The sequence below is a fragment of the Aestuariibaculum marinum genome (genome assembly GCF_014596975.1).
Classification (GTDB): domain Bacteria; phylum Bacteroidota; class Bacteroidia; order Flavobacteriales; family Flavobacteriaceae; genus Aestuariibaculum; species Aestuariibaculum marinum.
This window is the reverse complement of the sequence record NZ_JACVXD010000002.1, coordinates 584653-699995: the sequence shown is the minus strand read 5'-3', so window position 1 is coordinate 699995 and position 115343 is coordinate 584653. Positions and strand designations below refer to the sequence as shown.

Annotated in this window: 80 protein-coding genes and 2 tRNA genes (1 of these 82 running past the window's edge); 40 read left to right on the top strand and 42 right to left on the bottom strand. The window is 35.8% G+C overall.

All coding sequences use genetic code 11. From position 1 onward, the window contains the following. The 17 genes from ICJ85_RS06910 to ICJ85_RS06830 all read left to right on the top strand — a co-directional run. A protein-coding gene (locus ICJ85_RS06910; protein WP_241739498.1) for a SusC/RagA family TonB-linked outer membrane protein crosses the window boundary here: on the top strand, positions 1-3241 show its 3' portion. It extends 38 nt beyond the left edge of the window; 3241 of the gene's 3279 nt are visible here — the last part of the coding sequence; its start codon lies beyond the left edge, outside the window; the stop codon is at positions 3239-3241. 17 nt (positions 3242-3258) lie between these two features. Beyond that, positions 3259-5073: a RagB/SusD family nutrient uptake outer membrane protein gene (locus tag ICJ85_RS06905; RefSeq protein WP_188223034.1), complete on the top strand. Its 1815-nt coding sequence runs from the start codon at positions 3259-3261 to the stop codon at positions 5071-5073. 10 nt (positions 5074-5083) lie between these two features. Next, on the top strand, positions 5084-6739 hold the full coding sequence (locus tag ICJ85_RS06900; RefSeq protein ID WP_188223033.1) for a DUF4957 domain-containing protein: 1656 nt from the start codon (positions 5084-5086) through the stop codon (positions 6737-6739). Between the two features lie 92 nt (positions 6740-6831). Continuing rightward, a complete protein-coding gene (locus ICJ85_RS06895) occupies positions 6832-8337 on the top strand; it encodes a pectate lyase family protein (protein ID WP_188223032.1) in 1506 nt (501 codons plus the stop codon). 2 nt (positions 8338-8339) lie between these two features. Then, positions 8340-10577 carry a pectinesterase family protein gene (locus ICJ85_RS06890; protein ID WP_188223031.1) on the top strand — a complete coding sequence of 746 codons (2238 nt, stop codon included), beginning with the start codon at positions 8340-8342 and terminating at the stop codon, positions 10575-10577. Positions 10578-10691: 114 nt separating this feature from the next. Beyond that, positions 10692-12131, top strand: a complete 1440-nt coding sequence (locus ICJ85_RS06885) for a glycoside hydrolase family 28 protein (RefSeq protein WP_188223030.1) — start codon at positions 10692-10694, stop codon at positions 12129-12131. 22 nt (positions 12132-12153) lie between these two features. Continuing rightward, positions 12154-13167, top strand: a complete 1014-nt coding sequence (locus tag ICJ85_RS06880) for a DUF4861 family protein (protein ID WP_188223029.1) — start codon at positions 12154-12156, stop codon at positions 13165-13167. Between the two features lie 5 nt (positions 13168-13172). Beyond that, positions 13173-14417 (top strand): glycoside hydrolase family 88/105 protein, encoded by a 1245-nt coding sequence (locus ICJ85_RS06875; RefSeq protein WP_188223028.1) that lies wholly within the window; start codon positions 13173-13175, stop codon positions 14415-14417. Positions 14418-14442: 25 nt separating this feature from the next. Beyond that, complete coding sequence (locus ICJ85_RS06870) at positions 14443-16071, top strand: glycoside hydrolase family 43 protein (protein WP_188223027.1); 1629 nt, start codon at positions 14443-14445, stop codon at positions 16069-16071. Beyond that, positions 16071-17768 (top strand): glycoside hydrolase family 28 protein, encoded by a 1698-nt coding sequence (locus ICJ85_RS06865; protein ID WP_188223026.1) that lies wholly within the window; start codon positions 16071-16073, stop codon positions 17766-17768. The genes ICJ85_RS06870 and ICJ85_RS06865 overlap by 1 nt, the downstream gene beginning before the upstream one ends. A gap of 5 nt (positions 17769-17773) precedes the next feature. Continuing rightward, complete coding sequence (locus ICJ85_RS06860) at positions 17774-18682, top strand: alpha/beta hydrolase (protein WP_188223025.1); 909 nt, start codon at positions 17774-17776, stop codon at positions 18680-18682. Positions 18683-18702: 20 nt separating this feature from the next. After that, on the top strand, positions 18703-21198 hold the full coding sequence (locus ICJ85_RS06855; protein ID WP_188223024.1) for a glycoside hydrolase family 95 protein: 2496 nt from the start codon (positions 18703-18705) through the stop codon (positions 21196-21198). A 5-nt stretch (positions 21199-21203) separates the two neighbouring features. Then, positions 21204-22049 (top strand): rhamnogalacturonan acetylesterase, encoded by an 846-nt coding sequence (locus ICJ85_RS06850; protein ID WP_188223023.1) that lies wholly within the window; start codon positions 21204-21206, stop codon positions 22047-22049. 5 nt (positions 22050-22054) lie between these two features. Further along, positions 22055-23026 (top strand): alpha/beta hydrolase, encoded by a 972-nt coding sequence (locus ICJ85_RS06845; RefSeq protein ID WP_188223022.1) that lies wholly within the window; start codon positions 22055-22057, stop codon positions 23024-23026. After that, on the top strand, positions 23013-23786 hold the full coding sequence (locus tag ICJ85_RS06840) for a rhamnogalacturonan acetylesterase (RefSeq protein WP_188223021.1): 774 nt from the start codon (positions 23013-23015) through the stop codon (positions 23784-23786). Before ICJ85_RS06845 ends, ICJ85_RS06840 begins: the two co-directional genes overlap by 14 nt. A 1-nt stretch (position 23787) precedes the next feature. Then, positions 23788-24774, top strand: coding sequence for an alpha/beta hydrolase (locus ICJ85_RS06835; RefSeq protein ID WP_188223020.1), 987 nt, complete (start codon positions 23788-23790; stop codon positions 24772-24774). A gap of 12 nt (positions 24775-24786) precedes the next feature. After that, on the top strand, positions 24787-25761 hold the full coding sequence (locus ICJ85_RS06830; protein WP_188223019.1) for a pectinesterase family protein: 975 nt from the start codon (positions 24787-24789) through the stop codon (positions 25759-25761). Between the two features lie 50 nt (positions 25762-25811). Here the strand turns inward: ICJ85_RS06830 and pelA are convergent, their stop codons facing one another. The 5 genes from pelA to ICJ85_RS06805 form a co-directional block, all read right to left on the bottom strand. Beyond that, positions 25812-27428, bottom strand: a complete 1617-nt coding sequence (gene pelA, locus ICJ85_RS06825; RefSeq protein WP_188223018.1) for a pectate lyase — start codon at positions 27426-27428, stop codon at positions 25812-25814. Between the two features lie 263 nt (positions 27429-27691). After that, positions 27692-29848, bottom strand: a complete 2157-nt coding sequence (locus ICJ85_RS06820; RefSeq protein WP_206688030.1) for a hypothetical protein — start codon at positions 29846-29848, stop codon at positions 27692-27694. A gap of 12 nt (positions 29849-29860) precedes the next feature. Then, positions 29861-30934 carry a glycoside hydrolase family protein gene (locus ICJ85_RS06815; protein ID WP_188223017.1) on the bottom strand — a complete coding sequence of 358 codons (1074 nt, stop codon included), beginning with the start codon at positions 30932-30934 and terminating at the stop codon, positions 29861-29863. Between the two features lies 1 nt (position 30935). Next, positions 30936-34364 carry a DUF4450 domain-containing protein gene (locus tag ICJ85_RS06810; protein ID WP_188223016.1) on the bottom strand — a complete coding sequence of 1143 codons (3429 nt, stop codon included), beginning with the start codon at positions 34362-34364 and terminating at the stop codon, positions 30936-30938. Between the two features lie 36 nt (positions 34365-34400). Then, on the bottom strand, positions 34401-35879 hold the full coding sequence (locus ICJ85_RS06805; protein ID WP_188223015.1) for a glycoside hydrolase family 28 protein: 1479 nt from the start codon (positions 35877-35879) through the stop codon (positions 34401-34403). A 248-nt stretch (positions 35880-36127) separates the two neighbouring features. Between ICJ85_RS06805 and ICJ85_RS06800 the strand changes: the two genes are divergently transcribed. The 4 genes from ICJ85_RS06800 to ICJ85_RS06785 all read left to right on the top strand — a co-directional run bounded on the left by ICJ85_RS06800 (position 36128) and on the right by ICJ85_RS06785 (position 43038). Beyond that, positions 36128-37174 (top strand): GntR family transcriptional regulator, encoded by a 1047-nt coding sequence (locus ICJ85_RS06800; protein ID WP_188223014.1) that lies wholly within the window; start codon positions 36128-36130, stop codon positions 37172-37174. 73 nt (positions 37175-37247) lie between these two features. Further along, a complete protein-coding gene (locus ICJ85_RS06795; protein WP_188223013.1) occupies positions 37248-38552 on the top strand; it encodes a rhamnogalacturonan acetylesterase in 1305 nt (434 codons plus the stop codon). A gap of 117 nt (positions 38553-38669) precedes the next feature. Beyond that, the gene (locus ICJ85_RS06790; RefSeq protein ID WP_188223012.1) at positions 38670-41522 is read left to right on the top strand and encodes a glycoside hydrolase family 2 protein; all 2853 of its coding nucleotides are present in this window, start codon (positions 38670-38672) and stop codon (positions 41520-41522) included. 13 nt (positions 41523-41535) lie between these two features. Next, on the top strand, positions 41536-43038 hold the full coding sequence (locus ICJ85_RS06785; RefSeq protein WP_188223011.1) for a rhamnogalacturonan acetylesterase: 1503 nt from the start codon (positions 41536-41538) through the stop codon (positions 43036-43038). Positions 43039-43091: 53 nt separating this feature from the next. On the opposite strand, the gene ICJ85_RS06780 is transcribed toward ICJ85_RS06785, so the two are convergent. The 6 genes from ICJ85_RS06780 to ICJ85_RS06755 form a co-directional block, all read right to left on the bottom strand. Then, a complete protein-coding gene (locus ICJ85_RS06780) occupies positions 43092-45518 on the bottom strand; it encodes a DUF4982 domain-containing protein (protein ID WP_188223010.1) in 2427 nt (808 codons plus the stop codon). A 20-nt stretch (positions 45519-45538) separates the two neighbouring features. Next, positions 45539-45865 carry an L-rhamnose mutarotase gene (gene rhaM / locus ICJ85_RS06775; protein ID WP_188223009.1) on the bottom strand — a complete coding sequence of 109 codons (327 nt, stop codon included), beginning with the start codon at positions 45863-45865 and terminating at the stop codon, positions 45539-45541. Between the two features lies 1 nt (position 45866). After that, a complete protein-coding gene (locus ICJ85_RS06770) occupies positions 45867-46877 on the bottom strand; it encodes a family 43 glycosylhydrolase (RefSeq protein WP_188223008.1) in 1011 nt (336 codons plus the stop codon). Between the two features lie 12 nt (positions 46878-46889). Continuing rightward, positions 46890-48275 (bottom strand): sulfatase-like hydrolase/transferase, encoded by a 1386-nt coding sequence (locus ICJ85_RS06765; RefSeq protein WP_188223007.1) that lies wholly within the window; start codon positions 48273-48275, stop codon positions 46890-46892. 150 nt (positions 48276-48425) lie between these two features. Continuing rightward, the gene (locus ICJ85_RS06760; protein ID WP_188223006.1) at positions 48426-49946 is read right to left on the bottom strand and encodes a RagB/SusD family nutrient uptake outer membrane protein; all 1521 of its coding nucleotides are present in this window, start codon (positions 49944-49946) and stop codon (positions 48426-48428) included. A gap of 18 nt (positions 49947-49964) precedes the next feature. Further along, positions 49965-53075: a SusC/RagA family TonB-linked outer membrane protein gene (locus tag ICJ85_RS06755; protein WP_188223005.1), complete on the bottom strand. Its 3111-nt coding sequence runs from the start codon at positions 53073-53075 to the stop codon at positions 49965-49967. A 287-nt stretch (positions 53076-53362) separates the two neighbouring features. Here ICJ85_RS06755 and ICJ85_RS06750 point away from each other — a divergent pair, with 287 nt between their 5' ends. From ICJ85_RS06750 to ICJ85_RS06705, 10 genes are all read left to right on the top strand, one after another. Further along, entirely contained in the window at positions 53363-54727 is a 1365-nt protein-coding gene (locus tag ICJ85_RS06750; protein ID WP_188223004.1) for a glycoside hydrolase family 28 protein, read from the top strand. Between the two features lie 61 nt (positions 54728-54788). Then, positions 54789-56030: an oligogalacturonate lyase family protein gene (locus ICJ85_RS06745; protein WP_188223003.1), complete on the top strand. Its 1242-nt coding sequence runs from the start codon at positions 54789-54791 to the stop codon at positions 56028-56030. Between the two features lie 26 nt (positions 56031-56056). Beyond that, entirely contained in the window at positions 56057-58846 is a 2790-nt protein-coding gene (locus ICJ85_RS06740) for a glycosyl hydrolase (protein ID WP_188223002.1), read from the top strand. Between the two features lie 10 nt (positions 58847-58856). Beyond that, positions 58857-59981 carry a glycoside hydrolase family 88/105 protein gene (locus ICJ85_RS06735; RefSeq protein ID WP_188223001.1) on the top strand — a complete coding sequence of 375 codons (1125 nt, stop codon included), beginning with the start codon at positions 58857-58859 and terminating at the stop codon, positions 59979-59981. 76 nt (positions 59982-60057) lie between these two features. Further along, positions 60058-61605: a family 43 glycosylhydrolase gene (locus ICJ85_RS06730; RefSeq protein WP_241739497.1), complete on the top strand. Its 1548-nt coding sequence runs from the start codon at positions 60058-60060 to the stop codon at positions 61603-61605. After that, positions 61606-64503, top strand: a complete 2898-nt coding sequence (locus ICJ85_RS06725; RefSeq protein ID WP_188222999.1) for a glycosyl hydrolase 115 family protein — start codon at positions 61606-61608, stop codon at positions 64501-64503. Positions 64504-64509: 6 nt separating this feature from the next. Beyond that, the gene (locus tag ICJ85_RS06720) at positions 64510-67482 is read left to right on the top strand and encodes a glycoside hydrolase family 2 protein (protein ID WP_188222998.1); all 2973 of its coding nucleotides are present in this window, start codon (positions 64510-64512) and stop codon (positions 67480-67482) included. Beyond that, entirely contained in the window at positions 67457-69262 is a 1806-nt protein-coding gene (locus ICJ85_RS06715; protein WP_188222997.1) for a prolyl oligopeptidase family serine peptidase, read from the top strand. Before ICJ85_RS06720 ends, ICJ85_RS06715 begins: the two co-directional genes overlap by 26 nt. A gap of 151 nt (positions 69263-69413) precedes the next feature. Then, positions 69414-72293, top strand: a complete 2880-nt coding sequence (locus ICJ85_RS06710; RefSeq protein ID WP_188222996.1) for a polysaccharide lyase family protein — start codon at positions 69414-69416, stop codon at positions 72291-72293. Between the two features lie 146 nt (positions 72294-72439). Continuing rightward, entirely contained in the window at positions 72440-73477 is a 1038-nt protein-coding gene (locus ICJ85_RS06705; RefSeq protein ID WP_188222995.1) for a LacI family DNA-binding transcriptional regulator, read from the top strand. A gap of 87 nt (positions 73478-73564) precedes the next feature. Here ICJ85_RS06705 and ICJ85_RS06700 read toward each other — a convergent pair whose 3' ends face one another. Together ICJ85_RS06700 and ICJ85_RS06695 are read right to left on the bottom strand one after the other, a co-directional pair. Next, positions 73565-75739, bottom strand: coding sequence for a RagB/SusD family nutrient uptake outer membrane protein (locus tag ICJ85_RS06700; protein WP_188222994.1), 2175 nt, complete (start codon positions 75737-75739; stop codon positions 73565-73567). An 11-nt stretch (positions 75740-75750) separates the two neighbouring features. Continuing rightward, positions 75751-79044 carry a SusC/RagA family TonB-linked outer membrane protein gene (locus ICJ85_RS06695; RefSeq protein WP_188222993.1) on the bottom strand — a complete coding sequence of 1098 codons (3294 nt, stop codon included), beginning with the start codon at positions 79042-79044 and terminating at the stop codon, positions 75751-75753. A gap of 462 nt (positions 79045-79506) precedes the next feature. On the opposite strand from ICJ85_RS06695, the gene ICJ85_RS06690 reads away from it, so the two are divergent. Beyond that, a complete protein-coding gene (locus tag ICJ85_RS06690) occupies positions 79507-80547 on the top strand; it encodes a LacI family DNA-binding transcriptional regulator (protein ID WP_188222992.1) in 1041 nt (346 codons plus the stop codon). 85 nt (positions 80548-80632) lie between these two features. On the opposite strand, the gene ICJ85_RS06685 is transcribed toward ICJ85_RS06690, so the two are convergent. The 10 genes from ICJ85_RS06685 to ICJ85_RS06640 form a co-directional block, all read right to left on the bottom strand. Further along, positions 80633-82240 (bottom strand): UxaA family hydrolase, encoded by a 1608-nt coding sequence (locus ICJ85_RS06685; protein WP_188222991.1) that lies wholly within the window; start codon positions 82238-82240, stop codon positions 80633-80635. Between the two features lie 32 nt (positions 82241-82272). Beyond that, the gene (locus tag ICJ85_RS06680; protein ID WP_188223144.1) at positions 82273-83718 is read right to left on the bottom strand and encodes a tagaturonate reductase; all 1446 of its coding nucleotides are present in this window, start codon (positions 83716-83718) and stop codon (positions 82273-82275) included. Between the two features lie 43 nt (positions 83719-83761). Further along, positions 83762-85210: an MFS transporter gene (locus tag ICJ85_RS06675; RefSeq protein WP_188222990.1), complete on the bottom strand. Its 1449-nt coding sequence runs from the start codon at positions 85208-85210 to the stop codon at positions 83762-83764. A 69-nt stretch (positions 85211-85279) separates the two neighbouring features. Continuing rightward, the gene (uxaC, locus tag ICJ85_RS06670) at positions 85280-86680 is read right to left on the bottom strand and encodes a glucuronate isomerase (protein WP_188222989.1); all 1401 of its coding nucleotides are present in this window, start codon (positions 86678-86680) and stop codon (positions 85280-85282) included. Positions 86681-86710: 30 nt separating this feature from the next. Further along, positions 86711-87496 (bottom strand): gluconate 5-dehydrogenase, encoded by a 786-nt coding sequence (locus ICJ85_RS06665; protein ID WP_188222988.1) that lies wholly within the window; start codon positions 87494-87496, stop codon positions 86711-86713. A 483-nt stretch (positions 87497-87979) separates the two neighbouring features. Continuing rightward, positions 87980-89596, bottom strand: coding sequence for a beta-N-acetylhexosaminidase (locus ICJ85_RS06660; RefSeq protein WP_188222987.1), 1617 nt, complete (start codon positions 89594-89596; stop codon positions 87980-87982). Positions 89597-89710: 114 nt separating this feature from the next. Continuing rightward, on the bottom strand, positions 89711-89920 hold the full coding sequence (locus ICJ85_RS06655) for a hypothetical protein (protein WP_188222986.1): 210 nt from the start codon (positions 89918-89920) through the stop codon (positions 89711-89713). Next, the gene (locus ICJ85_RS06650; protein ID WP_188222985.1) at positions 89910-90275 is read right to left on the bottom strand and encodes a hypothetical protein; all 366 of its coding nucleotides are present in this window, start codon (positions 90273-90275) and stop codon (positions 89910-89912) included. Before ICJ85_RS06650 ends, ICJ85_RS06655 begins: the two co-directional genes overlap by 11 nt. Position 90276: 1 nt before the next feature. Continuing rightward, complete coding sequence (locus ICJ85_RS06645; RefSeq protein WP_188222984.1) at positions 90277-90603, bottom strand: YtxH domain-containing protein; 327 nt, start codon at positions 90601-90603, stop codon at positions 90277-90279. Positions 90604-90855: 252 nt separating this feature from the next. After that, positions 90856-90937, bottom strand: a tRNA-Leu gene (locus tag ICJ85_RS06640). Positions 90938-91038: 101 nt separating this feature from the next. Here ICJ85_RS06640 and ICJ85_RS06635 point away from each other — a divergent pair. Together ICJ85_RS06635 and ICJ85_RS06630 are read left to right on the top strand one after the other, a co-directional pair. Further along, positions 91039-92427: a dipeptidase gene (locus tag ICJ85_RS06635; RefSeq protein ID WP_188222983.1), complete on the top strand. Its 1389-nt coding sequence runs from the start codon at positions 91039-91041 to the stop codon at positions 92425-92427. A gap of 105 nt (positions 92428-92532) precedes the next feature. Beyond that, entirely contained in the window at positions 92533-93393 is an 861-nt protein-coding gene (locus ICJ85_RS06630; RefSeq protein WP_188222982.1) for a DMT family transporter, read from the top strand. Between the two features lie 82 nt (positions 93394-93475). Here the strand turns inward: ICJ85_RS06630 and ICJ85_RS06625 are convergent, their stop codons facing one another. Beyond that, positions 93476-94678 carry an NAD(P)/FAD-dependent oxidoreductase gene (locus ICJ85_RS06625; protein WP_188222981.1) on the bottom strand — a complete coding sequence of 401 codons (1203 nt, stop codon included), beginning with the start codon at positions 94676-94678 and terminating at the stop codon, positions 93476-93478. 166 nt (positions 94679-94844) lie between these two features. On the opposite strand from ICJ85_RS06625, the gene ICJ85_RS06620 reads away from it, so the two are divergent. Together ICJ85_RS06620 and ICJ85_RS06615 are read left to right on the top strand one after the other, a co-directional pair. Continuing rightward, entirely contained in the window at positions 94845-95945 is a 1101-nt protein-coding gene (locus ICJ85_RS06620; protein ID WP_188222980.1) for a DUF4407 domain-containing protein, read from the top strand. A 69-nt stretch (positions 95946-96014) separates the two neighbouring features. Next, positions 96015-96446 (top strand): YybH family protein, encoded by a 432-nt coding sequence (locus tag ICJ85_RS06615; protein ID WP_188222979.1) that lies wholly within the window; start codon positions 96015-96017, stop codon positions 96444-96446. 9 nt (positions 96447-96455) lie between these two features. Here the strand turns inward: ICJ85_RS06615 and ICJ85_RS06610 are convergent, their stop codons facing one another. The 8 genes from ICJ85_RS06610 to ICJ85_RS06575 form a co-directional block, all read right to left on the bottom strand. Then, positions 96456-97034 (bottom strand): PhnA domain-containing protein, encoded by a 579-nt coding sequence (locus ICJ85_RS06610; RefSeq protein ID WP_188222978.1) that lies wholly within the window; start codon positions 97032-97034, stop codon positions 96456-96458. 107 nt (positions 97035-97141) lie between these two features. Next, positions 97142-97966 carry a hypothetical protein gene (locus ICJ85_RS06605; protein ID WP_188222977.1) on the bottom strand — a complete coding sequence of 275 codons (825 nt, stop codon included), beginning with the start codon at positions 97964-97966 and terminating at the stop codon, positions 97142-97144. A gap of 190 nt (positions 97967-98156) precedes the next feature. Continuing rightward, positions 98157-98519 (bottom strand): MmcQ/YjbR family DNA-binding protein, encoded by a 363-nt coding sequence (locus tag ICJ85_RS06600; RefSeq protein ID WP_188222976.1) that lies wholly within the window; start codon positions 98517-98519, stop codon positions 98157-98159. Continuing rightward, positions 98516-99127, bottom strand: coding sequence for a DUF4230 domain-containing protein (locus ICJ85_RS06595; protein ID WP_188222975.1), 612 nt, complete (start codon positions 99125-99127; stop codon positions 98516-98518). Before ICJ85_RS06595 ends, ICJ85_RS06600 begins: the two co-directional genes overlap by 4 nt. Beyond that, positions 99127-99882, bottom strand: coding sequence for a cyclase family protein (locus ICJ85_RS06590; RefSeq protein WP_188222974.1), 756 nt, complete (start codon positions 99880-99882; stop codon positions 99127-99129). The genes ICJ85_RS06595 and ICJ85_RS06590 overlap by 1 nt, the downstream gene beginning before the upstream one ends. 3 nt (positions 99883-99885) lie before the next feature. After that, positions 99886-101031 carry a radical SAM family heme chaperone HemW gene (gene hemW, locus ICJ85_RS06585; RefSeq protein ID WP_188223143.1) on the bottom strand — a complete coding sequence of 382 codons (1146 nt, stop codon included), beginning with the start codon at positions 101029-101031 and terminating at the stop codon, positions 99886-99888. A gap of 56 nt (positions 101032-101087) precedes the next feature. Next, positions 101088-101642 carry a crossover junction endodeoxyribonuclease RuvC gene (gene ruvC, locus ICJ85_RS06580; RefSeq protein WP_188222973.1) on the bottom strand — a complete coding sequence of 185 codons (555 nt, stop codon included), beginning with the start codon at positions 101640-101642 and terminating at the stop codon, positions 101088-101090. A gap of 1 nt (position 101643) precedes the next feature. Next, the gene (locus ICJ85_RS06575) at positions 101644-102279 is read right to left on the bottom strand and encodes an outer membrane beta-barrel protein (protein ID WP_188222972.1); all 636 of its coding nucleotides are present in this window, start codon (positions 102277-102279) and stop codon (positions 101644-101646) included. A gap of 67 nt (positions 102280-102346) precedes the next feature. Between ICJ85_RS06575 and ICJ85_RS06570 the strand changes: the two genes are divergently transcribed. Together ICJ85_RS06570 and ICJ85_RS06565 are read left to right on the top strand one after the other, a co-directional pair. Then, the gene (locus ICJ85_RS06570; protein WP_317173049.1) at positions 102347-103279 is read left to right on the top strand and encodes a lysylphosphatidylglycerol synthase domain-containing protein; all 933 of its coding nucleotides are present in this window, start codon (positions 102347-102349) and stop codon (positions 103277-103279) included. Beyond that, positions 103276-104400: a glycosyltransferase family 2 protein gene (locus tag ICJ85_RS06565; RefSeq protein WP_188222970.1), complete on the top strand. Its 1125-nt coding sequence runs from the start codon at positions 103276-103278 to the stop codon at positions 104398-104400. The genes ICJ85_RS06570 and ICJ85_RS06565 overlap by 4 nt, the downstream gene beginning before the upstream one ends. A 1-nt stretch (position 104401) precedes the next feature. Here ICJ85_RS06565 and ICJ85_RS06560 read toward each other — a convergent pair whose 3' ends face one another. From ICJ85_RS06560 to ICJ85_RS06530, 7 genes are all read right to left on the bottom strand, one after another. Continuing rightward, complete coding sequence (locus ICJ85_RS06560) at positions 104402-104878, bottom strand: hypothetical protein (RefSeq protein WP_188222969.1); 477 nt, start codon at positions 104876-104878, stop codon at positions 104402-104404. Between the two features lie 194 nt (positions 104879-105072). Further along, the gene (locus ICJ85_RS06555) at positions 105073-106809 is read right to left on the bottom strand and encodes a M56 family metallopeptidase (RefSeq protein WP_188222968.1); all 1737 of its coding nucleotides are present in this window, start codon (positions 106807-106809) and stop codon (positions 105073-105075) included. Next, complete coding sequence (locus tag ICJ85_RS06550) at positions 106806-107171, bottom strand: BlaI/MecI/CopY family transcriptional regulator (protein ID WP_188222967.1); 366 nt, start codon at positions 107169-107171, stop codon at positions 106806-106808. The genes ICJ85_RS06555 and ICJ85_RS06550 overlap by 4 nt, the downstream gene beginning before the upstream one ends. 384 nt (positions 107172-107555) lie before the next feature. Next, entirely contained in the window at positions 107556-108233 is a 678-nt protein-coding gene (locus ICJ85_RS06545; RefSeq protein ID WP_241739496.1) for a response regulator, read from the bottom strand. 8 nt (positions 108234-108241) lie between these two features. Beyond that, positions 108242-110005 carry a tetratricopeptide repeat-containing sensor histidine kinase gene (locus ICJ85_RS06540; protein WP_188222966.1) on the bottom strand — a complete coding sequence of 588 codons (1764 nt, stop codon included), beginning with the start codon at positions 110003-110005 and terminating at the stop codon, positions 108242-108244. Between the two features lie 184 nt (positions 110006-110189). Then, a complete protein-coding gene (locus tag ICJ85_RS06535) occupies positions 110190-110345 on the bottom strand; it encodes a hypothetical protein (protein ID WP_188222965.1) in 156 nt (51 codons plus the stop codon). 352 nt (positions 110346-110697) lie between these two features. After that, complete coding sequence (locus ICJ85_RS06530) at positions 110698-111702, bottom strand: LacI family DNA-binding transcriptional regulator (RefSeq protein ID WP_188222964.1); 1005 nt, start codon at positions 111700-111702, stop codon at positions 110698-110700. A gap of 170 nt (positions 111703-111872) precedes the next feature. Here ICJ85_RS06530 and ICJ85_RS06525 point away from each other — a divergent pair, with 170 nt between their 5' ends. Continuing rightward, complete coding sequence (locus ICJ85_RS06525) at positions 111873-112682, top strand: Cof-type HAD-IIB family hydrolase (protein WP_188222963.1); 810 nt, start codon at positions 111873-111875, stop codon at positions 112680-112682. 255 nt (positions 112683-112937) lie between these two features. On the opposite strand, the gene ICJ85_RS06520 is transcribed toward ICJ85_RS06525, so the two are convergent. Next, positions 112938-113147 carry a hypothetical protein gene (locus ICJ85_RS06520; RefSeq protein WP_188222962.1) on the bottom strand — a complete coding sequence of 70 codons (210 nt, stop codon included), beginning with the start codon at positions 113145-113147 and terminating at the stop codon, positions 112938-112940. 142 nt (positions 113148-113289) lie between these two features. Here ICJ85_RS06520 and ICJ85_RS06515 point away from each other — a divergent pair, with 142 nt between their 5' ends. Further along, entirely contained in the window at positions 113290-114168 is an 879-nt protein-coding gene (locus ICJ85_RS06515; protein ID WP_188222961.1) for a helix-turn-helix domain-containing protein, read from the top strand. A gap of 237 nt (positions 114169-114405) precedes the next feature. On the opposite strand, the gene ICJ85_RS06510 is transcribed toward ICJ85_RS06515, so the two are convergent. Both ICJ85_RS06510 and ICJ85_RS06505 read right to left on the bottom strand, forming a co-directional pair. Then, on the bottom strand, positions 114406-114777 hold the full coding sequence (locus tag ICJ85_RS06510) for a hypothetical protein (RefSeq protein WP_188222960.1): 372 nt from the start codon (positions 114775-114777) through the stop codon (positions 114406-114408). Between the two features lie 502 nt (positions 114778-115279). Beyond that, a tRNA-Asp gene (locus ICJ85_RS06505) sits at positions 115280-115342 on the bottom strand. Between the last annotated feature and the right edge of the window lies 1 nt (position 115343).

The window sequence follows — 115343 nt, the reverse complement described above, 5'->3', positions numbered from 1 at the left end:
GGTATTTCATACTCTTTTAATGGGTGTTTTCGTTTTATTCACAGGGTTAACCTACGCGCAGAATTCAACTGTAAGCGGAACCGTTACAGATGGAGGCGAACTTGGAGGTCCTCTTCCAGGTGTAACCGTAATTGTGAAAGGAACATCGAACGGAACATCAACAGATTTTGATGGTAATTATTCTTTAAGCAATGTGGCTCCAGATGCTACGCTTATTTTCTCTTATGTTGGCTACAAATCGCAAGAATTAGCCGTAAATAATCAATCTACAATAAATATCACTTTACAGGTAGATGTTAGTCAACTTGACGAAATCGTAATTGTAGACTACGGTTATGGTAAAGTAAAAAAATCGGATATGACAGGTGCTACTGCCAGTATTAGCAGTAAAGAGCTATCTACCATTCCTATTTCAAACGCCGCCGAGGCATTAACAGGACGTTTACCTGGTGTAAATGTAACATCTGCTGATGGTGAGCCTGGGGCTGAAATTAGAATTCGTGTTCGTGGAGGTACTTCTTTGTCGCAAGACAATAGTCCGTTATATGTAGTTGATGGATTTATAGTTGCAGGCATTGATAACATTCCTGTAAATGATATTGCGAGTATTGACGTCTTAAAAGATGCCGCTGCAACCGCTGTTTATGGTGCTCAGGCATCCAACGGTGTAATTGTTGTAACCACAAAAAATCCTGTTGCAGGAAAGACTTCCATTTCCTACAACAATTTTTTCCAATTTAACGAATTACCACAGGACAGAAAATATGATGTGTTAAGTCCTTATGAATTTGTTTTAGCAAATTATGAATATCAAGCTTTAAGAGGAGAAACTGCTATTGAAGGTTTTGAAAAGTATTTTGGTAAATATGAAGATTTAGAACTTTATCAAGAACGCAGACCAACCGATTGGCAAGATGAATTATTTGGAGGCTCTAGATTATCACAATACCACAATTTATCTATTGGTGGAGGTACTGAAATGACTAAAATGAATTTAAGTATTTCACACAATGCCGACGAAGGTTTATTAACGGGTTCTGGTTATGAAAGAACAGCGGTTAACTTCAAATTGAATCAAAAAATATCTGATCGCTTAACATTTGATGCTCAAGCAAGGATTACCAACTCAATAAGAGATGGTGCTGGTACTTCAAGTGGTCAATTAAGTATTAAGGATGCAGTTCAAACAAGACCTGTAAATGGTATTGCTGATGAATTAGATATCGATTTAAATCAAGTTAATGAAGATGATGACTTTCAACAGTTCCTTTTAGGTTTAGTAAACCCTAACGACTTAGTTGAACAAGACTGGAGAAAAAGAACAGATTACGATTATGTTTTTAATGCCGCTTTAACTTGGAAAATAACCGATGATATTACAGCAAAATCATCATTTTCTAGAAATAAAGGTTTCCAAGAAGATTTAAGATTCTACGGTCCTTTAACCAGTGAGTCTTTCAATAATGGTGGTAGTTTACCTCTAGGGCAACGTTCTAACAGAAGCGACCACAGCTATAGATGGATTAACACTTTAAACTACAAAAAAGATTGGGGTGATTCCAGAATCGATGTGTTAGTTGGTCATGAAGTATCTTCCAGTGGAGGACATAGCGACTTTTTAAGAGCTGAGAATTTCCGTCTATCTATTACACCAGAAGAGTTATTTGCTAATATGCAATTTGGTGATGCAGACAGATTCTCTACTTCTGAATTCACAGAATCTAACAGAAAATCATTATTTGGACGTTTCGACTTCCAATTACAAGACAAATACATTTTCACGCTTACAGCAAGAGCAGATCAATCGAGTAAATTTAGTAAAGACAACAACCTAGGTATTTTCCCTGCATTAGCATTTGCCTGGAAACTAGAAGAAGAAAATTTCTTGAAAGACTCTAACTGGATTGATCAATTAAAATTAAGAATCTCTTATGGTGAAACTGGTAACGACCGTATCGGATCGGGGTTAAACCAATTCTTATTTAGCGCCACAACAAACCGTGGACCTGGTTTTGGAAATGTAGACAACATCTACTACCAACCTGAAAGCTCATCGCTTTACAACCCAGATTTAAAATGGGAAACAACTGTCACAAGTAACTACGGTTTAGATTTTACATTCTTCAATAAGCGTTTAAATGGTAGTTTCGATTACTATAGAAATGAAACCCGCGACTTATTATACACCCAAGCTATTCCAACAAACACAGGATTTAACGAACAATACGCTAATATTGGTAGTACGGCTAATAAAGGGGTAGAACTTGGTTTAACTGGCTACATTGTAGATAATAAAGATTTTACTTTATCTGCTAATTTCAATATTGGACACAACGTTCTTACTATTGAAAAACTTGATGGAACTCAGTCTCGCTTTGCACAATCAAACTGGGCAAGTACCGATTTAAGAAATCGTAACGATTACATTTTAGAATTAGGCGGAAAAATTGGTAACATGTACGGTTTTGTTACCGATGGTTTTTATTCTGTAGATGATTTTGAAAGCTACGATGAGGTAAGCAATACGTATATACTAAACGGTGACGTTGCAGATGCTTCAGGTACTGTTGGTGGTGCTTTACGTCCAGGTAGTTTAAAATTAAAAGATTTAAACGATGATGGTGTAATTAATGATTTAGACCGAAAAATAATTGGTAATGCTTTACCAGATTTTCAAGGTGGTTTCGGAGTTAATGTACGTTGGAAAAACTTCGACTTGTCAACATTCTTCAACTACCAGGTAGGTAACGATGTATACAACACAGGAAAAATACAATTCAATCAATTAAGAAGGGTAACTAATGGTAACCTTCTTCAAACAATGAGTTTAGAGAACAGATTTACTTATCTGGATATAGACGGAGCTATCACAGGAACTCCAGGAGGTATAGTAACTGACCTAGAAGACCTACGTCAGCTGAACCAAGGTAAAAACATTTGGTCTCATGCTAGCCACGGTATAGCTGCAGCCGTAATTCACGACTGGGCTATTGAAGATGGTTCTTTTTTAAGATTAAACAACCTGACTTTAGGTTACAGTCTGCCAGACAAATTAATCTCTAAAGTAGGATTATCAAAATTCAGAGTATTTGCTACAGGAAGAAACCTGGCCATTTGGACAAAATACTCAGGATATGACCCAGAAGTTAACTCCAGTAGAAACCCTTTTACTCCTGGTTTAGACCGATCTTCTTTCCCAAGAGCACGCTCGTACACCTTTGGAGTTAACGTAACATTTTAATTAAAAAATTGATTGATATGAAACTTAAATATTTATTAGCTTTTATACCAGCTATAATGCTATCGTCTTGTGAAAAAGACTTTTTAGAACCAGATTCTATTTCAACATTCGACCTCGATTATATTTATTCCAATGTCGATGATGCCAGAAATGGAGTTAATGCTGTTTATTCCTATTTTAATCAAGATGCGTTTAGATCAAGGTTATCTAATAACATGACAGGAATTACAGATATTGAAATAGGTTACCATAATGGAGAATACGATAATGGTCGTCGTGAAATATGGAATGCCGATGCACTTTCATCGAACAACGACTTAAATATTGTATGGACTTATGCCTACAGAGCCATTAGAGATGCCAATATTGCTATTGAAGGGATTACCAATAGTGGTAATTTAGATTCTGATGATGCGAATGTTAAAACAACCTTCAATCAGTTATTAGGGGAAGCACATACCTTAAGAGCGTATTGGTACAGTATGTTAGCTTACTATTTTGGAGATGTTCCCTATGTAACCGAAGCACCCGTAGCTGGAGCAGATTTCTTTTTCCCTAAAACAAACCGAAACACCATTCTTTCTAAAGAGATTGAAGCGTTGATGGCTGTCGAGGAAAACATGCAATGGGCTGATGCATTGCCATATGGCATTGAACAAGTAAATCGAGAGTATACTATAGGTATGATTGCTCGATTAGCACTACAACGTGGTGGATATTACTTAAAACCAGATTTAACAATGGCTAGAGATAGCGATTATTTAGATTATTATCAAATCGCTAAACAATATTCGCAAAAATTAATTAACTTAAAAGACAGAGAATTACCATCAGATTTCAGACAAATATTTTACAATCAAAATATTTTCTTATCGCCGGTTAACCAAGACATTCTTTTTGAAGTTCCTTTTGCAAAAGGTGGCGGCGATGTAGCCTGGAACATTGGTATTCGTGTTGACGGCGGTACTGAAGCAAAACATGATTACGGTTCAGGTAGCAACTATATGGCCATACCTGCAACTTACTACATGTCTTTTGACAGTAAAGATTTACGCCGCGAAGTTACTTGTGGTTTATTTAAAGTAACTACAGAAGACACGTTAGCACACGTTGGTGTTAGTAACATTTCTCAAGGAAAATGGAACAGACGTTTATTACCAGAACCTCCAGGGCGTGAATCTGCCAAAGGGACTGGAATTAACTGGCCAATGCTACGTTATGCAGATGTGTTATTAATGTTTGCTGAAGCTGAAAACGAATTAAACGGTCCAACAATGGAAGCTCAAAATGCATTTAAAAGAGTACGTCAACGTGCATTCGACCCTGCAGACTGGAGCACAAAAGTGGATGCTTATATGTCGCAAATCTCAACATCTAAACAAGCCTTTTTTGATGCTATTGTTGATGAACGCGCTTGGGAATTTGGAGGTGAAATGATTCGTAAATATGAATTGGTTCGTTGGAACCTATATTCAGAAAAAATTCAGGAAACTGTAGATGGTCTTAAAAAATTAGCCGATGAAGCTTTTGCTGGCGTAGGGACAGGACCTGACTACATGTATTGGAAAACAGATGACCAAGGAAATTTTGTTGTGCTAAATCCAGATAATAAGGTTGCAGCAGCACCTGATGAAACATGGATAAGACAATCATTTTTAATAGGCTTACACAATGACACAACGACCTATTCAGAATTTATCCTAAATGATTTCGAGAATTACATCAATGGACCACAACCAGGAGTCGTTAGATATATTTTCCCAATTCCTGTAACAGCCATTGATAATAGCCAAGGAACTCTTGCTAACGATGGTTACCAATTCACTAACTAAACTAATAAACATGAAAAATAAAAGTAATATATTTAATATAAGAACGCTGTTATTTTTATCCTTAATCGTTACCATGTTTAACGCTTGTGATAAAGATGATGAAGGCAGTTACGATAAGACTAGGCTATTTCGCCCGGTTCTTAATCAGCCTCTTTTTGCCGAAGGAAATACCATTGTGGTAAATATGGGTAAACTAAAAGGTGCTGTTGGCTATACCATTGAAGTAAGTCGCGATACTTTTCAAACCATAGAATATACCATACCTTCAGACACCAACTACGTTGAAATAAATGCAAACAACGTAGGTGAAGAATTATTCTGGAACACCATTTATCAAGTAAGAGCAACTGCCCATGAAGCAGACCCTCAATACGATAGTAAAATATCAGATTTTGGAGGCGTTAGAACAGAACGTTTCCCTTCCATCTTAAATGTTCCTGAAACTTATGATGTTACCGATGTAGCTGCAAGAGTAACCTGGACTCCTCTAGGTGATGCGGTTACAGGAATAAAAGTGTTTGCTTCAGATGATTTAAGATTAACAGATCCTTTATTTCCAGAAACAACAGTTACTAATGAGCAGTTCTTAGCTGGAGAAGCTTTTGTAGAGGGATTAGAACCTGAAACCCAATACCAAATAGCAATTTACAGTGGATCGACATTAAGAGGTTGGGTAAACTATACCACTTTGGTAGCAGAGCCAGACTATTCTACTATGGCTAACTTAATTGATTTAAGAGGGAATGAAGATAGAAATGCCGTTGCAGATGCACTTGATTCTGCACCTGAAGGCGCAACCATACTAGTTTCAAGAGGATTAGAATATGATGCTCCTGGTAAAAGAATTTCTAGTTCTGTGACGATCAGAGCAGCATATGGTTTCGGAGAACAACGTGCAATTCTATGGTTCCCGAGCAATTTCGATTTAGAAGATGGCGCTACTGTAGATCATATTCGTTTCGTTGGACTAGAGTGTCGAGGAACAGATTGGGGAGGTAAATATGTAATTAACATCAGTAAAACTGCTACCTTAAACGAATTTAGTTTTGACAACTGTTACATTACTAACTTCAGAGGTATTTACAGACAAAAAGATAACCCTTCTGTGGTTAACAATTACATCATTAATAATAGTGTTGTAGATAGTATTGGAGGATATGGTGTTGCTGCTTGTGATAAAGATACAGCTACGTTAAACAACATCAAACTATCTAATAGTACATTCAACCATATTATCTATTTCATAATCTCAAGAAATAACTCAGAATCTATAACAATTGAAGATTGTACGATTGCAAATGCCCCAGAAAAAGGACGTCAACTATTTAGATATAGAGGTGGCGACGGCAAAAACAATGTTACCAATGGCGTTACTATTGTTAACACCATTTTTGGTCACGGATGGAATCAAACAGAAGGAGATGAAGACTATGCTTACCGTGGAAAAGAAGGTATGTATAACACCAATTTTACGGTTAACAATACTTTCACTGTAAATGATTTCTCATTTTCTAGTAATGAAATTGGAGAAATCACTGTAGGTAATGCAGGCTATACCCAGGATGCTCTTTGGGTAGACCCAATGAATAGTAACTTTAATTTCTTAGCTTCAGGTTTCTTAGGTCAGTATTCCGCGGGAGACCCTAGATGGCGTACCAAATTATAGGTCAATTATAAACCTTATACAAAGTGGATATCTCATAGGCAATTTGCTTTAAAGGTATCCACTTTTTAATATAAATCTAACTCAAATTAAACATGAAGTTATATTTAAAAATAATCATAGTTTGGTCTACTTTTACTTTCTTTACTTGCAGTAGTTCCTCACAAGAAGAACCCGAAGAAGAAATTGAAATTATTGACCCTTCCCCTGAGGAAGAAGAAACAACAACTGATAAACCAACCCCTGTGGAAGAAACTGCTTTTGCCTTTCCCGGTGCAGAAGGCTTTGGCAAAAACACCACTGGTGGTCGTGGTGGCAAAGTAATTTTTGTAACCACATTAAACGATTACGGATCTGGAAGTTTAAGAGAAGCTGTTAATACACAAGGGGCACGTTATATTTTATTTAAGGTTTCAGGAACCATAAGGCTACTCTCTGAATTAAAAATAAATAATGGAGACGTAACCATAGCAGGACAAACAGCTCCTGGAGATGGGATTTGCTTAAAAAATTACCCTGTAACCATCAATGCAGATAATGTTATTATTCGATACCTCCGTTTTAGAATGGGCGACGAAGCCAAACAAGAAGGTGATGCCATTGGTAGCAGGTTTCATAAGAACATTATAATTGATCACTGTTCCATGAGTTGGTCTACGGACGAAACGGTTTCTATCTATAACAATGAAAATACAACCCTACAATGGTGTTTTATAACAGAAAGCTTAAGAAACTCGGTTCACGATAAAGGCTCACATGGATATGGTGGTATCTGGGGAGGTAAAAATGCATCTTTCCACCATAATTTATTAGCACATCACGATAGTCGAAATCCGCGTTTAGGAGAATATGCTGGTTCAGCATTTGCTTTAACCGATTTAGTAGACCTAAGAAATAACGTAATTTATAATTGGCAAGGCAATAGCGCTTACGGAGGTGAAGCTATGAATGTTAACATAGTTAATTGTTATTACAAACCAGGGCCAGCAACGACAAAAACGACTCGTATTATGTCTATTGACAAGAACAAAGTCGAGGGCACAGAGGTTTACAATATATGGGGTAAATTTTATATTAATGGTAATTACGTTGAAGGTAGCACTCAAACTACAAATGACAACTGGACTTACGGTGTTTACAACCAATTTCACGGTAGTTATGGTACAGTTTCTGAAGAAGATAAAAACGGTATGCGCGTGTTAGAACCTCATAATATAAACAGCAATGTAACCACACACCCAGCCCCAATCGCTTACGAACGAGTATTAGATTACGGAGGCGCTTCATACAAGCGAGATGCTATCGACACCAGAATTGTAAACGATGTAAGAACAAAATCATACACCTATGAAGGATCAAACGGAAGCACCAAAGGTATTATAGACACACAAAGTGATGTCGGCGGATGGCCAGAACTAGCCTCAGAAACACCTCCTACAGACACTTCTGGAGACGGAATGCCAGATGATTGGAAAGTAGCGATGAAATTGAAAGCTACCGACAATAATCCTAATGGTCATGATTTAAGCACAGGCTACGAAAATATAGAAGTATATATAAACAGTATTGTTGCTTCTATAACCGAAAATCAAAACAAATAAACATGCTCAATAAAAATAACATCTTAAGTTTAATTATACTTTTTACTACACTCCTGACTCAGGCCCAGGAATTGGCCTTCCCTTCCGCCGAAGGTTTTGGCAAATATGCTACCGGAGGAAGAGGCGGACTGGTGTACACTGTTACCAACTTAAATGATGATGGTGAAGGTAGTTTAAGAAAAGGAATTCTAAAAAAAGGGCCTAGAACTATAGTATTTGCAGTTTCAGGTACCATAGAATTAAAATCCGATTTAGATGTTAACAGAGGTGATCTTACTATTTTAGGACAAACAGCTCCAGGCGACGGCATCACTTTAAAAGGGTATCCATTTACCATTAAAGCCGACAATGTAATCCTCAGGTATCTGAGGTTCAGAATGGGAGATATTCACAAAGTTGAAGGCGATGCTTTGGGGTGTCGCGATGCCGACAACGTTATCATAGACCACTGCTCAGTTAGCTGGGCTACCGACGAAAATGCTTCATTTTACAACAACTCAAATTTCACACTACAGTATTGTATTATTTCTGAAGCCTTAAATAATTCTGTGCATCATAAAGGAGCCCACGGCTATGGCGGTATTTGGGGCGGTGTAAACGCATCTTTTCATCATAATTTAATTGCTTCAAACAATAGTAGAAACCCAAGGTTTAGCGGCTCTTCTACAACTGAAAATTCAAAAAATGAGTTTCTAGATTTTAGAAATAATGTTATTTACAACTGGGGAAACAATAGCATATATGGAGGCGAAAAAGGAACATACAACATAGTTAACAACTATTTTAAATCAGGACCCGCAACTCCTAAATCAAAACAAGATAGAATAGTTAACCCTTCTGAACCCTATGGAAAATTCTATGTAAATGGTAATCATGTGGAAGGATTCGAAATTATTTCAAAAAACAACTGGAACGGTGGAGTTCAATGTGAAACCCCATTAGATACAAAGCTTAATTCTGAAATTAACATCGCTAATAATACCTCAACTGAAAGTGCCAAAGACGCATACGAGTCTGTTTTAAAAAAAGCTGGTGCAAGTCTATCAAGAGATGCTGTTGATGCTAGAATTGTTCATAACACTCGTGAAGGTGGTGCGAATTACAAAAATGGCATTATTGACTCTCAGGACAATGTTGGAGGTTGGCCTCAGTTGAAATCAGGAAATCAAAACACTGATACAGATGAAGATGGGATACCAAATGACTGGGAAAAAGCAAACAATTTAAACCCAAACGAGAAAGACAGTAACCTGCATACACTAAACAAGAATTACACAAATATAGAAGTATATGCCAATTCATTAATTAGTCCTTCCACCGATACGAAAACAATAGCCGGCGAGACTTACCAATACATCATAGACATCAATGGCAATGGTGATTTCACATCTGTACAAGCTGCTATTGATGCTGTACCAAACTTCAGAAAAAAAGAAACTAAAATTTATATTAAAAACGGAATTTATAAAGAAAAGTTAGTACTTCCTGCTTCAAAAACAAATATCACTTTCGTAGGTGAGGACAAGTTTAAAACCATTTTAACCTACGACGATTTTGCTCAAAAACACAACAAGTTTGGAGAAGAAATGGGGACTACAGGTTCAACATCCTTTTTCATTTTTGGTGATAACTTTAAAGCTGAAAATATCACCTTTGAAAATAGCGCAGGGCCAGTGGGACAAGCTGTTGCTGTAAGAGTTGATGGCGATAAAGTTATTTTTAACAATTGTCGATTTTTAGGTAATCAAGATACTTTGTACTGTCACGGAAAGGATAGCCGACAATATTACAAAGATTGTTACATTGAAGGCACAGTCGATTTTATTTTTGGATGGTCTACAGCCTATTTTGAAAACTGTGAAATATACTGTAAAAACTCTGGTTATGTCACGGCTGCATCGACAGACGAAAACACAGCTTATGGCTTTGTTTTCAAAAATTGTAAAATAACGGGAAGTGCCAAAGAGAACACCTTTTACCTGGGTAGGCCCTGGCGCGATTATGCACAAACGGTTTGGATAAACTGTTATATGGACAACCTTATTAAACCTGAAGGCTGGCACAACTGGGGCAAACCTCATGCAGAGCAAACTACGTTTTATGCCGAATACGGTACCACAGGACCAGGAGCATCAAAAAATCGGGTAAAATGGGCTAAAGCTCTATCTAAAAAAGATGCCGATACTTTTAATTTAAATACCGTTTTAGGAGGAACTGACAACTGGACACCTAATTTATAAGACATTTAAAAACAAAAGTTTATCAATTTTAACGTTTGATAATTGCATATAAATTATGTTAACCAAGACATCTTTAGTATTTTTAAGCAATCGATTACAACTAAATTAAATCATATGAAAACAACACCTAATCATTTAAGGCAATACGTTTTACTATCTTTTTCACTTATTGCTTTAACGTTTAACTCGTGTAAGGAAAAAGCAAAACAGGAAGAACAAACACAACCTGATGCCTTTGCTGCGGCCGATGAAATTATTGAAAGCATCAAAGTATTAGAATTTCCAGATCGAACATTTAATATCATTGATTTTGGAGCTGTAGCTGATGGGACAACACTTAATTCTGAAGCTATTAAAACAGCCATTGATAGTTGTAGTGGTTTAGGTGGTGGAAAAGTTATTATTCCAGAAGGGGATTTTTTAACAGGTCCAATTGTTTTAAAAAGTAATGTCAATTTACATTTAGAAGAAGGTGCTAACGTGCTATTTTCAACTAATCATGATGATTACCTTCCTGTAGTTCACACCTCGTACGAAGCTGTTGAACTCATGAATTATTCCCCCCTTATTCGTGCGTATAAACAAAATAATATTGCCGTTACGGGAAAAGGAGTTCTAAACGGACAAGCGAGTAATACCAATTGGTGGCCCTGGTGTGGTAAAGATTCTTATGGCTGGATTGAAGGAGCTCCCAAGCAACATGATTCTATAAATCTGCCCAGATTACGCGACATGAACGACAAACAAACACCTGTTTCTGAACGTGTATTTGGCAAAGGTTATCACTTACGCCCAACATTTTTCGAACCGTTTGAATGCGAAAATGTTTTACTCGAAGGTGTTACCATTACCAATGCTCCATTTTGGGTTATTCATCCTTTAAAATGTAATTATGTACGTATTGATGGTGTTACCGTTAGTAGTCATGGACCAAACAATGATGGTTGCGATCCGGAGTACACCAAAAATGTTCACATTACCAATTGTACATTCGATACTGGCGACGACTGTATTGCAATTAAAGCTGGTAGAAATAACGATGGTAGACGGGTAAACATTCCAAGCGAAAACATTGTTATTGAAAATTGCTACATGAAAGATGGTCATGGAGGTGTCGTTTTAGGTAGTGAAATTTCAGCTGGTGTTAGAAATGTGTTCGCCAGAAACTGTAAAATGGACAGTCCGAATTTAGATCGTGCCGTACGTATAAAAACCAATACACTTCGTGGTGGTTTTGTTGAAAACCTGTATGTAAAAGACATTCAGGTAGGCCAAGTAAAAGAAGCCTTGTTAAAAATTAACTTACATTACGCCATCTACGCTAATCAGGAGGGACAATTTATGCCTAAAGTGAGTAATATCCATTTAGAGAATATCAATGTTGAAAACAGCGGTAAATACGGTATTCTTATAAAAGGTCGCGAAGAAGATATGGTTATAAAAAATGTATCGTTAACCAATGTTCATATTAAAAATGCAAAGACACCACTTTCTGTAGAATTCTCAGAACCTGTTATCTTTGAAAATACTACCATTAATGGTAAACAATATTAAATCATTCAAACAACTTTCAATCATGAAAAACATAGCAATTATACCAATTGTTTTACTAAGTCTCTATTCCTGCAAGGATAATAAATCTAAATCTTCTGAAGTCTTAGAAGATGTTGTTACTGAAGTTAAAACAACACCTAAAACATACGCTGAAATTTCTGTTGCTCAAGGCGGAACTTGGGGTGATGGTCCAAACGGACATCAAGAATATAAAGGAGGAACATCTTTTAAAAATGTAGAAGAACTACAAGTACCAGAACAGCATACCGATCACACTTGGTATATTCGTTACGAAGGACCAGGTTGGGAAAATAGTCAGGTTGGCTACCGTTTATACTTAGACTGGAGAAATGCTATTGATATTTTTGGAAAAAAAGTCGATTCTTTAGTCCTGCCATATGTCGGTCAGAATGGTTTTGGTTCTTACCACGAAGATGCACCTTGGGGTCAGGATATTTTAAAAGCTGGGAAATCTATGGGACTTGGTGGTTATGGCCGTGTAGTGGCAGATACTATGGTACATTTCCAAAAAGTACAAGATACGAAAGCCAACATTACAAATACAGACACCAACTCGTCTATTGATATTGCCTACACAGGTTGGGAATCGGGAGAAGATACAATTGATTTAAAATCTAAATTAACCATCTACCCTGAAGACCGTTATACAAAAGCAGAATTAACACCATCAAAAGCCATTGAAGGCCTTTGCACAGGAATTGTAGACCACAATGTAGCTTTTCATAAAAAAGAAGGTGAAATCTGGGCATACATTGCAACTTATGGTATTCAAACTTTGACAGAACCAGCCGATAAATTAGGAATGGCTTTATTCTATAAATTAGATGAAGTTACCGAACAGAAAAAAGGAGATTACGAGCACCTGGTTATTTTTAAACCAACTACAGAAACCGTTACCTATTACTTTTTAGCAGCTTGGGAACAAGAATTAAACGGCATTAAAACTGAAGCAGATTTCTTAAAAGATATCGACACAAAATTAGAAGCATTAAACGCAACAAACTCGATTAAATAAGCATCATGAAAACAACAAAGTATATTGCTCTTTTTACATTAGCATTAGGCTTATCAGCCACCTCTTGTAAAGATGCAAAAAAAGAAAACACCCAAGAAGAACCTACAGCAACCGTTGAAAAGGTAGTTCCTGAAAACTTAAAATGGTCTGAACGTATGATGCTTTCAGAAATTCACCGTTTTCCGGAAGCTACAAAATTAGACTTTGCCACTCGTGCCCGCTGGACATACACTCCTGGGTTAGTTTTAAGTGCATGTGCTCGTGTATACGAAGCTACCGATAAACAAGAATATTACGATTATATTTACGATTATGCCGATACCTTAATCGATAGTACTGGAACCATAGACACTTATAGTCTGGAAAAACAAAACCTAGACATGATTAAGTCGGGTGATGTTTTATTATTCTTATACCCGATTACCAAAGAAGAGCGTTTCTTAAAAGCTATGCAAACCTTAGATAGCCAATTAGAATCGCAACCAACAACATCCGATGGTGGTTACTGGCATAAAAAAATATACCCTTACCAAATGTGGTTAGATGGTCTTTACATGGCAGAACCATTCCATACAAAATACGCTAACGACTATATTCAGGACGAAACCAAAAAAGAAGAAATCTATAACCATGTCGTGCTTCAGTTTGATTTAATTCAAAAGCATAGCCGCGATGAAGCGTCTGGTCTTTTATACCACGGATGGGATGAAAGTAAAGAACAAAAATGGGCTAACAAAGAAACAGGTAACTCACAACATTTCTGGTCTCGTGGTATGGGATGGTACGGTATGGCCATGGTTGATGTGTTAGACTTTTTACCAGAAAATCACCCGGGACGAGAAAAAATTATCAAATACTTAAACCAATATGCTGAAGCTGTAACTAAGGTACAGGATGAATCTGGCTTATGGTGGCAAGTCCTTGACCAAGGAGACAGAGAAGGTAATTATTTAGAAGCTACAGGAACTTCAATGTTTACCTATACCTTCGCTAAGGGTGTTAACAAAGGGTATTTACCTGAAAAATATTTAGAAGTGGCTAATAAAGCCTACAACGGACTTTTGGAAAATTTAGTTACTGTTGAAGAAAACGGTGTTGTAAATCTTAATCAATGTTGTGCTGTTGCCGGACTAGGTGGAAATCCTTACCGCGATGGTTCGTTTGAATATTACATTGGAGAAAAAATCCGTGCTAACGACCCGAAAGGAACAGGTCCTTTTATTATGGCCAGCCTAGAACTAAACAAATAAACCATTTAACACTAAACTAATTTTAATGAAACTACCCTTAATTGCACTTTCATTATTTTGTTCGTCGCTACTAATCGCACAAACCGAAAAACCATATGTTTCTGAGGTTTGGGTTGCCGATAATGGCGATGGAACTTATAAAAATCCAATTATATATTCTGATTATTCAGATCCTGATGTGGTTAGAGTTGGAGACGATTATTATATGACCGCCTCCAGCTTTAATGCCACGCCGGGTTTACCTATCCTACATTCCAAAGACATGGTAAACTGGAAATTAATAAACCATGCTTTACCGCTTCAAGTACCTTTGGATACATTTAACATTCCACAACATGGTAACGGTGTCTGGGCTCCGGCTATCCGTTATCACAAAGGTGAAATTTATATTTACTGGGGTGATCCCGATTTCGGAATTTACATGGTTAAAACCAAAGATCCTTACGGAAAATGGGATGAACCTGTTTTAGTTATGGAAGGTAAAGGTTTAATCGACCCTTGTCCCCTATTCGATGATAATGGTGACGCCTATTTGGTGCACGCTTACGCGGGAAGTCGTGCAGGCGTAAAAAGCCTTCTATCGGTGAATAAGATGAATGCGGAAGGCACAAAAGTGCTTGACCCAGGAATTCATGTTTTTGACGGTCACGAAAACCACCCTACGGTTGAAGGTTCTAAATTTTACAAACGCAACGGATATTATTACATTTTTGCTCCTGCCGGAGGTGTCGCCACCGGATGGCAATTGGTATTGCGTTCTAAAAACATTTATGGCCCTTACGAAGAAAAAGTAGTTTTAGAACAAGGAAAAACCGACATTAATGGTCCTCATCAAGGCGCTTGGGTAGACACGCCAAATGGCGAATCTTGGTTTTACCATTTTCAAGATGTTGGTCCTGTAGGTCGAATTGTTCACCTACAACCTATGACTTGGGAAAACGACTGGCCTGTTATGGGTAAAGACTTAGATGGTAATGGTATTGGAGAACCTGTAATGACTCACACAAAACCAAACGTTGGCAAAACCTATCCTATAGAAACACCTGTGGAAACTGATGACTTCACTGGATTCAATATGGGTTTACAATGGCAATGGAGTGCGAACAATAATGTGGTTTGGCACGCTAAATTACCTGGCAACGATTACTTAAGATTGTTCTCAATTAAAGTATCCGAAAACACACCTAACCTATGGATGGTTCCAAACCTATTACTCCAAAAATTTCCTGCTCCCGATTTTACAACCGAAACAAAAATCACCTTGCAACCCGAGGAAGCCGAAAGTGGTAAAACGGCTGGTTTAATCATTATGGGAATGGATTATGCCACGCTAAGTATATCGCACGATGAAAAAGGATTTTTCATAAAACAAACCGAAGCTATTAACGCTATTAAAGGCTCTGAAGAAAAGGTTAATGATCAAAAACGTATCAAAACTAATTCAGCGTATTTTAAAGTTGAAGTTTCGGGACCAGATAGCACATGCCAGTTTTTTTATTCTGAAAATGGTAAAAAATTCAGAAAAATTGGTAAGGCTTTTAAAGCACGTGAAGGTAAATGGATCGGCGCAAAAGTTGGCCTGTTTAGTGTAAGTACACAAGAAGCAAAACGCGGTGGTTACGCCGATGTACATTATTTCAATATCACAAAATAATGATCAAGTTATCAACAACTAAAAAAGGGTTAATTTGTTTAACCCTTTTTTGTGCTTTCCTATTACAAGCACAACAGACAAAAATTATAACCGAACAAAATATTTACGACGGCATAGAGTTTAACATGCCTAAAGTAAAAACTACCGCATTTCCAGATTACAAGGTTAGCATCACAAATTTTGGAGCTGTAAATGATGGGATTACCAAGAACACCAAAGCCTTTGAAAAAGCCATAACCGATGTTAATAACAACGGTGGCGGCCATGTAATTGTACCCCGAGGTTTATGGCTAACGGGACCAATCATTTTTAAAAGTAACGTGAACCTTCATTTAGAGGCCGGAGCTGTCATTGTTTTCAGTAAAAACTTTGACGATTTCCCTTTGGTAAAAACCAGTTTTGAAGGTCTTGAAACCGCAAGATGCATCTCCCCTATTACCGCCAATAATGTTGAAAATATAGCCATTACAGGTGAAGGCATAATTGATGGAAGCGGAGATGCGTGGCGTCCTGTTAAAAAATCAAAAATGACAGATGGACAATGGAAAAAGTTAGTGAATTCTGGCGGTGTTCTTTCTAAAGATAAACGCATCTGGTTTCCTTCAGAAGGTGCAAAAAAAGGCCATGAAGGCACGACAAACTTCAATGTTCCGGATTTAATTAACGATGCCGAATTTCAATCTATAAAAGATTATTTACGTCCGGTAATGGTTAGTTTGGTAAACAGTAAACGCATCCTTCTTGACGGACCGACATTTCAAAATTCACCCGCGTGGAATATTCACCCTTTAATGAGTGAAGACCTTATTATTAGAAATTTAAAAGTTCGTAATCCATGGTATTCACAAAACGGTGATGGTTTAGATTTAGAATCTTGTAAAAATGTATTGATATACAACAATACTTTTGATGTTGGCGACGATGCCATCTGTTTTAAATCTGGTAAAAATAAAGATGGTCGCGACCGCGGCATACCTACAGAAAATGTGATTGTAAAAAACAATGTGGTGTATCACGCACATGGCGGATTTGTTATTGGAAGTGAAATGTCTGGGGGCGTAAAAAATGTTCATGTGTCTGACTGTACGTTTTTAGGCACCGATGTTGGTCTTCGTTTTAAAAGTACCCGAGGTCGTGGAGGTATTGTCGAGAATATTTATATCTCGAACATTGATATGATGCATATTCCAACAGAAGCCATACGTTTTAATATGTTTTACGGGGGTAACTCGCCTGTTCTTGAAGAAGACCAAAATGCCGATGATGAAAAACGTGACGAAACTATGATTCCTGTGACTGAGGAAACCCCGTCTTTCAGAAATATTTACATGAAAAATATTTCTGTTTCGGAGTCTGAAACAGCAGTATTCTTTATGGGACTTCCTGAAATGAATCTTAAAAATGTAGCGATTGAAAATGCTGTTTTCGAAACAAAAAAAGGCATTACAGCCATAGATTCAGATGGTATTATTTTGAAAAACGTTAAAGTAAAAGCTTCCGAAGATCATGCCTTAACCATTTACAACAGTAAGAATGTAAACGTGGAAGACCTGTCTTTTTCAGAAAGTCAATCAGCCATAAAAATATTAGGAAATAAAACTGAAAAAATTCAGTTTAACAAAAAAGATATTACAAACCCAACGCAGCAAATACTTCAAGGAAAAGAAGTCAACCAAAAAGCTGTAAAACTAAAATAATTAGAATGATGAAAAGAATGTTTTTTTATAGTGTTTTATTATTGAGTTGTATGATTTATGCGCAAGAAAGCATGAATATCTGGCCAAAAGGTAAAATGCCAAACTCTAAAGGTTTAACATTAGAGTATATAGAAGAACGTGAACGCATTACCCAAATTAAAGAGCCTAAATTACTTTCGTTTTTTCCTCCAAAAGAAGAACAAAATGGCAGCAGCATTTTAATTTTACCTTCTGGTGGTTACCAAAAACTTACTTATAATTTAGGTGGTATTCAACTGGCGAAGTGGTATAATACGCATGGCATCACAGCTTTTGTATTACTCTATCGTTTACCGAACTCACCCGATTTAATTGTTAGTGAACAAGGCCCAGTTCAAGATGCGCAACGCGCCATGAAGCTTATTCGCCATAATGCCAAAGAATGGAATTTAGATAAAGATAAAGTTGGTGTTTTTGGTTCATCCGCAGGTGGGCATTTAGCATCAACCATTTCAACTCACATTACCGATTTCTCAAGTATTGGTGATGATATAGATGATGAAAGATTTATCCCCAATTTTATGGTATTAGTCTCTCCGGTAATCAGCCTGGGAGAATACACCCACGAAGGCAGTAAAACCAATTTTCTGGGAAAACACTGTACCTGGGAAAACATTCATTATTACTCTAACGAACATCAGGTAACCGCTAATACGCCGCCAACCATCTTATTTCATGCACAAAATGATGAAGCAGTAAATCCCATGAATAGTATTCTATTTTACGAAGCTATGCTAAAAAATAAGGTTAAAGGTTCCCTTCATATTTTTCCAAAAGGTGGGCACAAAATAGGGGTTTATAACACCTCCAACTTAACCGATGAATGGAAAACACTTTCCACAAAATGGCTAAAGGAAATGGAGTTTATAAAATAACCAACACCAACTAAACTAACATGACCATAACCAAAAACTACATTTTTAAAACTTGCGTTTGGCTTTTATCCGTAGTATTTTTTACGTCTTGTAATACAGAAGAACCCGTTAAAACACCGTCAAAAAATGTACTTTGGTACGACCAGCCGGCGAATAACTGGAATGAAGCCTTACCTATTGGCAATGGTAGAATTGGTGGTATGCTTTTTGGCGGCATTGAACATGACAGAATTCAACTTAATGAAGAAACCGTTTGGGCGGGAGAACCCGGAAACAACATCACAAAAGATTATTATCAAGATGTTGAAAACCTAAGAACACTACTTTTTAATGGAAAATATGAAGAGGCTCAAAAAATGGCTCTTGATGTCTTTCCTAAAAGCACTCCAGAAAACAATAACTACGGTGTTCCTTACCAGACTGTAGGTAACTTAAATATTTCATTTGAAAACCAAAATAACCCTACAAATTACAGAAGAGAGTTAGATATTGAAAATGCTGTTTCCTCGGTAAGCTATGCTTCCAATGGTGTAAACTTTAAAAGAGAATATTTTGTATCCTACCCTAATCAGGTTATGGTGATTCATTTAACCGCCGATAAGCCCAAACAATTAAACTTTAGCATCAATTTAGATTCTCCTCAAAAAACTCATATTGTAAAAACTGAAAACGGAGCCCTTAAATTAACCGGTACCGGTGGTGATTACGAAAATAAAACCGGAAAAATAAACTTCTCTGCTTTGGTTTACCCTAAACTAACCGGAGGAGATCTAATTACCAAAGACAATACTTTAAACATCAAAAATGCAGATAAAGTCACCTTACTGGTGAGCATAGGAACCAATTTTAAAAGTTACAACGACCTAAGTAATTCACCTGACGAAATTGCTAATAAGCACCTAGAGCAGAGCTCCAAACTAAGCTATAAAGATTTAAAAGAACAGCATATTGAAGATTATCAGAAGTTATTTAAACGTGTATCTCTTACATTAAGCGAACAGGTTAACGATTCAATTCCTACCAATAAACGTCTTGAAAATTTTGCAACTCAGGAAGATTTATCGCTTGTGTCTTTGTATTTCCAGTTTGGTCGCTATTTGTTAATTTCAAGTTCAAGACCTGGAGGACAACCTGCCAACCTACAAGGTATTTGGAACGACCGTTTATCACCTCCATGGGACAGTAAATACACGGTGAATATCAATACCGAAATGAACTATTGGCCAGCAGAAGTTACTAACCTATCTGAACTACACCAACCTTTGTTTTCTATACTGGAAGACTTAGCTGTAACAGGTCAAGAGAGTGCTCAAAAAATGTATCATGCTAAAGGTTGGAATATGCACCACAACACCGACATTTGGCGTGTAACAGGCATGATAGACGGTGGTTTTTATGGTTTTTGGCCTATGGGTGGCGCCTGGTTAAGTCAACATTTATGGCAACACTATTTATTCACAGGCGATAAAAAGTTCTTAGAAAAATACTACCCGATTTTAAAATCAAGCGCCGAATTCTATGCAGATGTATTACAACGTGAACCTGAAAATGACTGGTTGGTTGTGGCCCCTTCTATGTCTCCAGAAAACAAATACATCAGCGGTGTTGGGATTACATATGGGACAACTATGGATAATCAACTGGTTTTCGATGTATTTAGCAACGTTATTAACGCATCTAAAGTGTTAGACCTTGACACAGAATTTGCAGATACTTTAAGCGTATTAAAAGCCCAATTACCTCCAATGCAAATCGGTAAATACGGCCAATTACAGGAATGGATAAAAGACTGGGATAAACCTGGGGACAAACATCGTCATATTTCACATTTATACGGCCTGCATCCATCGGCTCAAATCTCACCATTCAAAAACCCAGATCTATTTAAAGCGGCTGAACAAACCTTAGAGTTTAGAGGAGATATTTCAACAGGATGGTCTATGGGCTGGAAAGTAAATTTCTGGGCACGAATGCTTAACGGAAACCGTGCTTATAAACTTATTAAAACCCAGCTTACCTTAGTGGAAGATGGCACTGAATCTGGAGGTACTTACCCAAACCTTTTTGATGCGCACCCACCGTTTCAGATTGATGGAAACTTTGGTTGTACTGCCGGGATTGCTGAAATGCTTATTCAATCCCATGATGAAGCCTTACACCTTCTTCCGGCTTTACCAGTAAGCTGGAGTCAAGGTGAAGTGAAAGGTTTGAAAGCCAGAGGCGGATTTGAAGTCGATTTAAAATGGAATAATAACCAGTTAGAGTCAGTAAAAATCACGTCTGCATTAGGAGGAAATTTAAGATTAAGAACCAGGGAGGTCTTGGTAGATGATAGTGGTTACGAATTAACTAAAGCAACTGGAGAAAACAGTAATCCATTTTACCAGACACCAGATATTAAACAACCTTTAATCTCTGAAGACGCCGAAATCAAACCATTAGAATTATCTACATACTACCTGTATGATATTCCGACTAAAAAAGGAAAAATTTATGAGTTTCACATAAAAAAATAAAGCAGATGAATAAGAAAACATTACTAATACATACGTTATCAACAATACTTTTATTAAGTACAAGCGCTTGTAATACTAAAAAGGAAGTCCCGGTAGAAGAAGAACAAAAGACTGCCGTAACGACAATTTACCTTATTGGTGATTCAACAATGGCTGATTATACAGGTGATTATGACAAAGGCAAAGACTATATGAAAACTCGATTCCCTGTTACCGGCTGGGGGCAGGTTTTTCAACCTTTTATGATTTCCGATAGTTTAGCGGCATTAAAACATTTAATAAAAACAGATAGTGCTTTTGTTGATGATCGTGCTAGGGGCGGAAGAAGCACTCGAACATTTTTTCAGGAAGGTCGTTGGCGTGGTGTTTACCAAAACCTAAAACAAGACGATATCGTTATCATGCAATTTGGACATAACGATGCTGCTGAAGACAAACCGGATCGATATGTGAATATTGAAGGCTACAAAGAATTTTTAAGACTTTTTGTTAATCAAGCGCGAGAAAAAGGAGCGACACCAATTATTTTAACTCCCGTAGCCAGAAACTACCCTTGGAAAGATGGTAGGCTTCATGATGTGCACGGTGAATACGATCAAGCCCCTAAGGATGTGGCTCTAGAACTGGGTGTTTATCTCATAGATTTAAATAAAAAATCAAGAGATTTCTTTACAAAAAAGGGAGAAGACTTTGTTTCTAAAAACTATTTCATGAACCTCCCTGCTGGCAAATACGAAGCGTTCCCTGAAGGACAAAACGACAACACTCATTTTCAAACAGCTGGTGGTATTGAAGTCGCTAGACTTGTTTATCAAGGTCTTAAAGAGATAGATTCTAAACTTAAAAAGTAACTATTATGAAAACTATAATATGGTTAATCATATTTTTTATTACTTCTTACAGTACTTCTTTTGCCCAAAAAAAAGAAGATTATAAGCCTTATGCTATTGAAAACACCTTTCAAAAATTAAAAAAGAGTTATCCTAATATTTCAGCCATAACTCCTCTAGTTTCTGATAGTATAATTTATTGCGAAGATATCACCTATAAAAAAACAGAGACTTCAAAATTAAAGCTGGACATTTACCGGCCAAAATCACAAAACAAAAAAGAAACCTTCCCTGCTGTTTTACTTATTCATGGTGGTGGATGGTTGGTTGGCAGTAAAGACAACCAACGCATTATGGGACAACACTTAGCACAACATGGCTATGTTGGTATTTCTGTGAGTTACCGTCTCGGTTTTGAAGCAACTTATCCAGCTGCTGTTAACGATTTAAAAGAGGCTATTATTTGGATTAAAAAGCATGCCAAAAAGTACCATATCAACCCAGAAAAAATTACAGTATTGGGAGCATCGGCAGGAGCACAATTAGCTACACTTGTTGGAGTAACTCCAAATTCTTCTTTGTATTCTACTCATTCTAAAATTTCAAATGAAGTCCAAGCTATAGTAAACATTGACGGTATTGTATCTTTCATCCATCCTGAAGCTGCTGCAGAATCGAAACCTGGGAAAGCTTCTATGGCTGGTATTTGGTTAAATGGGGAAAAAGAAGAAAACTTTAAACTTTGGAAAGAAGCATCGCCTTTAGAATATGTTAACAGCCAAACACCTCCAACGCTCTTTATTAATAGCTCGCATGCCAGATTTCATGCCGGAAGGGATGATATGCTTCATATTTTAAACAAGCATAACATCTACAATGAAACCCACACACTTAAAGAAAGTCCGCATTCCTTTTGGCTGGCCAACCCGTGGTTTGACACCACACTAAACTATACTGTTAACTTTTTAAATAAAGTTTTAAAACATGAAAACCAATAAACTAATTACGATTTTAACCGTTTTGATATTCGGTTTTAACACATCCTTAAATGCTCAGAATAAAACCACGACAGTTTACCTGATAGGCGACTCTACCATGTGTTTGTATGATGAAAGCAGATTTCCACAAATGGGATGGGGCATGCCATTCGAATACTTTTTTAATGATTCTGTAAGCATTGAAAATCATGCCAAAGGTGGACGAAGTTCGAGATCATTTATTGCAGAAAACCGATGGCAACCCGTTTTAGATGCATTAGAAGAAGGTGATTACGTACTCATTCAATTTGGTCATAATGATGCACAGAACTCTAAAGACCATCCGGATAGAAAAACAACACCTGAACAATACAAAACATACATCAGTAAATATATTTCTGAGACCAGATCAAAAGGCGCTTTTCCAGTGATTATAAGTCCGGTGACACGTTGGAAATTTGATTCGGAAGAAAATGCTGTTGAATGTCACGAACCGTATTTAAAGGCTTTAAAAGAGATTTCTAAAGAACAAAAAGTTTCATTGATTGATTTAGATTCAAAAAGTCGAAATCTGTTAGATTCTATGGGAAAAGCATGTTCCAGATATTTGTATATGTATTTTGAGCCTGGCGAGTACTTTCGTTTCCCTGATGGATATCCAGATAATACACATTTTACAGAATTTGGTGCCAGAAAAATTGCCGAACTGGTCCTTGAAGGCATCATGGAACAAAATTTAGATTTAGCTCATCATATTATTAAACCTTACCATAGAAAATAATATGAGAACTTTCACCAAATTATATAGTTTTATCATTATAATTTTCGCGGGAGTTTATGGCTTCGCCCAACAAAATAGTTTCCCAAAAGACACCTCGTACCAGGTAGCAAGCGAGTATAAAAAATATTTAAAATATTTCCCTTACATCACGCCTGCAACAGATTCTTTACCTGCAAATGTGAATGCTTATCGCAATATCGTTTATACAACATTAGAAAACACACCTTTTGGAAAAAGAGATTTACTTGCCGATGTCTTTTCTCCTAAAAAAACAGGTAAATATCCGGCTTTAATTATGGTTCATGGTGGCGGTTGGCGTTCGGGAGATAAGTCTCTACAGGTTCCAATGGCTCAAAAATTAGCCTCAAGAGGTTTTGTTACGGTTTGTGTGGAATATCAATTATCCTTAGAAGCAAAATACCCCGCAGCAGTATTCAATATTAAAAGTGCTATTCGATGGCTTCGTGCCAATGCCGAAAAATATAATATTAACCCCGACCAGATTGCTATTTCAGGATGTTCGGCCGGAGGACAACTCGCTATGCTTGTTGGGCTCACCAACAATATTCCAAAGAAAGAAGGAAATCATGGAAACCTTGGATATTCCAGCGAAGTGCAAGCTATTATAGATATAGATGGGGTTGTTGACTTTATGGCTCCCACCTCCTTAAATTTAAACCGAGAACCTGATTCACCGGATGTAGAATGGCTAGGAGGCTCATTTTACGATAGACCTGACCTTTGGAAAGACGCATCGAGCATTTTCTGGGCCAATGAAAATTCATGTCCAATTATGTTTATAAACAGTGGATTTCCTCGTTTCCATGCCGGACAAGACGAACTTGTTGGTATGTTGGACCATTGGGGCATTTACAATGAAGTCCATAAATTCGATTATAATATACATACCTTTTGGTTATTCAATCCTTGGGTTAACCAAACCGTTAATTACATGGATAATTTTTTAACCAAAGTGTTTCATCCTTAACATTCCATTTTCATGAAACATTCAATAAAATCTTTTTTGGTGATATGCGTACTGATTGTATTTCAAAATATATCAGCCCAAACCTCCAATCCTGACAAATACAAATATGATTTCGTTGTGGCTAAAGACGGCAGTGGTGATTTCAAGTATATACAAGAGGCCATCGATGCGATGCGTGTTTTTCCGTTAAGGCCGATTAAACTTTATATAAAAAATGGTACTTACACTGAAAAAATAGAACTTCCGCGCTACAATGTCGATGTTAGTTTTTTAGGTGAAGATATAAACAAAACCATCATTACGTTTAATGATTATGCCGGCAGAGGACCACATATTGGAACGTTTAATTCTTATACGGCTAAAATCTCAGGAAACAGATTTAGAGCAGAAAACATCACCTTCGAAAATTCATCGGGACCAGTTGGTCAGGCCGTCGCTTTGCATATTGATGCTGATAAAGCCACTTTTAAAAATTGTAAATTTTTAGGAAACCAAGACACCATTTACCATGGCGGAGAATACTCCCGTCAGCTTTTTGAAAACTGTTACATTGAAGGAACAACCGATTTCATTTTTGGTCCGGCAACAGCGGTTTTTAAGAACTGTACCATACATTGTAAATCTGATTCATATATTACAGCACCTAACACCCCAAAAGATAAAGCATACGGCTTTGTATTTTTAGATTGTAAGATAACAACCGCTAAACATGTGAATAAATTGTATTTAGGAAGACCATGGCGCTACTACGCTAAATCGGTTTTCATAAGATGCAATTTACCCGAAGCTATAAGACCTGAAGGATGGCACAACTGGAGTAATCCTGAAAATGAAGAGACTGCATTTTTTGCTGAATATAAATGCTCTGGATTGGGTAGTGATGCCAGCCAGAGGGTATCCTGGTCTCACCAACTGAGTAAGAAAGAAGCAGATAACTATACCATAGAAAATATCTTTAATACTTGTAACCCTTGGATCTTTAAATAAAAAAGTCGCTTCTCCCAAAAGCGACTTTTTTTGACTAACTCAAACAAAACTTAAATACCGTGCTTGGCTTTCCATGCACTATACTCAGTACTTATTAAATTCTTAGGCCAACTACCATACCAGGCATAACCATTTCTTCTTTCGTAAGATATCTCGGCAATCGTTTTTCTAGGACCACCTCCTCCAGCGTCTGTATCTCTGCTACAGAAAAATGGCTCATTAGGATTAAACGTATTAAATAATGATTCATACTGATCTCCAGTATAATCATCTAGTGTGTAAAATCTCGCCCACATCACATTTCCTGGGGATTCTACAAGCACTTTATCTCCATTAACATCTTTAAGTTCATACCCTACAATCTTAACAGATTCAAACCAAGCAACCGCACTATTTATAGCATCAATAACTTCCGAGGAAGGATTATCTAAAGTCATAAGTAATCTTACTACGCCGACAGACTCCGAGCCACTGTTTGAAGCTAACTCGTAAGACCTTGCCATTCTTGGTTTTAATGTCACTTCATCGTGCTGTGCACACCAAGCCGTTTTTACTCCATTTATAACAACCTGAGTTTGTAAAATAACATCAATCCCTTTATTGAAAGCTGTTTCTGCTTTACTGATGTAACTTTCGTCTATTAATTCTAAATTATTTTTCTTTAAGAAAATATCACGCATTAAATTCATAACATTCCCCATAGCATTATCGTTATAAGTAATATGTCTGCTGTAATTATTTCTTAAAGGATAATATTGAGGCCAACCTCCATTGTCATATTGCATTTCAAATAAAAAGTCAATTCCTCTAACAGCAGCATCTAGATATGCTGTATTATTGGTAGCTTTATAGGCACTTAATAAAATACGAATCTCCCCAATAGTGTGTTCATTGTCTATTGTTGTATCTGTATCATTTTTGGTATTTTCTGCCTCAATTTTCTCAGCTTCTGTTTGCGCTCTATCATATCCAGAAAAGTCATTATGGTATTTAGGCCAACCTCCATTATTACGTTGCCATAACAATACATTTTCAGCTTTAAAATTTGTTAGTACAATTCCTGAAATGTTAACACTTAATTCTCCTTTAATGCCACTACCATCTGTAGCTGTTGCTATGACATTAACTGTTCCATTTTTTTTAGGAGTTAGAAGTCCTTCTGAATTAACTTCGGCTATCGAAGTATCGGATACGGACCAAACAACGACTTTATTTGTTGCATCACTTGGTAACACCGAAACTGAAAATTGCTTCGCCTGACCATCTGTTATATCACTTCCGGAAACACTTATACTTTCAACCAATACCACTGGGCCGGCTACACCAGATATTTCGACAGTTTTTTGTGCTGATATTCCTGAATCATCGTTAGCAGTAGCAGTAATTTCAACTGTACCATTTTCTAATGGAGTTAAAACACCTTTATCGGAAATTAAAGCAATGGATTCATCAGATACAGACCAGGTAACCGAGCGATCGGTGGCATTATTAGGTAATACAACTGTGGTAAATTGTTTCGCTTGACCATCAGTAATATCACTTCCATTAACTATTACAGATGTAACAAGAATAGTTTTATCTTCATCTATAACGTCACTGTCGCTACTACATGCGTTTAGGGCAAGAAATCCTAAAGACAATACTAAAAGTCTTTTTAGTTTTTTCATTAATATATGGCTTATTTAGTTTAGTTGATAACCGAAAAATGCAATCGATTACACAATATTAAATAATAAAAATTAGTAATAAAAGTTTTTTAACTAAAATTTTTACAAAAACAAATAAAAACCGTACTTAAAATTTCATATCAAGAATTAAAAGAAACCATTTTAAGAATCCTTCAATGTGAAAAATAATGAAATGCTATAATCCATGAACAACAACACACCGTAAATAGAGTGCGTTGTTCTAATAAAAAAAGATAATTATTTTAAGGCATCGGCTGAAGGCCTTCCCATTTAACATTCCATTTTCCATCTTTTGGAAACCCAGGATTTTCAGTTGTATTACCATCATAACCAGCACACATTAATGCTACAGCTGAAAGGATACCTCCATTACCAGGAAGATATAACGTCAATCTAGGGGTTTGGTAGTTATGCCCACCAGGTAAATAGGTGTTTGTTATTTCATCTCGCAATAGAGCTTTTATAGCATCTTCTGGTCTCTGAAGTCGTGTTGCTGTCATTGCTTCTAAAGGAAAATCCCATCCCCAGGTATGATCCCAATGCCACACATTATCGACAATATTAAAGGTTTCATTCATGATTGAAACATCAACAAAACCCGTACTAGGCACAAAACCTAAAGCACCTAAAACAGCCGGATGATCTATAGTATGTTCACTGGTTGGTGAATAGGAATTCGGCACACTTTCTGCCGCCAAATAAACACCATCATGTTGAGCCATTGGCGACAAACGATCTATTACCTTTTGCCATTCCTGTTCTCTTTTCATTCCCAAACGCTCACGCCATTGTTGTGCTTTTTCTAAAGCCCATTTCCAATACGCCAATTCAAATGGCGGATTATAAGTTTCTATTTTATTAAAACATTCTTGTGCAGGAATCACTCCTTTTCCTAAAATATAACGATCGTTTGCCTCATCATAATTAGGATAAGACGCCATAAAATCGGCAGTTGAAAATATCAATTTTTTATATTTTTCTAAATTCTCTTTTGTTGGATTATTTCTGTAAATCATTTCCGATAAATAAATCACATGAGGTTGTTGCCAGATTAAAAAAGATCCCACATTAGATGGCGCTTCATCGGCATAATGATCGGTCATTTTTTGCCAACGTACACCATTATAGCCTTGTCGCTCAGCTATTAATTTAGCTTTATCGTAGGCATCAAAATACCAACCAATACTTTTTTCCAACAATTCGGTTCTTCCCCATAACGGATAGTGTGCGCTATGCCACCAATACATCTCCATGTGTGGCTTCCCAAACCAACTGTTATAAGTTAAACCTGTTTCCTGAACAGGATAATGCCCAGCACATTGCGAGCGGGTTAAATATTGAGAAAGTACCACACGACGTTCAATTTCAAAGGCTCTTGGGTCTGTACATTCAGAAAAATCTACTGCTCCACCAGACTCCCAAAATTGTTCCCATGCAGCAATACTATGAGTTTCTGATTGACTAAAATTCAATATCTCTTTAGGAACTTCTGAAGCAAATTCCACAGCAACTTCAAAACTATTTTCAGCTTTGGGTTGAATGGTAAAGTAATGAGGAGCGACCTCTGTAACATGACCTTCAACATCTAGAGAAGCTTGAACAACATAGGCATCGTTATCTAATGTTCTATGAAAAACAAAGCTATTTCCGTTTTCTTGATTCACCTTCGTTTCATGTAAATCGTTGTGCTCGTAATTTGTTCCTCGATCGGCAAATTGATTCGTTGGATAAGGAAATCTTAATTTTATTTTGATTCTTCCTTCGGTAACCAAAGGTGATTCTATTTTGGCAGCAATGGCATCTTTTTCTGAATCTCCATAAGTTGTAACCTTAACCGGGACACCTTCAACCGTAAACTGACTTTCTATTTTACCAGTCCATAAATTCAATTCCTGATTGATATTTCTCAAATCTTTCGGAGAAGCTAAAGTTCCATCAGACTTTAAAATTTCCAACCCCACATTCCCTAACTGCAAGCGATGTGGATTTGCTCTAAAATAATCGGCAGCATCATTCTTTCGTTCATCTTCCCTATTTTGGATGGCATAAAGCGCATCGGCCTTTCCGTTAAAATTATAGCCTTTTAAAGTTTCACTAAACTCATAATTTTCTGTATTTGGAAAACTATGCCAGCCCCACTCCGACTGTGTTCCTAAAGGTACACCATTTTGATAATACTCAGGAAAAGATTGCAACCCTGTGACATCAACTGTAAAAGCAAATTCGCCATTTCCTACGTTTAAAGAACCTAGTGTATCGATCTCAGTAATTTTAACATTATGCCTTGACACAACGGCCTTTCGGTCTATCTTTTCTGTAATGGTTTCTTCTTTATCCTTACAGGAATACATACTGATACATATAATCGTTAAGAGATAAAACCAATTTTGTTTTTTCATGGTGTATTTTGTTTAGTTGATTTTAAAAATAAAGCCTGAGGCAGTTTCATACTTTCCTCCTTGAGAAGCCGTAAATAAATAGGTTGGTTTTCCGTCTTGAAATAATACCTGTGGACGTTCGGCTCTACCATACCGATTTAAATGCTTTGGTGCCGGTGGCTGTTTTACATATTTACTTAGTTCTTGATATCCTATTTGGGGTTGAGACCAATGCTTTCCATTGTTAGAACTCATATAAAGTCCTTTATCAATACCATAAACACCTAAATCTCGTGCCAACATATGAAACTTTTCTCCATCATACCAAGTAAACGCATCTTCGCATTGTTCGTTATTACCCATTTCATGGAAATCTACAACTGGATTACCTTCATATTTTACATAAGGCCCTTCCAATCTTTTAGCAATAGCCAAACCATATTTTCTATTACCTCGAATTTTAAATTTAGGATGGATATATCCTTCAGTATCAAAAGATTTATAATACAACCAATAATCGCCGTTAGGATGTTTTAAAAATGATGGATTCGTTGTACAATGATCATCCCACTCACCTTCTTTTCCTGGAAGCAAGAGCGGTTTATCTGGTCGTTTCCATGGCCCATAAAGCGAATCGGCCGTAGCTAACCCGATACGTTGTGTATTCAATTTTCCATTAGAATTCCCCATAAAAAACAGGGCATACTTTCCATCAACATAATGAATACTGGGGTTATGACAAGTTGTAGCATCCCAAAACCCTTCACCTCGTGGAGCTAAAACCGTACTAACATATTTATAAGGACCTTCAGGCTTATCGGCAACAGCATGAGCAATTTCCGAAGCATGTGTCCAGCCACTCATACTTTTAGATTTTGGCCATCTTGAGAAAAATACATGAATCTTTCCATCTGGTCCCTCAATAGGGCTATTACACCACACGTAGTAATCTTCGAATTCTAAAGCTCGACCAACCGGAGACAACCGTTTTTCAAAATCAGATAATTTTGGTTCCTGATTAAACCAATTAAGATCATGGGCAAACATGGGCAAACAACTTCCCAAAGACGCTAACATTCCAGTTGCTATAAAATCCTTCCTGTTCATGTTATTGACGTATTAACGTTAAACTCATCAGGCCAATAACCACATCGTTAGCTATAGCTCTTAATTCTAAACTTTTTAAAGTCTTTGAATCATTTAGAGGCAAATCTAAAATGGTTCCGGCGCCGCCATCGATTCCAAAATCTGAAAACCCTTTTATTGGAGTAAAATCCTTAAAAACTCTGGTAATTTCTCCATTTTTAAAATAAACTCTTGGAGGTTTTGGCGCATCGGTCGTAAATGCAAGGCCATCTACAAAATAATCCTGTTCGATAGGCCACCAGTTTTCTGGATTCTTTAAATCCAGTATTTCTGAAGTGCCATCAGTATAATTAACAACAATTTCCCCGTTAGTAAATCGGCTTTGCATCGGGTTTGTTGTTCCTGCCATCATAAAATATGCATGTGATGAATGCCCTGACAATGGAATTTCAATTTCCTTCGGAAAATTATCCCATTGCGATACAAAAGCAATATTCTTATTAGTTACTTCGGAAGGCGTTTTAAATGGAATATTTTGCGGACTTACAATGGTATTATTCGGCCCTGCTTTTTGGCGTAACCCTGAATCATTTATTTCTGGTTTAATGTATGGATAACACCAGTTCCCAATACCTTGAGTTGGCAGTTGTAAGGTTGGCGATGATGGTCGCGGACTTAAATATTTTTCCTCAAAAATGTCTGTGACTTTACTGTTGAAAACATTTTGTAAATCAATCATCTCGAATTTCGTGGTTTCCGGAAGTTTTTCATCCCAGTTTTGAAATCTCGAGATTGATTTATCTTTAACAATATTCAAATGAATAGGTTGCCACCACACTACATCGTTTTGTTTTAACTGAACAAATAAGGTTTTATTACCTTCATCTGATTGTAATTTAAACTTTAATTGATGTCCACTCCTGCTAACCTCTGAAATGGTTTCTTGAGGATCGTATACCTGAAGTATATCTGCCTTTTCTGTTGAAAATATTTTAATATCATTCTGCTTTCCAGAAAACTCAAAAACAGGTTGATCTAAAGGTTCAGTTTTCCAATAGATTTTAATATCATACTTTTTTTGATACGGGCTTTCAATGATCAATTTTGGTGTTCCAATACTGTTTTCTTTTAATGACCAATCCGTCTTCTTTCCGTTTATTTCAACATATTCCACACCGCTATTACGAACATTAACTTCCAAATACAGTTTCATTTCTTTTGTGAATTTTGATTCGATTTGAAACTCTGAAACCTCAGCTTTTTTGTGGAAATCTATATGGATATCAGGAATGTTTAAAGACGCATTATCCCATGCTTCTGGAAACCCAGGTTTAATAACTAAAGTGTTTTCTATAGCATTCGGATTAATACCAAACAGTCCTTCAACTAACGAACGTGCCGCCATACCAATGGGATCTGCAAAATCGCGATACAACTCCCCGCGGATGGCATCGTAATACGACAATTGCTGAAATCCGCCCGGTGATGCTCCTAAATACATGCTTTCAACCAAAGCACTTTCCCATAATTTATAGGCTTCCTCCTTTCGACCGCCTTGCCAATACGCTAAAGCCGTATGCAAATTTTCGGCTAAGGCTACATTATTAACCGACCAGGTATAAGGTTGCCAATTGGTTGTAGAAATCAACTCTAAGTCTGTTTGAGGTAAGCCTTCTGCTTTAACAGGAATATGAGGAATTTCGGTATCTATATATCGTAATGATTGATACGCTTGAAATTCATTAGCAATGCCTTCATCTAAACCATGATAGATAGTCCAAATACCTGGATGGTCGTGCAATAATTGATTTCCTAATAAATCTTTATACTCTGCAAAAACACCTTTTTCAGAAATCCACAATTTTTCTTCAATGGCTGATTTAATATGTTTCGCTTCATTAATATACACGTCATTATCTTCACCTAAAAGTTTGGCTATACTCGCCGCCAGTAAATTTGCTGAATAATTATATGCTGATGAATACGTCACGCCACTCCCCATATATTGTAAAGCATCGCTTGCCCAAATGGTAGCGTAAGCATCGTAAAGTCCATCTTTATCCGCATCAAAGTTTCGTTTTTCCCAAGCTAAATGACGTTGAACCACCGGCCACATCTTACGCATAAAATCTAAATCGCTCGTCCATTGATAACCACGTAACAACTGATTAATAAACACGGAATTCATATCGTAATGGTGGGCCTTTGTATTGTTATTCGGGTGACGACTTATATACCCTCGACTAAACATAGCCGTACCTAAGACCTCCTTTTGTCTGGCAAAATTTCTGGAGCTGTCTAACACTACCGGGCCCGTTTCTGGTTCTAAAACCTGTGAATTACCATAGCTTTCAAAATGAGTTTTTGCCCGGTCGTGCCAACCTAAAGGGTTGGCTACATAAGCGCCTCGCCAGGCATTTAAATGCATACGCCAAGCCACAGCACCATGTAAATACGCTGGTGATTCCCATATACCATCTGCTGCAACAGCTAAAGCACTGCCGAGTGTATTAATGAATGGATTTGGGGTTTTTAAAGTTACACGAGAGCGTAACGCTTTAACTTTACTTAAAGCTCGATTAAATTCGGTTGCTAATTGCGATTGTGTAACATCGGATAAGGTGTTGCTATTCTCAAGTTTCCAATATAGCGTTTCACCTTTCTTTAGTGAGATTTCTCCAATAACTATTGGGCTTACATCTTCTTGGGATGAAAAAAGCTCTTTTGGGTTAGCTGCTAAATTAGCTTCAACAATTTTAGTTCTGGATTTTGGAAAATACCCTGAAACACTTCTATTGTTCCCTGTTTTCTGCTTGTTACTTTCTGATCCGTAATGCAACAAAAACATATCATCTTTAACTTCATATTGATTATTAACACAATACTCAGGATGCATATAAAACACCGATTCCGGATCGGCACCTATATCACCATCGCGATGAAACTTTTTACCCGTAGCTCCGCCATAAGCCCAAATTAATGATATACCCTTTGGAATATTTTCAGTACTCACTTTAAGCATCATGGCTTCGGTATCGGCATGTGCAGCAACTTCTATTTTTATTATGCCTCTTTCAAGTAATGTGTCTTCTATTTCATAAAGCATTACTCCTGGCGTATATTTCGTTGCAATAACATCACATTCGGTAAGCCACTTGCTTTTTTCTTCTGTAGTAATTCCTAATTTAAAGTTACCTCCCATGCCTGGCATATACAAAGCATACTCAGGCAAATCGCCAGCTTCTACCCTAAAACCTGTATTTGTTCCGTATAATGCTCTATTAAATTTTCTTGAGCCGTTTTTTAGAATAAAACTTTCCCCTTTAGGAAGGTAATGTATCTGTCGTAGTTCTGCCTGTTTTCCGGTCAATTCTTGCGCTGGTAATTGACCTAGCATACCTCCAAATAAGCCAAAACTAATAGCAAGTATTCTCGATTTTAATAAATTCATTTAAAGCCTTATGTCGTTTATAGTTTAGTTGATTAATTATTTTGTTTGGTAAACGGACGCTGGCAAATCAACTTTTTGCGTGTTTTCTAACAATACCTGCCCTCCGTCATCGGGTAAAATTTTTACATTATTAAGTATCCAATTAGAACTATAACTTATTTTACCTGCTGTTTTTGCCTGAATATAAACATTGTTTAATGTTATATTATCAATTACCGATTGTTCTAATCCATTTACATTAATTGCTGTTTGGGCTCCCTTTACATGGATATTATTTAAGGTTATATCTCTAAAGGTCGGAATCCCTTTTTTAGGGTCAACCTTTTCTAACATTTTTTTCCAATGAATAGGAATGGAATCTTTATTAAACTCTTCTGGTAATTTAGAATAACTATAATTCGGATTCCAGTTCATGCCCACTTGCATAAAGGTACGAACGCTGTCCATTTTAATATTCTCTAAATAGATATCTTCAACAGTTCCGCCTCGATTAGTTGCTGATTTTATATTCAATCCATTTTTAGTACCCATTCCTTTTATGTTAGACACAAATACATGACGAATACTTCCGGAAGTTTCACTACCTAAAGTAAACAACCCAGCTCCCTGTCTTGCAATACAGTCCTTTATCACGACATATTCGGTGGGTTTATTAACGCGTTGACCATCCCAGTCACGACCAGCCTTTAAACAAAAGTTATCGTCATTACAATCGATATCACAATTTTGTACTAAAATCCATTTCGAAGAGTCGATATCCACACCATCGGTGCTTGGTCCGTGGCCTCCAATATTGTTTCTTATTTTTAAACCATCGATCGTAATGTATTCTGAGTATAATACCTGTACTGTCCAAAATCCAGCACGTTGTAAATTCAAATCTTGAACGAATACATTTTTTGAATTCTGGACTAAAACGGTTCGCGGGCGCTTTGCATCATAATCAACAATCCAACGCAGTCCTCGGGGCTCGTAATCTTTCTTTCTTAAATCCCAGTAGTAATCCCAAAACACTTTACCTTGTCCGTCTATCACACCATCACCTCCTAAAACAACATTAGTTTGTTCTTTCACATTTATTAAAGCGGCAGGCCACACCATTTCTACACCCGCAACACGTGTATCGATTTCCTTATAATCTTCGATATTTTCACTTCCTTTTATTGTTACGCCTTTTGGAACAATAAAGTTAATACCACTCTTAATAAAAATGGAGCCCGATAAATAGCTTCCCGGTTTGAAGGTTACAACACCTCCACCAGCATCAAAACAAGCGTCAATGGTTTTTTGAATGGCTTCGGTATTTAAAGTTTTCCCATCATTTACAGCACCATAATCATTGACAAAAAAGATTTCCTTTTTATTTTCAAAGGACTTCGCTCCTACCTTATCAACCCATTCTGGAATAAAGAATTCTGCATTGCTTTTTTCTTTCTTTACTGAAGCGTCTTTTTGTTTACACGAAATAGTCAATAGGCTATACAGAATAAGCCCTGCAAGTTTAATGTGGTTCATAGTTTAGTTGAATTGTGAAACGTAAATATAACCGATAACTAAAAGTTAAGTATCCTGTACTTACACGATATTACTTACATAAAATCTATTTCTTTTATTCTTTTAGTCATTTTAAGCTTCGCAATGTTTAGTTCGAATTCCTTGTAAATCCTTAAAAAACCTACTATAAGATTACTTCAATTCTATTTTTATGTTAATTTTGCTATCAACCCTCTCAAGCAGAGTTTCTAATTATAGCAATTCATTTTATGGCTCAACAAATTGAAATTAAAATTAATGAATCGTCTCGTGTCCCCAAATACAAGCAAATTGTTGATTCTATTATTAATGATATTTCGAAGGGCAAATTAAAGGTTGGTGAAAAAATACCTTCCATTAATGAACTAAGTGAGTCCTGTTATCTTTCTCGTGACACAGTAGAAAAAGCCTATAAACAACTCAAAGAACAGAAGGTTATTATCTCTGTTAAAGGTAAGGGCTACTATACCGCAAAGACCGATTTGATTTCTAAAATTCAAATCTTCTTCATGATTAACAAACTGAGTTCCTACAAAATGATGATTTACAACTCATTTGTTAACAGCTTAGGCATGAATAGTCTTGTCACTTTATCGGTATACCACTGTGAAGAATCTATCTTTGCCAAAACTTTAGAACGCAATCTTGGCGCCTACGACTATTATGTGATTATGCCTCATTTTAAAACTGATGATTCGAACCATATAAGTACCACTAACATGGTTCAGGATGTTTTAAATAAAGTCCCTAAAGACAAGCTTATTATTTTAGATAACAATAAACTGCAAATAGAAGGGAATTATGGCGCGGTTTATCAAGATTTTCAAGAAGATATATACAACGCTTTAAAAAAAGGTGTTGACAAACTAAAAAAATACGACAAGCTTGTTTTGGTGTACCCATCAAAATCAGTATACCCTTACCCTCAGCGCATTGTCCACGGTTTTAGAAAATTTTGTTCAAAATTTAATTTCGATTTTGAGATTTTAAATGAAATTTACGATGACATGGATCTTGACAGTAAGGACACCTACATCATTATTGAAGAACACGACTTAGTGAATTTAGTTCGTCAGGTACGTGCCAAAAATTTAGCTTTAGGAGAAGATATCGGTATCATTTCGTATAACGATACGCCTCTAAAAGACCTCTTAGGTATTAACGTAGTTAGTACCCATTTTAAAGCTATGGGTGAGACAGCAGCTTATCTGGTTTTAAATAACAAAAAAGAAAAAGTAAAGAACGTTTTTGATTACATAGAAAGGAATTCGGTTTAAAAAGGTTCTATTTCAGAATAGTACAGGATGGATCTTTACAATCAGACTAATATTTTAGTCAAAAATAAATTTTATGATCCACCACAAAACCAACTTACTAAATCTTTTATTTTTACTAGTCACACTTTATACTACTGCGCAATCTAATCTAAATAAATCATTTAGCTTTGGAACAAAAAACACTTCCGACAATACTGTAAATATTTCCGAAGCTACAATATACAATGAAGCTACTGGCTATGGTTTTGACTTTAATACCGCTAATAATACTAAATTCACCAAGCAGGCATTAACTTCAAAAAGTTCGGTTTATTTTTCAATAAAATTACCCGAAGGATTTTACAAAGTCGATTTAGTTTTAGGTGATAAAAAATGTTCTGAAACGACCGTAAAAGCTGAATCCAGACGTTTAATGATTAAGGAACTCCAAGTCGAAAAAAAAGACACCGTTCACTATTCCTTTACCGTTAATGTAAGAACACCTAAAATTGATAATAATTCTTCCATTCGAATAAAAGACCGTGATAAACGCCAACTTAACTGGGATGACAAATTAACTTTAGAATTTTCAGGAAGTCCAGCGATTCAAAATATTAGCATAACTCCGGTTTCAAACATCACTACCATTTTCCTTGCCGGCGATTCAACGGTTACCGATCAGGATGTAGAACCCTGGGCATCGTGGGGGCAATTTTTCACCAATTATCTATCAGCTGATGTAGTTGTTGCGAATTATGCCGAGTCTGGTTCTTCCCTTAGTGCTTTTAAAGCTGTAAAACGTTTAGACAAAATTCTATCGCTAATGAAGTCAGGCGATTATCTATTTATAGAATTTGCTCATAACGATGAAAAACAAAAAGGTGATGGCATTGGTCCCTGGGAGTCATACACAAACTATTTAAAAGAATATATCACAAAAGCACGAGAAAAAGGCGGAATCCCCATCCTATGTACTCCAACGCAACGCCGAGCGTTCAATGCAGATGGCACTTTAAAAACAACTCATGGCGACTTCCCTGCTGCTATGCGTAAAGTAGCAAAAGATATGAATGTCCCATTAATTGATATCACGAAAATGACAACAGATATGTACGAAAGTTGGGGAGACGAACCATCTAGGCAGGCCTTTGTTCAATATCCGGCAAATACATTTCCAGGACAAAGCAAAAAATTAGAAGACAATACGCATTTTAACAGTTTTGGAGCTAACGAAATTGCTAAATGTGTGGTTCAAGGCATTAAAGATTTACACTTAGATTTACAAAAACACCTTAGACCAAATATTCCAGAGTACAATCCTAAAAAACCAAATGTAATTAGCAATTGGACGCTACCGACGAGTACACGATTTGAAATTAAAAAACCTGATGGTAATTAAAGGGCCTGTTCTTTACAAAACACATGATACCACAGGATAGTTCTCATAAATGTATAAAGTACATTTACAGAATGTGTTTCACAAAAAACGCATAACAATCAACGCCACTAAACACAAATGAGATTAAATACATTACACACACTTTTTGTTCTTTTTGCAATAACTTTCTTTAGCCATGCGCAGGAAACCCAAAAAATCTACCTTTCCGGAAAAGATTTTAAACACCCAGTTTCTTGGGAGTTTATGTGTACCGACGGGCACAACAGTAAAACATGGTCAACAATAAACGTACCTTCAAACTGGGAACTAGAAGGTTTTGGTGAGTACACATACGGTCGCTGGTATAAAGAACTTAACCAAAAAGAACCGAGTAAAGAGGAAGGATTTTACAAATACAACTTCAGCATCCCAGAAACTTATAAAAATCAGAATGTCACCATAGTTTTTGGAGGCGCTATGACCGATACTGAAGTTAAAATCAACGGGGAATCGGCAGGACCAATTCACCAAGGCGGCTTTTACGAATTTAAATACGATATTACTTCCCTTCTAAACTATAGTGAAGACAATCTGCTTGAAGTTCACGTTTCTAAGCACTCCAGTAACAACACCGTAAATAACGCTGAGCGTAAAACCGACTGGTGGTTGTTTGGTGGTATTTACAGACCAGTTTGGTTAGAGGTTTCTCCTAAAACATACATTGAACATGTTGCTGTTGATGCTAAAATGGATGGCTCACTTTCAGCCGATTTAGACATCATTAATCTTCCCAAAAAAGCAAGTATAGAAGCTACTATCAGTCCAATTGCAAGCCATGAATCATTCAAAACTATAACGATTCCTTTAGATGACAAAAAAACTCACCAAACCATTTCAGCAAAATGGGATGACGTGAAAACCTGGAACCCGGAATCACCAAATCTATATACGCTTACCTTAGAGTTGAAATCAGAAAATGAAATACTTCATACCTCAAAAACAAAAATCGGATTCAGGACTCTAGAATTCCTTAAAAAAGATGGCATCTACGTAAATGGTAAAAAGATTATCATGAAAGGTATTAACCGCCATACCATTTGGCCGGAATCTGGCAGAAGCACAGATAAAGATATTAGTGTTTTAGATGTAAACCTGATTAAGGACATGAATATGAATGCCGTTCGTTTTCATTATCCTCCAGACTCACATTTCCTTGAAGCTTGTGACTCCCTTGGTTTATTTGTTTTAAATGAAGTTGCAGGGTGGCAAAATGGTTATGATACCAAAACCGGAACACAACTCATCAAAGAAACAGTTCAGCGCGATGTGAATCACCCTTCTGTAATTATCTGGGATCATGGCAATGAAGGAGGATGGAATTACGAAATAGACCATGTCTTCCACGAATACGACCCTCAAAAGCGTATTGTAATTCATCCATGGTCTGATTTCGATGGCTGGGACACTCACCATTACCCAACGTATTTAACAGGTATGCACCGCTTTAATAACGGTGAAAATGTATTTTTCCCAACGGAATTTATGCATGGTACTTACGACAACGGTATTGGTGCCGGACTTGAAGATTTCTGGACGCGATATAAACAAAGTCCATTATTCGCAGGCGGTTTTATGTGGGCCATGCTGGATGAAGCTGTTTTACGAACTGATTGGACGGGAGAGCAAAAATATGATTCCAAAGGTAACCTAGCGGCCGACGGTGTTTTAGGTCCGCATAGAGAAAAAGAAGGCAGTTTCTTTACAGTTAAAGAAGTATGGTCTCCTATTCAATTTGCTCCTAAACAAATTACTCAAAAATTCGACGGTTCTTTCTTGGTAACTAACGATTATATCTTTACAGATTTAAACACATGTAAACTAGAATATCGCGTTTTAAAAGCGACCGAAGAAATTTTATATACCGATGATAAAGCTGAAGTTATTGCCTCTAATCCAATTACTATTGAAAGCATAACTCCAGGTGAAACCAGAACTATTCATTTCAATGTTCCTTCCAACTTTTTTGAAGGTGATTGGTTAGAAATAACAGCAACAGACAAACATGGTCGTGAAATTTATACTTGGTCATGGCCAATTCATAAAGCATCATATTTAGCCAATAAACTCATTGCTAAAAATGACCTTAAAAAAGAAGCAAAAGCTGAAAAAACAGATAACGAAATCACATTATCAAGTAAAGCTCTTACAGTAAAATTAGATACTAAAACAGGGCAAATCATCAGTATTCAAAACAAAAAAGGAGATGTCCCGTTCACAAACGGACCAAAACCGGTTGGTATGAAAGCTGAAGTTGAAGACGTTTCTATTTCTCAAACTAAAGAAGCGGCTATTTGCATTTTTAAATATGCGGGAGGTATCGAAACTGCCACCTGGACCCTATTTAACGACGGACGTTTAAAATTAGAATTGATATTTCTGAAAAATGCAGGAAGAAATAGTGGTTTTGACGGGGCATTTTTTGAAGGAGCCATCAATCAGTTTGGTGTTACCTTCGATTTTCCTGAAGAAGGTGTTGAAGCTATGAAATGGATTGGCAATGGTCCTTACCATGTTTGGAAAAACCGAATTAAAGGGACAACTCTTGGGCTTTGGGAGAAAGATTATAATACCACTGTTACCGGTGAAAGTTTTGAAAATTTAGTATACCCGGAATTCAAAGGTTATCATGCCAATTTTATTGGAGGTAATCTTAAAACCAACCATGGTGATTATAAATTCTTTAGTGAAAACGATAAGCTTTTCTTCAGATTATTCACGCCTGATTTACCAAAGCATGCGGTTTCAAAAGTATTCCCGCAGCCAAGATTCCCAGAAGGAAATATTTCATTCATGTATGAGATTCCTGGAATGCGCGCTTTTAAACCTTTAGAACATCAAGGACCAGAAAGTCAACCTACAAACATTCGTATTAAAAGTGGTGATGAAGGTATTCCTATGACCTTATGGTTCGATTTTAGATCTGACAACTAAATATTACATATTGATGAAAAAATTTAAGTTATTAACATTCTTGTGCCTCTGTATTTCAATAACTTCCTGTGCACAACAAAAAAATACAACACCAACATTATACACTGTTGGTGATTCAACCGTAAAAAATGGTCGTGGCGATGGTTATGGAGGTCTTTGGGGTTGGGGCGATTTTATCGGTCAGTTTTTAGACAGTACAAAAATTAACGTTGAAAACCATGCATTAGGAGGAACTAGTAGTCGTACTTATCAGAATTTAGGCTTATGGGACTCTGTCCAAAAGCAATTAAAACGAGGCGATTATGTCATGATTCAGTTCGGACATAACGATAACGGTCCTGTAAATGATACCATAAGAGCACGTGGAACAATAAAAGGGATTGGTAATGAAACCGAAGAAATAACCAACTTGATTACTGGCGAACACGAAATTGTTCACTCTTACGGATGGTATATTGAAAAAGTGGTTAAGGAAACGCAGGCTAAAGGCGCTATTCCTATTATTATGTCTCCTATTCCAAGAAACGACTGGCATGATGGTAAAGTACCAAGAAATGATAATTCTTACGGATTATGGGCGAAGCAAATTGCAGAAAAAACAGGCGCGACATTCATTAATTTAAATGAAAAAATGGCAGCGAAACTTGAAGGTTTTGGCGAAGATAACGTTACAGGAACCTATTTCTACAAACGCGACCACACGCATCCATCAGCAAGAGGAGCTGCAATGGCAGCATCGCTTATTATCAATGAATTAAAACAAACCGATAATTCTATAAAAAATTATATCCTTAACGATGTAAAAGTTGTTCTTCCAAAAAAGAAAAATATCTTCTTAATTGGCGATTCAACTATGGCGAGCAGCAGTAACCCAAACACCATTGGTTGGGGTGTTCCGTTCCCACAATTTTGCGATACCACGCAAGTCAATGTTATTAATAAAGCGCGTGGCGGACGAAGCACCAGAACGTTTATTTACGAAGGTTTATGGGATGCTGCTAAAAGCGAATTTCAGGAGGGAGATTTTGTCGTTATTCAATTTGGACACAATGATGCCGGAAACATTGATAAGAAGAAATACAGAGGTTCTTTAAAAGGTGTTGGAGAAGAAACTCAGGAAGTGATGCGCGACAGCACCGGACTTGAAACTGTTCATACTTATGGTTGGTACTTAAAAAAGATGGTAAACGACACTAAAGAAAAAGGTGCAAACCCAATTATTTTAAGCCTAACACCACGTAACGAATGGCCAAACGGTAAGGCCGAAAGACGCACCGATAGCTATGTAAAATGGGCAAAAGAAGTTGCTGAAGCTGAACATGTACCGTTTTTCGATATAAATGATATAGTTGCTACCAAATATGAGGCTTTAGGCAAAGAACAAGTAAAACCATTTTTTCCGCAAGACCACACTCACACTAATTTGGAAGGCGCTACATTTACAGCTAAAACTGTAGCGGAACTATTTAAAAAATCAAGAAGACTGGGCTTACGAAGTTATATTTATTTTGATTAGTAAATAGTTTGTTACACATAAAAAAATGCTTCGAAATTATTCGAAGCATTTTTTTATGGATTAGTAGACTTCAATGTCACTTCTCCTGTTTTGAGTCCTTTACCTCTCACTTTTAACTGAATATCTCCAGCTTCTTTCGTGGTTTGAACCAATACCACCAATTGACCGCTAAACAATTTCATTGTAGGCAAATGAAAAAGCTCTAAAGATGTAGCATCACCATTACAGGCAGCACGATAGGTTCCGTTTCCAGATACTTTAAATTCTAACTGATTAGTCGCCGTAGAACAAGGAATTCCTTTTTTATCGACTACAGACACTCTAACAAAAGCCAAATCCTCTCCGTTTGCCTTAATTTGTTGTTGTTCTGGTTCTAAAACAATTTTATAAGGTTTTCCTGCGGTGTGAATTTCTTTTTCTTCAGCTGGATTTCCTTCATTATCGAAAGCTACAACTTTAATGGTTCCCGGTTCATATTTAACACCCATCCACATTAAACGGTAACGGCTTTGAGGGGTTTCATTATTTTTTTTCTGAATCCCCATACTTTTTCCGTTTACAAACAATTCGGCACTGTTATAACTCGTATACACAAACACCGGAGTTGTTTCACCTTCTCGTCCTTCCCAATTCCAGTGTGGTAAAATGTGAAGTGTTTCATCTTTAGTATTCCACCTGCTACGGTATAAATAAAAACGATCTTTAGGTAGTCCCGCCAAATCATTAATTCCGAAATACGAGCTACGTGACGGCCATTTATCGTCATAAGGTGTTGGCTCTCCTAAATAATCGAAACCGGTCCATACAAATTCCCCGATGACCCAAGGTTTATCATCCTGAAGCACAAAATCGTCATCCGGCAAATTAGACCAACTACAATATTCTAAATCGTACGACGAACACTGAAAGTCGTCGTATTGCTTCATGCTTGCCTTTTCAACAGGAAACTTATAAACACCTCTTGAACTCACTGTAGAAGCCGTTTCAGAACCCAAAATGAATCCCTGCGGAAACTTTTCAAACGCTTCTTCATATAAATGCACACGATAATTTAATCCAGGTACATCTAAAAGTGCTCCGAAACCAGATTTCATAGTTTGCGCTACACGATCCATACCAACAGTTACCGGACGTGTTGGGTCTTCACGATGAAAAATATCCTGTAAACGTTTTGCGCGTTTTACACCTTCGGCACCAAACTGATCGGGCACCTCGTTACCAGAACTCCACATGACGATACACGGATGGTTGCGGGTGGCATGAATTAGGTTTACCAAATCCTTTTCCACATCAGACTCAAAAAACTGATGATAGCCATTTTTAACTTTCGCTTTTGCCCACTCGTCAAAACTTTCAGCTAAAAACATAAAGCCCATTTCGTCACATAATTCTAATTGTTCTAACGATGGCATATTGTGAGAACTTCTAATCGCATCAACCCCCATATCTTTTAAAATACGAAGTTGTCTTCGCAAAGCTGAAGTATTTATTGCGGCTCCAAGAGGTCCTAAATCATGATGCAGACAAACACCCTTAAACTTTCGAACTTCGCCATTTAAACTAAAACCCTTATTGGCTTCATAAGCAATGGTACGAATGCCAAATGTTGTAGACACCTCATCAAATAACGTCTCATCTTTATAAAGCTTTAAATTAGCAGTGTACAAATATGGTGACTCCGGGCTCCATAAGTTTGGATTATTTACAGGAATGTTTTGTTCGAATTGATTATCGAACATAGTACTTGTTTCATTTAAAGCAACTTCGTTTCCATCTGCGTCAAAAATGGTCGTTACCAGTTTAAAATCACTCCCTGTAACTTGAGTTTTTACATTTACTTTTGCAACATCCTTTGAAACCAGCGGCGTGGTAATAAACGTTCCCCAATGGTTTATGCTTTCTTTATTTTTTATAATGAGCTGTACTTTTCTGTACAATCCAGCTCCTGGATACCAACGGGAAGATTCACCCTGATTTGATAAATGCACTGCTAAAACATTGTCTTCTTCTAAAAACTCTGTGATATCGAAATAAAAGTAATTATAACCGTAATTCCACTCGCCTACTTTCTTACCGTTTACATAAACCTTTGGTTGACTCATAGCGCCATCAAACGTTAATAATACTTTTTGATTTACTTTAACATCAGAAAGTTTAAATGTTTTACGATACCAGCCATCACCTATATACGGCAAAGCCCCAGTACGCCCTGTTTTTTCGGTTGCTTCTTTCTCTCCGTTTTGTTCAATGGCTACCGTTTGCTTATCGATTTCTTTATCAAATGGACCGTAAATAGCCCAATCGTGTGGAACGTTTACTGTTTCCCATTTACTATCATTAAAGTCTTTTTCAGAAGCTTTTTCAATATTTCCTTTAGTGAATTTCCAACCCTCTTTTAAATTAATAATCTGCCTAGTCTGAGCAGATAGTTTAAGAGTAGATATTATAATAATTGAAAGAACAAAATTTGAAAAACGCATAAGGAGTTGTTTTAAAGCTACTAATCTAAATGAAAAACTTCTTTTAAGGGTAAAGCAACCGGAGAATTATCAGGGTTCGTATCCATAATGTCTGCCATATAAGCCCACCATTTTTTAACAATAGGGTGATTAGGCAACAAATCGTAATCGAAATCTTTACTTATTTTTTGAACAGCAAACAGTGTTAACGTTTCTTCATCTAAAAAAATACTGTAATCCTGAATTCCAGTTTCTGAAAGTAACTCTGAAAGTTCTGGCCAAATCTCATCATGACGCTTTTTATACTCAGCTTCAAAACCAGGTTTCAACTTCATTTTAAAAGCGTTTCTAATGGTGTGTTTTTTCATTTTAATTGGCATTTAAATTAATATAAACAGGTGCATCGCGATCGCAAACAATTTCACCATTTACATACTTTAATTCTGCAACTTGTATGGATGTCCGTCTTGTATTATACGTGTCTTTTCCTTTATTTTCTGGTGTGCGCTCGGGATGGGTAAAATAAAACACATACGCTTTATCTCCACTCACAACAATATCGGGATGCCCTCCTTTTACTTTATCGTCTTCACCCGTTCCTGGAATTTCCAGAATATTTTTCTCCTGTCTGTTCCAATTATCAAAATCCTCAGACCAATACACACCTAATCCGCGCCAGGCATCGTTAACCATCCAGTTTTTGCCTTTCCAACGGAATACGTTTGGTCCTTCACCACGATCTTTAACTACTTTTTTACCACTATCTACCCAATGGTATAAATCTTTGCTATCGGCATAATAAATAGATTTACCATCGTTTTCATTATTGTAATACATGCGCCATGTACCATCTGGCAACCTAAACACATCGGCGTCGATACAACGTTCGGAAGCCAGTTTCAACTTAGACTGAAATGCCCAATCTATCATATTTTTACTTGTTAAATGCACAATATATCTCGGATGATACCAACCTTCAAATATCCCTGGTACAATGGTTAAATACATATGATAAACACCATCATACTCTAAAACATCGGGTGCCCAGTGCGTGACATTTTCAATTTCATAATCAATATTGCAAGTCCCCTTATAAGTCCAATGTGCACCGTCTTTAGATTCAGCGACACCTATTTTTGTTCCGTGCACCCATGCTACACCGCTTAAAGTGGTATCTTTTGCCCGACGGTTGGTATAATACATATACCAAACCTTGTTCTTTTCATTCCAGAGAATTGAGGGATCTGCAGCACCGTCGAAAACAGGGTCTCGAAACAAAGGTTTATCGGCAATATTAAGTTGATTGTATTTTGTTTTTTGAGTTCCACATGCTGAACAAATAATCAGCAATAGAATAAAATAAAGTGATTTTAATTTCATTTATATGAGAATCTATTTTAATTCAACGTTTACCGTTTTATCGTCTTTTTCAAATTGAATTTGAAGCAATGTTTTCATTGTTTCTGCTATTTCTGTTTGCTCATCTATAAGATTATTTTTCTCTTCTGGGTCGCTTTCAATATTATATAACTGATATAAGGCCGGTAAACCATCTTTATGACGATTTCTAATAATTTTATATGGTTTATGAATCAAACTTTCCTGAATATGGCCACGCACATAAATATCGTGATTGGTTTCTATTTTACTATTTTCAATAGACGGCCAGACATTTACACCTTCAACATACTGCGGAATATTTTCACCTATTAAACTTAAAATAGTTGGCATAACATCGCTAATCGCCATATAATTTGAATTCGCTTCGGCTGATAGTTTACCTCTAAAATAGGCTATAGCAGGCACTCGAATGGCACCTTCGTAATTAGAGGTTTTCCAGTCGCGCAACGGAAAATTACTTCCTAAAACATCATTGCCTTTAAATTTACCATCATACTGGTAGGTTGGATACCAGTTTTCCATAGCCCCGTTATCGCTGATAAAAATTACCAAAGTATTTTCATCAAGTCGTTGTTCCTTTAACGTTTTAAGCACCTTCCCTATGGCATCATCCATGTGTGTCATTGCCGCTGCAAAATCTACCCGACTGCTATCTTTTATGGTTTTATAATACGGTGCTTTCCACTTTTCTTCTTCTTGCAACGGAAAATGAGGTGCACTGTAAGCCAATTGCACATAGAAATTTTTAGTTGTATCTCGTTTCTTGATTAACCACTGAATAGCTTCTTTAGTTACTAAATCCGTGGTGTGACCGTCTTCGTCAATCATCCTATCATTTCTATACCAACTGGCATCGCCGTTTTTATAACGGTGCGTGTATTGATCAATTTGCCCGTGTAAAAAACCATAAGAATAATCGAAACCAAAAGCATTTGGCCCGTTTGAAATATCTAAACCTAAGTGCCATTTACCAAACAATGCATTTTGATAATTTTTCCTTTTTAAAGCCTGAGGCAAAGTCGTAATCGAATCTGGTAAGGTTTTATTACTTTTTCCGCTAATAGGGGCCACAACTCCTATTCTACTTGATGGCATTCCCGTTAATAAAGACACTCTTGAAGGAGAACAAGTAGGATTGACATAAAACCTATTAAGTTTCACACCATGATTTGCAAGACTATCAATATTAGGCGTTTTTACTTCAGAACCATTATAACCAACATCGTTCCATCCAGCATCATCCGCTATAATAACTAATACATTCAGCCCTTTATCTAAATGAATTTCTATTTGTTTTTCTACAGAATGATTTTTACACGCTGAAAACAAAAGAAGCAAAAAACAAAGCAATGTAAATGGTAAAAACCTAATACTCATAAATATTAATTATGTTTTAAAAAGTTAGTTGGAATATTAAAGATATTTAGTTGTAACCGGAATAGTATCCTGTGGTATACTGATTATTAAAAAAGCGCTGCAACTTTTTACAATTGCAGCGCTTTAGAAACATATTAAACAAACTATTTTTTAATTATAACCCGGGTTCTGTTCATACAATCCTGGTTTCACCTCTATTTGACTTTGATTAATAGGATAAATAATGAAATTAGCTTCCATTGGATTCATTACTCCTGCAGTATCATCAACGCCTTCCCAGGCATTTATTACATCAATAACCTTACCTGTTCTAACCAAATCATGAAATCTTAAGCCTTCTCCAAAAAACTCTTTTCTTCTCTCTTCTAAAAGATCATCTAAATCTACATTTGAAACAGGCCCTAAACCAGCACGACTTCTTACATCGTTAACAATATCATCTACTGCTTGACTTGGACCGTTTTTAAGTAAAATTTCCGCTTTCATCATTAATACATCGGTATAACGAATTACTGGAAAATCAACACCCCAATTAAAGCGATCTACCGGAAGAACAGAACTAATTGGTTCGCCTTCATCATCTAAATCTAAATACTTAACAATCATAGCATCATTGCTTAATCCTCCTGTGTCATCTACCCAACTTCTTAATATTGAATAATCATCTCTTTCATCGTCTGTTTCAAAAGAGTTTAATAATTGGTTAGAAGGAGTTATAATACCATCACTTGGACTTCCTCCTGCAAATGGCAAATGAACTCTAGCCCAAGCTTCATGATACATTAGCGTAGGCAGAATTGTACCAATACCTCTATCTCCTCCAACTCCGTCATTTATATTCTGAATAGCAAAAACGATATCCTTATTATTCTCCGACGTTGTATTAAAAATGGACGCATAATCCGTTACGTCTCCATATTGACCACTAGATATAACATCATTGAATAGTGTTAAGGCTTGCGATGTCATATCAACCCCTAATCCAGGACCTTCAATATTATAAGTTGGTCCTGACATAGTTAAGTAAACCTTTCCTAACAATGCTTTAGCAACAATAGAAGATGGTCTTCCAGCCTCAGTTGGAGTGGTTGGTAATAAATTAACGGCACTTTCTAAATCTGCCACAATTAAATCATATACTTCCTGAGGTGTAGCACGCGGAATCTCAAGAGCCTCACTTGGTGTTATTATTTTATCAATTAACGGAACACCTCCAAAAAATCTAACCAAATCGAAATAGAAAAAAGCTCTTAAAAACTTAACCTCTCCTTCCATTCTATTTCTAGTTGTTTGATCTGGAATTACATTTTCATCCAATTGATCTAAAATTGTATTTGCTCTAAGTATCCCCACATAAGGATCATCCCAAGCATCTCTCACTAAAGGATTGGTTACTAAAGTTCTTGAAAAGTTAGTTACAGGAATCCACTCACGAACCCCAGCTAATCCAGCTATATAAACATTATCTGAACGTACTTCTGACAAGTAAAACTGTGAGCCTGAATGATACTTTATGGCATTATAAACACCTACAATTGCCTGTTCGAAATCAGTTTCATTTTCATAAAAGTCAGCAGCACTTCTATTTGATAAAGGCGCTTGATCTAACTCACTTTCACAAGCACCAAATACCAATACTGATAAAAGACTTATTAATATATATTTTTTCATATGTGTAATTTTTTAATTCTAAAAGTTAAGATTAAGCCCAAGGATAATAGATCTTGATAACGGGAATGCCCCATAGTCGTCTCCATTATTATTCACAGCTTCAGGATTGAAACCTCCATCATACTTATCTCCTCCAAACCAGTTTTCCATAGTGAAGTATACTCTTGCTCCCGATATTAACTCAGATTGTATTTGTGAACCTAAATCATATCCTAAACTAATGTTTCTTACTCTCCAGTAATCGTTATCGTAAAGCCAGTCCGTATTTTTAATTCTACCAAAACTTGATGGCGATTTACGTGTTTTTCCTGCTAAATCTTCTTCTGTAACTATAGCACCTTCTTGCCAAATATATCGGTCTCTTGCTAATCCTAAAGTATTATCTGGTATTCCCATACCTGTTCTATACATGGCACGACCAAAAGTAGAATATATCTTTCCTCCCCATTGTCCTTGAAGTTGAACTGACAAATCAAAACCTTTGTATTTAAACGTATTGGTAACACCCCAAACATAACTAGGATCTGGGTGACCAGAATACGTTCTGTCATCCGGGGTAATAACGCCGTCACCATTTTGATCTACATACTTAGGATCTCCAGCCTCTTGATTCCCGTACAGAGGTACTCCATTGTTAATATCCTCAGTTGTTAATAAACCATCTTGCTGCACTACATAAAGCGTGTACATAGGCTTACCTACCTCTAAAATATTATGGGTAATATCGAAAGCTCCTCCTAATATTGAGGTATTGTTCGGGCCTAGTTGTTTAACCTCGTTTGTATTATGACTTATATTTGCATTAGTTGTCCAAGTAAAATCACCACCTACTAAATTTCTAGATGTTAACTCTACTTCCCATCCTTTATTTAAAACTTCTCCAATGTTAGTTAATGCAGTACCAAATCCACTTGAAGTTGGCACTGGAATACTTAATAATAAATCTGAATTTCTCTTGGTATAATATTCTAAAGAAGTGAAAATTCTACTATTAAATAATCCTACATCTAAACCTATATTTATAGACTCTGATTTCTCCCAGCTTAAATCTGGATTTGCGAAATTTGATGGCGATTGACCGCTAGCCAAAGCACCTCCAAAACTATAATTTGTATTACTTAAATTAGCTATAGATTCATAATTCCCAATATTATTATTACCGGAAAGTCCCCAACTACCTCTTAATTTTAATTCGTTAAACACATCATTATCTTTCATGAAATCTTCCTCTGAGATTCTCCAACCTGCAGAAAATGACGGGAACGTACCAAATTTGGTATTATTTCCAAATCTCGATGATCCATCACGCCTTAGTGTTGCCTGAAAGAAATACTTTTCATTGTAATCATATTGCAATCTTCCAAAATAAGAGATTAAGGTGTTTTTACTTTTTGATGTAGACCCACTAGTTGTTGAAGCCACATTTAAAGTTTCTATGTCGTCAGAAGGGAACCCTGTCGCACTAATAGAGTAATCTTCAAAATTAAATTCGTTATATGAATACCCACCTAACACATTGAAATTATGATTACCAAAAGATTTAATATAATTAAGTGTATGCTCCGTTACAAAAGAAGTTCTCGTATCACCAGATTTTGAACCAGATGCAGTCCTGTTTCTTGTAATCCAAGATGGTGTAAATCTATTTGTCGTATTTATTTGAAGGTCTGAATTTATCGTTCCTTTATACTTTAAACCTTCCAGAAACTCATACTCTAAAAATACAGTAGCTAAATTTCTGAATCGTTTAATTGTTCGCTTATTAAAGGTTGCCTCTGCAAGCGGACTAACTCTACTACTTGCCCAAGCATATCGAGAAAAATCACCTGTATTTGTATATAAAGCCCCAACTGAAGACTCTACAACAGGAGTCATACCAACAATAATGTGAGTAATAGCATCCTTTCCTTCAACTCCCGGATCATCAATTGTTCCAAAAGAAGGCGCCAAATTAATTCCGAATTTTAAATTTTCAGAGGGAGAGACCTCTATATTAGCTCTTAAATTAAATCTTTCATTATTAACTCCAATTGCTATACCTTCCTGATCAGAATAATCTCCTGAAATATAATAACGGGCCTTATCATTTCCTCCGGTTGCTGAAAGTTGATAACTCTGAACAAATCCCTTTCTGAAATATAAATCCTGCCAATCTACGTAATCAAGACCTGGATGACCTGGCATTAACCAACGTTCATCATACATATATCCAGTATTTATCTCATCCGGACCCAATCCTAAAATCGCTCGTCTCTGGTCATTAGTATGGCTTGATGTCGCTCCTTGGTCTCCAAAATTCCTAACATAAGCATAATTTTGGTGCTCAATAGCACGCTCAACCCATTCTTCAGCAGAAAGCACATCCAATTTTTTTACGGTTTCATTCCATCCTGCATAGGTGTTAAAACTAATTTTCGGCTTTCCTGACTTACCTCTTTTTGTTGTAATTAATACAACACCGTTAGATCCTCTGGAACCATAAATAGCCGTTGAAGACGCATCTTTTAAAACTTGAATAGATTCAATATCATTAGGGTTTAGATTTGATGGCTGTCCATCTGTATCTAAAGGAAATCCATCTACAACATATAATGGTTCGTTACTAGCGTTAATGGAACCTGACCCCCTTACTTGAATAGTAAAACCTGCACCTGGCACCCCGCTGGTTTGTTTAACACGAACCCCTGCTAACTGACCTACCAAAGCTTGATCCATTCTTACTAGCGGTCTTTCATCCAAGCCCTCCGCTGAATATGAAGCAACTGCTCCAGTTATACTCGTCTTTTTCTGTGTACCATATCCAACAACTACAACTTCATCAAGTTGTGCATTGTCCGTTTCTAATGATATATTGTACACACTTTCACTTCCAACAACCTGTTCGGCACTTTTAAACCCGACATAAGAAAATACCAGAGTTTCTCCTGAAGAAACAGAAATATTAAAATTCCCATCAAAATCAGTTGTCGTTCCCCGACTGGCTCCTTTTACTAGGACATTTACCCCTGGAAGTGGCAAATTAGATTGGTCTGTAACAGTTCCTGTTACTGTTTTTTCTTGAGCATAACTTGTTGTATACATAATAGCAAACACAAGCAAACTCAACAAATGAGTTAATTTGTTTTTCATATGTTATTTAGTTTAGTTGTTTATTTCGTTAGAAGAAAGTGCATTTCATATCCAACTGGTATTCAAATTAAATCTTAAAATATCGCTAAAGCATCCTGCACCTACCTGTTTTATCATAAAAAAACATCTATATCATTATATTAAACATAAATTTAAAGTAAAAAAAATATGATTTCCGTAATTTAAAAAACCAACGCTTTTAATCCGTTAATACAGGATGCTACAGGATACTAATTATATCTGTAAAAAATACCTTTATCGTTCAACTAAACCAAAGACATTATTTTATGAATTTATATAAGGTAATTATTATTGTAGCTCTTTTGTTTTGTTTTTCTTGTAAAACCAATGACAATCATGTACAATTGCATTCACTTGAAGTCGAGGCTCCTTTTAAAATGCCTGCTATTAAAGTCCCTGACTTTAGCAAATGTGAACAATTTGACATCACCACTTTCGGAGCTGTTAAGGGCAACAAAGAAATAAACACCAAAGCCATTTCTGAAGCTATAAGTAAGGCTAATGAAATTGGAGGAGGCATTGTAGTTATTCCAGAGGGCGAATGGATAACAAAAACTGTCCACTTAAAAAGCAACGTTAATTTACATTTAAACAAAGGTGCTGTTTTGTTATTCTCAGAAGCACCTGAAGATTATCTTCCTGCAGTGCATTCTACTTGGGAAGGCATGGAATGCTACAATTACTCTCCGCTTATTTATGCCTATCAATGCAAAAATATAGCCATCACTGGCCAAGGCAAATTAAAAGCAAAAATGGATGTTTGGGAAACTTGGTTTCCACGTCCAGAGCCTCATATGAATAGTTTAAAACGCCTTTACAATCTGGCGTCTTATAACAAGCCTGTTGAGGAACGCCAAATGGTAAATGATACCGCACATTTCCGACCGCAGTTTATTCAATTTAATCGTAGTCAAAACATTTTATTAGAAGGTATTTCCATTGAAAACAGTCCGTTTTGGACCATTCACCCTTACCTTTCAAAAGATGTGGTTATTAGAAATTTAAATGTATATGCTCACGGACATAACAATGATGGTGTTGATCCTGAAATGAGCGAAAATGTAATTATTGAAAACTGTGTATTCGACCAAGGTGATGATGCTATTGCCATAAAGTCTGGTAGAAATCAAGATGCCTGGCGATTAAATACACCTTCAAAAAACATTGTCATGCGAAATTGCACCATGAAAAACGGTCATCAGTTGGTAGCTATAGGCAGTGAGCTTTCCGGTGGTATTGAGAATGTTTTTGTAGACAACTGTAATGTGGTTGATGGTGCTAAAATGTATCATTTAGTATTTATAAAAACCAACGAACGTCGTGGTGGTTATGTAAAAAACATTTTTGTTGAAAATATAAAAGCGGGTAAAATAGCTAATGGAGTTTTAGGAATAGAAACCGATGTGCTTTACCAATGGCGTGATTTAGTGCCAACAATAGAAAGAAAACTAACTCCAATTAGCGACGTGCATCTTAAAAATGTATCAGCTACGGAAACCGAATATCTATCAAAAATATTTGGTCAGGCAGAGCTTCCTATCGAGAATGTTTTTCTCAAAAATGTATCGGTAGATAATATCCTAAAGGAAAAACATATTCATGAAAACGTTATTAATTTCATGGAAAACTAATAATTCATTTTAATTACAAATGAAATCATAAAAACGTATACCTTCAACTAAAACTAAACCAATGAGACCTTTAACATATTTATTAACCCTTTCTTTAATTATTTCTGTTTCATGTAAATCGAATAATTCAAAAGCGGAAATTCAAATTCCAGTGAGAGAAACAGGCAAAGCAAGTTCTGTTGCAAAAATCTGGATCGATTCTATTACCGGTCATAAAGTTGAAAAATTAGTCAACAGACCCGGAGACAACCGAAGTTTTTACTTTCATAATAACCCGTTTTTAAAATCAGAAGACGGGACTGAAGATTTAATGGTTTTTTCAGGTTCTTCTGAAACTGGAAATCAATTTTTCACTGTAAACCTAACCACAAAGGAAGTCCAACAAATTACCCACAAAAAAGGAAATAAACGCGGTGAAATTTTGGGGCGCAAAACCCGCAAAGTCTTTTACATGATTAAAGACAGTGTGTTTTCAACCCATATCGACACACACGAAACCGAATTCATCTATAAATTTAATGATGATGTTATTGGTTCTGTAACCACTTTAAATGCAGATGAAACCTTACTAGGCGGTGCTTTAATTACCAAAGAAGAAAACGAAATCTTTAAAAAGAACCCTAAAAAATCTAGTTATTTTGATAAGATTTACGAAGCCAAATTAGAACGAAGCCTCATTACCATTAATGTAAACACTAAAGAATTTAAGAATATATACTCTGAAAATGCCTGGTTAAATCATATTCAGTTTTCACCAACTAACCCTGATTTACTTATGTATTGTCACGAAGGCCCTTGGCATAAAGTTAATCGCATTTGGAACATCAATATTAAAACCAAAGACACGACTTTAATTCACAAAAGAACAGTTGAAAGAGAAATAGCAGGACATGAATTTTTTAGTCCTGATGGAGAAACCATTTGGTTCGACTTACAAATTCCAAGAAGCGTTACCTTTTACCTTGCTGGAAAACATTTAGCAACAGGAAAAGAAACTCGCTACGGATTAAAACGCGACGAATGGTCTATTCACTATAATATTTCACCCGACCAAAAAACATTTGCTGGCGATGGTGGCGACCCCGGACAAGTAGCGCGTGCTAAAGACGGCATGTGGTTATACCATTTTACACCAAAAGGAGATAGTTTAGTTTCAGAAAAACTAGTGAACATGAAAAACCATAACTACGATTTAGAGCCAAATGTTCATTTTTCTCCCAACGGAAAACAAATTATCTTTAGAGCTAACTTTGAAGGAAGTACGCAAATTTATGCGGTCGATATCGAAAAACATCAACATTAAACTAAACTCAATTTTCAAACTATTATATGAAGATTAAAAACACATATAACCTACTACTTTTAACCTGTTTAACACTTGTTAACTGCAAAGAACTTGAAACCAATTCAAAATCGGCATGGCCGGAACAAACCAACACGACAAAGCCTTGGACACGCTGGTGGTGGATGGGAAGCGCAGTCGATAAGCCAAACATTAAATCTCATTTAATAGCTTTTGAAAAAGCAGGATTAGGTGGTGTAGAAATCACGCCTATTTATGGTGTTAAAGGCGAAGAAGAAAATTTCATAGACTTCCTTTCACCTAAATACATGGATATTCTGGATTATACCATTCATATCGCCGATAGTTTGAATATGGGTGTCGATATGGTTTTAGGAACAGGCTGGCCTTATGGCGGACCACAAGTCACTCCCGAACATGCTGCGACCCAACTTTTAGTTGAAAAATACGAAGTAAAAAAAGGCGCAACTATCAATACAACCATTGAACCTAAAGACAAAAAACAACATGGTTTAGCAAGCTTATTACATGTTATTGCTTTTGATACTGATGGAAACGCAACCGAGATAACAGACAAACTAGAAAATGAAAAGCTAAACTGGCAAGCAACCAACTCCGATTACACCATTTATGCAGTATTTAGCGGAAAAACACGCCAGCAAGTAAAACGTGCGGCGCCGGGTGGTAAAGGTTACACCTTAGACCACTACTCTACCGATGCTCTAAACGAATACGTCGTACCTTTCAATGAAGCTTTAACTGGATTCGACGGAAAAATTCGTGCTATTTTTAATGATAGTTACGAGGTTTACGGCACCACATTTACACCTCTATTCTTTGATGAATTTAAAACTCGTCGTGGTTACGACTTATTACCACATTTACAACAATTACTAGACACTACCGATAACGATATTAGCAACCGTATTAAAAGCGATTACAGAGAAACCTTATCAGATTTATTATTAAATAAATTCGATATTCCGTGGACAGAATGGGCAAATTCAAAACAATATAAAACCAAATTACAAGCGCATGGTTCACCTGGAAATCTTATCGATTTATATGCTTCAGCCGATATTCCGGAATGTGAAACGTTTGGCTCTATGCCTTACGACATTCCGGGCTTTAGACGAGAACTGGAAGATATTCGTGAGGGTGATGCCGACCCAGTAATGTTAAAATTCTCGTCATCGGCAGCGCATATTGCTGGAAAACCATTAACCTCATCAGAGACCTTCACATGGCTTCGCGACCATTTTAAAACAGCCTTATCACAATGTAAACCTGAGGTTGAAGATTTAATGCTTAACGGTATCAACCACGTATTTTTGCATGGTTCCACGTACTCACCGGAACGCGCAGCCTGGCCGGGATGGAAATTCTATGCTTCGGTTAACTTTAACCCAAATAATACCATTTGGGAAGATGTACCATCCTTATTTTCATATATTGCCAATTGTCAATCCATGCTACAATCGGGGCAACCAGATAATGAAACGTTACTCTACTGGCCCATTTACGATACTTGGGGGAAAAACTTAAACAACACTTTATTCTTTCAGTTTAAAATCCACTCGTTAGATGAATGGCTTCACGACACACCATTTTACGAAACCTGTAAAAGTTTAATGGCTAAAGGCTACAATACCGATTTTATTTCCGATCAATTTATTGCCAAAGCTTCGGTTAAAGATGGCTTGATTGTTTTACCTGGCGGAACTTACAAATCTTTAGTGATTCCGGATTCAGAATATATGCCTCTTGAAACCTTGAAAAAATTACTGGAATTAAAACAAGCCGGTGCACATATAATTTTTGAAGGCCTGCCGGAATCGATCCCTGGATATCACGATTATGAAGCTCAAAACAAAGAATTATCGAATTTGATATCTTCTAATGAATCTTTATTTAAACCAACAACAGATTTATACATTGATTTAAAAACTGCCAATGTAAACCCTGAAACTCTGGTGGAAAGTGGGTTGAAATTCATTCGTCGTGATATTGATGGGGAAAAAATTTATTATTTGGTAAATCATACATCTAAAACTATAGACGATTTCCTTCCTATTGCTATTGGCAATAAAGAAGTCATTATTTTAGATCCGTTGACGCGCAACGTTGGTAATGCTATCGTTAAAAAAGAAGACGATAGAACTTTGGTAAAACTTCAAATTGAACCAGGAAAATCTTATATTCTTAAAACTGAAAACAGCAAATCTCAAACTGACTGGACATATTATGAAGATTTTATTTCACTTCATTTAAAATATAAAGAAGGGGATAATATTATTAAAGCACCAATAAAACCAATTCCTTTAACCGGTACTTGGGCAATTGATTTTGAAAAAGGCGGCCCGCAACTTCCGGCGTCTGCAACATTAGACAGTTTAAAATCATGGACAACTTTAAGTCCAAAAGCTGAAGCTTTTTCTGGAACAGCTTCTTATACGATAGAATTTAATGCACCTGAAATTAATGCCGATAACTGGAAGCTCAACTTAGGTGATGTTAGAGAAAGTGCCAAAATTTGGTTAAACGGCACCTATATTGGAGACGTATGGTCGGCACCTTTCAATATTCAATTAGGCAAATTGAAAAAAGGAACAAACGAATTAAAAATACAGGTAACTAATTTACCAGCAAACAGAATACGTGCAAAAGAATTACGAGGCGAAGAATGGAAAATCTTTTACGAGATTAACATGGTAAATAAAGATTATCAAAAATTTGACGCCACACTTTGGAACCCGATGCCGTCTGGACTTTTAGGTCCTGTAACTTTAACTCCTCTAAAAAAGACATTACAATAACAATTATCTTATGAAAAAGCATTTTTTATCATTCAGCTTAGGACTTTTAATTTCAGGATTAAGTTTTGCTCAGCAACCTTTCAACAAAAAAGAAGTCTTAGAAGACATGCAACTTGCCAACAAATATTTCATGGAAAAATGGCAAGATGTAGGTAAAACGATTATCACAAATAAAGAACGCCCAAGTAACATTTGGACGCGTGGTGTGTACTACGAAGGATTAATGGCCTTATACGAAATATATCCTGACGAAACCTATTACAAATATGCTTACGATTGGGCAGAATTCCATAACTGGGGTTTTAGAAATGGTAATGCCAACCGAAATGCTGATGATTATTGCGCGGCACAAACCTATATTGATTTATACATTTTAGAACCAGATTCTAAAAAATTAAGAAACACGAAGGCTTGTATAAACATGCTTATGAATACCCCTCAATTGGACGACTGGTCTTGGATTGATGCCATTCAAATGGGGATGCCTGTATTTGCTAAGTTAGGTGTTTTAGAAAACGATACACGCTACTTCGAAAAAATGTACGAGATGTACATGTATACCAGAAATAAACATGGTGACAACGGACTTTACAATCCTAAAGATGGCCTTTGGTGGCGTGATGCAGATTTCGATCCGCCGTATACAGAACCTAACGGGGAAGATTGCTACTGGAGTCGTGGTAATGGATGGGTTATTGGTGCTTTAGCAAAAGTATTATCTATTATTCCCGAAGATGCGCCACACCGCGATCAATACATAAAAGATTTAAAAGCGATGGCCGAAGCCCTAGTTCCTATTCAACGTAATGATGGATTCTGGAATGTAAGTTTGCACGATCCTTCACATTTTGGAGGTAAAGAAACTTCGGGAACTGCCTTATTTATTTACGGCATGGCCTACGGCGTTAACAATGGTATTTTAAGTAAAGACAAATACCTTCCTGTTATTGAAAAAGGATGGAATGGTATTATTCACGAAGCTTTAAACGACAACGGATTCCTTGGTTATTTGCAATCTACTGGAAAAGAACCTAAAGATGGTATGCCTTTATCGTACACCAAAGTACCAGATTTTGAAGATTATGGTTTAGGATGTTTTCTTTTAGCTGGCGCTGAAATTTATAGAATGAAATAATTAAAACGCTTTCTTTATAATGTTGAATTTTGAATCCATTCGCATAAAAAGACTTTTAAGTTCATCAATCTTATTGATGAACTTAATTGTATATGCTCAATTTAAAAACATAAAAAACGATACCTTTTGGAACACCGTTGAAGGTAAACCGATTTACAGCCAGGGTGGAGGTATATTTATCTTTCCTAATCCGAAAACTGGAGAAGACACTTATTACTGGTACGGTGTACATTACAAAGAAGCTGAATTATACCGCAAAGACCCATCGCAAACACAAGCTAGAAATAATTTTGTTGCAGTTACCTGCTACAGTTCTACAGATTTAGTAAACTGGAGGTTTGAAAATAATGTACTGGAAAAAAATGAAGTAGAACAAGACGGTCGCACTGGTTGGTTAGGACGTATGGGAGTTGTTTATATTCCAGAAAAAAAGCAATATGCTTTGTTTATTCAACATAATAACAGCGTGCTAATCGCTTTATCTAATTCTGCTACCGGAAACTTTAAAAAGCATAACCGACTGGATATGACCGAAATGATAGGCACTCCAAATACAGGCGACCAAACCGTTTTCACTGATTACGATACCGGAAAATCATATCTGGTATATTCTTACGGACGGGGACGCAATAAAATATACATTTCAGAAATTGGTATAAAAAACGGAAAAGTCGATTTACTCGATTGCACTCAAATTTACAAAGGCAAAGGACGTGAGGGTAACTGCATGTTTAAATACAATAACAAGTATTATGTATTTGCATCAAATCTTTATGGCTGGGATTCATCATATGCCTATTATCTGGTTGCCGAAAACATTAAAGGTCCCTACACCCCAACTAACGAAATGTTGATCACACCAGGCTGTATGGATGATTTTGCCCATATTACGCAAACCGGATTTTTTGTAAACGTAGAAGGAAGCAAACAGGAAACTGTAGTTTATTGCGGCGATCGTTGGGCAAATTTTGCCGGCAACGGCTTAGGTTACAACCAATGGGTCCCTCTATCTTTTGATAAAGACACACCTGTTTTTAACTCTCTAAATTCATGGAATTTAAATGAAACTACAGGAGAATGGCGAGTTGCCGGCGATAATAATTATGTTAAAAATCCAAGCTTTGAAGCCGACCGTCGAGCTATTCCTTCACCTGTAAAACCTATTCAGGAACATATTACAGGATGGATAACAAAAGTATATCAAGGAAACGCTGTTCTTGTAGGCGATTCAGAATCACCTCAACTTAACTATTTCAACTCTCAAGAAGATCGAAAACATGTTATTGGTGAAAAAAGTCTGAATATTGAAGATAAAGTTGATTTTAAACGTAAAGTATTTCAATTTATAGAATCTACTCCCTCGGTTGAATTAGCTGATGGAGTATATACTTTAACTGCGAAAATAAAAACCAATGGCAATTTCAAAATATTAAACATGTATGCTGAAAGTGGTGGTATTGAAAAGCATGTTTCTGTTACTAAAAAGATTGAAAACTGGTCCATTATCACACTTGAAAACATTACAGTAAAAAACGGGAAAGTTGAAATCGGTTTTTACGTAGATGGAGATTCGGGTTCAAATTGTCAAATTGATGATGTTTCTTTTATAAATCAAAAAAATTAAATGAAGTTATTTGTAAAAAGTATTTTACTCATCTTAAATCTTATCTTGCTCTTGGCTTGTAGAGCATCAACGCAATCCAAAACCAAGCAAAGTGATACTTTTGAAATTTTTACATCAACACATCATACCTCCATTTTATATAACAGAGAAGCTTCTCCTTTAGATTCTATTACCTCACATTTATTAGCTGAAGATATCTTTAAAGTCACTAACTATAAACCTGAAGTCATAACAAATATAGACGATGCTAAAGGTCATGTTATTATTATTGGAGCGTTAGAATCTGAATTGATGAATCAGTTTTTAAGTCCATATGACTATCCTTTGGAGTTTAAAAACCAATGGGAAAGTTATCTGTACAAAACCGTTTCAAATCCTAATAAAAATATAAACAAAGCTTTCGTTATAGCCGGCACCCAGCCGCGCGGAACGGCTTACGGCGTATTCAATCTTTCAAAACAAATAGGCGTAAATCCGTGGTATTGGTGGGCCGATGTTCCTGCAAAAAAACAAAGCGAGCTCATTATTAAGGAATCTAACTATTTTAGCAAAGAACCATCGGTAAAATTCAGAGGTATCTTTTTAAATGACGAAGATTGGGGCTTACAACCCTGGGCGGCCAAAACTTTTGAACCTGAAACAGGAGATATTGGACCAAAAACTTATACTAAAATTTTCGAATTATTACTTAGGCTAAATGCCAATGCTATTTGGCCTGCCATGCACCCTAGTACTAAAGCCTTTTTTCACTATCCTGGTAATGCAAAAATGGCTGAATTGTACAACATAGTCATTGGCACATCACACGCAGAGCCCATGTTAAGAAACAATGTAGACGAATGGGATAAAGCAGAATTAGGAGGCTTTGATTACAAAAACAATAAAAACACAGTTTATAACTATTGGGAAGACCGCGTAAAAGCTGCAAAAAATATCGATGCTATTTATACTATTGGTATGCGAGGTGTACACGACAGCGGTATGGAAGGTGTGAAAAGTAAAGACGAAGCTGTAGATTTATTAGACGGCATTATAAAAGATCAACGTGGCTTACTTGAAAAATATATTAACTCTGATGCCTCTCAGGTACCACAGGCTTTTACTGTTTACAAAGAAGTTCTGGACTTATATAAAAACGGACTTGAAGTCCCTGATGACATTACTTTAGTCTGGACCGACGACAACTACGGCTACATTAGATCGTTGAGCGACACCAAAGAACAACAACGCACTGGCGGTGGTGGCGTATATTATCATGCATCCTATTGGGGAAGACCTCATGACTATTTATGGTTAAGCACCACGAGTCCCTATCTTATTTGGGAAGAAATGATGAAAGCCTACGTACTGAACAATAAAAACATCTGGATTTTAAACGTAGGCGATATTAAACCAGCCGAATACAATACCCAGCTATTTTTAGACATGGCTTATGATACCTCTCAGTTTGAACATATTGAAGCCATACCCCAACATCAAGAAGACTTTTTTACAGACATTTTTGGAGAAGATAAAGGAAAAACGATTGCCGATTTAAAAACCAAATATTACCATTTAGCTTTCGAACGCAAACCGGAATTTATGGGCTGGAGTCAGACCGAACCAACCACACAGATTCATAAATCAGATTACACCGCATTCTCATTTGGTGATGAAACTTCTATTCGGATTGCTACTTATGAAGCTATAGAGATCAAAGTAAAATCTATAGAACAGCAATTACCTGAAGAATTAAAAAGTTCATTTGTTCAGCTGGTGAGTTATCCTGTTGAAGCTGCTTCTAATATGAACAAAAAATTTTTATATAGAGATAAAAGTATGGCGTATACCTACCAAGGGAGAACAAGTGCTTATGCTTACCGAGATTCATCAAATCAAGCATACAAAAAGATTGCTAGCTTAACTGAAAAATACAATGCGCTTTCCAATGGAAAATGGAACGGCATGATGGATATGAAACCTAGAAACCTCCCTGTATACCAAATGCCTGAAATTGTACTTTATAAAAACTCTTCCGAAGACATTCTGGGTGTTTCGGTTGAAGACACTTTAAAAACTCCTAAAGGCATAAGTAAGCTACCAACCTTTTACCTAAATAATTCCTCTTTTCATTTTATTGATGTCTATTTAAAAACAAAAGAGTATACCAAGTGGACAATAACAAATATTCCTGAATGGCTTAATATTTCAAAATCATCAGGATTTCTGAATTTTGAAAATTCTTTAGAAGACAGAATCTTTATTTCCATAGATTGGGATTCATGGAAGCAAAGTGGTAAACCGCTTTCAGAAGTAATTACAATTGAGGCCGAAAATTTCAAAAAGGATATCCAAATTAATATTTCCGAAAGCTATTCTAATCTAACCAAAAACAGCATTATTGAAACTAACGGATTCGCTATTTGGTACGCCAGCAGTTTCAATAAAAATGAAGAAAAAAACAAGGCCTTCTGGAAACCATTAAAAGGTTTAGGCCATTCGCAACACGCATTGCAAGCTAGTCCTTTAACATCCAAATCTTTTTCAGATTATAATAACGCACCCATTCTGGAGTATCAAATCAACACGGAAACAATAACTAACGAAGCCATTTTAACATTAAGCGCACTTCCAACTCATCCTTTAACAACCAATGGCTCTGTTAAACTTGCCGTGCAATGGAATGATGAGCCTGTTAATATTATAGACTTCAAAACTGAAGGACGAAGCCATACATGGAAACAAAATGTGTTGAGTAACACATCTAAAAAACAAATACAAGTTTCTTTAAAAAATAAAGGGCAGCAAACTTTAAAAATTTACATGATTGATGCAGGCGTAACTCTGGATTATTTCATTTTAAACACATCTAAAAACAAAATCAACCCTTATCATTTAGGGACAGAAACTAAACTTTAAAACCAGATGAAACTAAAGCTTATATTAATCTTGTTAATAACCTGGGCTCCCTTATTTTCGCAGGATTTTTCAAGAACAAAATACAATTTCAATTCCGACTGGAAATTAAAACAAGGAGATTTTGAAAATGCTTTGAATAATTCATTTAATGACTCTCAATGGAAACAGGTTACTTTACCGTATGCCTACAACCAAAGAGAAGCCTTTTTAAAAGATATTACCGATTTAACCACAGGTATTGTGTGGTATCGAAAATCCTTTAAACTTCCAGAACATGTAATCGATAAAAAAGTGTTTATTGAGTTTGAAGGTATTCGTCAGGGTGGTACCATTTACGTTAACGGACAAAAGATTGGAATGCATGAAAACGGTGTCATGGCCTTTGGTTTCGATATTTCAGAGTATGTAAAACCATTTCCGTTTAATAATGTTATCGCGCTTCGTATTGACAACGACTGGCGTTACCGAGAAACCACTACCAACGCCACTTACCGTTGGAACAACATTAACTTTAATGCCAATTATGGTGGTATTCCTAAAAACGTGTATTTACATATTGCCGATAAAATATATCAAACATTACCCCTGTATTCTAACCTGAAAACCACAGGTGTTTATGTTTACGCTAAAGACATAGATATTGCAAATAAAAGCGCCAATATTAACGTTGAAGCTGAAATAAAAAATGAATTTTCTTTCGATAAAAACGTGGTTTTATTTGTTGAAGTATTTGATAACGATAATAATAAAGTAGCTGAATTTACTTCGGAAACTTACACTGTAAATTCTAAGGCTATTAAAACTCTAAAAGCGAATAAAACACTTAGTAATTTGAACTTCTGGAGCTGGGGTTATGGCTATCTGTACACCGTAAAAAGTTATTTAAAAATAGACGGCAAGCTTACAGATGAAGTTGAAACAAAAACCGGTTTCAGAAAAACAGCTTTCCAAAATGGTGAAGTGGTTTTAAACGATCGCGTTCTTCAAATAAAAGGGTACGCTCAGCGTACCAGCAACGAATGGCCAGCCATTGGTATGTCAGTCCCTGCCTGGTTGAGCGATTTTAGTAACCGTATGATTGTTGAAGGTAATGGAAATGCCGTGCGCTGGATGCACGTTACCCCTTGGAAACAAGATATTGAATCCTGCGACCGCATCGGGCTTATACAAGCTATGCCCGCTGGTGATGCCGAAAAAGACTCGCAAGGCGACCACTGGAAACAACGTGTTAATTTAATGCGTGATGCTATTATTTATAACCGAAACAACCCAAGTATCCTTTTTTACGAATGTGGTAACGAAGTGATTAGCGAACCACATATGCACGAAATGAAAAGCCTTAGAAATACTTTCGATCCTCATGGTGGTCGTGCCATAGGTTCACGCGAAATGCTTGACAGCCGAGAAGCCGAATATGGTGGAGAGATGCTTTACATCAATAAAAGTGCAAGCAAACCACTTTGGGCTACCGAATATTCGAGAGATGAAGGTTTAAGAAAATATTGGGATGAGTTTAGTCCGCCATACCACAAAGAAGGTGAAGGTCCGCTTTATCGTGGCAAACCTGCCAACGATTATAATCACAATCAGGATGCGCACACCATAGAAAACATAACACGCTGGTACGATTACTATGTAGAGCGTCCCGGAACTGGACATCGCGTAAGTTCTGGTGGTGTAAACATTGTTTTTTCCGATACTAATACACATCACCGTGGCGAATCAAATTACAGAACCAGCGGCGAGGTAGACCCGATGCGTATTCCTAAAGACGGCTTTTTTGCTCATCAAGTAATGTGGGATGGTTGGGTTGATATTGAAAACTATCGCACCCATATTTTAGGCCACTGGAATTATACCGATACAGTAACAAAAAATATTTATGTGGTATCTTCTGCCGACAAAGTTGAATTATTTATTAATGGGAAATCGAAAGGATTTGGTACTCAAAGCAAACAGTTTTTATTCACTTTTGAAGCTATTCAATTTGAAAAAGGTTCTATAAAAGCCATCGGATATGATGCTAATGGGAAGGTTTTAAGTGAAGATGAAAAAATAACGGCTGGCGAACCACATGCCATCAAGTTAACACCTATTACAAATCCTACAGGATTTAAAGCCAACGGTGCCGATGTGGCTCTTATTGATGTTGAGGTTATTGATAAAAACGGAATACGCTGTCCAATAAATAACAGTTTAATTAACTTTTCATTGAAAGGGGAAGCGATCTGGTTAGGTGGTATTGCTCAAGGGCCCAATAACTATATTCTTTCAAAATCACTTCCAGTTGAAAACGGTATCAATCGCATAATGATTCGTTCAGGATTCAACCCTGACAAGATTAAAATTGAAGCCACATCAAAAGGTTTAAAATCAGATAAAGTAACTTTAGAAACCATTCCTTTTGAAACCTCTAACGGACTTTCCACAGCACTTCCAAATGCCGCTTTAGAATCTTATTTAGACCGAGGCCCAACGCCTTCAACCCCTTCATACACCATTAAAAGGCAACCTGTATTTATTAAATATGCAGAAACCGAATCGAATGCAGAAAACGCATACAACAGTTATGATGACAACGAATTAACCGAGTGGCGAAACGATGGTAAAATGAGCACAGGAAAAATCACCTATACACTTGCAAAACCTTCGGTGGTTAATCAATGTGTAGCTAAATTTACTGGCTGGCGTTCTAAAAGCTATCCAATTCGTATTTTAGCTGACGACAAAGAAGTTTATAAAGGCGATACCAAGCAAAGTCTGGGATATATTACCATTCCTTTAAAACCCGTTTTAGCCGAAAAAATAACCATTGAGCTTATTGGTTTAAATACAGAAAATGATGCGTTTAATGAAATTGTTGAAGTAGATCCTAATAAGGAACTTGATTTATACAAAGATAAAGATGCCGCAAACCGAAAAGGAGATTTGCGAATTGTTGAAATAGAATTTTATGAAGAATACAATGAACAGAATTAATAAACTACTTGCCTTTTTGTTGATAATTATCACGACGAATAGTTTCGCTCAACATGAAGAAATTCCGCTTTGGGATAACATTCCCGGAGCCATCGAGAATAAAGATTATAAAGAAGAATTCAGATTAGGTAAAAACGGGACCCCCAATGGTATTCGCTATGTAAAAGTTCCTACCGTTAAGCCCTTTTTAGTTGAAAATGGCAATACTAAACATCCTGCCGTTATAGTTTGTCCTGGTGGAGGTTACGCCTTACTGTCGCATACCAAAGAAGGCAATAAAATAGCCGAGTGGTTAAACTCATTAGGCATTTCTGCGTTTGTTTTAAAATACCGACTGCCAAGCGATGCCATTATGAAAGATAAAACCATTGGCCCGCTGCAAGATGCTCAAGAAGCTATTAGAACATTGCGTCGAAATGCAGATAAATGGCAGCTTGATGTAAATAAAATAGGCATCATAGGCTTTTCCGCAGGTGGGCATTTAGCTTCTACGGCCTCAACTCATTTTGATGATAAAATTTATGAGTCAGATGATGTTAGCGCGCGACCTGACTTTTCAATGCTTATTTACCCGGTTATTTCTATGGAAGATGGCATTACACATAATGGCTCAAAAGTGAATTTACTGGGAAAAAATGCTTCCAAAGAATTAATTGATAAATACTCTAACGAAAAACAGGTTAACGAAAACACACCTCCTACCATTTTAATTCATGCCACCGATGATCATGCTGTTCCGGTTGAAAACAGTATCAACTACTACATGGCTTTAAAAGAACATAAAGTGCCTGCTGAAATGCATATTTACGAAGACGGTGGTCACGGTTTTGGCCTAGGCCTAAAAGGCACACATACCCAATGGCCTGAAGCTTGCAAAAACTGGCTAAGAGATAATAAAATTATCCCAGAAAAGCCAGTATATATGTTTTCGTATTTTAAGGGTAACGGAGAAGATGGGTTACATTTAGCATATAGCGAAGATGGTTATAAATGGCAATCACTTAAAAACGACCAATCCTTTTTAACCCCAGAAGTTGGTAAGGACAAGCTTATGCGCGATCCTTGCATTATAAAAGGTGGCGACGGACTTTACCATATGGTTTGGACGGTTAGCTGGACCGATAAAGGTATTGGTTACGCCGCTTCAAAGGATTTAATTAACTGGTCTGAACAAAAATTCATTCCTGTAATGACTCACGAAGAAAGCGCAAGAAATACCTGGGCTCCAGAGATAACGTATAACGATAAAACTAAAGAATACATCATCTATTGGGCAACAACTATTGTTGGAAAATTTCCTGAAACGCAAACTACAGAAGATAATGGTTATAATCACAGAATGTATTATACCAAAACCAAAGATTTCAAAGACTTTACACCTACAAAACTGTTTTACGAACCTGGGTTTAATGTTATCGATGCGACTATTCAGAAATATGACACTGATAAATACGTCATGTTTTTAAAGGACGAAACAAAAAAGCCTGTTCAAAAGAACTTAAAAGTTGCCTTTAGCGATAATTTAGATGGCCCATATTCTGAAGCCAGTGCTCCCATAACAGGAAAATATTGGGCTGAAGGACCTACTGTCATTAAAATTGACGAAAAATGGATCGTTTATTTCGATAAATACACCGACCATAAATACGGCGCTGTTCAATCAACAGATTTAAAACACTGGGAAGATATCTCTGATAAAATTGAATTTCCCTCAGGAACAAGACACGGAACTATATTTACCATCTCTCAAGAGGAATTTCAAAAACTAAAAAACCAATAGACACATACAAAAACTCTGAAAAACAATATATTATACAGGTAAGTACAGGATACCTTTCTCTTAATTAGGATTTACTTTAGAATAAAATTTAATAAATGTAAAAATTACACTAATTAAATTTTAACAACTAAACCAAACCACTAAACTAATTATGAGAAAAACTTTACTCAAAAAAGGTTTTACAACCTTTTTCGGGCTTATAATGGCCTGTACTTCCCTAAACTTTTTAAACGCACAGAACAATTGGCAAGGTGATATTAGCTCCGATTTTTATGATGTTAATAACTGGAGCGATAACACCATAGACTTTGCTAATGCAGGATCTCAAACCCTTGTAATTGGAGCTGGGAATCCTAATAACCCTCTTCAAATTGGAGGAAGTAATAGTATTGGGGCTAGACCAGACTATTTAAACACTATTTCTGGTGCCAATGCAACATTTAACGGAACATTATACCCTTGGAATAGCGACATGCTTAATGGTACTGTAACTTTAAATGCTCCTGCGTTATTAAGTATTAGAAATGTAATTTATATTGGAAAGGGCGACAACGGAACTGTTAACATTAATGGCGGTGCATTATACAGCAGATTCCAGACCATTATTGGATATAATACCGGAGGAAATGGTACCGTTAATGTAAATGGAGGCACACTTTACGTGGGTAATTACCTTGAAGTTGCTACAAGCCCCAGTGGCACAAACCCTACAGGAACCCTTAATATTTCAGGAGGAGTTGTAGATGTTACCACGGCTGTAAATATAGGAACCAATGGTAATATTATAATATCAAGCATAGGAGCTTTAATTCTTACTGGAGACCATACAACAACATTAGAAAATTACATTTCAAATGGAAAAATATCGGCACTTAATGGCGAAAATTTATCCGTAAATTTCGATGGCTCCAGAACAACAGTATCAATTGCTCAGGACCCGAATAGAATGATTGAAGAATATGCATCTTATATTATTCTGAAAAATGACTATTTAGAAGCTAAAATTGAAAAATCAACTAGTAACATTCAATCATTAAAAGTTAACGGCGTTGAAACTCTTGCAACATTTAATGCTGCTAATAATAGTCGAATAGGTACTTATTACGATTTCACAGGATCTTATGGTTTCGATAAGATTTCGGGTACCGTTTTTTCTATTAAAGAAGAAACCGAAGATTATATAGATGTTTCCTTTAAAAGAACCTACTCCGACGGAAATTATTTAGCCCCTTGTGATGCAGATATTCATTATGTATTAAAAAAGAACGATACAGGAATTTACACGTATTCCATTTTAACTCATAAAGCAGAATATCCTGCTTTCGATTTAGGGTCATGGCGACAAGTGGTTTGGATTGGTAATGATGGAACCGATTATTTAGCTGAAAAAATTTATGTTACCGAACAGAAAAGTTGGGAAATGCCATCGGTTTACGACTTTAGTCAGGCATCAGGAACCCCAATCCCTGAAATTATAAAACTAAACACAGGTGTTAGAGCTGGTAAGTATGATGGTAAGTATGAATATTGCGAAAACCTAATTGATATTCCAGCCTATGGTCATGCCAGCGATAAAAACAACATCGGTTCATGGGCCGTTTTTGGTAGTCATGAATTTTTTAATGCAGGACCAACCAACCACGATTTAAACGCTGCTGCAGGAATTATTCATATCGATATGAATACAGTTCATTATAACTGTAGGGGTTTTTCAATTCCACAAGGCGAAGAATGGTCTAAAATTTATGGCCCTTATCTTATTTATACCTCGACAGTAACTGGCAACGGTGATGCTCAATGGGCAGATGCCAAAACCAGAGCAGCACAAGACAAAGCAGAATGGCCTTTTTCATGGCTTACTAACACTCCTGAATATCCATTGGCGGATGGCCGCGGAAATATTACTGGAAACTTTTCTATCAGTGATTCTGAAAAGCCAGATTTAGATGGCAGCAACGCATGGATAGGCGTTACACAATTAACACCTGCCTCTGATGGTGATTGGCAATTTGAAGACAAAAACTATCAGTATTGGGTAAAAACAGATGCTTCAGGAAACTTCGATATTAAACATGTGCGCCCAGGAACTTACACCCTATTTGCCTTTAAAAATGGTGCAGTAGACGAATACCGTATGGAAAATGTAACGGTTACAGCCGGGGGTACAACTTCCTTAGGAAATGTAACTTGGACCATTCCACGTAACAATGGAAAACTATTATGGGAAATTGGTATTCCTGACCGGACAGCTGCCGAATATAAGTTTGGAGATTTTGACTACTGTGAAGGTTTTGTGGAAGATAAATTTGAAAACACGTTTTCTAACCCTATTGAATATAATATCGAAGATAATAACTGGGCTACAGTTCTACCGTACGTACACACTAAATACATAAAATCGGATGGTAGTAGAGATGCATGGAACTGGAATATTAATTTCACAGTAACAGGAACAATTCCAACTACAGGAAACGCTAAACTTACAGTTGCATTTGCCAGTGTAGACCATGCACAGTTTTGGTTGTATTTAAATGGAAATAACGTATATCTAAGCTATCCTACAGCACCATCTGGCGGTAATGCCTGGATTCGACAGTCAAACAGAAGTAAGTATGGTATTCAAACATTTAACATTCCCTACAGCAGTCTGGTACAAGGCGAAAATACACTAACGTTCCTGATGCCCTCTAATCAATCTAATAGTCATTTAATGTACGATTATATTAGCCTTGAAGGAAGTAATATAACCGTCCAAAATTCAGCACTTTCTACCGAAAATTTTGAATCTGATTTTGGAATTAAAATGTTTCCTAACCCCACTAATGGAACTGTAAACATTCAATTACCTAATACCGTAAACAACCTTATAACTGAATTATACTCCGTTAATGGAAGTTTAATTTCAAGACAAACACATAAAACAAATACCAATAGGCTAGAACTAGATCTTTCAGATAAACCTGAGGGGATTTATTTTCTAAAACTAGTTTCAGATTATCCTGCAACCCTAAAAATCATAAAGAATCGATAAATAAACGCTTCAATACAAAAAATAAATTTTTACTTTGCTGAAAAATAAAGAATAAATAAAATGACCTTAACATCATTAAATAATTAAAGTTAATGATGTTAAGGTCATTTTTAAAAATATACTTTGCTAGTATATAACATGAAATCATGCCAAAAAAAACAACCATATACGATATAGCTAAAGCATTAAATATTACTGCTGCTACTGTATCGAGAGCATTAAATGATAGTCCGAGAGTTAAAAAAGCGACCAAAGAATTAATTCTTGAAACCGCCAAACAAATGAACTATGAGCAAAACAAACTTGCTCAGGCCTTAAAAAGTGGTAAAAGCTATAACGTTGGCGTTATAGTTCCTTATATAAACAGCAACTTTTTTGCTTCTGTTATTCGAGGTATTGAAGAAGAATTATATCCTAAGGGATATCATGTGATTATCTGTCAAACCCATGATCAGGAAAATCTCGAGATTGAAAATATTAATTCGCTACTTAATGCTCAGGTTGATGGTGTTTTAATGTCGATTTCGAATTCAAATATTGAAACTAATCCTGCTTTTAAAAACCTTGTACGAAAACATGTGCCTCTAATATTTTTCGATAGAAAAAAAGACATAAAAGGGGTTAGTTCCGTAACTATCGATGACTTTAAAGGCGCCTATATGGCGACACAGCATTTAATTGAACAAGGTTGCAAACGCATCGCTCATTTAAGTAATGATCAATCTTTAGAAATCTTTCAAAATCGATTTTTAGGATATAAACAAGCCATTTTAGATAATGGCTTTGAATTCGACTGTAATTTAGTTGTAGAGACAACAAGTAAAGTTGAATCAGGAAGCCTGAGTACAAAAAAACTATTAAGCCTTAATAACCCACCAGATGGTATTTTTGCCTCATGCGATTTTTCAGCACTTGGAGCCATTAAAGAAATTAAAGCCCATGGTTTAAGCATACCCGACGACATTAGTGTTATAGGTTTTAGTAATGAGCCTTTTTCTCAATTCATGGAGCTCTCAATCACATCAATAGATCAATCTCCGATGGAAATGGGGCGAATTGCCGCTAATGTGTTTTTAGATGAAGTTAACAGCAATGGAAACGTTAAGTCTGAAAAACATATCATTTTAGCCCCCGAGCTTATTGAGCGGAAATCATCAATAAAAGAATTATTACTGGTAGATTAGCTTAGATAAAATCATAAACAACAAACCCCGCATTATATTTATAATGCGGGGTTTTAATGAACTATTAATAAACTAAACTCTGTTTTATTACTCTGATGCGTGTCCGTACCCTTGAGTTATATTTCCATTTGATGACACTAAAGTTTCATATGGAATAGCTCTTATATAACGTGGTGGTTCTCCAGCACTATAATAAGAATCTGGATATCCTTTAAATATATCGGATGTATACTGAGTTTCGTTTCCTGTTATTTCCCAATCTATGACAACTCCATTATCATCCTTAACCTCCTTAGCTCCCACAATATATGCTCCCCAAGGTTGCTTTTTGTAACCATCAGCTTCCAAAGCTAAAGCTACAGGGCCATCCGGATCAATATATTCGTATAAACCGCGAATCGCTAAATTCACTTTGTCACTAGCTAAAGTCGAAATATAATCTGTCCATAAATCGCTCGTTCCTCTCCATCCTGGTACTAATACAGGGTAAGTTGGATCTGTCGTTGTAATTCCATCTGGGGCTTGAGTAGTTAATAAATTTAAAGACGGATCGATATCCTCCTTGATATTAACATACTTAGTCCAAACAAAATTAGAAATGGTCATTCCTGTTTCGGCAAAGGTATAGTACCCATCAGAATTTAATCCTTCAACCATTGCAATTTGAGTATCACGTAATTTTTTTATACGCTCTGGCATGGTTCCGTAAAGCGTCATATCCCAACGTGTTTTACCTTCAGCAGCTAATTCCAATTTACGTTCCTGTGCAATGGCGTCTAATAAATCCTGACCCGAAAGTGCATTCACATATCCTGTTACATAAGTTGCCTGATCTGCTGAAGAGAATGCACGGCTTCTTACTTTTGTTAAGTATGTTTTTGCGGTACCTTCATCACCTGTTGCAGCCGAAGCATAAGCTAAATCTAACATCACATCTGCCATTCTTAATTGCTGCCAGTTACAGCCTGATTGACGCTGGCGTGCTGTGTAAGGATCAGCAAAACGCGATTCATCTAACTTATTATTTGCTAAACCACCCTTTTCACGGCTACCTGGTTGGAAATTGATTAAAATCTCTGATGCTGCTCCAGAATTTGCCGTTACACAAGCGGTAACATCACGACGCTTATCGTTTGGCATAAACTCGCCATAATAGAAACTGGCATACACGCGACTTTGTCCGTAATTTTTACATGGGTATGCATTACGGCTACCCCCTCCTGATGGACGACCAAATGAATAAGGGAAATCGGAATTTTGTCCTCTGGTATAACCCGCTTCAAAAATAGATTCCGGACTAACTTCCAAATCCATCAGATACTGGAAGTTTCTTTGGAATGGGTTATTAAACCCTGCACCTCTTTCATCTGATTCTAATAGTATTGCTGATCCCGGATTATTTACCACTTTTAGATAATGCTCTTTAGCGATTTGCATATAATCCATCCAATCTGTACGTCTTACATATTTAGCTTGCCAGGTTGAGTTTTCAACCCCTATTTGATCAAAAGCTACATTACCATAATCAAAATTCGTACGACGTAACTGATATCCAGCGGCATCGAAGGCCATTCTACCGATAACTGCATCGGCATAAGTTCCGGAGAAACGCTCAGCCGTTAAACCGCCATCTCCTAAACGATACATTAAAGGTGTAGCTGCTTTTAACGCTGCGATTTCTTTATCGTAAATCACATCTCGTGATGTCAATCCTAAAGTATCTGTTTGTGCAGTATTTCTAATTGGGTAATCAAAATAAGGCACATCGCCAAAATAACGAATTAACAGCTTATAACATGTCGCACGAAACGCCACAGCTTCTCCGTATAATTGGGTCCAGGCACTTGGTTCACCAGCCTTAACAGCATCTTGATACTCTTGTTTTGCTTCAAGAGCCTCTAACATGATATTAACGCGGTTAATAATTAAATAACACTCATTCCACTCCGTTACAGACTCGCCTGCATGAATGGTGTACTCCGAAGCAAAAAGCCCTTCAGGAATATGTCTACCCTGTGAACTATAGTTTTCCGGATGGCACTCTGAATCTGACCCCACCACTTCTGTTTCGTAATACATTAGTCTATCTAAATCGTGCCAATAGTCGTACATCCCAGCCAGTACTTTAAAAGCCTCACTAGGCGAACCAAACACGAAATCTTCATCTACACTTGAGGGTGCTTCAACTTCTAAAAAATCTTTTTCGCAAGCTGTATTGGTAAGGACCATTGCAGCCAGCATGATATAAATTAATTTTTTCATAATCTCTTTTTTTAAAATTCAACATTAACACCAAACGTAAATGAACGTGAACGTGGATACGCTCCATAATCCCATCCTGGAGTTGGGTAGCTGCCTGAACTTTGTTTCTCTTCAACGTTTACCTCTGGATCAAATCCTGTATAATTGGTTAAGGTAAATACATTGAAAATAGAACTATAAACACGGAATTTGTTAATTCCTAATTTATCAACAATACCTTGTGGCAAGGTATATCCTAATGTTGCTGTATTCAATCTCAAATAAGAACCGTCCTCGATAGCAAATGTTGACATGGCAGCATACTCCCCATATGGTAAATAGGTTTTAGCATTGGCATTAAGCGCATCTAAAGCGGATGGCTCAACCACTCTTACTAACTGCCCATTAACAATATCATGAAGTTTGTAATGTCCTGCTAATTCCTGATATCTGTTTCTGAACAGCCCAGATTCCTTGTTTCCTAAGTAAGCCTCTAAATGCGATGCATTATAAATATCGTTTCCGTAGCTCCAAGTAAAATCAAACCCGAAATCGAAATTTTTATAATTACCATTTAAAGAGAAACCTCCTGTATGTTTTGGATTTGCATTACCAATTACACCTATATCTTCACTATCAACAACCCCATCACCATTAACATCTTTTAATTTCTGAACTCCAGGGTAAGCCGACTGAGCTCCTGGTTTATTATTTGTTGTACCATAAATAGGACCTAAAATACCACTATCTAAATCAGGAATTCCGTCCTTTAAGGTATAAACTTGTGTGCTTGGATCATAATTAAAATCATCGGTGGTATACCATCCATCATGTTGATAACCACGCATTAAACCTACTGGATCATCTACCCTTAAATAATAATCTTGTGAAGGCTGCAAACGTACTCCTGCCCAGGCTGAGCTATAGGTTCCATTGATAGCGTCATCTAATTCATCAACATTATTTTTGTTGAAATTGATATTGAAACTCGCATTTAAATTAAAATCCTCTGAAGCCACAATAGCTCCATTTAATGAAATTTCAACACCTCTATTACTTGTTGCTCCTACGTTGGCATAAGTAGCTTCAAACCCTGTTAAACCCGAAACCGGCACTCTCATTAATAAATCTTCTACCGAGTTTTTATAGACCTCAACAGTACCGCTTAACCTACTGTTTAATACTGTAAAATCAACACCTAAGTTTCTTGTAATCGTTGTTTCCCATTTTAAATCAGGGTTTGCTATTTCTGCTCCAGGACTATAATATTGTTGTCTTATTTCATTTATTGAAAACCTTGTAGGGTCGCTACCTGGATTCCAACTTTGTTTCCAGCGTTCTGCACTAATATTATCGTTACCTACCGAACCGTAAGATACACGAACTTTTAAATCGTCTAACCAACTGGCGTCTCTTAAAAACGCTTCTTCTGAAGCACGCCATGCTAAAGCTCCTGCAGGGAAATAGCCCCACTGATTTGTAGGTGAAAATTTAGATGATCCATCTGCACGGAATGTAGCATTAAATAAGTACTTATCCTTGTATCCATAATTTAAACGACCAAAATAAGATTGTACTCTGTTAGGTGTTCCTGTATTTGATTCTAGCTCATAATTTGTTTGCCCTTCAGCTACAAGATAAGAACTGATATTTGCCCAAGCACGTTCGGCATCATATGAAATAGGATATTTCTGCCCTCTTACCCGTGTTGATTCAGAACCAGAATCAGCGACCTCCATACCGGCTAAAACACCTAATTTATGATCATCGCCTAAGCCTTGTACATCATAATTTAAAGTGTTAAACCATCGGTAGTTCCACCCTTGAGCATGTTGAATAGATGCCTGACCAATAACTTCAGTACCATCTGGTTCTGTTGTAGTATTTGCTACACCACCTGCCCATGATTTACTTATTCTCCAGCTATTGCTTAAACTAAAGTTTGTTTTTGCTGTAAGTCCGTTTACAATCTCCCAGCTTAGAGAGGTATTCGCTACTAACGAACGATCTTTATTATCTAAAACATTACTGTTTATATTAGCTATAGGGCTGTACTCATCATACAATAATCCAATATAGTCACCTAACTGAGTATTGCTGGTAACATCGGAATCTCCTAACATATATTCAGAATCTATAGGACGGAACCAATAGGCTTGAGAATTACCTCCATTATCACCTACTGAAACCTGTGAAAAACGTGTATTCAAGGTGAATTTTAATTTTTCCCCTAAGTCCTGGTCTAAACGTAATTGTGCATTTGCTCTTTCGTAAGACGACCCAACTTTATTTCCTTCTTGATCTAAATAGTTTAATGCCAACAAATATTTTGTATTGTCATCACCTCCAGAAATATTTACATTATGGTTATGGGTAAATGCACTATTATAAAGTTCTTTTGTATAATCTCTACTTGGTACAGATTTATAATAGTCTATCCCTTCGGTATTTGTTCCATTTTGAGAACCTATTAACCAAAGTTTTTCCCATGCATCAGTATATTGCGTCCCGATGGCATCGGCGTAAGCCCAGTTAAAAGCAATATAATCGTAACCATCCATTACAGGGATATAATCTGGAATTACACTAAATTGAGTATACCCATCATAGGTTACTTTTGGTTGTCCTGAGCGTCCTCCTTTGGTGGTAATAATAATAACACCATTTGCTCCACGAGCACCATAAATTGCTGTAGACGATGCATCTTTTAAAACATCAATGCTCTCAATCTGGTTACTTGGTATATTACTGATAGATCCTACAGGAAATCCGTCTACAATGTATAGTGGTTCATTACTACCTGAAATGGAACCCCCACCTCGTACACGAATAGATATTTCTGCACCAGGACGACCATCCTGTGTTGTAACTCTAACCCCCGGTAATTTACCCTGTAAAGCTTGTGCTACATCTGGTACAGGAACAGCAGCTAATTTTTCACCAGAAACCGAAGCAATTGCTCCAGTGACATCTCGTCTTGTTGTACTGCCGTAACCGATTACAACGACTTCGTCTAACTGGCCTGCCTCTTCCTGTAAGGTAATAGAAAATGTTGTTTTTCCTCCAACAGGCACTTCTTGTTTCTTATATCCTAAAAAACTTAATACTAATACATCAGTAGATTTTGCTTCTAATGTAAAATTTCCATCAAAATCTGTAGCTGTTCCCGTTGAGGAGTTTTTAATAATTACTGAAACACCTGGTAATGGTATTCCAGATTCGTCTGAAACGGTACCACTTATACGTGCTTCCTGCGCATAAATAGGTAAATAAAATAGTATTCCTAGTAAGAAGAAATAATACTTCACACTCTTTCTTGAATTCATATGTGTTTGTTTAGTTTAGTTGTTTACTTCAAAAAGAAGTATAAATAATTAGTTTGGTTTTGAAGATTGTTTAATGCATAGGCTTGTTTTTATTTAGTTGTTAGTTGGTTTACATCATAAAATCTGGTTAGGATTTTAGTTTAATTTGATCACATTACTTAGCAATTTTCATGCTCTGATATATTTTAAAAAAAATTTACATCAAATCTGCAATCGATTACACAAAAATAGAAAAATATTTATATATTGCAATATATTTTCAATAAACCTCCTTCTTAAATAACAACTAACCAATTATTAACTAAAATTATTATCATATTGTCAGCTTTAATCATAAATAAAGAAAACACATAGCTACGCTTTTCAAAAGCACAAACTTGTACTTCTGCAAATCCAACTTACCATAACCACCACAAACACTATTATTTTAGTGTATTTTTACCAACTCAACCAAATAAGTGCATGAAGAAAAAGACAACCATTTATGACATTGCGAAAAAGCTCAATATAACTGCCGCTACAGTATCGAGAGCTTTAAATGGAAACTCTAAAATAAGCGAGGCAACCCGTAAATTGGTTGCCGAAACAGCAAAAGAAATGAACTATGAGCAAAACAAACTTGCTCAGGCTCTTAAAAGTGGAAAAAGTTACAATGTTGGGGTAATTGTACCTCGTATAGACAGTAACTTTTTTGCCTCTATTATCAGGGGAATAGAAGAAGAACTTTACCCGCAAGGATATCATGTTATCATCTGCCAAACGCATGATCAAGAAGCTTTAGAAACCGGAAATATTAACTCCTTATTAAATGCACAGGTTGATGGTATTCTTATGTCTGTTTCTAATGCCAAAGGAGATAGTGACACAAGTTTTAATGCACTTTTAAAGAAAAATGTCCCTTTAATTTTCTTTGATAGAAAGAAAGAAATCAAAGGTATTAGTTCTGTAACCATAGATGATTTTAAAGGCGCTTACGAGGCAACCAAACATTTAATTGACCAAGGTTACAGACGGATAGCACACCTTTCTAACGATCGATCTTTGCTTATATTTAAAAATCGTTATTTAGGCTATAGACAAGCTATTTTAGATAGTGGACTTGAATTTGATGAGAATTTAGTTATCGAAACACACAGTAAGGTATTAGAAGGCAGAAAAACCATGAAAAAACTCTTAAACTTTGAAAATAGACCTGATGCTATTTTCTCTGCCAGTGATTTTACGGCGTTGGGAGCTATACAGGAAATTAAAGCTCACGGATTAAAAATACCAGAAGATATTAGTGTGGTTGGTTTCAGTAATGAGCCATTTACTCGTTTTATGGAACTCTCAATAACTTCCGTAGATCAATCCCCTATAGAAATGGGGCGTTTGGCTGCCCAGGTTTTCCTTGAAGAAGTCAATAACGATAAGCGCATAAAATCAGAAAAACAGGTCGTACTTACTCCGGAGCTTATCATTAGAAAATCATCTCTTAAATCTCAAATATTAGACAAAGCCTGATTTCGAAATATTTAGTGAACAACATAAAAAAAGCCAAGATTTATTTAATCTTGGCTTTTTCATTATTCTAATCTTAGAATATCAATTATAAAGACACTCCTCTACGCCAAGGAATAAAATCGTTTTGATTTAATAATTTGGCTTTAGTTTGAATTCTACCGCTGGCAACTTCTATAATGAAATCCAACATCTCTTCTGCCATTTCATCAATAGACTTTTCACCACGAATTACCGCACCTGTTTCAATATCGATAATATCCGGCATTTTTTCTTTCAACTCGGTATTAGACGACACTTTAATAATTGGTGCAATAGGGTTACCTGTTGGTGTTCCTAATCCTGTTGTGAACAATACCACATTAGCCCCAGAACCAACTAAACCTGTTGTACTCTCTACATCATTCCCTGGAGTACATAATAAGTTTAATCCTGGTTTAGAGATATACTCACCATAGTCTAACACGTCTTTTACAGGCGATGTTCCTCCTTTTTTAGCTGCACCAGCCGATTTCATAGCATCGGTAATTAAACCATCTTTAATGTTACCCGGTGACGGATTCATATCGAAACCTGAACCAGCATCAACAACCGATTTCTCGTAAGCTTTCATTAAATCTAAAAACTTCTCGCCATCGGCATCATCAACACAACGGTTAACTAACTCCTGCTCTACACCACATAACTCAGGAAACTCTGCTAAAACAGCTGTTCCGTTAAGGGCTACTAATAAATCTGAAACCGCACCTAAAGTCGGGTTTGCCGATATACCAGAGAATCCATCTGATCCTCCACACTCTAAACCAACTCTTAATTTAGATAAAGGCGCTGGTTTACGTTCAATTTTATTGGCTTCTTTAATAGCTTCAAAAGAATCTTTAACTATTGCTGTTAACATCTCATCTACAGTACCCATTTGTTGCTGTTCATAAATTAAAACAGGCTTGTTTAAATTTGGGTTAATAGCATCTAAAGCTTCTTTGAACACACTAATTTGAAGGTTTTGACACCCTAAACTTAATACGGTACATCCAGCAACGTTTGGGTTATTAACATACCCTGCTAATAACTTCGCTAAACTCTCTGAATCCTGGCGGATACCTCCACATCCACCTGGGTGTGTAATGAACTTCACATCGATATTATCGAAAACATCGGTTGACTGTTCTGCAACAGCAGATTCATCGCTCCCACTAACTAGAGAACGTAATAACATCTGGTGAGGGTTCACCTTTTGTTTTAAAAGTTCCCGTTCAAAAACGTCTTTTAAGATTTCAATGTTACGGTTTTCGCAAAATACTAATGGGAAAAACAACCATACATTTTCTGTTCCTACCTGCCCATCTTCACGGTGGTACCCCATAAAGGTTTTATCCTGCCATTTCGAAACATCTGGAGCCGTCCATTGAACCGTTTCTGTTCTCCCGGATACTTTCTCACTTTGGTGTTTTACATTTTCGGTGGTTAATACATCACCTTTTTCAATAACACCATTCGCCGAACCAACTAATACGCTATACATGATGATACGGTCTCCCGGCTCAAAACGTTGTAAAGCGATTTTGTGCTTGGACTTGGTATCTGAAAGTATTTTAATATCTTCTCCTTCAAAAGAAACAACGTCTCCTGCCTTTAAATCCACCAATGCTACCGCTACGTTATCCGGCGCATTTACTTTTATGATTTTCTTCTGCATTTTAAAAAATGTATTATCGTTGACTTTTCTAATTAAAGCTTCGCACTGTAATTGGCGTAACCTGCTTCAATGCCATTGGTATCAATTTCTTCTAAAGCGATTGCCACGGCATTAACTAAATTATCAACTTTTGTTAAATCTGTATCCCAGTACTCTACTATTGATAACGCTTGTTTTGCTATTTCTGAGTAATCGTTAGACGACCAAATGTCTGCAAATTTAGCTACGATATCTTCACTATCCTGAACTGGTAATTCTTCGCCATTCCAAGTTCCTTTATAAAAACGGATTAAGGCAGCAAATGCATATGTTAAGTTAGCTGGAACTTTACCATGTACTTCTATATACCCCAATAAACTTGGTAACACACGTACTTTAAATTTAGAAATTGAATTTAAAGCAATGCTAGATAAGTTATGAATAATAAATGGATTTCTAAAACGATCGAAAATCTCTTCTGCGAAGCTATTTAACTCATCGCGATCCATTTCTAAAGTATCTATAATTTCGTTAAATACAGCCTTATTGATAAACTCACCTGTAAATTCATTATCTACAGATTGTTTTACTGTTCTGTTTCCGTAAAGGTAAGAGAACGGTACCATTGCTGTATGCGCCCCGTTTAAGATACGTACTTTACGTGTACGGTACGGTTGCATATCATCAACAATCTTAACATCTAGATTTGTTTTATCGAAAGGTAATTTCGCTTTTAAGTCATCACCACCTTCAATAACCCATAATAAGAACACCTCTGCCGCAACAATTAGGTTATCTGCATAATCTAACTGCGCGTTATAAGCCTCGATTTCATCTTTAGGATACCCAGGTACAATTCTATCAACTAATGTACTGTGGAAGGCATTGTGTTCTAAAATCCAGTTTTTGAAATCCTCTCCTAAATTCCAATCCTTAATGTATCTTAAGATGATTTCCTTTAAGGTTTCAGAGTTATGATTGATTAACTCACAAGGAATGATGGTTAATCCTTTACTTGCATCACCGTTAAAGTGTTTAAATCTTTCATGAAGAAGCACAGTTAATTTTGCCGGGAAAGAACTTGGCGGCTGCATTTCTGCAGTGTCACTTTCTACATAAGCAATACCTGCTTCTGTTGTGTTAGAAATGATAAACTCTAAACTTTCTTCTTTGGCTAAGCTTAAATATTCAGCGAAATTAGCATAAGGATCTACTCCTTTTACAATATTATCGATTAATTCAACTTCCTGAATTTCTTCACCTTTCTTAATACCCTTCATGAAAAGCGTATATAACCCATCCTGATCGTTTAGCATATTTACCAAACCTCTATCAATAGGTTGCACCACTGTAATTCCAGCATTAAAATCTGCTTTCTTATTTAATTCTTGGATAGCATATCCTATGAAGGCTCTTAAAAAGTTTCCTTCACCAAACTGTACTATCTTAATTGGACGTTTATCTTCTAATCCAACGTTTGCTCTATTTAATTTTTTTATTGTTGACATAATTAAAGTAATAATTAGTAATTGAAATTATTTATTACATATCGGTAATAGGACTGTATTTTGGAACTAATGTTTTCATTACACTCCAACCTATTAAGTAACAAACAGCACATATTGAGAAAATGATAAAATAGCCTGCTTCTATACCTTCAAATCCCATAAACTTCATGTTTGATTCTGCACTGAAATCGAATAAAAGACCAGAACCTTTATTGATAAGAGTTGAACCAATACCTCCAGCTAAACCACCAATACCGGTAACCGTTGCAATGGCTTTTTTAGGGAACATATCTCCTACTGTGGTAAAAATATTTGCCGACCATGCTTGATGTGCAGCCCCAGCAATACCTATAATTATTACAGGAATCCAGTATGTAAAATGTCCTAATGGTTGTGCCACTAAAGCTAATAATGGGAAAAATGCAAAAATTAACATCGCTCTCATTCTACCTGCATAAGGGTTCATCCCTTTTTTATCTACAAAATACGTTGGCAACCACCCACCTATAATTGAAAGTAGTGTTATTAAGTATAAAATAAATAACGGGAACGCAGCTTCAGTAGAATCCATGCCGTAAACCGAACTTAAATACGCTGGTGTCCAGAATAAGAAAAACCACCAAACACCATCAGTCATGAATTTACCAAATGCAAATGCCCATGTTTGTTTATATTTAAAACAATCTGCTAAAGACGTTTTTTTAGTAGATTCAGGCACATAACCTTCAAGTTTTCTGTCTTCAATTTCATCTTGTTGAATATATTCTAATTCGGCAGGATTTACTTTTTTATGTTTTTCTGGCTTATCATACATAAATACCCAGAACCCCATCCAAACAAAACCTAAAGCACCAATAACAATAAATGCCATTTCCCAGCCATAGGCTTCGGCTATAAAAGGAATTGTAATCGGCGCAGCTAAAGCTCCTACTGTAGCTCCGGCATTAAAGATACTTGTTGAAAACGCACGATCTTTCTTTGGAAAATACTCGGCAGTTGCTTTAATAGCAGCAGGGAAGTTTCCTGCCTCACCTAAAGCCAATACAAATCGAGCAAAAATGAACAGCGTAACACTTACCGAAATTACCAAACCTGTGTCGTTAACAGTACTTATAATTTCTTTAGCTTCTGCAAAACCTACAAACCACTCACCAGTAATATATCCTGATGTTGCAATACCAGCAAAAGCATGTAAACAGGCACCAACAGACCAAACTCCAATGGCCCACAGAAACCCTTTTTTGGTATCCATAATATCAACAAAACGACCTGCAAATATTAAAGAAACAGCATAAAAAATAGAGAATAATGCGGTGATGTTTCCATAATCATTGTTAGTCCAATTAAATTCAGGAGCAATAAAATCTTTCCATGTTAAGGAAAGTACTTGCCTGTCTAAATAATTAATGGTTGTTGCCATGAATAGAAGACCACAGATGGTCCATCTATATCTTGTTGCTTTCACATTTGTATTTACATTCATAATAACTTAGTTTATCTAGTTTAAATTTACTTGTATTCAATTTATTATTTAGCTTGAAAAGCGATATGCTTAAAATTTAAAATATTCTTTGGCGTTGAAATAACTAATATCTGCAACCATTTTACCAATCCATTCCATATCGTTTGGTAATTCGCCACGTTGTATTTCATCACCTAAAAGATTACATAGAATACGTCTGAAATATTCGTGTCTTGGGAAAGATAAGAAGCTTCTGGAGTCTGTTAACATCCCTACAAAACAACTTACTAATCCCATGTTAGATAAAGCGTTTAACTGCTTAGTCATTCCGTCTTTTTGGTCTAAGAACCACCATCCGGAACCAAACTGCACTTTACCTTTTACACTACCGTCGTTAAAGTTACCAATCATGGTAGCCATAACCTCATTATCGGCAGGGTTTAAGTTATATATGATTGTTTTTGTTAATTTATCTTTACTATCTAAAGCATTTAAAAATGCTGATAATTTTTGAGCCTGTGGATAATCGCCAATAGAATCCCAACCTGTATCAGGACCTAATATACGGTGCATACGAGCGTTGTTATTTCTTAAAGCCCCTAAGTGAAATTGCTGTACCCAACCAAACTCATGGTAGGTTTCACATAAGTATACTAAAACAGCACTTTGGAATTTTAAAGCTTCTTCGTTAGAGACTTCTTTACCGTCACGCTTTTTAGCGAAAATGGCTTTTACTTCACTTTCGGTATAAGACTCAAAATAAATTTGATCTAATCCGTGGTCGCATAGGGTACAACCATTGGCATTAAAATACTCGATACGCTTTCTTAAAGCTCCAAGTAAATCTTCATACGAATTGATTTCTACTTCTGCCGATTTCCCTAAAGCATTTACATAATCATTATACCCATCAGCATTGATTAAAATAGCCTTATCCGGACGGAATGATGTGCTTACTTTTACATTAAAATCAGATTTAGCTATGGCCTGATGATGCTCTAAAGTATCTGTAGGGTCTTCTGTAGTACAAACCACTTCAGCGTTTACTTTATTTAAAAGTTGACGACAGCTATAATCTCCAGATGTTAACTGCTCCTGTGTTTGTTCCCAGATTTTTTCAGCTGTTTTTTCACTTAATAAATCGGTGATTCCAAAATATCTTGTCAACTCTAAATGTGTCCAGTGATATAACGGATTACGCATCGTGTAAGGTACCGTTTTGGCCCAGTTTAAAAACTTGTCTTTATCAGAACCATCTCCGGTAATAAATTTCTCGTTTACCCCTAAAGTACGCATAGCACGCCACTTATAGTGATCTCCATTTATCCAAACATTTGTAATGTTACTAAAGGTTTTATCTTCTGAAATTTGTTGTGGTGGAAGGTGATTGTGATAATCTATAATAGGCTGATGTTTTGAATAGGTATGATATAATTCCTCAGCATATTTATTTTCTAATAAGAAATTGTCGTGAATGAATGTTTTGCTCATTTCAATGTTTTAAAAAAGTTCGTCTTATATTTAGTCTTCATTTGATGGCTTACCGATAGTCGCAAGAATACCTCCATCAACATAAACCACTTGTCCGTTGACAAAATCACTCGCTTTTGAAGCTAAAAAGATGGCTGCCCCAGCTAAATCTTCTGGATCTCCCCAACGTGCAGCGGGAGTTCTGTTAATAATAAATTCGTTAAATGGATGACCGTCAACACGGATTGGTGCGGTTTGACTGGTAGCAAAATAACCTGGTCCAATTCCGTTAACTTGAATATTATGCTTAGCCCATTCGGTTGCTAAGTTTTGTGTTAACATTTTTAATCCGCCCTTTGCAGCTGCGTACGCAGAAACACTGTTTCTACCAAGCTCACTCATCATTGAGCAGATGTTAATGATTTTTCCTTCTTTACGCTCAATCATTTGTTTGGCAACCAACTGAGACATAATGAATGGCCCTACTAAATCGACATCAACAACACGTCTAAAATCTTCAACCGGCATGGTTATCGCCAATTCTCTTTTAATGATTCCGGCGTTGTTAACTAAGATATGGATATCTCCTAGCTCTTTAGAGATAATATCTACATACTTTTTAGCATCTTCTTCGTTTGTAACATCAAATAAGTATCCTGAAGCTTTAAAACCCTGATCTCTGTAGTGTTTAAGAGCATCTTCCATTTTAGATGGCGTTGTTCCTGTAATAACAAGTTCCGCTCCTGCGCTTGCTAGTCCATCGGCCATAGCCATTCCTAAACCATGAGTTCCTCCAGTAACTAGTGCTCTTTTTCCTTTTAAATTAAATAAATTCATTGTCTTATTATAATTCGTTTTTCAAGTAATCTCTCAATAATCCTAAAGATTTAAATCTTTAAAAAACAAAGCGTTTAGTTTAGTTAATCGTTTAAGCGAAATACGCTAAGGTAATCGATTACGCAAAAATAATTAATTTGGAGCTTATACACTACCTAAATTAACATTATCACTAAAAAAAAGCATTATTTTCAAAGATTAGTCCGTAAATATATAAATAATTAAGTGATTTGTTAATCTTCGAACATAAATTGTAGTATTTTCAACAGTGATACATCTCGTTTTCTGAGCGCTTCATCATACAACCCTCTTAAAATCAAAATTCTTTATAAAAGAAACCACTTAAAACGATAATTTATATCTCAAATTTTCACTTTATTCATATACATAAAAAAAGGTTGTCACTAAAACCTATTATTGGTTTTAAACTGACAACCCTCAAAGATATTAAAAGCCTTTAAATTTCTTTTACAAGTTTGATTTTTATTCGATTTTATAACTATTAATCCCCAAAGCATCCCAACCTTTTTTAACTTCAGCCAAAGCAGCTTTAAAGCTCTCAAAATCTTTATTTTCTATTGTTGTCCAACCAACTTCTGCATAAGCCGCAATTCTAGGAAAGGTTTGACGCTCTATGTCCTTATTGGTCGGTGTCCATTCGCTCCACATCTGACAGCCTAAACCTTGAATATTTTTATGATATTTTTCATCCAAATCTTTAGGTATTGGATTAAAATTATACGCTTTTTCTAATGGGATGCCTTTGTGCTTGTAATCTAAATAGGTGAATTTATGCCAAGAATTCACAATATCGTAACCTTTACTTGCGGCTTCCTCTAATAGCTTAATATCACCTTTCCAAAAATGTACAATTACATTTTTTGCCAATTCGGTTTCTGCATCCTCATCATTCTTTTTCTCTTCAAAATCAAAATGAAGCTTTTTACCCATAATCTCATTCCATCCCATCATTCTTCTACCATGCTCCTGCATGAAAATCGAAATCTTATTTACAAAATCAATTTGTAAGTCAGCAGGTGTATTTATATTGTGCTCTTTCATATACTTTTGTACTCGAGCAGATTTTTCCCAAACTTCATAAGGTACTTCATCACCTCCAATATGAATCACATCTGAAGGAAACAAATCAAACAACTCTAAAAGCACATCTTTTACAAACTTGATGGTTTCCGGTTTGGTTACATCATAATTATCATAGTGGCGCCCAAACTTAACAGGCACATCTATATCAATATCTGCGGTGCCTAGCCAGGTATAAGCCGCAATAGCAGCACTCGAATGCCCAGGCATTTCAAACTCAGGAACTATTTTTATGTTTCTCTCGGCAGCATAAGCCACGATATCTTTAATCTTGTCTTGTGTGTAAAAGCCACCATGTGGTTTTCCGGAAGTTTTTCCACTTTTCCATGTACCAATTTCACTATCTTCTCTAAACGCTCCAACCTCAGTTAATAATGGATATTTTTTTATCTCAATTCTCCAACCTGCATCATCAACTAAATGCCAATGAAAGACATTCATTTTTAAAGCCGCCATTTGATCAAGCATTTGTTTTACAAAATCCTCCCCATGAAAATAACGCGCTTCATCCAACATATAAGCACGCCATTTAAAACGCGGTTCGTCCTTAACTTCAATTGATGGCACTAACCATGTAACACTATTTTGGTCTGGATTACTTTCCTCAGACAATAACTGATTTAAAGTTTGAACGGCGTAAAATGCTCCTGCTCTACTATTAGAATTTATCGTGATTTTATCAGGACTTACCAATAATATATAAGCCTCATCGGCTAAAGTTTCATCGGTTTTAAATTCGATATCTGCACTTCCAGATGTCTCAAGAACCAACTCTTTTCCTGTTTTAGCTTTTAACAGAGTAACTAGATAAGAAGCTGTTTGTTTTTGATCTTCGTTTTCAAAAGATATACTCTTTCCTTCTTTAATAGAAAATGAAGACTCTCCCAAAACAACTTCTAAAGGTTTAGGTAATAATTTTATTTCTGAAGCAGTAAATGTTTTGTTCGTTTCAGAACAACTCAAAATCGTTATAAAAAGTAAACTAAGTAGGTAACGCATTGATTATAAGTCTTAAATATTTTATATTTGTGTTCGAACACAAATATAAAATATTTTAACAATAACGAGCCTTAATTCTTTCTTTTAACAACCTAACTCAAACTTTAAATAAATCTAAAACACCTTCCGCAAAAGTCTAACTAAGGCGATTATTTTCACGTATTTGTGAGATACAACCGAGGATACAAAATTCGCTGGTCCAGCAACCACTTCTTTTAACTCATATCCTGATTGCTTCATTTTTTCAAAAGCTATTTGGCGTTCTAAAGAGTGTACTTTCAAATCGTACCTTATTTGTTCTATATTATTATACCTAGTTTTCATCCTCATCTGAATTAAAAAAATTATTTGACATTTTAGTTATCACCACATTATCAATGCTTCGTCGAAACATAAAAGCCAGCGCCATTAAAACTAAAAGCCCTGCGCCAATTAAAAGACAAGCCAACGGCACACTATTTAATTTTTCTCCTAATGCAATCGCCCCTGCTACCGAAACGAAAAAAATCCCCAAAAAACCTAAACCGATAATTATAAAAAACTTTACTAACAAACTTATGGTTAATGAAAGCTGCTCGAAAATTTTGAGTTTAATATATTTTTCAGAAGACTTTAAGTAATCATCGCCATGCTGAAAAGTTTCCTGAGTCTTCTCATTTAATAAATTTAAAATCCCCATACTATTTCTGGTACTTTTTATTCTTTGCCTTTAAATCTGCCAATTTCTTTTCTAACAAGGTTATCACATCATCTGCCTGGTAACTCGCGTTAGACATGAGATGTTCCAACTCCTCTTCTAAAGAAGCTCTTTTCTGTTTCACGGATTTCGAAATGCTCTCACTAGTGTGCTCTATATTCTCAGACATTCTGTCTTTTATACCTTGAGCCTCATCAGCAATTTTTTTTCGTGTTACTGTTCCTTTATCCGGAGCAAATAAAACCCCTGCAACAGCGCCAACGGCAGTACCTACTAAAAATCCTAAAATGGTTCTACTATCTTTTCCCATGTTCTAATTGTTTTAAATTAAGATGTACATAAATTTAATAAATTAAAATCTTGCAACCCTAAATTTCACAATTTGTCTTACACTTTCAACTAAAACCTTTGCTATTATTTATGTTCGTTATAGAAACCAAAATCTTAAACTCGGAAGATAAACTGTGAAGAAATGATAAATTACTTATCGTATGTCTCTTATTAAGGAGCAACCCAAAATAAAAAAAGCCTCTCAAAAATTGAGAAGCTTTCTGTTTCTTAGTGCGGGCGGAGAGACTCGAACTCTCACACCTCGCGGCACTAGATCCTAAGTCTAGCGTGTCTACCAATTCCACCACGCCCGCTAAGAGGTTGCAAATATAAACAAGATTTTGAAATTGCAAACACCTATCCCCAAAAAAACATTCTTTTTTTTATACTTTTGTTTCAAAATTTGCATAACTACATGAAAAACACCACGTCTTACATAGAAAAAAATAAAGACCGATTTATATCTGAGCTTGTAGAACTTTTAAAAATCCCTTCTATAAGTGCAGATTCCACTTACAAAAGTGACGTTTTAAAAACTGCTGAAGCTGTAAAAGAAAGCCTTGAAAAAGCAGGTTGCGATACCGTAGAGATTTGCCCAACGGCAGGCTACCCTATTGTATATGGTGAAAAAATAATTGACAAAACCCTACCTACGGTTTTAGTTTACGGACATTACGATGTACAACCAGCCGACCCATTAGAACTATGGGACTCTGCTCCGTTTGAACCCGTAATTAAAACGACCGATATCCACCCGGAAGGTGCTATTTTCGCCCGTGGTGCATGCGACGACAAAGGACAAATGTACATGCACGTTAAAGCGTTGGAGTTTATGACTTCTACAGATCAATTGCCGTGTAATGTAAAATTCATGATTGAAGGCGAAGAAGAAGTTGGCAGTGTAAACTTATCAACCTTTGTAAAGGAAAACCGTGAAAAACTAAGCAACGACGTTATTTTGATTTCAGATACTGGAATGATCGCTAAAGATACGCCATCTATCACAACAGGATTACGCGGATTAAGCTACGTAGAAGTTGAAGTTACCGGACCTAACCGCGATTTACACTCAGGTTTATACGGAGGCGCTGTAGCCAACCCTGTTAATGTGCTTACAAAAATGATTGCTTCTTTACACGACGAAAACAACCACATTACTATTCCTGGGTTTTACGATAAAGTTGAAGAATTATCTCAAGACGAGCGTGCCGAAATGGCAAAAGCACCATTCAGTTTAGAGAACTACAAAAAAGCGTTAGATATAGATGATGTTTATGGTGAAGCAGGTTACACCACCAACGAGCGTAATTCCATCCGTCCAACTTTAGATGTTAACGGAATTTGGGGTGGCTACATAGGTGAAGGTGCCAAAACAGTTATTGCCAGCAAAGCTTATGCTAAAATTTCTATGCGATTAGTTCCCGGACAAGAATGGGAAGAAATCACACAACTATTTAAAACTCATTTCGAAAGCATCGCACCTAAAGCCGTAAAGGTTGAAGTAAAACCTCATCACGGCGGTCAAGCTTACGTTACTCCAACCGACAATGTTGGCTACCAGGCAGCAGCGAAAGCTTACACCGATACGTTTGGTAAAGCACCAATTCCACAACGTGGTGGCGGAAGTATTCCTATTGTAGCGCTTTTCGAGAAAGAATTAGACAGCAAAATTATTTTAATGGGCTTTGGTTTAGACAGTGATGCTATTCACTCCCCTAACGAGCATTTCGGAGTATTCAATTACCTTAAAGGCATTGAAACCATTCCATTATTCTATAAATATTTCACAGAATTATCTAAATAATTTTTAGGGTGTTACCGGTTTTTGCTTACAGGAGCAAAAACCGGTCGCGCTTTACGCACTACGCGGTAGTTGGCTTCAATCGCTAACACGAACACGACATCGCCAATGAAAAACCAACATTCCAACCACCTTATTCAACTTGCTTTAGCCACCTTTTTTATTAGTACATCAGGGGCTTTAGGAAAGTATATTGATTTACCCATTCCGGTAATTATTTGGTGGCGTTGTATTCTTGCTGGTATTGCATTGTTTGCATTTTGCAACTATAAAAAATTCAATCTTAAACTAAGTTCTAAAACAGATATTACCACAGTTATCATCAGTGCACTTTTAATGGGCGGCCACTGGGTAACCTACTTTTTCGCCTTAAAACTATCAAACGTAGCCTTAGGCATGTTATCTCTGTTTACCTTCCCTATTTTAACGGCATTTTTAGAACCTTTGTTTATTAAAACAAAATTCGATCCGTTTTATATTCTATTGGGTATTTTGGTATTATTAGGCCTTTACATTTTAGCTCCCGAGTTTAATTTAGAAAGTTCTCAGGTTAAAGGCGTTCTTTTCGGATTACTCTCCGCTGTATTTTACGCCTTACGCAATATTCTTTCTAAAAAACTAACCGCTAAATATAACGGCTCCAGCGTTATGTTCTACCAGAGTTTAGTTGTCGCTTTAATATTATCGCCAGCAATATTCCTTCTAGAGAGCAACGGACTAAAAGAGCAATTTCCTTATATTCTTTTCCTTGGTTTAATTACCACCGCTGTTGGCCATTCTATGTTAGTAAACAGTTTAAAACATTTTACAGTTAGTACCGCAAGTATTATTAATAGTATTCAACCCATTTTTGGAATCATTCTTGCTTTCTTCTTTTTAAACGAAATACCAACTCTAAACACCTTTATTGGTGGCTCACTTATTCTAGCAACTGTTATTATTGAAAGTGTAAGATCGAGAAATCGATAATAACAAAAACGCCATTTCGAATAATTAATAAACCATTATTTCGAAATGACGCTCTTAAAAAAAATCAATTAATCACAGTTTCTTATGGGAGATATGACAATCCTTTTCTTGTTTTCCAAATAAAGTATTTTTCAAATAAAACTTTATTAAAATCGTAAAGCACATTGGGAATCATAATCGCAAATTTTCTTGGTTTAAATAAAGTGTTACTTAAAATAATCACCTCTTTTTTACCGGCGTCCATAATACAGATTCCAGGAATTTTACCCCAGGCTTTTTTCTTAAGTTCTGTTTTTCCTTCGGTAACTCTAATAATATTTTCGGCAACAATTTTACCGGTTTCATCAGATGGATAGCCAGTTTTTGGACCTGAAAAAGGCACCTTACCAGGTTTAAAAGGTAATTTCACATCTACAGCAATACCAGCAGCCCAAACATTAGGGATTTCGGTATGTCTGTAATCATCTGTTACAGGAATATATCCGGCAGCAGTGGCTTTCAAATCTGGTGAGTTTTGCACAAAATCTACCCCAACAAACGGCGGCATCAACATGGTAAAACGACTTGGTAATTCTTCACCGCTCGTTAACATCACCTTATCTTTTGTGACTTCGGTTACACCGACTTCGGTTCTGAAGTGAATGTTAAACATCTTCATAAATGATTTCAACATCGTTTCTCCACCCGTTATACCATCAATACCAAAGTGACCTAAAAAGGTTTCAGGCGTAATCCAGTATAAATCTACTTTTTTACGAATATTTTGTTCACGAAGCCATTTTTCAATATTAAATAGGAATTCATAAGCAGCCCCCATACAACCAGCATTTTGCGTTGCTCCAATAACAATTGGACCAGGATTTTTCTTAAATTCTTCTAAGGCTGTTCTAATCTTCATAGCGCCATTAGGTGTTCCCACATAATGCGCATATTGTTCTACACCCGGAGCCACATCGTATTTTACTTTTGGTCCGGTAGCAATTACTAAATGGTCGTACTTTACAATACCCTTATTGGTATGTACTTCCTGGTTTTTAGTGTCTACTTTTAAAGCTTCAGCAACTAATAAATCAACACCTTTCTTTTTAAGGATTTCATCTTTTCTAAAAGAAATATCTTTGATGTCTCGTCTTCCGAAAGGCACCCAAATTAAAGATGGAATGAATAAAAACAACGGAGATTTATCTATCATAATTACTTTATGCTGATCTTTTCCTTTACGTTTTATCTCAAGGGCTGCAGTCATCCCTGCAAAGTTCCCTCCTATAACTACTGAAGTTGTCATAATACTTAGGTTTATTAATCTATGTTAAAATTACAATCTTAAAGCAACCTGCACAGCAACTTATGTTACACATAACCTACTTAAAACCAAGAATTAAATACATATATATGTAACATTTTTAAAATTTTAACGTTTAACACACTATCAATCAAAATCATCAATCATTATGTTAAAGCAATTTTTTATTATCTGCTCGGGTGCGGACACCGATATTTTAAATTCATGTTCAAAAGGTGAACAAAATAAATACGCTGGTATAGGGGCTACCGTGTTCTTTACTGCGCTCATGGCATTTATCGCTGCGAGTTATGCCTTACACACTGTTTTCGACAATTATTACACCTCAGTTTTTTTTGGTCTCATTTGGGGTTTACTCATTTTTAACCTGGATCGTTATATTGTTTCGACTATTAAAAAGACAGGAAATTTTGCAGATGAAGTGATTCAGGCTACACCTCGAATTATTTTGGCAGTTATCATTGCTGTAGTGATTTCAAAACCTCTGGAACTAAAAATATTTGAAAAGGAAATAGACCGTGTACTGTTAGAACAAAAAAATGAGTATACACTGGCCAACAAAAACCAGATTGCCGAACAATATACGCCACAAATTCAGAAATTAGAACAGTCCATCGCCAATTTACAAAATGACCTTACCACCAAGGAAACCGAGGTTAACGCCCTTTACAACACCTATATTTCTGAAGCAGAAGGCACAGCTGGCACAAAACTATTAGGCAAAGGCCCCGTATATAAAGAAAAACGAGACAAACATGACGCCGCCTTAGCTGAATTGCAACAACTCAAAATCGATAATACTGAAAAAATTAAAGCGATTGAAACCGAAATAGCAACGTTGAAAAATGATTACGATAATCAAGTAACAACATCACAACCTATTATTTCAAATTTCGATGGATTAATGGCTCGTGTAGATGCTTTAGGTCAATTACCTTGGTTGCCGTCATTTTTTATTTTTATGCTGTTTTTAGCCATTGAAACTTCACCGATTTTCGCTAAGTTGTTATCACCCAAAGGTGCTTATGATTTTAAATTAGAAAATGAAGAAACGGCCATTAGAACAAATGTGCTTCAAAATAAAAATCAAAGAGAAGCCCTCTTAAAAACGGAGTTTGCCATTAACGATCGTGTATATAAAGACATTGAAACGGAAGACGAATTGTATAACTACAAGCGTAAAAAAGCCCGAGAACTTTTGCAATTACAAGTCGATGCCTTTTTTAACCAGCAAAAGAATATATTGTAGTTAGGCGCTAATTTTAAGTGAGTTTGTTTATTTTTACCTCAACTCCCTAAGAAGCACAACTATTTTATTATGAAAAACATTATTTTATTTCTTTGCCTTATATGTGCGTGTCATGGATTTTCTCAAAGTAATGAGGAAGATGACAAAAAAGACATTCAAGCCGTTTTAAAAGCACAACGCCTGGCTTGGTCTAAAAACAATATTGAAGAATTTATGGAAGGGTACTGGAAAAGTGACTCCCTTAAATTCTACGGAAGTAATGGTGTTACTTACGGCTGGGAGAACACATTAAAACGTTACAAAAAAGCCTACCCGAGTAAGGATCACACGGGAAAGCTAAGCTTTAAAATAAACGATATATCTAAAATTACCGATGGCGCATATTACGTATTAGGAGAGTTTCACTTAAAGCGTGAAGTTGGTAATGCCTCCGGTTTTTTTATGTTAGTATTTAAGAAGATAAACGGCGAATGGAAAATTATCGCCGATACCTCTGCGTAAAAAATACAATTAGGTTTTCTTAACGTATTTTGTAATTATTACAATTTGCTGTCCGTCAACCTTACCTTCTATATATTCGGCATTGTCGCGATCTAAACGAATGTTTCTAACGGCCGTTCCTTGTTTCGCGACCATGCTGGATCCTTTTACTTTTAAATCTTTAACTAAGACAACCGAATCTCCGTTTTCTAAAATTACACCGTTAACATCGCGGTGAATTACTTTTTCGCTTTCATCTTTATCTTCTCCTGTTGCTCGCGCTAAAGCTAAAGCATCGTCGTCTAAATACATCATGTCTAATAAGTCTTTAGGCCACCCTTCGTTTCGTAAACGCTGTAACATTCTCCAAGATAAGATTTGCACCGCGACAAACTCACTCCACATACTGTCATTTAAACAACGCCAGTGATTGGCATCCATCTCAACTTCACCCTCAATCTGACTTAAACAGTTACTACAAACAAGCACACTATTGTCAACACTTTCGTTTAACGATGGCGGCAATGTATATTGACTTAATTCTTTGTCTGATTTACATAATTCGCATGTGTTGCTGCTTCTGTCTTTTAATGTTTGTAGTATACTCATGATTTGTATTTTAAGACTGCAATAATACACCTAAATTAAAGCTTCCGCAAGCTATAAAAAGAAAAAGGCATCTAAATTAGACGCCTCTTTCCCACTAATTAAGCTACCTATTTTGATAACTCTGCTACTAATTTGTATACGGCATCACCATGTACTGGTGTAAAATATTTACCAAATTTTTCGCCACGAGCTTTCCGATCTGCCTCATTAGGCCATTTTTTCTTAGCCATTTCCGTAAACCCATCGAACATTTTATCAAGATCTCCTAATGAATCTAAAAAATAAGCTTCTATAACTTGAGACGAATCACTTCCCCAGGCATGTCTATGTGGATAATAGCCTTTTATTAGTGAATTATCTTTAATGAACACATCGAAGTTTTCCTCCATTAAGGATTTGATTTCATCGCCATCATAATCCTTTGGAAAGGCCCAATGAGACGTTCTCACATAAAGGATTAAATCTTTTTTATTATTCTCTGGAATGTGTTTCGCCATGGGCATCGTATAATAAATCTCATCGGAGTGAATTGGTGAGTAATAAGCCCGCTGTTTTTCAAAAAAAGTCTCTCTGGCATCTTTATCAGGCCAGGCCGCTTCAGCTAATTCCTCATCCTTTTCATTAGCCTTAACAATATCTTCCCATGTGTTATAAACATTAACGAAAAGAATCTCTGTATTGTCCGGAGTCATTTGATGTAAATACACTGAATACCCGACGCGTAAATCGTTTTTCTTGATAACTTTCTCCAGATATTCTTTTTCTACTGACTTCCATGTGTCCATATCGAAATCCTCATAGTCCATATTCCAATGGGCCTTGGTTACTGTAATATACATGGGACGTGAATCGTCTTGTGCAAAAGCTGAAGACATACTGAATAATAATAGCAAAGTTAGCATTGCTGCAAATAGTTGATTAGTTGTTTTCATAATTGTAATAATTAAGGTTAGTATATTAGTTTTGAATATTAAATACTAAATCTTTAATTGGGGCAATTGAAAACCTGGGGTAATAAAAATTTGGGGAAGTAAAATTTGTTTTTTTGCTATTATTATTTCCAAGAGGGTAGTGAAATAACATCACTAATTTACAAAATTTAATTTACTAAAAATCAATTATTTAATTTAATTGATCTTTTAGTTTTTTGGGCATTCCTTTTACTACCATCTCATAAGAATGATCGATAAGAGAGACTAAAAGGGAAGCTGAAATCTCACCATCATGAAGTTTGACGGTATTCCAGTGCGTTTTACTCAAATGAAATCCTGGACCTATATTATCATATTCGCCACGAAGCTCTAATGCATATTCGGGATCACATTTTAAATTAATAGCTTTCTCTCCTATTTCCCATTTATCGAGAGCGATAAGCGCATACATTTTACCTAAAACCTTAAAGACTAACGTATCAGGATTAAAAGGGAACTCCTCGGTTGTTCCGTTCTTTTTTAAACAGTAATCTCGTATTTGTTCAATATTCATTCTAAAGCTTTTGCTTTAACCGGCTGTTCTATTTTTAGAGCATCGTAATCTAATCGCCAGCCTATGGTTTGCACGATATTTTCAATGAGTGAAATCGCCTCTAAAGCTTCCTGTTGTGCTGCGTTAAACAAGCCACTTTCTGGAATTTTATCTAAAATATGTTTCTTGGCATCATTATGCAGTTCGGTTAAATCGGAGGCTGCAAACTTGTTGAACACACCATCCTTTTTATCGTAATAGTTTAAATTGGTTTCTATAGTTAACACTTCTGGCTGTGGAAACCTGTGAATAATAATGGTTTTGGTTTTAGTATCGGCCTCTAACAAAACTTTTGAAAAATCGAATCCTACATGTGCTTTGGCATTAACAACAACCAAGGCTTTTTTAGTACTTGAAATAAGTTTTAAAAAACGCTCCTTTACATCTTCGTAATGGTAAATCTCGGCAAAATCACCTTCAACGGTAATAAATTTATACACTTTTTTAATCTTATCGAGAAGGATAACCGACTGTGAATTCACACGTTTCTTCTGCGCCTGAATTTTTAAATAAGTGACTACCGCCATAGTTATCAGCCCTCCTAATATTAAACCGAAAAGAATATCCATTACTCTATAATTTTATATAAAACTGGTTTGCTCGGTGCCGCATCGTTTTCAAAAGATGCTATTTGTAAATTTAACATATACTCGCCATCTTTCACCTTGTTTGGCACATAAATAAATTCGGTAATTGTGGCATCTAAACGCAGCTTACCTTTGGTGTTCCAAAACGCATTATGCGCTAATAACTTTCCTTCATCGCGCTCTTTATCAACACTTGGTAAATCGATGAGTAAATGCTTGATACCCTTTTCACGAAGATACACAGCCGCTTCCTCCAATAAATACGTGGGATTGGTTTTTGAATAACGTTTGGTAAGTTTATCTTTTAAATTAGGCATGGTACGGATAATAACAGCATCTCGTTTTTTATTCCCTAAAGCAAACTGAATTTGTTTTTTAGAGATTACAAAATCATCACCTAACTTTTCCGGAGCCACACTAATCACTTCAGCTAGAAAGAAAAACTGTTTTAAATTTTTATTGATAGAATGCACTGTTTCAGTAATATGCCCTGCACATTCGGTATGTGTCCCGTGGGCATGCGGATTAAATACAATCGTATTAAAATTTACAGCCGATCCTTTTACCACACTTCCAACCCAATCTTCCTCTTCAATAACCACCGGCTCAATTTCAGGGTTTCCTATATACCAGGCATTAACATTCGCTTCTCCTGACTGAATAGCGATAGAAATATCTAGAGGTTTGGTTAAATCGATTTGAAGTTTTCTTGAATTGTATTGAATGGTTGCAAGCATATATTAGTCTATTTTAAATAAATCTGAAGCAATACCGTCACTTAAAAACTTTCCTTTTTTAGTCACGATAAGTTTATCATCTTCAATATACAATAATTGTTGATTTCTATGTTTTTCAGATTGCTTTAAAATATAAGTTCTGTAATTTTCACCAAAATTTTGCGCCACTTTTTCTAAAGACACCCCCCAGATGGTACGTAAACCCGTCATCACATATTCATTATACTGATCGGTTTTAGACAGGATTTCGACTTCCATAGGTAACTCTCCTTTTTCAATTGCTTGAATATATTTTGAATTGTTTCTTACATTCCAGCTTCTGCTTGTACCATCAAACGAATGCGCCGATGGCCCAACACCTATATAGGGCTTCCCTTGCCAATAAGCAGTGTTATTTTTACTGAAAAACTCTGGCTTTCCAAAATTAGATAACTCATAATGTACAAAACCTGCATGTTCCAGTTTTTCTATCAACATATGAAATTGCTCCTGAGCTATGGCATCATCTGGAGCCTTAACTTTTCCTTTTTTTATAAAGGCATCAAGAGCCGTCTTAGGCTCAACCGTTAATGCATAACTGGAAATATGAGGGATATTGAATGACAAAGCCATTTCAATATTCTCCATCCAGTCTTCATGACTCAACCCTGGAATACCATAAATTAAATCAAGTGAAATATTATCGAAATACTGTGTAGCAACTTCTAAACACCCTTTGGCTTCTTCAGCATTATGTGCACGGTTCATCAACTTTAAATCACGCTCAAAAAACGACTGAATACCAATTGATAATCTGTTAACACCTATGCTTCTGTAAGCTTTAAAAACGGCATGCACATCAGTTCCGTTAACGGTTAAATCATCGGGATTAGCTTCTAAGGTAATTTCCGGGTTACTAATTACCTTATAATTTGAATATACTGCCTGAATAATGGAATCCAATTCAGATTCATTTAATAAAGAGGGTGTTCCCCCACCAAAATAAATGGTTTGCACCACCTGATTTTGGAATTCGCCTTTCCTCATCTCTAACTCTTTAATCAAGCAAGAAATTAAATCCGGCTTCTTCTTTAGAGAGGTTGAAAAGTGAAAATCGCAATAGTGACAAGCTTGCTTACAAAACGGTATGTGAATGTATATCCCTGCGATGACTTTTGAATTTTATAATTATAAACTTCACCTGAACCTGTAAAGCTCTTAAAACCTTATTTTTTTACCCGACTTTCATTCTGTTTAACAAAACTAGCCCAGCCCGAATAACTCTTACCAACCTCAACACGACCATCGTTGTAAAAATGACAAACCGCAGCGGCTAATCCATCGGTGGCATCTAAATTTTTAGGTAAGGCTTTTAATCCTAATAAACTTTGCAGCATTTTCGCGACCTGCTCTTTACTGGCATTACCACTCCCTGTAATCGCCATTTTAATTTTTTTTGGGGAATATTCCGTTATGGGTACTTCACGACTCAATCCAGCAGCCATAGCTACACCTTGTGCACGCCCTAACTTTAGCATACTTTGAACATTTTTCCCAAAGAAAGGTGCTTCAATCGCAATTTCATCGGGGTGATGGGTGTCAATCAATTCAACCGTACGTTCAAAAATCAGTTTCAGTTTTAAATAATGATCATCGTATTTTTTTAAATCGAGTTCATTTAACTGCAAAAAAGACATGGTCTTCCCAACAACTTTTATCAACCCAAAACCCATAACCGTCGTTCCCGGGTCGATTCCTAAAATAATTCTTTCCTTCGCCATATTAATTACAGTAATAGCAACCACTTAAAGATAACGAAAGTCCCACAGTAAATGTTAACACATTTCCGTTAAAAGATCCGTAACCATCTGCTACCGGATTAAATTCCTTTGCAAACCCATGAATATAAGAGGCATCAAAATACAACGACATGGTATCTGAAAGTCCGTAATGAAACTCCAAACCGGCCATCGCATTTAGGTATGATATTTTATTTTCTCCGTAATTATTTAATGGCTTCACCATCGAAAAACCCGGCCCGGCATGCACAAACATTCCGGTTCTGTTGGAGATAAAAATAATATTAGACAGATTATAAACGCCTTGCAGATTTATACGTGAATAATTCAATTTAAATTCCTGCGCATTACTATCGTTAATCATTCGGCTAAACCCATAATCCAACTTAGCGCCTAAATTGGGGTTAAACATGTATTGCACTCCAATATTTACGGTCGGAAAGTTTAACGACTGCCCTTCGAAACCAGACACAAAACCATCGATCGACGGACTATTAACTCCCAAAGCCATCTGCGCTTTTATGGTGCTTGTATCGTTTTGCGCAAAGCCTGAAACCATACAAAAAAGAAAAATAAATAAAGAAGATAAGCGCTTATTACGGCTTAAAAATGAAATCATACGCGATTATTGATTTAATTTGCAACATATGTACGTGTTGCCACACAAAACTAAACAAATCTTTTTTGTGCTTATTAAATTAAGCCTGGTAATTGCTGCATTTTATTTTATCTACTTCAAGCTGAGTGCAAACAATGATTTGCAATTTTCAATGTTTTTAGAGTTAGCATCAAAAAATGATGCATTTACTTTAGCCCACCTCGTGTTCCTAATTTTATTATCAACTGGTAACTGGTGTTTTGAAATTTTAAAATGGCAAACCCTTGTAAAACCATTAAAACAAATTAGCTTTTTTGAAGCCACCGAACAAAGTTTGGGCAGCTTAACGGTTTCATTGTTCACTCCAAATCGAATTGGTGAATATGGAGCAAAAGCACTATTCTACAATAAAACTCAGATAAAACATATTGTATCTATTAACGGCTTGCACCACCTGCTACAACTTAGTGTTAGTATTATTTTTGGAAGCATTGGGCTACTATATTTCATCTCGATTTACTCAACACACCTTAACTATACCAAACTTATTTTAGGAGGTGTCCTTTGTATTGGTTTTATTGTATTAGCTTACTTTGCACTGTCTAAAATTCGATTAAAACAAAGCACTGGTCGGTTTAGTAAACTGTTACACTTCATAAAAACCTATCCAAAAAAACTAGTTATCCTTGGATTGAATTTTTCCATTATTCGCTACCTCTTCTTTTCATTTCAGTTTTACTATTTATTGAATATTTTCGGGGTTGACATCGTTTACTTGAACGCTATGATAATTATTTCAACCATGTATTTATTAGCATCCGTAATACCTTCCATAGCTATTTTCGATTTTGCTATTAAAGGAAGTATTGGAGTTTATTTATTTTCATTTCTAAATATTGAAGCCATTACTATAATTCAAATCACAACCATCATGTGGATATTTAACTTTGCTTTACCAAGCCTTATTGGAAGTTACTTTGTACTTACTTTTAAATGGCCTAAACCCCAAATATCGAAATGACTATAATTTCCTTTTTTATTATTTTAAGTTATGTTGCGTTAATAGGAAGCTTCGCCTATGGGTTTCATAAAGTACCGACTTTTAAAAATCAAACTACGGCTCACAAAACAACATTTTCAATAATTATTCCCTTTAGAAATGAAGCTGAAAATCTACCTCAATTATTGGATTCTATTAAACAATTACAATATCCTTCCAACTTATTTGAAGTACTTTTAGTTAATGATGACTCTGAAGACGATTCCGTGGACATTATCAATAATTTTATAACATCATCGTCTCTTCCTGTAACACTTCTCAATAATAACAGGATGAGTCCATCTCCTAAAAAGGATGCTATTTCTACCGCCATTACTAAAGCTAATAACGAATGGATTATTACCACCGATGCCGACTGCATTTTACCACAATTATGGCTAAACACTTTTGATGCCTTTATTCAGGAAAACAAAGTGGAATGTATTGTGGCTCCCGTAAAATATATTTCTCAAAATAACTTTTTAAACACCTTTCAAATTTTAGATATTTTGAGTTTACAAGGGGCTACTATTGGCGGATTTGGTATAAACAAACCGTTTTTGTGCAACGGCGCGAACTTTGCCTACAAAAAAACATTATTTAAAGCCTTGAATGGTTTTGAAGGCAACAACCAAACTGCCAGTGGTGATGACATTTTTTTTCTGGAAAAAACCGTAAAGCATAACGCAAAAAGCGTTGCATATTTAAAAAGTAAAACCATCGTTATTAACACCAATGCGCAACCCTCATGGAAAAGCTTAATCTCGCAACGTATTCGCTGGGCAGCAAAAACAAGTCGGTATAATAACTGGTTTGGCAAACTCACCGGAAGCATTGTACTACTCACCAACCTGTTTATTGTATTAGCTTATTCCTTTACACTTATGGGAACAATGACTTCTCAAACATTAGTCTATTTACTCATGATTAAATTCAGTATCGATTTGTACTTAATTAATAAAACCGCTCAGTTTTTTAATCAAAGAGAAGTGATGAAGTTTTACGTATTCGGATTTATAGTTTATCCGTTTTTTTGCGTTTATGTAGCATTGGCGTCAATGGTTTCAACCTACCAATGGAAAGGACGCACATTTAAAACGTAAATTACTCTACGTTTATAACAATAGGCAGATTGAAAGCAGTTTTTACCTGTTGCCCGTGTTTACTTGCAGGAAATATTTTTGGTAATGAGTCTAAACTTTGCGTAATTAATTCTTGTAAATTCGGGATTTCAGCTATTGTTAGACTATCAATTTTAGCATTAACTAAAGTTAACACACCTCGTTCAGACAGTTTAAATTGTAGGTTAATGGTATCATTAACATCTTTAGTAACAATAATCATTTCCTGTTGTAAAAACCCTAAAATATGAGACGTTAAAACCTCTGAAAAACACGCTTGCTTTTCGCTATTAGACACTAAGGAATCGCATACCGAAAACGACGGATATTCATCGACATCCTTCCAGTTAAAGGTTTTTAATTCCTCTTTTAAAATAGCCTCAGAAGACGTTTTTTTTACATTAAAATAGTCGCAGGATGCGACCAATGAAAAAATTAAAAAAACACTAATTAGCCTCATAGATTTTACTCGATTATCGAGATTTAATGTTCCGAAACTTTTTTCGAAATCAAATTTTTGCTCTTTTTAGCACCTCGTGCATTTCATCGAGGATTTTATTAAAACTGAAATGTACAATTTTTTTGGTTTTTAAGCACTTAAAACTAAAAAAACCGAAGTTTTCACTTCGGTTTCCAATCTAATTTATGGCATAGCTATTCTTTATCTTCTACTTGAAATATAATGGGTAAAGAATAAGGTACGGTTACCGTATGCCCTTTTTGTTTACCAGGTTGCATTTTTGGCAATAATTCAACTACTCGTTTAGCCTCTTCTTCTAAACCTGGATGCGGCGCTCTTGCTCTTACATCTACAACATTTCCCTCTTCATTTATTTTAAATATAACATTAATGCGTTGTTTTCCCTCTAACCCAAAACTGTTTGCTAAATCGGTATTAAAATTCTGTCCTACAAATTTTGTTATAGCATAAGACATACAATCTTTACGTTCTTCATTAGTTCCTAAAGATTCACACCCTGGAAATAAAGGAACTTCATCAACAACTCCGAACGGCACTTCAATAAGCTCATTTTGAGAATTTCTTTCTAAATTATCTGTAAATTCTAATGACACCTGTCCGTCTGTAATCACAAGCTTTTTATATTTTTCTTCACTATATAATAATTTTGTCATTCTAGCTCTCTGTTCCTTTTCTTCTTCTGTAAGATTTTTTAAATCTTTAACAGTTAATCTCAATACACTATCATCCTTAGCCTTTGCCAATGGTTTGTTTTTACCAAAAAAATTAGTATAATAAAAATAAGCAATCCCATCGCTATCTACCTTTGATGTTTTTTCATAGTCATCAGGTACTTGTTCGTCTATTGAATGCACTGTAAATGTAGCATTCAGATTAGTGGCATCTAATTCACCCCAACTAACATATTTATCTCTGTTTGCTTTTATAAATTTATCATGTCTTCTTTGTGCAGCCAAATCCTCTTCTAAATTTCCACCATTAATATGAAAAGTATAAGTGTATTGCGATAAATCTAAATTTTCGTCTGAAGCTAATTTTTGAACCTCACAAGACGTATACACTAACATGGCATTAACGGCCGGAATTAAAAATGCATACTTTAAGAGTTTGATGTGTCTTGATTTCGTTTTTTGTAACATAATAATTCGTTTTTTGATTAATGATTGATTAAAAAATGGATTGATGAATGATATGCTTTTGGTTTGAAACACCTGAGCTAATAAATTTTGATAATAGTAATGTTTACTTTGATTTTTTACAGCTTCGGCATCGGCCAGATACTCATGTAATTCAGTGATTCGGCTTTGATACATATATACGAACGGATTAAACCAGAATACCACACGAAGCACTTCGAAAAACAACAAATCTAAACTGTGGTATTGCTTTACGTGAACCTCTTCATGACTTAAAATGAGTGCTTTTTCGTCGTCTTTTAAAAACTCACCTAAAAACACATATTTAAAAAATGAAAATGCCGAATCGCTATTTAACAGTTTCACAATAACTAATTTGTTTGAACTGGTTTTCGGGTTGTTAACAATTAACTTCAGGACTTTGAACAGCTTAAAACCAAACATAAATATGGCTATGGCAAAACCGATATAAAACAACAGATACACATACGACATAGGACTTGAAACAGACTCTGCATTAACCTGATTTACGCCTTCAGAAACACCTTGAGATACATCTCCTACAATTACTGCAGGCAACTGAATAACATACTCTGGAGGAATGACTTCTTTAAATGACTCTATTTGTATAAAGGGCAATAGTATAGACAAAAGCATAGTGCCTATTAAATACAGCCGGTTCCAGTTAAAAAAGGTTTCTCGTTTTAAAAAGAGGTCGTAAATCAATAAAAAGAACAACTGAAAAGCTATGGTTTGTATAATGTAGTGTATCATAACTCTTCGTTTTTATTAATATCTTTTAAAACCGATTCTAACTCATTCAGGCTGATATCATTTTTCTTCATAAAAAAGGACACCATATTTTTAAACGAGCCCTGAAAATACCCATCAACCAGCTTATTAATAGATTGGTTACTATATTCGTTTTTAGCGATTATCGGGAAATAAATATGCCCCTTTCCTTCCTTTTCGTAATCTACAAACCCTTTATTTTCTAAAATTCTAACAATAGTCGACACCGTATTATATGCCGGTTTAGGCTCCGGTAATTCCTTTATTATGGCTTTAACATTTGCTTTTTCCAATTGCCATAGAATTTGCATAATGTCCTCTTCGGCTTTTGTTAATTGTTTCATTTTAAAAGGATTTATGAGTTACGTTTATTTTTCAAACTAAAAACTTAGTTCAAAACAAATATAACTAAAATTTTAGTTTAAACTAATTTTTTAGTTACAAATTTAAATAGGCAAAATATATTAAAAGAAGAAGCCCTATGGGTCTCTCACCTCCATAGGGCCTGTAAATTGCTATTATCAACAAAAAAATTGAGGGATTAATTAATTTTTTGAAGTGTTGATGCTACAAACTTAAGTATTACTTTTTATTTGTAGCTGCGGGAAACCCGCACTTAACAAATCGAGAATTCAGTAAACTGTTTATTAATAAGGTTTTCGGAAGATTTAAAAAAAATGATTTTAATCGAATTTTAACATATGTTAATACAAAATAAAATCCTTTTCTTACACAAAACCTCTTTTACGCGCTTCTTCTATGAGTGTTTCATCCTGCCCATCCTGTACATCGAAGATTTCACGAAGCTGCTTTTTTCGTTTTTCTACAGCACTTAACGAAATATCTAAATGTGGTGCCAAATTTTTAGTTTTTACACCTTGGGATAAAAGATGAAGAATTTTTCGGTTTTTCTCATCGATAACAATATCGCTGGAATCTACTTTTCTAATATAACTGTTTACGGTTCCACTATAAAACGGCGGATTATAAAGTACTGCCTGAAAAGCACTGGCTAACTCGCTAGACGTTAAATCACTCTTTATTAAAAATCCTTCTGGATTAATAGTTTTTATAATGTTATGAATTCGAAATGATTCGTTAAACATGGTAAGGATAATAATTTTTGCTTTAGGCAATACTTCACGAGCATAAGTCGCCAAATCTTCACCGCTGGTCATTTTCCCGTCAGACGATGGCGGTAAACTAATATCTACGAACAACAGATTATATGGATTGTCCTGCTGAATAGATTTATCCATCAAGTTTACGGCTTCGTCACAGTTATTTGCAATATCAATGCTCAACTCCTGATGCTCTTTTTTCGTAAAAAGAATGGTATTTTGATACCCTTCAATAATCATCGGGTGATCGTCAATCATTAATATTCTTATCTTTTCGGTATTCATTTTTAAATTTAGGTTATTGGGGCTTCAATAATAAGTTGTGTTCCTTTATTTATTTCTGATTTAAATTCTAGGGTTCCGTTAATATCATTAATTCTGGATTTAATGTTTTTCAATCCAATACCAGCTTTAGATTTGGTGTTATCGAAACCTGAACCATCATCTTCTATGGTTAGGCAAATTACATTATTTTTTAAAGTAAAACTAATATCAACCCGGGTGGCATTGGCATGCTTATGGATATTATGAAGCGACTCCTGAACAATTCTATAAATATGAATTTTTGTTTTATTTGGTAATTCATCCCAGTTAATCACACTATCGTGATCTAACTTATAATCCAGTTTATATATAATGGTTTGCGTTTCTACAAACGTTTTTATAATATCTATAAAACCAGCACCTGAGACAAAATCGGTGTTTAATTCGTGAGACACTTTACGTATATCCTGCTCGATATTTTTCAACTCATCGATATATTGACTTCGGGTTTGAACAGCTTCTGGCGTATTATTAAAATTTAAGCTATCCAGACTTAATCGTGTACCAAACAAACGTCCCAAAACGCCATCATGTAATTCTTGAGAAATTCGCTTCTTCTCTAAAGCTCGTGCTTCTTCTATTTTTTCATTTTGGGAAAGCATCAGGTTATAAATCTCTTCATTAGCTTCCTGCTGCTTCTGAATTAATTGTAATTGTCTGTTTTTATTACGCTGTGTGATTACCAAATACAACAAAAATGAAGTAATTATTAAACTTACTGAAATCACAAACAGCCACATGCGCTCTTTAGCAATTTGCACATTTTCGCGCTCTATTTGTTCGGTTTCATATTGTATTCTGGCAAATTTATTTCTTAATTCTCTCTCGTTTTTTTGTAAACTATCACTTAGCTTAATATAAGAATGCAAGTAATTAACTGCCTTATCACCAGTTTCAATTTCAGAAAGTAATAGCAACGAACTTAACAATTGATCATTATGATATTGTGCGGAAATATTTTTAGCTTCAGTTGCGTAATATTTAGCCAAATCTATATTCTTTTTATCCTTATAAAATTCTGCTAAATGTTGATTAATGAGTATCGAATTATACCCTTTGGGGTTAACACTGTCTGCAATATGCAATGCCTTAAAATAGAGATCTGGAAGCTCATTGAATTGTTTAGACAAATACAAGGTATGTGCATAATTGTCTAATATTAATGCATAGGTATCTGGTTTAGTTTTAATTAGTTCCCTATCCTCTAATAATTCGGTGTAATACTGAAGAGCTAATTCATATTGCCCAGCCATCTTATAAGAGCGAGCTAAATTATTCTTTGAATTATAAATACTTAAACTATAATCTCCTTTTAGGGTTTCCTTTAAACTTATTGCTTGTTTTGAATATTCTATTGATTCTTTATATTGTTCCAATTCACTAAAAACCAAACCTAAATTATTAAACAAAAAGGCTTTAGTCTCCCTTACCTCATTTGTTTGCTTTAAATCTTCTAATATTGAAATCGCCTGAATCGAAACCAACTCACTAGCAGTTAAATCCTTTTCATTTTTCAATATAACAGCAAGACCGTATAACGTTTTTGCCAATTTATAATCTTCATTCTGAATTTTAAAAATTTTTTGTGCCTGATGGTAATGGTAGTAGGCACTATCTCCTTTATGGCTATACCTAAATAATTCACCTATATTAAAATGGGCATTGGCAATTAAAGTTGAATCCTTAATTTTAAAATTAGAAACACTTTCTCTTATTGAATCTATTAAGTACAAATTACTCTTATCTTGAGAATAAGATATTAGACAACTAAAAACTAGAAGTATTTTAATTATAATTTTCAAAAACAGAAGGTTTAGCTAGGTATTTTCTCAAATGTATTTATAATTTTTAAATTTATTCAAATAAAAAACTCTTTACAAATTGTAAAGAGTTTTAAATATTTCTAATATTGGTTTATTAATCATCTAATCCACCACCTGTAATTGGTTTTTCAATTGTTACATCATTTGTGGCATCAATTAAAACATCATCTTCATTTAAATCTTGTTTAGTACATGATGTTAAACTTGCGAAAATTGCTGCAGCGATAAAGGTTATTCTTAGGGCTTTCATAATATTGATTTTTAAGGTTAATTATTTTATTATTTCTCTAAATTTTTAAATACAAAACATAAACCACAACTTCGAACAAATCGAAATTCTAGCTGAGGGAATAATGGAATAATTAACTAAAAACCAAAAGGGTATAATAGCCCAATGATCTTCTAAAAATATTTTATGAGGGATTGCATTGACTTTAATGAAGTCAATTTTGAATGGATTAATTAAGCACTATGTAAATCTGAGGGTATTAATGACTTACGTACTTAAACAAATTTATACGAAAGAAAATCTATTAATACAAAATAATCGATGAAATGCCAAAATCATCGATTAAATGTATTTTTATCGACGAAAATAAATTTTAAACCGTTGATTTACTTTTAACTAAGCTCGTTTTAACAATAATAGTTTTAACGTCTTCATCGTTACTTTTGTTTTGTAGTCTGTTAATTAACAACTGTGCTGCATTTGCGCCAATTTCCTTAGCATGTTGTCTTATAGTTGTTAATCTTGGAAACGTTAAATTACTGTCTGCTTTACTCGAAAAACCAATAACAGAAATATCTTTAGGCACTTTTAACCCTAAATTAATGGCAGCATTTATAGCAATTACACCAGAAGAACTGTCGGCAGCTACAACCGCATCGATAGCAGGATTCTTTTTTAAGAAAGACATAATTTTTTTCTGATTATCATCCTTCTTTTTAATTTTTAAAACTATGGGCTTTGCGGCATTTTGTTCTAAAATCGCTTTGTTATATCCGCGCTCTCTTAATTTACCAACGCTTAAACTGTCGATACTGCTTATAAAAGCAATAGTTTTACGCTTTTTTGCCTGAAGGTTTTTAGTGGCGTTATAAATAGCTTCAAAATCATCGACTATAACCTTATCACATAAAACATCATGAGCCACCCGATCGAACATAACAATGGGCAGTCCCTGTGCCATGGTTTTCTTAAAATGCTCCACCTCGTTTTTAGTTTGGGTTTCTTCAGCTAAAGAAAGTATAAATCCATCAACACTACCATTAGCTAATAAATGCATACTTTCCTTCTCCTTTTCTAAAGATTCGTTAGATATACAGGTAATAATATTATAGCCATATTTGGTAGCTTCACGCTCTATTCCAAACAATACTTTAGCTAAAAAGTGATTTAAAATATCTGGAATAATTACACCAATAGTCTTGGTTTTATTCTGCTTTAAACTTAATGCAACTTTATTAGGCTTGTAATTATAAAGTTCGGCAAGCTCTTTAACACGTCTTACAGTTTCTTCACCAATCTCTTCACTATTATTTAATGCCTTAGAAACTGTTGAAATTGAAACATTCAACTCTTTTGCCAATTGTTTTAATGTTACCATATGGGTGTTAAAGAATATAATTTAGTTATTGCAATTTACAAAAATAGATTATTCAAAATACCGAATTAAAAAAAATCGATTTCGTAAAAACCAAGCAAAAATAAGTACTTTAATATTTAAATAACATATTAAAACTTAAATAATGGTATTTTTACCCTTTATTATTGCCTATGAATTTATCTAAAGTAAAATTAGTCGTGTCGGACATGGATGGCACACTTTTAAACCCTGAAAGTCAAGTTAGCAGCCGTTTTTTTAATCAGTTTAATGAACTTAAAAAGCAAAACATCCATTTTGTTGCTGCAAGTGGTCGTCAGTACCAAAGTATTTTAGACAAATTAAATCATATAAAAGATGATATTTCCATTATTGCTGAAAATGGAGGCATCATGAAACACAACAGTGAGGAACACATCTTACTTCAACTTACCAAAGAAGATATTGAAATAGCTGTTGAGCTCTTACGAAAAGTAAACGGGGCTAATATTGTACTCTGCGGAAGAAAAGCAGCCTATATTGAAACATCGAACCCCGATTTTATTTCTAAGTTCGAAACCTACTACGCCGAATACAAAATTGTAGACGACCTAACCAAAGTTACCGACGATGTATTTTTAAAAATTGCGGTTTATCACAACGAATCGTCTGAGCATTTTGTGCTTCCTGAAGCTAAAGCTTTAAATAACCGACTTCAGGTTATTGTTTCAGGGCAAAACTGGTTAGACATTTCGCATATTGAAGCCAACAAAGCCTATGCTTTAAAAATATTACAGCAACAATTGGGCGTTACCGAAGCTGAAACCATGGTCTTTGGCGATTACAACAATGACTTACAAATGCTGGGACTGGCCTATTTTAGTTTTGCGATGCAAAATGCACACAGCGATGTTAAGAAAATTGCGCGCTTTGAAACCAAAAGTAATTCGGAGCAAGGTGTTGAAAATATCCTGGAGGAATTATTGATTAGTAAACAACTATAAAAACAATAAAGGTTGCTAAACTTTAGCAACCTTTACTAACCAATAAACTAACCAAAAAATATTAAATATGAAAAACTGTAATTAGGGCTATTTGTAGTGCTTTGCTCTAATTACATAACAAAGATACATTGACATTACAAGTTATTTTACGACACAACATGTCCTAAATAACCTGACTTCACAAAAATAAAGAGCAGCGCTTTCGCACTGCTCTTTTGTAGAAATCAATTTAAACTTGCTATTAATCAATTCCCATTAAAACATAATCTGTTTTAGTACAAGTTCTTGTCGACCTGTAAGTTCTCTACCATTAACTTCTTTTAAAACTTCAACCATTTTTTCAAAAGAAAATTCTGGTAGTTCTTCATATTTGTAATCAATTTTCAAAAACAGGTCTTTCAAAGTCTTCACAGCCCTTAACAACATTTCATCATGCTGCGATGCCTTTTCTAAAGTACATTCCAATTCTTTCAATTTAAAAAGTAACATGAACCTTTACTGCCTGTTTTGATAGCAAAATTACTATACATGCCGCTTTTCTAATACGACACGTCATGTCTAAACCCAATCATTTTAATTATATTTACCTAAAGACTAAGCCATAAGTATGAAAAAATATAATTCTATTGGAGAACTTTTCATAGACTATAGAGCATTTAACACCCTTTCGCAATCTGATTTTGCTTCTGAACTGAATGTTGATTTAAGAACGGTTCAACGATGGGAAAAGGATTTAACCTTAATTAAATCTGAAAAAGAGGAAGATATTGTTCTAAATACGCTTATGCCCTACCAGCTTATTCATAATTTAAATGCCGCTGTACCCATTCCAACATTTTATGATTTTAAAACCCGCAAATATTCCTTATCCTCACAAACCAATGCCCTTCCTAAACTTGAGTGGTATCTCGATCAAATAAATGTTGAATCAACCAATTTACGAACCATAGATTTTGATTTCGATATTAAGCATCTGGAACACTTTATAGATTCACAAAAAAAAGACGACACCTACGTTAATCACGAATTAATAAAAGAAGCTATACGCCTACTACCAGAACTTAATTTCGTTTTTACCGGAAAAAGTGGTTATTATGCTGGACATTGTATTGTTCTGCCTTTAAAAGAGGAAGCATACTTAAAACTTAAAAATCAGAAAATAAGCAATAAACATTTAAGAGCCAGCGATCTTGTAAACTATAAAAACATAGAACGTCCCATTTTTTACAGATACGATATTACCGGAGATTGTAATGACTCCATTTTTTATGTCATGGCTAAATTTTTTAGGTTTTTCAGAACCATTGAAAATAAAAACTACCTAATGGTATCCTACACGGAACGAGACGATAATTACGATTTAAACCTCCAGATTGGATTACATATTGTTTGGGAAGATAAGGAGCTTCAAAACACATTAAACCTGGAATACCCGCCAAGGTTTTTGGAGGGTAATTTCGAAGAATTTTTGAATAAACTAAATTAGGCTTAATCAAAAGAAGAAAGGCTACAGTAGTACCCTTCTATACCTTACTGTAGCCTTTTACTAACCAAACCAACTATGAAAAAACTTTTTACCACGTTTTTACACTTCAAAGATACCACTGAAATACACAAATTATTGCGACACCACATGTCATGCATTACCTAAAAAAAGCTTCCGTTTTACACAAAAAAAAGCTCCTATTGAAAGAGCTTTTATTATCTAAAGTTTTATTTCATCTTACTTTGGAAAATCTTCTACCACCCATTGTTTCAACATAGCTATTTCTTCGCTTGTTAATGCTGGCTTTTTACTTTTAAATGGCATATATTTTTTTTCGCTTACGGGTAATTCTACACGAGTAATAATATCTTCTATATTATTTTTTACTGCCCCATAAGTATCTAAAAATTTCTTCTTACCCTTTTCAGGAAAATGACAAGGCGTACAACTACGCTCCATTACCGGTGCAATATGTTGACTGTAAGAGACCGTAACATTCTCTTTTTTTACAGTAGTTTCTTTTGAAGATTTACAAAACTGGAACGTGAATATGACAAATCCAATTAAAATTAATGAGGCTACTTTATTAGCAAATTGTGTTAATCGCATAGTTTTTTGTTTGAATATTCCTTCTCTAAATATATAAAAAAATATATTCCTATAAATAAAAAAGCTACAGTGAAGCACCCTAATACGCTTACCTGTAGCTTTCAACTAACCAAACCAACTATGAAAAAACTTTTACTACGTTTTTACATGACAAATGTACGATAGAAATACAGGTAACAATACGACATTACGTGTCTACATAAAACCTGATTAAAACTATTTGGTTATAATATTTTACAAAACTAATTCCTGGAAAAACAAAACTAAACTTTACATAAAAAAGAAAAGCTACAGTGAAGCACCCTAATACGCTTACCTGTAGCTTTTAACTAACCAAACCAACTATGAAAAAACTTTTTACTACGTTTTTACTTGACAAATGTACGGTAGAAATACAGGATGGTTTACGACAGTTAATGTCATACATTATATTCAAAATATCTATGGTAAATTTAAGGCATAAAAAAAGCCCTTAGAAATAAGGGCTTTTGCAATGTTGCGGTCTGGACGGGACTCGAACCCGCGACCTTCGCCGTGACAGGGCGACATTCTAACCAACTGAACTA

What these genes read in the sequence shown, in the direction of transcription:
- ICJ85_RS06905 (WP_188223034.1), top strand. Translation starts at nt 3,259, where the DNA reads ATGAAACTTAAATATTTATTAGCTTTTATACCAGCTATAATGCTATCG.
- ICJ85_RS06900 (WP_188223033.1), top strand. Translation starts at nt 5,084, where the DNA reads ATGAAAAATAAAAGTAATATATTTAATATAAGAACGCTGTTATTTTTA.
- ICJ85_RS06895 (WP_188223032.1), top strand. Translation starts at nt 6,832, where the DNA reads ATGAAGTTATATTTAAAAATAATCATAGTTTGGTCTACTTTTACTTTC.
- ICJ85_RS06890 (WP_188223031.1), top strand. Translation starts at nt 8,340, where the DNA reads ATGCTCAATAAAAATAACATCTTAAGTTTAATTATACTTTTTACTACA.
- ICJ85_RS06885 (WP_188223030.1), top strand. Translation starts at nt 10,692, where the DNA reads ATGAAAACAACACCTAATCATTTAAGGCAATACGTTTTACTATCTTTT.
- ICJ85_RS06880 (WP_188223029.1), top strand. Translation starts at nt 12,154, where the DNA reads ATGAAAAACATAGCAATTATACCAATTGTTTTACTAAGTCTCTATTCC.
- ICJ85_RS06875 (WP_188223028.1), top strand. Translation starts at nt 13,173, where the DNA reads ATGAAAACAACAAAGTATATTGCTCTTTTTACATTAGCATTAGGCTTA.
- ICJ85_RS06870 (WP_188223027.1), top strand. Translation starts at nt 14,443, where the DNA reads ATGAAACTACCCTTAATTGCACTTTCATTATTTTGTTCGTCGCTACTA.
- ICJ85_RS06865 (WP_188223026.1), top strand. Translation starts at nt 16,071, where the DNA reads ATGATCAAGTTATCAACAACTAAAAAAGGGTTAATTTGTTTAACCCTT.
- ICJ85_RS06860 (WP_188223025.1), top strand. Translation starts at nt 17,774, where the DNA reads ATGATGAAAAGAATGTTTTTTTATAGTGTTTTATTATTGAGTTGTATG.
- ICJ85_RS06855 (WP_188223024.1), top strand. Translation starts at nt 18,703, where the DNA reads ATGACCATAACCAAAAACTACATTTTTAAAACTTGCGTTTGGCTTTTA.
- ICJ85_RS06850 (WP_188223023.1), top strand. Translation starts at nt 21,204, where the DNA reads ATGAATAAGAAAACATTACTAATACATACGTTATCAACAATACTTTTA.
- ICJ85_RS06845 (WP_188223022.1), top strand. Translation starts at nt 22,055, where the DNA reads ATGAAAACTATAATATGGTTAATCATATTTTTTATTACTTCTTACAGT.
- ICJ85_RS06840 (WP_188223021.1), top strand. Translation starts at nt 23,013, where the DNA reads ATGAAAACCAATAAACTAATTACGATTTTAACCGTTTTGATATTCGGT.
- ICJ85_RS06835 (WP_188223020.1), top strand. Translation starts at nt 23,788, where the DNA reads ATGAGAACTTTCACCAAATTATATAGTTTTATCATTATAATTTTCGCG.
- ICJ85_RS06830 (WP_188223019.1), top strand. Translation starts at nt 24,787, where the DNA reads ATGAAACATTCAATAAAATCTTTTTTGGTGATATGCGTACTGATTGTA.
- pelA (WP_188223018.1), bottom strand. Translation starts at nt 27,428, where the DNA reads ATGAAAAAACTAAAAAGACTTTTAGTATTGTCTTTAGGATTTCTTGCC.
- ICJ85_RS06820 (WP_206688030.1), bottom strand. Translation starts at nt 29,848, where the DNA reads ATGAAAAAACAAAATTGGTTTTATCTCTTAACGATTATATGTATCAGT.
- ICJ85_RS06815 (WP_188223017.1), bottom strand. Translation starts at nt 30,934, where the DNA reads ATGAACAGGAAGGATTTTATAGCAACTGGAATGTTAGCGTCTTTGGGA.
- ICJ85_RS06810 (WP_188223016.1), bottom strand. Translation starts at nt 34,364, where the DNA reads ATGAATTTATTAAAATCGAGAATACTTGCTATTAGTTTTGGCTTATTT.
- ICJ85_RS06805 (WP_188223015.1), bottom strand. Translation starts at nt 35,879, where the DNA reads ATGAACCACATTAAACTTGCAGGGCTTATTCTGTATAGCCTATTGACT.
- ICJ85_RS06800 (WP_188223014.1), top strand. Translation starts at nt 36,128, where the DNA reads ATGGCTCAACAAATTGAAATTAAAATTAATGAATCGTCTCGTGTCCCC.
- ICJ85_RS06795 (WP_188223013.1), top strand. Translation starts at nt 37,248, where the DNA reads ATGATCCACCACAAAACCAACTTACTAAATCTTTTATTTTTACTAGTC.
- ICJ85_RS06790 (WP_188223012.1), top strand. Translation starts at nt 38,670, where the DNA reads ATGAGATTAAATACATTACACACACTTTTTGTTCTTTTTGCAATAACT.
- ICJ85_RS06785 (WP_188223011.1), top strand. Translation starts at nt 41,536, where the DNA reads ATGAAAAAATTTAAGTTATTAACATTCTTGTGCCTCTGTATTTCAATA.
- ICJ85_RS06780 (WP_188223010.1), bottom strand. Translation starts at nt 45,518, where the DNA reads ATGCGTTTTTCAAATTTTGTTCTTTCAATTATTATAATATCTACTCTT.
- rhaM (WP_188223009.1), bottom strand. Translation starts at nt 45,865, where the DNA reads ATGAAAAAACACACCATTAGAAACGCTTTTAAAATGAAGTTGAAACCT.
- ICJ85_RS06770 (WP_188223008.1), bottom strand. Translation starts at nt 46,877, where the DNA reads ATGAAATTAAAATCACTTTATTTTATTCTATTGCTGATTATTTGTTCA.
- ICJ85_RS06765 (WP_188223007.1), bottom strand. Translation starts at nt 48,275, where the DNA reads ATGAGTATTAGGTTTTTACCATTTACATTGCTTTGTTTTTTGCTTCTT.
- ICJ85_RS06760 (WP_188223006.1), bottom strand. Translation starts at nt 49,946, where the DNA reads ATGAAAAAATATATATTAATAAGTCTTTTATCAGTATTGGTATTTGGT.
- ICJ85_RS06755 (WP_188223005.1), bottom strand. Translation starts at nt 53,075, where the DNA reads ATGAAAAACAAATTAACTCATTTGTTGAGTTTGCTTGTGTTTGCTATT.
- ICJ85_RS06750 (WP_188223004.1), top strand. Translation starts at nt 53,363, where the DNA reads ATGAATTTATATAAGGTAATTATTATTGTAGCTCTTTTGTTTTGTTTT.
- ICJ85_RS06745 (WP_188223003.1), top strand. Translation starts at nt 54,789, where the DNA reads ATGAGACCTTTAACATATTTATTAACCCTTTCTTTAATTATTTCTGTT.
- ICJ85_RS06740 (WP_188223002.1), top strand. Translation starts at nt 56,057, where the DNA reads ATGAAGATTAAAAACACATATAACCTACTACTTTTAACCTGTTTAACA.
- ICJ85_RS06735 (WP_188223001.1), top strand. Translation starts at nt 58,857, where the DNA reads ATGAAAAAGCATTTTTTATCATTCAGCTTAGGACTTTTAATTTCAGGA.
- ICJ85_RS06730 (WP_241739497.1), top strand. Translation starts at nt 60,058, where the DNA reads ATGAACTTAATTGTATATGCTCAATTTAAAAACATAAAAAACGATACC.
- ICJ85_RS06725 (WP_188222999.1), top strand. Translation starts at nt 61,606, where the DNA reads ATGAAGTTATTTGTAAAAAGTATTTTACTCATCTTAAATCTTATCTTG.
- ICJ85_RS06720 (WP_188222998.1), top strand. Translation starts at nt 64,510, where the DNA reads ATGAAACTAAAGCTTATATTAATCTTGTTAATAACCTGGGCTCCCTTA.
- ICJ85_RS06715 (WP_188222997.1), top strand. Translation starts at nt 67,457, where the DNA reads ATGAAGAATACAATGAACAGAATTAATAAACTACTTGCCTTTTTGTTG.
- ICJ85_RS06710 (WP_188222996.1), top strand. Translation starts at nt 69,414, where the DNA reads ATGAGAAAAACTTTACTCAAAAAAGGTTTTACAACCTTTTTCGGGCTT.
- ICJ85_RS06705 (WP_188222995.1), top strand. Translation starts at nt 72,440, where the DNA reads ATGCCAAAAAAAACAACCATATACGATATAGCTAAAGCATTAAATATT.
- ICJ85_RS06700 (WP_188222994.1), bottom strand. Translation starts at nt 75,739, where the DNA reads ATGAAAAAATTAATTTATATCATGCTGGCTGCAATGGTCCTTACCAAT.
- ICJ85_RS06695 (WP_188222993.1), bottom strand. Translation starts at nt 79,044, where the DNA reads ATGAATTCAAGAAAGAGTGTGAAGTATTATTTCTTCTTACTAGGAATA.
- ICJ85_RS06690 (WP_188222992.1), top strand. Translation starts at nt 79,507, where the DNA reads ATGAAGAAAAAGACAACCATTTATGACATTGCGAAAAAGCTCAATATA.
- ICJ85_RS06685 (WP_188222991.1), bottom strand. Translation starts at nt 82,240, where the DNA reads ATGCAGAAGAAAATCATAAAAGTAAATGCGCCGGATAACGTAGCGGTA.
- ICJ85_RS06675 (WP_188222990.1), bottom strand. Translation starts at nt 85,210, where the DNA reads ATGAATGTAAATACAAATGTGAAAGCAACAAGATATAGATGGACCATC.
- uxaC (WP_188222989.1), bottom strand. Translation starts at nt 86,680, where the DNA reads ATGAGCAAAACATTCATTCACGACAATTTCTTATTAGAAAATAAATAT.
- ICJ85_RS06665 (WP_188222988.1), bottom strand. Translation starts at nt 87,496, where the DNA reads ATGAATTTATTTAATTTAAAAGGAAAAAGAGCACTAGTTACTGGAGGA.
- ICJ85_RS06660 (WP_188222987.1), bottom strand. Translation starts at nt 89,596, where the DNA reads ATGCGTTACCTACTTAGTTTACTTTTTATAACGATTTTGAGTTGTTCT.
- ICJ85_RS06655 (WP_188222986.1), bottom strand. Translation starts at nt 89,920, where the DNA reads ATGAAAACTAGGTATAATAATATAGAACAAATAAGGTACGATTTGAAA.
- ICJ85_RS06650 (WP_188222985.1), bottom strand. Translation starts at nt 90,275, where the DNA reads ATGGGGATTTTAAATTTATTAAATGAGAAGACTCAGGAAACTTTTCAG.
- ICJ85_RS06645 (WP_188222984.1), bottom strand. Translation starts at nt 90,603, where the DNA reads ATGGGAAAAGATAGTAGAACCATTTTAGGATTTTTAGTAGGTACTGCC.
- ICJ85_RS06635 (WP_188222983.1), top strand. Translation starts at nt 91,039, where the DNA reads ATGAAAAACACCACGTCTTACATAGAAAAAAATAAAGACCGATTTATA.
- ICJ85_RS06630 (WP_188222982.1), top strand. Translation starts at nt 92,533, where the DNA reads ATGAAAAACCAACATTCCAACCACCTTATTCAACTTGCTTTAGCCACC.
- ICJ85_RS06625 (WP_188222981.1), bottom strand. Translation starts at nt 94,678, where the DNA reads ATGACAACTTCAGTAGTTATAGGAGGGAACTTTGCAGGGATGACTGCA.
- ICJ85_RS06620 (WP_188222980.1), top strand. Translation starts at nt 94,845, where the DNA reads ATGTTAAAGCAATTTTTTATTATCTGCTCGGGTGCGGACACCGATATT.
- ICJ85_RS06615 (WP_188222979.1), top strand. Translation starts at nt 96,015, where the DNA reads ATGAAAAACATTATTTTATTTCTTTGCCTTATATGTGCGTGTCATGGA.
- ICJ85_RS06610 (WP_188222978.1), bottom strand. Translation starts at nt 97,034, where the DNA reads ATGAGTATACTACAAACATTAAAAGACAGAAGCAGCAACACATGCGAA.
- ICJ85_RS06605 (WP_188222977.1), bottom strand. Translation starts at nt 97,966, where the DNA reads ATGAAAACAACTAATCAACTATTTGCAGCAATGCTAACTTTGCTATTA.
- ICJ85_RS06600 (WP_188222976.1), bottom strand. Translation starts at nt 98,519, where the DNA reads ATGAATATTGAACAAATACGAGATTACTGTTTAAAAAAGAACGGAACA.
- ICJ85_RS06595 (WP_188222975.1), bottom strand. Translation starts at nt 99,127, where the DNA reads ATGGATATTCTTTTCGGTTTAATATTAGGAGGGCTGATAACTATGGCG.
- ICJ85_RS06590 (WP_188222974.1), bottom strand. Translation starts at nt 99,882, where the DNA reads ATGCTTGCAACCATTCAATACAATTCAAGAAAACTTCAAATCGATTTA.
- ruvC (WP_188222973.1), bottom strand. Translation starts at nt 101,642, where the DNA reads ATGGCGAAGGAAAGAATTATTTTAGGAATCGACCCGGGAACGACGGTT.
- ICJ85_RS06575 (WP_188222972.1), bottom strand. Translation starts at nt 102,279, where the DNA reads ATGATTTCATTTTTAAGCCGTAATAAGCGCTTATCTTCTTTATTTATT.
- ICJ85_RS06565 (WP_188222970.1), top strand. Translation starts at nt 103,276, where the DNA reads ATGACTATAATTTCCTTTTTTATTATTTTAAGTTATGTTGCGTTAATA.
- ICJ85_RS06560 (WP_188222969.1), bottom strand. Translation starts at nt 104,878, where the DNA reads ATGAGGCTAATTAGTGTTTTTTTAATTTTTTCATTGGTCGCATCCTGC.
- ICJ85_RS06555 (WP_188222968.1), bottom strand. Translation starts at nt 106,809, where the DNA reads ATGATACACTACATTATACAAACCATAGCTTTTCAGTTGTTCTTTTTA.
- ICJ85_RS06550 (WP_188222967.1), bottom strand. Translation starts at nt 107,171, where the DNA reads ATGAAACAATTAACAAAAGCCGAAGAGGACATTATGCAAATTCTATGG.
- ICJ85_RS06545 (WP_241739496.1), bottom strand. Translation starts at nt 108,233, where the DNA reads ATGAATACCGAAAAGATAAGAATATTAATGATTGACGATCACCCGATG.
- ICJ85_RS06535 (WP_188222965.1), bottom strand. Translation starts at nt 110,345, where the DNA reads ATGAAAGCCCTAAGAATAACCTTTATCGCTGCAGCAATTTTCGCAAGT.
- ICJ85_RS06530 (WP_188222964.1), bottom strand. Translation starts at nt 111,702, where the DNA reads ATGGTAACATTAAAACAATTGGCAAAAGAGTTGAATGTTTCAATTTCA.
- ICJ85_RS06525 (WP_188222963.1), top strand. Translation starts at nt 111,873, where the DNA reads ATGAATTTATCTAAAGTAAAATTAGTCGTGTCGGACATGGATGGCACA.
- ICJ85_RS06515 (WP_188222961.1), top strand. Translation starts at nt 113,290, where the DNA reads ATGAAAAAATATAATTCTATTGGAGAACTTTTCATAGACTATAGAGCA.
- ICJ85_RS06510 (WP_188222960.1), bottom strand. Translation starts at nt 114,777, where the DNA reads ATGCGATTAACACAATTTGCTAATAAAGTAGCCTCATTAATTTTAATT.